At 59.5% G+C, this 111479-nt stretch carries 105 protein-coding genes and 4 tRNA genes (2 of these 109 cut by a window edge); 61 read left to right on the forward strand and 48 right to left on the reverse strand.

All coding sequences use genetic code 11. From position 1 onward, the window contains the following. On the forward strand, nucleotides 1–242 hold the 3' end of the coding sequence (gene rhlE1 / locus ACEN8R_RS28030; protein ID WP_086945927.1) for an RNA helicase RhlE1. 1093 nt of this gene lie to the left of the window's left edge; the window shows 242 of its 1335 coding nt (coding positions 1094–1335); the start codon falls outside the window, past its left edge; it ends in the stop codon at nucleotides 240–242. A gap of 36 nt (nucleotides 243–278) precedes the next feature. Here the strand turns inward: rhlE1 and ACEN8R_RS28035 are convergent, their stop codons facing one another. Beyond that, nucleotides 279–1520, reverse strand: a complete 1242-nt coding sequence (locus ACEN8R_RS28035) for a TIGR03862 family flavoprotein (RefSeq protein ID WP_258612708.1) — start codon at nucleotides 1518–1520, stop codon at nucleotides 279–281. Between the two features lie 185 nt (nucleotides 1521–1705). Continuing rightward, nucleotides 1706–2626: a histone deacetylase family protein gene (locus tag ACEN8R_RS28040; RefSeq protein WP_018925789.1), complete on the reverse strand. Its 921-nt coding sequence runs from the start codon at nucleotides 2624–2626 to the stop codon at nucleotides 1706–1708. A 90-nt stretch (nucleotides 2627–2716) separates the two neighbouring features. Here ACEN8R_RS28040 and ACEN8R_RS28045 point away from each other — a divergent pair, with 90 nt between their 5' ends. The 3 genes from ACEN8R_RS28045 (at nucleotide 2717) to ACEN8R_RS28055 (ending at nucleotide 4855) form a co-directional block, all read left to right on the forward strand. Further along, nucleotides 2717–3286, forward strand: a complete 570-nt coding sequence (locus tag ACEN8R_RS28045) for a GNAT family N-acetyltransferase (RefSeq protein WP_019581317.1) — start codon at nucleotides 2717–2719, stop codon at nucleotides 3284–3286. A gap of 109 nt (nucleotides 3287–3395) precedes the next feature. Then, the gene (tesB, locus tag ACEN8R_RS28050; RefSeq protein WP_258612706.1) at nucleotides 3396–4265 is read left to right on the forward strand and encodes an acyl-CoA thioesterase II; all 870 of its coding nucleotides are present in this window, start codon (nucleotides 3396–3398) and stop codon (nucleotides 4263–4265) included. After that, nucleotides 4262–4855: an HAD family hydrolase gene (locus tag ACEN8R_RS28055; protein WP_028938856.1), complete on the forward strand. Its 594-nt coding sequence runs from the start codon at nucleotides 4262–4264 to the stop codon at nucleotides 4853–4855. The genes tesB and ACEN8R_RS28055 overlap by 4 nt, the downstream gene beginning before the upstream one ends. A 32-nt stretch (nucleotides 4856–4887) precedes the next feature. On the opposite strand, the gene ACEN8R_RS28060 is transcribed toward ACEN8R_RS28055, so the two are convergent. The 3 genes from ACEN8R_RS28060 to ACEN8R_RS28070 form a co-directional block, all read right to left on the reverse strand. Beyond that, nucleotides 4888–5850: an alpha/beta fold hydrolase gene (locus ACEN8R_RS28060; RefSeq protein WP_086945923.1), complete on the reverse strand. Its 963-nt coding sequence runs from the start codon at nucleotides 5848–5850 to the stop codon at nucleotides 4888–4890. Beyond that, the gene (gene ypfJ, locus ACEN8R_RS28065; protein ID WP_018925794.1) at nucleotides 5850–6743 is read right to left on the reverse strand and encodes a KPN_02809 family neutral zinc metallopeptidase; all 894 of its coding nucleotides are present in this window, start codon (nucleotides 6741–6743) and stop codon (nucleotides 5850–5852) included. The genes ACEN8R_RS28060 and ypfJ overlap by 1 nt, the downstream gene beginning before the upstream one ends. A gap of 195 nt (nucleotides 6744–6938) precedes the next feature. Continuing rightward, nucleotides 6939–8651: an FAD-dependent oxidoreductase gene (locus ACEN8R_RS28070; RefSeq protein WP_495624501.1), complete on the reverse strand. Its 1713-nt coding sequence runs from the start codon at nucleotides 8649–8651 to the stop codon at nucleotides 6939–6941. Nucleotides 8652–8824: 173 nt separating this feature from the next. On the opposite strand from ACEN8R_RS28070, the gene ACEN8R_RS28075 reads away from it, so the two are divergent. The 4 genes from ACEN8R_RS28075 (at nucleotide 8825) to ACEN8R_RS28090 (ending at nucleotide 12673) form a co-directional block, all read left to right on the forward strand. Then, the gene (locus tag ACEN8R_RS28075; RefSeq protein ID WP_495624502.1) at nucleotides 8825–9601 is read left to right on the forward strand and encodes an IclR family transcriptional regulator; all 777 of its coding nucleotides are present in this window, start codon (nucleotides 8825–8827) and stop codon (nucleotides 9599–9601) included. A gap of 145 nt (nucleotides 9602–9746) precedes the next feature. Further along, on the forward strand, nucleotides 9747–10802 hold the full coding sequence (locus ACEN8R_RS28080) for a Gfo/Idh/MocA family protein (RefSeq protein WP_018925797.1): 1056 nt from the start codon (nucleotides 9747–9749) through the stop codon (nucleotides 10800–10802). Nucleotides 10803–10804: 2 nt separating this feature from the next. Beyond that, nucleotides 10805–11620, forward strand: coding sequence for a sugar phosphate isomerase/epimerase family protein (locus ACEN8R_RS28085; protein ID WP_018925798.1), 816 nt, complete (start codon nucleotides 10805–10807; stop codon nucleotides 11618–11620). A gap of 174 nt (nucleotides 11621–11794) precedes the next feature. Beyond that, nucleotides 11795–12673: a DMT family transporter gene (locus ACEN8R_RS28090; RefSeq protein WP_018925799.1), complete on the forward strand. Its 879-nt coding sequence runs from the start codon at nucleotides 11795–11797 to the stop codon at nucleotides 12671–12673. A gap of 6 nt (nucleotides 12674–12679) precedes the next feature. On the opposite strand, the gene ACEN8R_RS28095 is transcribed toward ACEN8R_RS28090, so the two are convergent. Further along, nucleotides 12680–14302: a methyl-accepting chemotaxis protein gene (locus ACEN8R_RS28095; RefSeq protein ID WP_018925800.1), complete on the reverse strand. Its 1623-nt coding sequence runs from the start codon at nucleotides 14300–14302 to the stop codon at nucleotides 12680–12682. A gap of 97 nt (nucleotides 14303–14399) precedes the next feature. Continuing rightward, nucleotides 14400–15737 carry an MFS transporter gene (locus ACEN8R_RS28100; RefSeq protein ID WP_495624503.1) on the reverse strand — a complete coding sequence of 446 codons (1338 nt, stop codon included), beginning with the start codon at nucleotides 15735–15737 and terminating at the stop codon, nucleotides 14400–14402. A gap of 490 nt (nucleotides 15738–16227) precedes the next feature. Here ACEN8R_RS28100 and quiC point away from each other — a divergent pair, with 490 nt between their 5' ends. Together quiC and ACEN8R_RS28110 are read left to right on the forward strand one after the other, a co-directional pair. Next, complete coding sequence (gene quiC, locus ACEN8R_RS28105; protein ID WP_495624504.1) at nucleotides 16228–18129, forward strand: 3-dehydroshikimate dehydratase QuiC; 1902 nt, start codon at nucleotides 16228–16230, stop codon at nucleotides 18127–18129. A 103-nt stretch (nucleotides 18130–18232) separates the two neighbouring features. Then, nucleotides 18233–18910 carry a TetR/AcrR family transcriptional regulator gene (locus ACEN8R_RS28110; RefSeq protein WP_018925803.1) on the forward strand — a complete coding sequence of 226 codons (678 nt, stop codon included), beginning with the start codon at nucleotides 18233–18235 and terminating at the stop codon, nucleotides 18908–18910. Between the two features lie 53 nt (nucleotides 18911–18963). Here ACEN8R_RS28110 and ACEN8R_RS28115 read toward each other — a convergent pair whose 3' ends face one another. The 3 genes from ACEN8R_RS28115 to ACEN8R_RS28125 form a co-directional block, all read right to left on the reverse strand. Next, entirely contained in the window at nucleotides 18964–19818 is an 855-nt protein-coding gene (locus ACEN8R_RS28115; protein WP_018925804.1) for a shikimate dehydrogenase, read from the reverse strand. Between the two features lie 5 nt (nucleotides 19819–19823). After that, entirely contained in the window at nucleotides 19824–20264 is a 441-nt protein-coding gene (gene aroQ / locus ACEN8R_RS28120) for a type II 3-dehydroquinate dehydratase (protein ID WP_007937291.1), read from the reverse strand. Nucleotides 20265–20394: 130 nt separating this feature from the next. Further along, entirely contained in the window at nucleotides 20395–21306 is a 912-nt protein-coding gene (locus tag ACEN8R_RS28125; RefSeq protein ID WP_495624505.1) for a LysR family transcriptional regulator, read from the reverse strand. Between the two features lie 285 nt (nucleotides 21307–21591). On the opposite strand from ACEN8R_RS28125, the gene ACEN8R_RS28130 reads away from it, so the two are divergent. Continuing rightward, the gene (locus ACEN8R_RS28130) at nucleotides 21592–22020 is read left to right on the forward strand and encodes a hypothetical protein (RefSeq protein ID WP_064620521.1); all 429 of its coding nucleotides are present in this window, start codon (nucleotides 21592–21594) and stop codon (nucleotides 22018–22020) included. After that, the gene (locus tag ACEN8R_RS28135) at nucleotides 22017–22463 is read left to right on the forward strand and encodes a DUF2442 domain-containing protein (RefSeq protein ID WP_258612704.1); all 447 of its coding nucleotides are present in this window, start codon (nucleotides 22017–22019) and stop codon (nucleotides 22461–22463) included. The genes ACEN8R_RS28130 and ACEN8R_RS28135 overlap by 4 nt, the downstream gene beginning before the upstream one ends. 52 nt (nucleotides 22464–22515) lie before the next feature. Here ACEN8R_RS28135 and trmA read toward each other — a convergent pair whose 3' ends face one another. Beyond that, nucleotides 22516–23595, reverse strand: coding sequence for a tRNA (uridine(54)-C5)-methyltransferase TrmA (trmA, locus tag ACEN8R_RS28140; protein WP_495624506.1), 1080 nt, complete (start codon nucleotides 23593–23595; stop codon nucleotides 22516–22518). Continuing rightward, a complete protein-coding gene (locus tag ACEN8R_RS28145) occupies nucleotides 23592–24887 on the reverse strand; it encodes an NCS2 family permease (RefSeq protein WP_018925809.1) in 1296 nt (431 codons plus the stop codon). The genes trmA and ACEN8R_RS28145 overlap by 4 nt, the downstream gene beginning before the upstream one ends. Before the next feature lie 235 nt (nucleotides 24888–25122). Between ACEN8R_RS28145 and ACEN8R_RS28150 the strand changes: the two genes are divergently transcribed. Together ACEN8R_RS28150 and ACEN8R_RS28155 are read left to right on the forward strand one after the other, a co-directional pair. Then, the gene (locus ACEN8R_RS28150; RefSeq protein ID WP_167331177.1) at nucleotides 25123–25569 is read left to right on the forward strand and encodes a DUF4879 domain-containing protein; all 447 of its coding nucleotides are present in this window, start codon (nucleotides 25123–25125) and stop codon (nucleotides 25567–25569) included. 67 nt (nucleotides 25570–25636) lie between these two features. Continuing rightward, entirely contained in the window at nucleotides 25637–26188 is a 552-nt protein-coding gene (locus ACEN8R_RS28155) for a DJ-1 family glyoxalase III (protein ID WP_018925811.1), read from the forward strand. Between the two features lie 9 nt (nucleotides 26189–26197). On the opposite strand, the gene ACEN8R_RS28160 is transcribed toward ACEN8R_RS28155, so the two are convergent. Continuing rightward, a complete protein-coding gene (locus tag ACEN8R_RS28160; protein WP_018925812.1) occupies nucleotides 26198–27436 on the reverse strand; it encodes an MFS transporter in 1239 nt (412 codons plus the stop codon). 379 nt (nucleotides 27437–27815) lie between these two features. Between ACEN8R_RS28160 and ACEN8R_RS28165 the strand changes: the two genes are divergently transcribed. Genes ACEN8R_RS28165 through ACEN8R_RS28175 form a run of 3 tightly spaced genes read left to right on the forward strand, consistent with a single transcriptional unit; the run spans nucleotide 27816 to nucleotide 30491 of the window. Continuing rightward, entirely contained in the window at nucleotides 27816–29255 is a 1440-nt protein-coding gene (locus tag ACEN8R_RS28165) for a cytochrome ubiquinol oxidase subunit I (protein ID WP_018925813.1), read from the forward strand. Between the two features lie 3 nt (nucleotides 29256–29258). Then, on the forward strand, nucleotides 29259–30266 hold the full coding sequence (cydB, locus tag ACEN8R_RS28170; RefSeq protein ID WP_018925814.1) for a cytochrome d ubiquinol oxidase subunit II: 1008 nt from the start codon (nucleotides 29259–29261) through the stop codon (nucleotides 30264–30266). Nucleotides 30267–30323: 57 nt separating this feature from the next. Continuing rightward, the gene (locus ACEN8R_RS28175; protein WP_081625770.1) at nucleotides 30324–30491 is read left to right on the forward strand and encodes a DUF2474 domain-containing protein; all 168 of its coding nucleotides are present in this window, start codon (nucleotides 30324–30326) and stop codon (nucleotides 30489–30491) included. 71 nt (nucleotides 30492–30562) lie between these two features. Here the strand turns inward: ACEN8R_RS28175 and ACEN8R_RS28180 are convergent, their stop codons facing one another. Beyond that, the gene (locus tag ACEN8R_RS28180) at nucleotides 30563–31687 is read right to left on the reverse strand and encodes a methyltransferase (RefSeq protein WP_018925816.1); all 1125 of its coding nucleotides are present in this window, start codon (nucleotides 31685–31687) and stop codon (nucleotides 30563–30565) included. 184 nt (nucleotides 31688–31871) lie between these two features. Further along, nucleotides 31872–32582, reverse strand: a complete 711-nt coding sequence (locus ACEN8R_RS28185; protein WP_495624507.1) for an autoinducer binding domain-containing protein — start codon at nucleotides 32580–32582, stop codon at nucleotides 31872–31874. A gap of 290 nt (nucleotides 32583–32872) precedes the next feature. Here ACEN8R_RS28185 and ACEN8R_RS28190 point away from each other — a divergent pair, with 290 nt between their 5' ends. Then, a complete protein-coding gene (locus ACEN8R_RS28190) occupies nucleotides 32873–33649 on the forward strand; it encodes a ferredoxin--NADP reductase (RefSeq protein WP_018925818.1) in 777 nt (258 codons plus the stop codon). 44 nt (nucleotides 33650–33693) lie between these two features. On the opposite strand, the gene mscL is transcribed toward ACEN8R_RS28190, so the two are convergent. After that, entirely contained in the window at nucleotides 33694–34107 is a 414-nt protein-coding gene (mscL, locus tag ACEN8R_RS28195; RefSeq protein ID WP_018925819.1) for a large-conductance mechanosensitive channel protein MscL, read from the reverse strand. Between the two features lie 285 nt (nucleotides 34108–34392). On the opposite strand from mscL, the gene katB reads away from it, so the two are divergent. From katB to radA, 3 genes are read left to right on the forward strand one after another with little or no spacing between them, the layout of a single operon-like run. Beyond that, nucleotides 34393–35934, forward strand: a complete 1542-nt coding sequence (katB, locus tag ACEN8R_RS28200; protein WP_018925820.1) for a catalase KatB — start codon at nucleotides 34393–34395, stop codon at nucleotides 35932–35934. Nucleotides 35935–35991: 57 nt separating this feature from the next. Further along, a complete protein-coding gene (locus tag ACEN8R_RS28205) occupies nucleotides 35992–36546 on the forward strand; it encodes an ankyrin repeat domain-containing protein (protein ID WP_018925821.1) in 555 nt (184 codons plus the stop codon). A 45-nt stretch (nucleotides 36547–36591) separates the two neighbouring features. Then, nucleotides 36592–37959 carry a DNA repair protein RadA gene (gene radA, locus ACEN8R_RS28210; RefSeq protein ID WP_019581287.1) on the forward strand — a complete coding sequence of 456 codons (1368 nt, stop codon included), beginning with the start codon at nucleotides 36592–36594 and terminating at the stop codon, nucleotides 37957–37959. A gap of 63 nt (nucleotides 37960–38022) precedes the next feature. Here the strand turns inward: radA and ACEN8R_RS28215 are convergent, their stop codons facing one another. Further along, entirely contained in the window at nucleotides 38023–38391 is a 369-nt protein-coding gene (locus ACEN8R_RS28215; RefSeq protein WP_018925823.1) for a PilZ domain-containing protein, read from the reverse strand. Between the two features lie 160 nt (nucleotides 38392–38551). Here ACEN8R_RS28215 and ACEN8R_RS28220 point away from each other — a divergent pair, with 160 nt between their 5' ends. The 3 genes from ACEN8R_RS28220 (at nucleotide 38552) to yjiA (ending at nucleotide 41924) form a co-directional block, all read left to right on the forward strand. Further along, nucleotides 38552–40618 carry a carbon starvation CstA family protein gene (locus tag ACEN8R_RS28220; protein ID WP_086945914.1) on the forward strand — a complete coding sequence of 689 codons (2067 nt, stop codon included), beginning with the start codon at nucleotides 38552–38554 and terminating at the stop codon, nucleotides 40616–40618. A 15-nt stretch (nucleotides 40619–40633) separates the two neighbouring features. Beyond that, entirely contained in the window at nucleotides 40634–40831 is a 198-nt protein-coding gene (locus tag ACEN8R_RS28225) for a YbdD/YjiX family protein (RefSeq protein ID WP_007937254.1), read from the forward strand. 121 nt (nucleotides 40832–40952) lie between these two features. Beyond that, entirely contained in the window at nucleotides 40953–41924 is a 972-nt protein-coding gene (yjiA, locus tag ACEN8R_RS28230) for a GTPase (RefSeq protein WP_258612701.1), read from the forward strand. 118 nt (nucleotides 41925–42042) lie between these two features. On the opposite strand, the gene ACEN8R_RS28235 is transcribed toward yjiA, so the two are convergent. The 5 genes from ACEN8R_RS28235 to ACEN8R_RS28255 all read right to left on the reverse strand — a co-directional run bounded on the left by ACEN8R_RS28235 (nucleotide 42043) and on the right by ACEN8R_RS28255 (nucleotide 50434). Next, nucleotides 42043–42732 (reverse strand): GntR family transcriptional regulator, encoded by a 690-nt coding sequence (locus ACEN8R_RS28235; protein WP_018925863.1) that lies wholly within the window; start codon nucleotides 42730–42732, stop codon nucleotides 42043–42045. Between the two features lie 26 nt (nucleotides 42733–42758). Continuing rightward, nucleotides 42759–43463, reverse strand: coding sequence for a FadR/GntR family transcriptional regulator (locus ACEN8R_RS28240; protein ID WP_018925864.1), 705 nt, complete (start codon nucleotides 43461–43463; stop codon nucleotides 42759–42761). A gap of 53 nt (nucleotides 43464–43516) precedes the next feature. Next, nucleotides 43517–44830, reverse strand: coding sequence for a C4-dicarboxylate transporter DctA (locus ACEN8R_RS28245; protein ID WP_018925865.1), 1314 nt, complete (start codon nucleotides 44828–44830; stop codon nucleotides 43517–43519). 255 nt (nucleotides 44831–45085) lie between these two features. Further along, nucleotides 45086–46339 (reverse strand): serine hydroxymethyltransferase, encoded by a 1254-nt coding sequence (gene glyA / locus ACEN8R_RS28250; RefSeq protein WP_018925867.1) that lies wholly within the window; start codon nucleotides 46337–46339, stop codon nucleotides 45086–45088. Nucleotides 46340–46585: 246 nt separating this feature from the next. Then, nucleotides 46586–50434 (reverse strand): sensor domain-containing protein, encoded by a 3849-nt coding sequence (locus ACEN8R_RS28255; RefSeq protein ID WP_018925868.1) that lies wholly within the window; start codon nucleotides 50432–50434, stop codon nucleotides 46586–46588. A gap of 286 nt (nucleotides 50435–50720) precedes the next feature. Here ACEN8R_RS28255 and ettA point away from each other — a divergent pair, with 286 nt between their 5' ends. After that, complete coding sequence (gene ettA, locus ACEN8R_RS28260; protein WP_018925869.1) at nucleotides 50721–52385, forward strand: energy-dependent translational throttle protein EttA; 1665 nt, start codon at nucleotides 50721–50723, stop codon at nucleotides 52383–52385. 129 nt (nucleotides 52386–52514) lie between these two features. Here the strand turns inward: ettA and ACEN8R_RS28265 are convergent, their stop codons facing one another. The 4 genes from ACEN8R_RS28265 to ACEN8R_RS28280 form a co-directional block, all read right to left on the reverse strand. Continuing rightward, nucleotides 52515–53009 carry a GreA/GreB family elongation factor gene (locus ACEN8R_RS28265; protein ID WP_495624508.1) on the reverse strand — a complete coding sequence of 165 codons (495 nt, stop codon included), beginning with the start codon at nucleotides 53007–53009 and terminating at the stop codon, nucleotides 52515–52517. Between the two features lie 70 nt (nucleotides 53010–53079). Further along, nucleotides 53080–53436 (reverse strand): hypothetical protein, encoded by a 357-nt coding sequence (locus ACEN8R_RS28270; RefSeq protein WP_018925871.1) that lies wholly within the window; start codon nucleotides 53434–53436, stop codon nucleotides 53080–53082. An 84-nt stretch (nucleotides 53437–53520) separates the two neighbouring features. Next, on the reverse strand, nucleotides 53521–55374 hold the full coding sequence (locus ACEN8R_RS28275; protein WP_495624509.1) for an Lnb N-terminal periplasmic domain-containing protein: 1854 nt from the start codon (nucleotides 55372–55374) through the stop codon (nucleotides 53521–53523). 105 nt (nucleotides 55375–55479) lie between these two features. Then, nucleotides 55480–55968, reverse strand: coding sequence for a DUF3015 domain-containing protein (locus tag ACEN8R_RS28280; protein ID WP_018925873.1), 489 nt, complete (start codon nucleotides 55966–55968; stop codon nucleotides 55480–55482). A 275-nt stretch (nucleotides 55969–56243) separates the two neighbouring features. On the opposite strand from ACEN8R_RS28280, the gene ACEN8R_RS28285 reads away from it, so the two are divergent. Continuing rightward, entirely contained in the window at nucleotides 56244–58682 is a 2439-nt protein-coding gene (locus ACEN8R_RS28285) for a Lon protease family protein (protein WP_018925874.1), read from the forward strand. A 328-nt stretch (nucleotides 58683–59010) separates the two neighbouring features. Then, on the forward strand, nucleotides 59011–59352 hold the full coding sequence (locus tag ACEN8R_RS28290) for a PA4575 family protein (RefSeq protein ID WP_019581273.1): 342 nt from the start codon (nucleotides 59011–59013) through the stop codon (nucleotides 59350–59352). Between the two features lie 6 nt (nucleotides 59353–59358). Here ACEN8R_RS28290 and ACEN8R_RS28295 read toward each other — a convergent pair whose 3' ends face one another. Then, nucleotides 59359–61188: a hypothetical protein gene (locus tag ACEN8R_RS28295; RefSeq protein ID WP_026286391.1), complete on the reverse strand. Its 1830-nt coding sequence runs from the start codon at nucleotides 61186–61188 to the stop codon at nucleotides 59359–59361. A gap of 160 nt (nucleotides 61189–61348) precedes the next feature. On the opposite strand from ACEN8R_RS28295, the gene ACEN8R_RS28300 reads away from it, so the two are divergent. The 3 genes from ACEN8R_RS28300 (at nucleotide 61349) to bamJ (ending at nucleotide 63013) form a co-directional block, all read left to right on the forward strand. Continuing rightward, nucleotides 61349–61837: a TIGR00645 family protein gene (locus tag ACEN8R_RS28300; protein WP_007938436.1), complete on the forward strand. Its 489-nt coding sequence runs from the start codon at nucleotides 61349–61351 to the stop codon at nucleotides 61835–61837. 134 nt (nucleotides 61838–61971) lie between these two features. Further along, a complete protein-coding gene (locus ACEN8R_RS28305) occupies nucleotides 61972–62265 on the forward strand; it encodes a DUF6482 family protein (RefSeq protein ID WP_018925878.1) in 294 nt (97 codons plus the stop codon). A 130-nt stretch (nucleotides 62266–62395) separates the two neighbouring features. Further along, entirely contained in the window at nucleotides 62396–63013 is a 618-nt protein-coding gene (gene bamJ, locus ACEN8R_RS28310; protein ID WP_007938433.1) for a BamJ family beta-barrel-assembly machinery protein, read from the forward strand. Nucleotides 63014–63074: 61 nt separating this feature from the next. Here the strand turns inward: bamJ and ACEN8R_RS28315 are convergent, their stop codons facing one another. The 3 genes from ACEN8R_RS28315 to ACEN8R_RS28325 all read right to left on the reverse strand — a co-directional run bounded on the left by ACEN8R_RS28315 (nucleotide 63075) and on the right by ACEN8R_RS28325 (nucleotide 65004). After that, nucleotides 63075–63332, reverse strand: coding sequence for a PA4570 family protein (locus ACEN8R_RS28315; RefSeq protein WP_018925879.1), 258 nt, complete (start codon nucleotides 63330–63332; stop codon nucleotides 63075–63077). A 204-nt stretch (nucleotides 63333–63536) separates the two neighbouring features. Continuing rightward, nucleotides 63537–63878 carry a zinc ribbon domain-containing protein YjdM gene (locus ACEN8R_RS28320; protein ID WP_018925880.1) on the reverse strand — a complete coding sequence of 114 codons (342 nt, stop codon included), beginning with the start codon at nucleotides 63876–63878 and terminating at the stop codon, nucleotides 63537–63539. A 157-nt stretch (nucleotides 63879–64035) separates the two neighbouring features. After that, complete coding sequence (locus ACEN8R_RS28325) at nucleotides 64036–65004, reverse strand: polyprenyl synthetase family protein (protein WP_018925881.1); 969 nt, start codon at nucleotides 65002–65004, stop codon at nucleotides 64036–64038. A gap of 240 nt (nucleotides 65005–65244) precedes the next feature. Here ACEN8R_RS28325 and rplU point away from each other — a divergent pair, with 240 nt between their 5' ends. From rplU to ACEN8R_RS28350, 5 genes are all read left to right on the forward strand, one after another. Next, nucleotides 65245–65559 (forward strand): 50S ribosomal protein L21, encoded by a 315-nt coding sequence (gene rplU, locus ACEN8R_RS28330; protein WP_007901869.1) that lies wholly within the window; start codon nucleotides 65245–65247, stop codon nucleotides 65557–65559. A 33-nt stretch (nucleotides 65560–65592) separates the two neighbouring features. Continuing rightward, nucleotides 65593–65850 (forward strand): 50S ribosomal protein L27, encoded by a 258-nt coding sequence (rpmA, locus tag ACEN8R_RS28335; RefSeq protein ID WP_003228360.1) that lies wholly within the window; start codon nucleotides 65593–65595, stop codon nucleotides 65848–65850. 195 nt (nucleotides 65851–66045) lie between these two features. Next, on the forward strand, nucleotides 66046–67269 hold the full coding sequence (cgtA, locus tag ACEN8R_RS28340; RefSeq protein WP_018925882.1) for an Obg family GTPase CgtA: 1224 nt from the start codon (nucleotides 66046–66048) through the stop codon (nucleotides 67267–67269). 137 nt (nucleotides 67270–67406) lie between these two features. Then, the gene (gene proB / locus ACEN8R_RS28345; RefSeq protein WP_007938428.1) at nucleotides 67407–68525 is read left to right on the forward strand and encodes a glutamate 5-kinase; all 1119 of its coding nucleotides are present in this window, start codon (nucleotides 67407–67409) and stop codon (nucleotides 68523–68525) included. A 12-nt stretch (nucleotides 68526–68537) separates the two neighbouring features. Next, on the forward strand, nucleotides 68538–69002 hold the full coding sequence (locus tag ACEN8R_RS28350; protein WP_018925883.1) for a CreA family protein: 465 nt from the start codon (nucleotides 68538–68540) through the stop codon (nucleotides 69000–69002). Nucleotides 69003–69125: 123 nt separating this feature from the next. Here ACEN8R_RS28350 and rpsT read toward each other — a convergent pair whose 3' ends face one another. Continuing rightward, entirely contained in the window at nucleotides 69126–69404 is a 279-nt protein-coding gene (gene rpsT, locus ACEN8R_RS28355) for a 30S ribosomal protein S20 (RefSeq protein ID WP_007901883.1), read from the reverse strand. A 387-nt stretch (nucleotides 69405–69791) separates the two neighbouring features. Here rpsT and murJ point away from each other — a divergent pair, with 387 nt between their 5' ends. From murJ to ispH, 6 genes are all read left to right on the forward strand, one after another. Further along, nucleotides 69792–71330 (forward strand): murein biosynthesis integral membrane protein MurJ, encoded by a 1539-nt coding sequence (murJ, locus tag ACEN8R_RS28360; RefSeq protein ID WP_026286392.1) that lies wholly within the window; start codon nucleotides 69792–69794, stop codon nucleotides 71328–71330. 129 nt (nucleotides 71331–71459) lie between these two features. Further along, nucleotides 71460–72410: a bifunctional riboflavin kinase/FAD synthetase gene (gene ribF / locus ACEN8R_RS28365; protein ID WP_018925885.1), complete on the forward strand. Its 951-nt coding sequence runs from the start codon at nucleotides 71460–71462 to the stop codon at nucleotides 72408–72410. Next, a complete protein-coding gene (gene ileS / locus ACEN8R_RS28370) occupies nucleotides 72411–75242 on the forward strand; it encodes an isoleucine--tRNA ligase (RefSeq protein ID WP_018925886.1) in 2832 nt (943 codons plus the stop codon). After that, nucleotides 75235–75747 (forward strand): signal peptidase II, encoded by a 513-nt coding sequence (gene lspA, locus ACEN8R_RS28375; protein ID WP_018925887.1) that lies wholly within the window; start codon nucleotides 75235–75237, stop codon nucleotides 75745–75747. Before ileS ends, lspA begins: the two co-directional genes overlap by 8 nt. Before the next feature lie 7 nt (nucleotides 75748–75754). Further along, a complete protein-coding gene (gene fkpB / locus ACEN8R_RS28380) occupies nucleotides 75755–76192 on the forward strand; it encodes an FKBP-type peptidyl-prolyl cis-trans isomerase (protein WP_177318289.1) in 438 nt (145 codons plus the stop codon). A 149-nt stretch (nucleotides 76193–76341) separates the two neighbouring features. After that, nucleotides 76342–77289, forward strand: coding sequence for a 4-hydroxy-3-methylbut-2-enyl diphosphate reductase (ispH, locus tag ACEN8R_RS28385; RefSeq protein WP_018925888.1), 948 nt, complete (start codon nucleotides 76342–76344; stop codon nucleotides 77287–77289). On the opposite strand, the gene ACEN8R_RS28390 is transcribed toward ispH, so the two are convergent. Beyond that, nucleotides 77258–77815, reverse strand: a complete 558-nt coding sequence (locus ACEN8R_RS28390) for a GspH/FimT family pseudopilin (RefSeq protein ID WP_018925889.1) — start codon at nucleotides 77813–77815, stop codon at nucleotides 77258–77260. The genes ispH and ACEN8R_RS28390 overlap by 32 nt on opposite strands. 131 nt (nucleotides 77816–77946) lie before the next feature. Here ACEN8R_RS28390 and ACEN8R_RS28395 point away from each other — a divergent pair, with 131 nt between their 5' ends. Genes ACEN8R_RS28395 through thiO form a run of 7 tightly spaced genes read left to right on the forward strand, consistent with a single transcriptional unit; the run spans nucleotide 77947 to nucleotide 84748 of the window. Beyond that, nucleotides 77947–78420 (forward strand): GspH/FimT family pseudopilin, encoded by a 474-nt coding sequence (locus ACEN8R_RS28395; protein WP_018925890.1) that lies wholly within the window; start codon nucleotides 77947–77949, stop codon nucleotides 78418–78420. Then, nucleotides 78417–78866, forward strand: coding sequence for a type IV pilus modification protein PilV (gene pilV, locus ACEN8R_RS28400; RefSeq protein WP_026286393.1), 450 nt, complete (start codon nucleotides 78417–78419; stop codon nucleotides 78864–78866). The genes ACEN8R_RS28395 and pilV overlap by 4 nt, the downstream gene beginning before the upstream one ends. Beyond that, entirely contained in the window at nucleotides 78863–79576 is a 714-nt protein-coding gene (locus ACEN8R_RS28405) for a PilW family protein (protein WP_018925892.1), read from the forward strand. The genes pilV and ACEN8R_RS28405 overlap by 4 nt, the downstream gene beginning before the upstream one ends. Before the next feature lie 11 nt (nucleotides 79577–79587). Next, on the forward strand, nucleotides 79588–80067 hold the full coding sequence (locus tag ACEN8R_RS28410; protein WP_018925893.1) for a pilus assembly PilX family protein: 480 nt from the start codon (nucleotides 79588–79590) through the stop codon (nucleotides 80065–80067). Next, nucleotides 80054–83176, forward strand: coding sequence for a pilus assembly protein (locus ACEN8R_RS28415; protein WP_018925894.1), 3123 nt, complete (start codon nucleotides 80054–80056; stop codon nucleotides 83174–83176). Before ACEN8R_RS28410 ends, ACEN8R_RS28415 begins: the two co-directional genes overlap by 14 nt. A 13-nt stretch (nucleotides 83177–83189) precedes the next feature. Then, entirely contained in the window at nucleotides 83190–83591 is a 402-nt protein-coding gene (locus ACEN8R_RS28420; protein ID WP_018925895.1) for a type IV pilin protein, read from the forward strand. A 56-nt stretch (nucleotides 83592–83647) separates the two neighbouring features. After that, nucleotides 83648–84748 (forward strand): glycine oxidase ThiO, encoded by a 1101-nt coding sequence (gene thiO, locus ACEN8R_RS28425; RefSeq protein ID WP_018925896.1) that lies wholly within the window; start codon nucleotides 83648–83650, stop codon nucleotides 84746–84748. A 19-nt stretch (nucleotides 84749–84767) separates the two neighbouring features. Here thiO and ACEN8R_RS28430 read toward each other — a convergent pair whose 3' ends face one another. The 4 genes from ACEN8R_RS28430 to ACEN8R_RS28445 form a co-directional block, all read right to left on the reverse strand. Next, on the reverse strand, nucleotides 84768–86114 hold the full coding sequence (locus ACEN8R_RS28430) for a sigma-54-dependent transcriptional regulator (protein ID WP_018925897.1): 1347 nt from the start codon (nucleotides 86112–86114) through the stop codon (nucleotides 84768–84770). Further along, nucleotides 86111–87700, reverse strand: a complete 1590-nt coding sequence (locus ACEN8R_RS28435) for a sensor histidine kinase (RefSeq protein WP_018925898.1) — start codon at nucleotides 87698–87700, stop codon at nucleotides 86111–86113. The genes ACEN8R_RS28430 and ACEN8R_RS28435 overlap by 4 nt, the downstream gene beginning before the upstream one ends. Next, entirely contained in the window at nucleotides 87690–87923 is a 234-nt protein-coding gene (locus ACEN8R_RS28440) for a PP0621 family protein (RefSeq protein ID WP_007938406.1), read from the reverse strand. The genes ACEN8R_RS28435 and ACEN8R_RS28440 overlap by 11 nt, the downstream gene beginning before the upstream one ends. A 136-nt stretch (nucleotides 87924–88059) precedes the next feature. Further along, nucleotides 88060–89076: an outer membrane protein assembly factor BamD gene (locus tag ACEN8R_RS28445; RefSeq protein WP_018925899.1), complete on the reverse strand. Its 1017-nt coding sequence runs from the start codon at nucleotides 89074–89076 to the stop codon at nucleotides 88060–88062. A gap of 151 nt (nucleotides 89077–89227) precedes the next feature. Between ACEN8R_RS28445 and rluD the strand changes: the two genes are divergently transcribed. The 8 genes from rluD to ACEN8R_RS28485 all read left to right on the forward strand — a co-directional run bounded on the left by rluD (nucleotide 89228) and on the right by ACEN8R_RS28485 (nucleotide 96094). Next, a complete protein-coding gene (gene rluD / locus ACEN8R_RS28450; protein WP_007901932.1) occupies nucleotides 89228–90190 on the forward strand; it encodes a 23S rRNA pseudouridine(1911/1915/1917) synthase RluD in 963 nt (320 codons plus the stop codon). After that, the gene (gene pgeF, locus ACEN8R_RS28455; protein WP_018925900.1) at nucleotides 90187–90909 is read left to right on the forward strand and encodes a peptidoglycan editing factor PgeF; all 723 of its coding nucleotides are present in this window, start codon (nucleotides 90187–90189) and stop codon (nucleotides 90907–90909) included. Before rluD ends, pgeF begins: the two co-directional genes overlap by 4 nt. 130 nt (nucleotides 90910–91039) lie before the next feature. Then, a complete protein-coding gene (clpB, locus tag ACEN8R_RS28460; RefSeq protein ID WP_018925901.1) occupies nucleotides 91040–93604 on the forward strand; it encodes an ATP-dependent chaperone ClpB in 2565 nt (854 codons plus the stop codon). Between the two features lie 299 nt (nucleotides 93605–93903). Continuing rightward, nucleotides 93904–93979: transfer RNA gene (locus ACEN8R_RS28465), tRNA-Asn, on the forward strand. Nucleotides 93980–93988: 9 nt separating this feature from the next. Next, nucleotides 93989–94065 (forward strand) — tRNA-Pro (locus tag ACEN8R_RS28470). A gap of 5 nt (nucleotides 94066–94070) precedes the next feature. Next, a tRNA-Lys gene (locus ACEN8R_RS28475) sits at nucleotides 94071–94146 on the forward strand. Between the two features lie 95 nt (nucleotides 94147–94241). Then, nucleotides 94242–94318: transfer RNA gene (locus ACEN8R_RS28480), tRNA-Pro, on the forward strand. 150 nt (nucleotides 94319–94468) lie between these two features. Further along, nucleotides 94469–96094, forward strand: a complete 1626-nt coding sequence (locus ACEN8R_RS28485) for a methyl-accepting chemotaxis protein (RefSeq protein ID WP_018930172.1) — start codon at nucleotides 94469–94471, stop codon at nucleotides 96092–96094. A gap of 62 nt (nucleotides 96095–96156) precedes the next feature. Here ACEN8R_RS28485 and ACEN8R_RS28490 read toward each other — a convergent pair whose 3' ends face one another. The 6 genes from ACEN8R_RS28490 to ACEN8R_RS28515 all read right to left on the reverse strand — a co-directional run bounded on the left by ACEN8R_RS28490 (nucleotide 96157) and on the right by ACEN8R_RS28515 (nucleotide 100899). Continuing rightward, a complete protein-coding gene (locus tag ACEN8R_RS28490) occupies nucleotides 96157–96558 on the reverse strand; it encodes an HvfA family oxazolone/thioamide-modified RiPP metallophore (protein ID WP_018930173.1) in 402 nt (133 codons plus the stop codon). Nucleotides 96559–96892: 334 nt separating this feature from the next. Beyond that, complete coding sequence (locus ACEN8R_RS28495) at nucleotides 96893–98191, reverse strand: NAD(P)/FAD-dependent oxidoreductase (RefSeq protein ID WP_018930174.1); 1299 nt, start codon at nucleotides 98189–98191, stop codon at nucleotides 96893–96895. A gap of 60 nt (nucleotides 98192–98251) precedes the next feature. After that, nucleotides 98252–98425, reverse strand: coding sequence for a DUF3094 domain-containing protein (locus ACEN8R_RS28500; RefSeq protein WP_018930175.1), 174 nt, complete (start codon nucleotides 98423–98425; stop codon nucleotides 98252–98254). A gap of 161 nt (nucleotides 98426–98586) precedes the next feature. Next, nucleotides 98587–99213, reverse strand: a complete 627-nt coding sequence (locus ACEN8R_RS28505; RefSeq protein ID WP_007938395.1) for a DUF1780 domain-containing protein — start codon at nucleotides 99211–99213, stop codon at nucleotides 98587–98589. A gap of 110 nt (nucleotides 99214–99323) precedes the next feature. Beyond that, entirely contained in the window at nucleotides 99324–99773 is a 450-nt protein-coding gene (locus tag ACEN8R_RS28510) for a potassium channel family protein (RefSeq protein WP_018930176.1), read from the reverse strand. A gap of 22 nt (nucleotides 99774–99795) precedes the next feature. Beyond that, the gene (locus ACEN8R_RS28515; RefSeq protein ID WP_018930177.1) at nucleotides 99796–100899 is read right to left on the reverse strand and encodes an AI-2E family transporter; all 1104 of its coding nucleotides are present in this window, start codon (nucleotides 100897–100899) and stop codon (nucleotides 99796–99798) included. Between the two features lie 248 nt (nucleotides 100900–101147). Here ACEN8R_RS28515 and ACEN8R_RS28520 point away from each other — a divergent pair, with 248 nt between their 5' ends. The 3 genes from ACEN8R_RS28520 to ACEN8R_RS28530 are packed head-to-tail and all read left to right on the forward strand — an operon-like array spanning nucleotide 101148 to nucleotide 105018. Further along, a complete protein-coding gene (locus ACEN8R_RS28520; protein ID WP_018930178.1) occupies nucleotides 101148–102515 on the forward strand; it encodes an aromatic acid/H+ symport family MFS transporter in 1368 nt (455 codons plus the stop codon). Beyond that, nucleotides 102512–103732, forward strand: coding sequence for a benzoate/H(+) symporter BenE family transporter (locus ACEN8R_RS28525; RefSeq protein WP_018930179.1), 1221 nt, complete (start codon nucleotides 102512–102514; stop codon nucleotides 103730–103732). Before ACEN8R_RS28520 ends, ACEN8R_RS28525 begins: the two co-directional genes overlap by 4 nt. A 17-nt stretch (nucleotides 103733–103749) precedes the next feature. Beyond that, entirely contained in the window at nucleotides 103750–105018 is a 1269-nt protein-coding gene (locus ACEN8R_RS28530) for an OprD family porin (protein ID WP_018930180.1), read from the forward strand. Nucleotides 105019–105027: 9 nt separating this feature from the next. Here the strand turns inward: ACEN8R_RS28530 and ACEN8R_RS28535 are convergent, their stop codons facing one another. Further along, nucleotides 105028–105270: a DUF2790 domain-containing protein gene (locus ACEN8R_RS28535; RefSeq protein ID WP_018930181.1), complete on the reverse strand. Its 243-nt coding sequence runs from the start codon at nucleotides 105268–105270 to the stop codon at nucleotides 105028–105030. A 931-nt stretch (nucleotides 105271–106201) separates the two neighbouring features. Between ACEN8R_RS28535 and ACEN8R_RS28540 the strand changes: the two genes are divergently transcribed. Together ACEN8R_RS28540 and ACEN8R_RS28545 are read left to right on the forward strand one after the other, a co-directional pair. After that, a complete protein-coding gene (locus ACEN8R_RS28540; protein WP_018930184.1) occupies nucleotides 106202–106891 on the forward strand; it encodes an energy-coupling factor ABC transporter permease in 690 nt (229 codons plus the stop codon). 63 nt (nucleotides 106892–106954) lie between these two features. Further along, complete coding sequence (locus ACEN8R_RS28545) at nucleotides 106955–107170, forward strand: hypothetical protein (protein ID WP_007938959.1); 216 nt, start codon at nucleotides 106955–106957, stop codon at nucleotides 107168–107170. 9 nt (nucleotides 107171–107179) lie between these two features. Here the strand turns inward: ACEN8R_RS28545 and yacG are convergent, their stop codons facing one another. The 5 genes in view from yacG to pilB are tightly spaced (at most 2 nt apart) and all read right to left on the reverse strand, a layout consistent with a single transcriptional unit that may run on beyond the window. After that, nucleotides 107180–107380 carry a DNA gyrase inhibitor YacG gene (gene yacG / locus ACEN8R_RS28550; RefSeq protein ID WP_018930185.1) on the reverse strand — a complete coding sequence of 67 codons (201 nt, stop codon included), beginning with the start codon at nucleotides 107378–107380 and terminating at the stop codon, nucleotides 107180–107182. Beyond that, nucleotides 107377–108000, reverse strand: coding sequence for a dephospho-CoA kinase (coaE, locus tag ACEN8R_RS28555; RefSeq protein WP_026286732.1), 624 nt, complete (start codon nucleotides 107998–108000; stop codon nucleotides 107377–107379). Before coaE ends, yacG begins: the two co-directional genes overlap by 4 nt. Next, entirely contained in the window at nucleotides 107997–108869 is an 873-nt protein-coding gene (locus ACEN8R_RS28560) for a prepilin peptidase (RefSeq protein WP_019582873.1), read from the reverse strand. The genes coaE and ACEN8R_RS28560 overlap by 4 nt, the downstream gene beginning before the upstream one ends. Before the next feature lies 1 nt (nucleotide 108870). Beyond that, nucleotides 108871–110088, reverse strand: a complete 1218-nt coding sequence (locus tag ACEN8R_RS28565) for a type II secretion system F family protein (RefSeq protein ID WP_495624510.1) — start codon at nucleotides 110086–110088, stop codon at nucleotides 108871–108873. A gap of 2 nt (nucleotides 110089–110090) precedes the next feature. After that, on the reverse strand, nucleotides 110091–111479 hold the 3' portion of the coding sequence (gene pilB / locus ACEN8R_RS28570) for a type IV-A pilus assembly ATPase PilB (RefSeq protein WP_495624511.1). It continues 312 nt past the right edge of the window; 1389 of the gene's 1701 nt are visible here — the last part of the coding sequence; its start codon lies beyond the right edge, outside the window; the stop codon is at nucleotides 110091–110093.

Consider the following 111479-nt stretch of genomic DNA (forward strand, 5'->3'; position numbering starts at 1 on the left):
AGACGTTGACTCGCCAGATGGAGCCGGACTTCGAACCTGAACACCGCGTGCCGGATACCGATGCCAGCGGTCAGGTGATCAAGAAGCCGAAAAAACCGAAGAAGCCCAAAACCTCTGGTGGCGGCAAGCGCAACCTGGGTAAATGGGTCGAGAGCGGTGAGGCGTCGGCGCCGGAGCCTTCGATCAAGCCGGTGCGTAAAGTGCCGGTGTTCAATACCGGGCCGCGTAAGCGTAAGCCTTGATCCTCTGAAGATCGTTCCCACGCAGTGTGGGAACGATCAGTGTCGGTGCTTCAACCACTCCACCATCCCCAACCCCGCCGCTCGCCCACTGGCGAAACACGCGGTCAGTAGATAGCCGCCGGTCGGCGCTTCCCAATCGAGCATTTCCCCTGCGCAGAACACGCCGGGTAGTTGCTTGAGCATCAAACGTTCATCCATCGCCTCGAACATCACGCCACCGGCACTGCTGATGGCTTCGTCCAATGGCCGGGTTTTCACCAGCGTCAGCGGCAATGCCTTGATTGCTTTGGCCAGCAGGGCCGGATCGGCAAAACAGTCAGCCGGTGTCAATTCCCGCAACAATGCTGCTTTCGCGCCATCTAGCCCAAGCTGACTGTGCAAGTGTTTGGCCATGGAGCGTGAGCCGCGCGGTTTGCTCAGCGCCGCCTGGATTTTATCCACAGGCTTGCCCGGCAACAGATCGAGGTGAACGGTTGCCGAGCCATGTTGATTGATCGCTTCGCGGATCGCTGCCGACAGGGCGTAGATCAAACTGCCCTCAATTCCCGTGGCAGTGATCACACACTCGCCGAGTCGCGGTACGTCGTCATTGAGGCCGATGGCGATGTTTTTCAGCGGGCTGCCGGCGAATTTGCTGACCATCAATTCGCTCCAGGCCTGCACCTCGAAGCCGCAATTGCTCGGTTGCAATGGCGCCAGCCCTACACCGCGCTGTTCCAGCGGCAGCATCCAGGCACCGTCCGAGCCGAGACGCGACCAGCTTCCGCCGCCGAGTGCCAGCAGGCTCGCATCCGCGTGAACGGTTTTTTCGCCTTCGGGGCTGTCGATTAGCAAATCACCGTTGTTATCCCAACCGAGCCAGCGATGGCGGGTGTGGATAACTACGCCCGCATCGCGCAGGCGTTTGAGCCAGGCACGCAACAGGGGCGCGGCTTTCATGTCGGTGGGAAACACCCGGCCGGAGCTGCCGACAAAAGTTTCGATGCCCAGGTCATGAATCCATTGGCACAAGGCTTCGGCGCCGAACGAGCGTAACAGCGGGGCGATCTGCGGCGCCCGTTCGGCATAGCGTGAGAGAAATGCCGGGTAGGCCTCGGAGTGGGTGATGTTCATGCCGCCGACCCCGGCGAGCAGGAATTTTCGCCCCACTGAAGGCATGCCGTCGTACAGGTCGACCTTGATCCCGGCCTGGCTCAACACTTCAGCCGCCATCAAGCCGGCGGGGCCGCCGCCGATGATGGCGACGTGAGGGGGGAGGGAAGTGGAGGGCTGGGTCATGGCGAGAGCTGCGGCGTGGCGGAATAAGCCGCGCATTCTACCAGCCCTGCTCCCTGTGGGAGGATTCGAGGGCTGGTTAAAAAACAACCACCGCTCTGTAACCTATACCCCGCATGGGCTGCCGGCCCTTTCACTCAGGTTATCCACAGGCGGTTCCACAGGCATTGTGGGTAAAGACTCACACATCAATGACAACCTGATGACTGCCACACCCGTTGGGCGCTGTGATGGAGGATGCCATGACGGCGCGCCAGAGCCTTGCGGTCCTTGCTGTAGCCGCCGCCGATCACGCCGACCACCGGAATATCCCGGCCCAGGCAATGGCGCATCACGCTTTCATCACGAGCGGCGACGCCTTCGTCGGTCAGCTTCAGATAACCCAGGGCGTCGTCCTTGTGCACATCGACACCGGCGTCGTACAGCACCAGATCCGGTTGATAGAGCGGCAGCAAATAGTTGAGCGCATCGTCCACCACCTTCAGGTAATCGGCGTCGCCCATGCCCATCGGCAACGGGATGTCCCAGTCGCTTTCGGCTTTGCGTGCAGGAAAATTCTTTTCGCAGTGTAGGGAAACGGTCACCGCTTCCGGGGTGTTGTGCAGGATTCGTGCAGTCCCGTCGCCCTGATGCACATCGCAATCGAAGATCAACACCCGATTCACCCGGCCACTTTCCAGCAGGTAATGGCTGATCACCGCCAGGTCATTGAAGATGCAGAACCCGGCAGGGTGATCGTAATGCGCGTGGTGCGTGCCGCCGGCCAGGTGACAAGCCAAGCCATGTTCCAGCGCCTGTTCGGCCGCCAGCAGCGAACCGCCGACCGCCCGCACGGTGCGCCGGGCCAGTGCTTCGCTCCAGGGCAGGCCGAGGCGCCGCTGGTCTTCGCGGGACAACTCGCCACCCATGTAGCGTTCGATGTACGCAGGGTCATGAGCGAGGGCAAGAATATCCGCCGGGCACAGGTCCGGGCGCAGCAGATCGGCGTCGCGGGTCAAGCCACTGTCCACCAGGTGATCTCGCAGCAGGCGAAACTTGTCCATGGGGAAGCGGTGATCCGCCGGGAACTCGGGGCTGTAGTCTTCGTGGTAGATCAGGGGCAGGGGCATGGCTGATTTATCAGGGAAGCATGTAGGAATGAGTGAACGATCCTACCAGCGATGTAGACTTGCGGCATGGAAACAGAGGGGAGGGGCACGATGGAGCCGATACTGGAACTCGAAAGCGCACGACTGTCATTACGGCAGTGGCGCGATGAGGATTTGCCGGCGTTTGCGGCGATGTGCGCCGATCCACAGGTGATGCGTTATTTTCCGGCGCCCTTGAGTCGGCTGGAAAGTGCCTCGCTGATCGGGCGGGTTCGCGGGCATTTTGCCGAGTATGGCTTCGGCCTCTGGGCACTGGAGCGCAAGGACACCGGAGCGTTCATCGGGTTTACCGGGCTGAGTGTGGTCGGCTTTGACGCACCGTTCACGCCAGCCATCGAAATCGGCTGGCGCCTGGCGCGCGAGCACTGGGGCCTGGGTTATGCCAGCGAGGCGGCATGGACCGCTCTGCGCTGTGGGTTTGATCGCTTGGCGCTGCAAGAGGTCGTGGCGTTCACCACCGAAACCAACCTGCCTTCGCAAAAAGTCATGCAGGCGATCGGCATGCACCATGCCCCCGCCGATGACTTCGAGCACCCGCGGCTTGCAGAGGATCATCCGCTGCGCCCGCACGTGTTGTATCGCATCACCCGTGAGCAATGGCTGCAAACCTTGCATGGATAAGCAGGCACGGACGTTTACAATGGCCCTCATGTTGAACCGGGCCATAAACTGAATCGACCGCCGCAGCCAAGACTGCGCGGCATTATTGCTCTGTGTGAGGAGAGTCTGAATGAGCCAAGTGTTGGAAGATCTGGTAGACCTGCTGACCCTGGAACCGATTGAAGAAAACCTGTTCCGTGGCCGCAGCCAGGACCTGGGTTTCCGTCAGTTGTTCGGCGGCCAGGTGCTCGGCCAGTCCCTGTCGGCGGCCAGTCAGACAGTCGAAGAGACACGCCATGTGCACTCGATGCACGGTTACTTCCTGCGTCCGGGCGATGCGAAGTTGCCGGTGGTGTATCAGGTCGATCGGGTGCGCGATGGCGGCAGTTTCAGCACGCGCCGGGTGACGGCGATCCAGAAGGGCAACCCGATTTTCACCTGCAGCGCCTCGTTCCAGTACGACGAAGAGGGCTTCCAGCATCAGAGCCAAATGCCGCAAGTGGTCGGCCCGGAGAACCTGCCGTCGGAGCTGGAACTCACTCAGCAGCGTGCAAACCTGATCCCGGAGCACATGCGCGAAAAACTGCTGTGCCCGAAACCGATCGAATTCCGGCCGGTGACCGAAAAAGATCCCTACAACCCGCAGCCTGCCGATCCGGTCAAATACGTCTGGTTCCGCGCCGATGGTGCGTTGGCTGACACTCCAGCGCTGCACAAATACCTGCTGGCCTATGCGTCGGACTTCGGCCTGTTGACCACCTCGATGCTGCCCCATGGCAAATCGGTCTGGCAGAAAGACATGCAGGTCGCCAGCCTTGATCATGCGTTGTGGTTCCACGCCGACCTGCGCGCCGATGACTGGTTGCTGTACGCCATGGACAGCCCGTGGGCCGGCAACTCGCGTGGATTCTCCCGTGGCAGCGTGTTCAACCGTGCCGGGCAACTGGTGGCCTCGGTCACTCAGGAAGGCCTGATTCGTCATCGCAAGGACTGGATATGAGCTTGGCCGAAGTGCGGCACTGGGTGTTCGACATGGACGGCACCCTGACCGTGGCCGTGCATGACTTCGCGGCGATTCGCGTGGCATTGGCGATTCCTGCGGAACACGACATCCTCACTCACCTCGCTGGGCTGCCGGCCGAAGAAGCGGCGGCCAAACATGCGTGGCTGCTGGAACACGAGCGGGATCTGGCACTGGGTTCGAAACCGGCTCCGGGCGCGGTGGAACTGGTGCGTGAGTTGGCCGGGCGTGGTTATCGCCTGGGCATTCTCACGCGCAATGCCCGTGAGCTGGCCCATGTCACGCTGGAGGCGATTGGCCTGGCCGATTGCTTTGCGGTGGAGGATGTATTGGGCCGGGATGAAGCGCCGCCCAAACCGCATCCCGGTGGTTTACTGAAACTGGCCGAGGCCTGGAAGGTGCCGGCGAGTGAAATGGTGATGGTCGGTGATTACCGCTTCGACCTGGATTGCGGCCGGGCGGCGGGGACGCGGACGGTGTTGGTGAACCTGCCGGATAATCCGTGGCCGGAATTGACCGATTGGCATGCGCGCGATTGCGTGGAGTTGCGGCAGCTGCTTTCGGCTTGAGAGATTGGGCGTCCGATCAGACGCCCCAAAACTCACTGCCCGAACAACGCCTTCTGCCCCTCGGGCGAGGTAAACATCCCGTCCCCATTGTGCCCGACCCCGGGCACTTCGATCAGCTGCTGACTCAACCCTTGAGGATGGCGCCGTTTCAGATAATTGAAATAATTGCGCCCGCGAATCAAACGAGACGCGCCCTGGGCTTTGGCCTCGCAACTTTTATCCAGCGCCGGGTGATTCGGGTCGATGTCCTGCTGCCCGAGCAAATAAACGATGTCGCGTTTGACGTAGTTTTCTTCCATCTGCGCAGGCGTTTGCCCATTGGCATAGGCGGGCAAGTCCGCCAGCCCATACTTCCAGCGATTGAAGTTCGGACACCCCGCGTGACTGAACGCCACTGGCCGTTGCTCATTGAAATAGGCATACGATGAAGGATTGGCGATCACATAACGCACCTTCACCCCCGCTGTGTCGAGGGCTGGCTGAGGGTGGCTCAACATGGCGTAACGCTGAACTACCTGAGCGCCGCCCGAGTGACCGGCAATGACAATTTGCTTCACGTCCGGAAACTGTCGCCGATCACCCAGGCGAGCGATGATTTCGTCGAGCGCCGCGTAGGAGCTCAGCGTAAACGGCGCGGTGGATAACCCGCCGGCCATCCAGTCATTGCCGTGCCAGCGTAAAACGCTGTCAGGCACCGGGTGGCTCGCGATGTCGGTTTCATTGAGAAACTGTGGGGCGAGCACCAGGGTGTTATCGCTTTGCCCGGCTTGCTGGGCCGCGTGCTCGGCGCTCTGGCGGTAGGTTTCAGCGTTGCGCAAACGACCATGAATGATGATCAGCACTCGTTCGATATTCTTCGCCGGTGTCGGGCCGATGCCCACCGCGATTTCGCCGGCGCTCAACAGCAGGCGCCCGGAACTGATCTCCTTGACCCCCTGCTCGGCAGCCTGGGCGCTTGTGCAGGTGATCAACAGAGCTAACAACCACTTGTGCATTACAGATTCTTCGCGGCAAAGGTATCGCACTGGCCAACCTGGCCTTGCGCAAATCCGGCTTTGAACCAGCGCACCCTTTGCGCTGACGTACCATGAGTGAACGAGTCCGGTACCACGCGGCCCTGACCTTGCTGCTGCAAGCGGTCATCGCCGATGGCGTTGGCGGCGTTCAAGGCTTCTTCGATGTCACCGGGTTCCAGCCAGTTCAGGCGCTTCTGCGCAATGTTGGCCCAGACCCCGGCCAGGCAATCAGCCTGCAGTTCCTGACGCACCAGCAAACCACCGTCGCCCTCCATTTGCCGGCCCTGCTGCCGGGCGGTCTGAATCTTCGCCGAAACGCCGAGCAAGGTCTGCACGTGGTGTCCGACTTCGTGAGCGATCACGTAGGCCTGGGCGAAATCACCTGCGGCGGAAAAACGCTGGGACATTTCCTGGAAGAAACCCATGTCCAGGTAGACCTTCTGGTCTGCCGGGCAATAGAACGGACCAGTCGCCGATGTCGCCAATCCGCACGCCGAGTTCACCTGATTGCTGAACAGCACCAGGGTCGGGTCTTTATATTGCCGACCGGCCTGCTGGAAAATCTGGCCCCAGGTGTCTTCGGTGTCGCCGAGGATCGAGCGCACGAATTCGGCGTTTTCATCATTGGCCGGCGGTGCCTTGCGGGTGTGGGTGGTGGCCGGAGCCGATTGCTCGCTCATTTGTCCGGTCAATTGACCGAGGATCTGCATCGGGTCCTGGCCGGTGATCCAGCCGATCCCGACGATCAACAGGATCGCGGTCAGGCTCAGGCCCTTGCCCCCGCCGAAGCGCATCCCGCCACCCCCACCGCCGACATCATCGCCACGGGCATCGACCACGTTGTCGCTGCGTCGGCCTTTTTTCCATAGCATGGGGGTGAGTCCTCGTTTGAATATGGTGATGAGTGTTGCTGGTCAGTGAGAGCGGCGCCAGTCCGGTCGTCTGTCTTTTACTGCGCACGGAACATTTCAGACTTGTATTGAACACGGATAGCCCAGCGAATTCCTTCAGGGCGACAGGTTTTTACCGAGTGGGCGAATGCTTGTCTCGAGAATCACTGATCAAACTCACTCTATATCGGCGATATGCCGGGCAGCGATGTAGCCGAAGGTCAGCGCCGGGCCGAGATTGATACCGCCGGCGGGATAGTGCCCGCCCATGATGCTGGCCATGTCGCCGCCCGCTGCATACAACCCGGCGATGGCCTGCCCCGACTCGCCAAGAACCTGGGCATGTTCATTGACCTTGAGCCCGGCGAAGGTGCCAAAGCAGCCAGGCTGGACCTTCACGGCGTAGAACGGGCCTTGTTCAATCGGCGCGACGCACGGGTTAGGTTGCTGCAACGCATCGCCCTGTTTGCGGTTGTAAGGTGTCGAGCCACGACCGAACAACGGATCTTCGCCGTTGCGCGCACACCGGTTGTATTCATCCACCGTGCTGCGCAATCCGTTTGGGTCGATGCCGCAGGCGAGGGCCAATTCCTCGACAGTGTTGCCGGTTTTCAGATAACCGCTGCGGATAAAGGATGACAGCGGCACCGGAAACGGCCGAGAAATTCCCAGGCCATAACGCCGTTGAAAACCATGAGTGCAGATCAGCCAGGAGGCGACTTCTTCGCCCAGCGGTGCGGCGGCGACCATGGCCGTCACGTAGTCGTAGTAGCCGTCGGCTTCGTTGACGAAGCGCCGGCCGTTGCTCAGCACACCGATGATCCCCGGTTTGCCGCGTTCGATGATGTGCGGGAAGTGGCCGATGCTGCCGTCACTGTGCGGCACTTGCGAAACCGGCGCCCAGGCCACGGGCGATGCCATGTCGGTGTTGACCCGCGCACCGGCGCTTTCGCCCAATCGCAAACCATCACCGGCGACGCCGAGAGGCGGCAGCGCCAGGTGTTCGTTGCCGGTTGGTGTGCGGGGGAACAATGCCTTGCGTCGCTCGATATCATTGGCGAAACCTCCGGTCGCGAGCACCACGGCCTTGCGTGCATGGATGCGGATATTGCCTTTGGCGGTACTGACGATCGCGCCTTGCACCTGATCGCCTTCGCAAAGCAACTCGGTCACCGGTGCCGATTCCCAGAGCAAGACGCCCAGGTCTTCGGCGGACTTTGCCAACCGCGCAACCAGCGCCACGCCGTTGACCAGTTGCATCGCCCGGCCATGAACAATGAGGTCGAACAAGTGCCGAGTGAAGCGCCGGGTCACGTGCCATGCAGCGGGCAAAGAGCGCGTCAGGTTGAGAAATGCGCTCAGGTCCGCCCCCGCCATGATCGGCATGCCCATGAACGAAGTTTCCCGCATGGTTTTGCGAAGGCGCTTCAGTAGCTTGCCGACTTTTCGTCCGTCATAAGGCGCAGCGATCACCGACCGTCCGCCGGTGCCGGCGCCCGGCGTGTCGCCATGAATGTCGGCGATGGCGTTGCCATCGGCGAATTGCAGGGCAGTGTGTTGCTCGAAGAACGCGACCATTCGCGGGCCAGCCTCAAGGAACGCGTCGATCATCGCCGGATCGTAACGCTCACCCAATTCGTGCTTCAGGTAAGTGCGCGGTTGCTCGACGTCTTCAACGATGCCGGCACGACGCGCCAGAGGATTGCACGGCACCCAGGCCCATCCGCCGGACCACGCCGTGGCGCCGCCGAACACCGGGTCTTTCTCGACCACGATCACTTTCAAGCCATGCCAGGCTGCGGTTACAGCTGCGGACAATCCGGCCGCACCGGAGCCGACGATCAGCACATCGCATTCGATGTCCGCAAGGAGGGGAGAGTCGGCAGGCATCGTTTAAAAGCTCCAGGTTGTTTTTGGAATTTGATTCCAGAAAATATAAAGGCTTGATTGATCCCGGCAACCATTCACTGCGTAAAGAGGGCGGTTATCGGACAGCGGGTTCCAGATTTCGCATTACGTGGTTTGTCTTTTAGAATCGGCAAAATTTCGAGTGGAACCCCCCCATGGCCGGCAGTCAGATCGAACGTGTTTTCAGCGTGCTGGAAAGCCTCACCAGTGACCCTCGCGGCCTGCCGATGCAGACGTTGGCGGAGCAACTGGACATCCCCAAAAGCGCGACCCACCGTCTGCTCACCGAGCTGATTCGGCTGGGTTACGTGCGACAGAATCCGGAGAACCTGCGCTATCACCTGTCGACCAAACTGGTGGCGATGGGTTTCCGTTACCTGTCGAGCAGCGGCGCCGATATCGTGCAACCGGTGCTCGATCGCCTGGCCGAGGAAACCGGCGAGCTGGTGCGCCTTGGCGTTATTGAAGGCGAGCGCCAGATCTGGATCGCCAAGTCTCAGGGTGCCCGCTCGGGCCTGCGCTACGACCCGGACATGGGCCGTGATGCGCCCTTGTTCTACACCGCGTCGGGCCATGCATGGCTGGCGTGCATGAGCGATGCCGAAGCGTTGTCGCTGGTGGAGCGTCAGGGGAGCGAACGGCCGAAAGACCTGGGGCCGAACGCGCCGCGTTCCAACATTGAGTTACTGGAGCGCCTGCGTCTGGCGCGAGAGCAGGGCTACGCCTGGGTCGAAGAGAGTTCGGCAGTGGGCACCTCGGCGATTGCGGCGGTGGTGCGCCACCCAGGCGACGGTCGAGTGATCGGTGTGCTGAGCGTTGCCGGGCCAAGCGCGCGGATGCCGGGGGCACGGTTGCATGAACTGGCGCCGCTGTTGTTGAAGTTCACTGAGGAGCTGTCTGCCGCAAGCCTGGCTTCGGAGTTGTTCGTCTAATTCTGCCCGCACAAACCCATATGTGGGCTATGCGAATCTGTGCGTTGTTCGAACACAAGTTGCCGTTACTCCTGTAAGAATCTGGAACCAGGTTCTAAATTATTGGAATTCATCCCTCCGACAATAATCACAAGAGGACCGCAGCATGACTTCGCCCCTTCGCATCGCCCTGATCGGTGCCGGCAACATGGGCCAGCAGCATTACCGGCATCTGCAAACCCTGACACAAGCGACGTTGTGTGCGGTGGCCGATCCCGGCCCACAAGCGGCAGGCCTCGCAGGCGAATGGGGCGTGGGGTATTTCGCGGATCACCGTCAGATGCTGGAGCAGGCGAAGCCAGACGCGGTGATCGTCGCCAACCCGAACACGCTCCACGTCAGCACGGCGCTCGATTGCCTCGCCGCCGGCGTGCCGGTGCTACTGGAAAAACCGGTGGGTGTGCACCTGGATGAAGCGCGCGAACTGGTGGCCGCGTCAAAAGCCACCGGAGTTCCCGTGCTGGTCGGCCACCATCGCCGGCACAATCCGTTGATCGTCCGCGCCCATGAACTGGTGCAGGGTGGCGCTTTGGGGCAGCTGACGACGGTGACGGCGCTCTGGCAGTTGCGCAAACCCGACAGCTATTTCGAAACGTCGTGGCGCCGCGAGCCCGGTGCGGGGATGTTGTTGATCAACCTGATTCACGACCTCGACCTGCTGCGGCATCTGTGCGGCGAAGTGCGCCAGGTGCAGGCAATCACCAGCAATGCGGTGCGCGGATTTGCCAACGAAGATTGCGCGGCGGTGCTGCTGCAATTCGACAACGGCGCACTGGGCAGCCTGACCGGTTCCGACGCGGTGGCGGCGCCCTGGAGTTGGGAGCTGGGTTCCGGGGAGAATCCGGCCTATCCGCGCCAGGCCGATCAGCCCTGTTACTTGCTGGCCGGGACGGGTGGTGCATTGAGCATTCCGCAGCTCAAGCGCTGGCACTACGCCGACGTCGATGGCGGATGGCATCAACCGTTGCTGGCGGAACAGGAACGCTTCAGCGTCGATGAAGCATTGCGTTTGCAGTTGCAGCACTTCGTGCGCGTGGCGCGTCGGGAAGTCGAACCCTTGGTGAGCGCGGCCGATGCTGCGCGCACCCTGGCGCTGGTTGAGGCGATTCGCGAGGCCGCCGAAACCGGTCGTGCCTGCACCCCGATGTCAATCGAGGGATGAGCATGAGTGAGCGAATCTTTTCCCTGGCCAGCCTGACGGTGCTGGAGTTGTCTCCGCCGGAGATGGTCGAAGTCGCAGCACGGGCAGGATACAGCCATGTCGGACTGCGCCTTGAACCTGCGACACCCGAAGAACATCACTTTGCGCTGGTAGCCGATGTCGGTTTACGGCGTGAGACGCTGGCGCGGCTGCACGACACCGGCATTCGTGTGCTGGATGTTGAAATCCTGCGTCTTAAACCGCAAACCGTCGTCGCCGACTTCGAGAAGATTCTGGCGGTCGGGGCGCAATTGGGTGCCAGTGAATTGCTGGTGGCCGGTAACGATTCCGACGAACAAAGACTCACCGAGAACTTCGCCCGGCTGTGTGATCTGGCGGCACCTTACGGGCTGCATCCGCATCTGGAGTTCATGCCATGGACCGATGCACGCAATCTCGAACAAGCGGTGCGCGTCGTCGAAAACGCTGACCGGGAAAACGGCGCGGTGTTGGTGGACGCGTTCCATTTCGACCGATCGGGTTCGCGGCTGGAAGATCTGGCCAAAGTTGCCCCGTCACGGTTACGGTACACGCAGTTATGCGATGTCGCGGGGCCACGGCCAACGGACATGGCGGAGATTTTGCGTCAGGCGCGTAACGAGCGGCGTTTTCCGGGCGATGGTGATTGTGATCTGGCGGGGTTGTTGCAGTGTTTGCCGGCCGATATCCCGTTAAGCCTGGAGATTCCCACCGTGAAGTTGCTGGAGCAGGGCGTGAGCGGGTTGCAGCGGGCGCAGATGGCGTTGGATAAGACCCGGGAATTGTTGGCGCGCCTTTGAACCTGTGGCAAGGGAGCTTGTCGGACCGCCGCACCGTCCCGTTCGGCGGCGAAGCGGTCGTCAACGACCTGTTATATGCAGTGACGGAACACCTTTGCTGATTTGGGGACTGCTGCGCAGTCCAGCGGGAGCAAGCTCCCTCGCCACATTCTGATTTGATTACAGAGGCTTTGCATGACCATCAGCACCCCGCTCTCCGGTGTAAACCAACCCTTCAAAGGGATTCTGCTGATCGTTGTCGCGACCTTTCTGTTTTCCAGTCACGACGCCTTGTCGAAGTATCTATCGGGGTTCTATCCGATCGTCATGGTGGTCTGGGCCCGTTATGTGGTTCACACCTTGCTGATGGCCGGGATTTTCCTGCCGCAATCGGGGTTGCGCGTCCTGCGCACCAAACGTCCGTTGCTGCAGTTGTTCAGGGCGTTGTGCCTGTTGGGCACCAGTTTGTTCTTCACCACCGGTTTGCAGTACATCCCATTGGCCGAAGCCACGGCGGTCAACTTTCTCGCTCCGGTTCTGGTCACCGCGTTGTCGGTGCCACTGCTGCGTGAGCGGGTCACTCGTGGCCAATGGATCGCAGTGATTTGCGGATTTGTCGGTGTATTGATCATCGTCCATCCCGGCGGTGATCTGTTCACGCCAGCAGTCTTGCTGCCGCTCTGCTCGGCACTGTTTTTCTGCTTCTATCAATTGCTCACCCGCAAGCTCAGTGAAGTCGACAGCCCGACCACCAGTAACTTCTTCGCCGGCCTGTGCAACACCCTGGTGATGAGCGCATTGGTGCCGTTTTTCTGGAAAGTGCCAAGCCTTGGGCATGGATTGATGATGGTTGCACTGGGCGCCTGCGGGATGACGGCGCACCTGTTTCTGACCCAGGCGTTCCGCCATGCCGCCCCCGCGCTGCTGGCGCCATTCGGCTATTGCCAGATTGTCTTTGCCGGTTTGCTCGGCTGGTTGCTGTTTTCTCACACGCCGACCCTGACCACGGTGGTCGGGATCGCGGTGATTTGCTGCAGCGGGTTGGCGGCGGCGTGGCAACAAAGCCGCCGCTGAACCCGGTCAAAATTTGAAACGCACCACCAGGTTTTGCAGGCCCGCCGCCAGTCGCGACAACTCCTGGCTGGTGGCGCTGGTCCGGGTTGCGGCGTCGGCGCTTTCCAGCGACAGGTCGCGGATGTTCAGCAGATTACGATCCACCTCACGGGCCACCTGCGCCTGTTCTTCCGAGGCGCTGGCGATCACCAGGTTACGTTCATGGATCTGCTCCATCGCCCGGGTGATTTCTGCCAGTGCCAGCCCGGCCTGTTCAGCAATCGACAAGGTTTCGGCGACACGCTGACTGTTGTCGTGCATCGACATCACCACACCGTTGGTATCGCCCTGAACCCGGCCAATGATCTGTTCGATCTCCCGGGTTGATTGCTGAGTGCGATGCGCCAGCGCCCGAACTTCATCGGCCACCACCGCGAAGCCACGTCCGGCTTCACCGGCCCGCGCAGCCTCGATGGCGGCATTGAGCGCGAGCAGGTTGGTCTGTTCGGCGATGGCGCGGATCACGTCCAGCACCTTGCCGATTTCCCGGGACTGCTCGGCCAGGGTCTGAACCTGTTGCAGCGCGATGCCCGCATTGCCGCTCATCGCCTGAATCGAATCCAGGGTTTCAATCACCCGGGCCTGGCCCTGATTGGCTTGCTGTGTGGACTGTCTGGTGCTGTCGGAAGTCGACACCGCGTTGCGTGCCACTTCTTCCACCGCGACGGTCATTTCGTTGACGGCCGTGGCGGCCTGTTCGATTTCATTGTGCTGCTGTTGCAGCCGACTGGAATCCTGCTGAGTGCTCTGATTCATCTGCTGGGCGGCGGCCGCCAGTTGGGTCGACGTGCCGCTGATCAGTTGCAGGGTTTCCCGCAGGCTGGTCTGCATGGCCGACAGGGCCTTGAGCAAGCGTGCGGTTTCATCGGCGCCGTGGCTGCGGATCGGTTGACTCAGGTCACCGGCGGCCACTTGTTCGGCCACGTCGACCGCCTGACGGATCGGCATGACGATGCTGCGAATCAACAGCCAGGCCAGGCACAGGGTCAGGAGCGCGACCGCTATCAGCGCACCGATCACGGTGATTTTTACCTGGTTGTAGAGCGAGTCAGCCTGGTTGGCCGAGAGGCTGACTTCGTTGGCGGAAAGCGCCATCAACTCGGCGAACTGGTCACCGGTCTGGGTCGAGTAGTCCTGGATTTTTCCATTGAGCAACGCGGTCATTTCTTCGCTGCGGTTTTCCCGCGACAGCGCTTCGTATTGCGCCAGCGCCTGGCGGTAACTGGTGACGGTGGTGACGAACTTTTCGTACGGCCCCCGGTTGTAATCACCGACCAGCGGAGTGAATTTTTCCAGCGTCTCTGCAAGCCAACCCTGCACTTGGTGCAGGCGTGTGACGGTGGCATCGAGCACCTTTGGATCGCGGTTGAGCGCCATGCGCAGGCTGAGCACGCGAATACTCAGGATGTAGTCGCGGATTTCACCCAGGTGGCGAATGCTGGGCAGGGAGACGTTTTCAGTGTGCTGGCCGGTGGCGCGAACCTGCGCGACCTGTTTAAGGGCGAACAGCCCCTGCAACAGGACCAGCAGGGCGATGACGCCGAAGCTGATCACGGCACGTTTGGCGATGCTCAAGTTACCTGGCGACATGGTGTGCCTCTGTGGCTGTGAGAAAAAAAGGGTGAAATGGATAAATCGCGGCCATAAAAAAACGCAGGCCCGGGATCAGGCCTGCGTTTGCGGTGTATCAATCTTTTACGGTCGGAATCTTGCGCGGTGCCATGAAGTACATCCAGGTCAGCGCGATGAAGTACATCGCCGGAATGATGGTGAACAACACGGTGTAGTTGTTGTTGGTGATGGTCAGAATGTGGCCGACCAACTGGGTCATGAACATCCCGCCGATCGCCGCGCACATGCCGCCGAAGCCGAACACCGTACTCATCATGTGTTTAGGCGTGTAGTCCATCACCAGGCTCCAGATGTTCGCGGTCCAGGCCTGGTGCGCGCCGATGGCCAGGGAGATGGCGAACACCGCGAGCCACAGGCTGCTCGAACCGGCGGCCATGACCACACCGATGATGCAGCAGGCGAACAGGAACATGGACATCAGTCGGGCCTTGATCGGGTTGATCCCGCGACCGATCAGGAACGAAGACAGGATCCCGCCGCCGACGCTGCCGAAGTCAGCCGTGAGGTAGATGATGATCAGCGGAATACCCATCTGGGTCACGTTGATCCCCAGGTTGTATTGCTGATTGAGGAACGGCGGCAGCCAGTACAGGTAGAACCAGAACACCGGCGCGGTGATCGAGTAGGCGAGGGCGAAGGCCCAGGTGCCACGCATGCGCAGGATTCGCGAGAACGGTACGCGGGACTGTTCCGGTTCGACTTCCTTCTGGATGTAGTCCAGTTCCGATTGTTTAACGCTCGGGTGATCTTCCGGGTTGAAGTACTTCAGGCCCCAGAACAGCAACCAGATGCCGCCCAGCGCCGCCATGCACAGGAACGCGGCTTGCCAGCCCCAGGCGTGAAGAATCATTGGCAGCAGCATCGGTGTGAACATCGCACCGACGTTGGTCCCGGCGTTGAAAATACCGGTGGCCACGGCGCGCTCGCCAGCCGGGAACCACAACCGGGTGGTTTTCACGCAGGCCGGGTAGTTGGCGGCTTCGGTCAGACCGAGAATGAACCGGCAGACCATGAAACCCGCCGCCGAAGTGGCCAGGCCATGAGCGCCGGTGGCCAGGCTCCAGAGCAGTACAGCGAAGAAGAACACGCGCTTCACGCCGACCCGGTCGATCAACCGGCCTTGCAGCACGAAACCGACGGCATAGCCGACCTGAAACCAGAAGTTGATGTTGGCGTAGTCCATCGCCGTCCAGCTCAGTTCCTTGGCCAGGATCGGCTGCATGACGCCCAGGGCGGCGCGGTCGATGTAGTTCAGGGTGGTGGCGAAAAATACCAGCGCCAGCATTCCCCAGCGGGTTTTGCCGACGGCCATGGCGCCGCGGATTTTGTCGCCGATGCCGCCAGTGGCGACGCTTTGGGCCGAAGCCACGCGAGAGCTTTGAGAAGGAAACATGTGTGTGCCATCCGTTCAATGACTGACAAGCGAGGCTTGTCGGGACTTCAAGGGCGCGTGATCAATCGATGGCGACGGGCGCGGATGAGATTGATCGGCTGAGGTGTTTTCGTCAGGCGACGACAACGTTTTATTCAGCGAGCGGCGCAGTTCGGCCGAGTGGGCGCAAGGTTCGGATGGACACCAGGTCTGGCGTGAGATCGGTGGAGCAAGCAAACAAGGCGTTGAATGAGCGCATGAGCGTGTACCCGTTTTTTGAAATTTTTATGTGGTGTTCAGGGTCTTTGGTAACCGAGTCCATGGGGTCGTGACCGGACTCAATGTGGTGTCGATGGTGCGCAGTGGACGAAAAATCGTCAATTCGCCAACCGCCATTGTGTTCGATAATCGCCCGCAAAACTAACCGGGTAGTACACTTTGAATTGCTGTGCGGATTCGTCAAGCCAATAATTTGCCCAACAAGAATGTCCCCACCACCGGGAGTCGACACATGCTGCGTTCCATTGCCACCGTTTCCTTGAGCGGTACCCTGCCGGAAAAACTAGAAGCCATCGCCGCCGCCGGTTTTGACGGGGTGGAAATTTTCGAGAACGACCTTCTCTACTACGACGGCAGCCCACGGGAAATCAGGCAGATGTGCGCTGATCTCGGGATAGCGATCACACTGTTCCAACCCTTTCGGGATTTCGAAGGTTGCCGCCGCGATCGCCTGCCGCGCAATCTGGAGCGGGCCGAGCGCAAGTTCGATTTGATGCAAGAGCTGGGCACCGACCTGGTGCTGGTGTGCAGCAACGCCTCGGCCGACTCCATCGGCGATGAGCAGATCCTGGTCGACGACTTGCGCCTGCTCGCCGAACGGGCCGGCGCTCGTGGTTTGCGGATCGGTTACGAAGCGCTGGCCTGGGGCCGCCACGTGAACACGTATCAACAGGTGTGGAACATCGTTCGCCAGGCCGATCATCCGAACCTCGGCGTGTTGCTGGACAGTTTCCATACGCTGTCGCTCAAGGGCGACCCGACGGCGATCGCCGAGATTCCCGGTGACAAGATCTTCTTCGTGCAAATGGCCGATGCACCGATCCTGGCCATGGACGTGCTGGAGTGGAGCCGGCATTTCCGTTGTTTCCCCGGCCAGGGCGAGTTCGATCTGCCGGGGTTCCTCGCGCCGATCATCAAGAGCGGCTATACCGGCCCGCTGTCGCTGGAGATCTTCAACGACGGTTTCCGCGCCGCGCCACCCCGGGCCAACGCCGCCGACGGCTTGCGTTCGTTGCTGTACCTGGAAGAGAAAACCCGCGAGCGTCTGGAGCAGGAAGCCACGCCTGTGGCCAATCGCGACATTCTGTTCGATACCCCAGGCGCCAGCGAATACAACGGCATCGAGTTTCTTGAGTTCGCCGTGGACGAAAGCCTCGGCGCGAAGTTGTCCCATTGGCTGGAGCGACTGGGTTTCGTCAAGGCCGGACAGCACCGTTCCAAGAGTGTCAGCCTGTTGCGTCAGGGCGATATCAACCTGATCCTCAACTCCGAACCTTATTCCTTCGCCCACAGTTTTTTCGAGGCCCATGGGCCATCGCTGTGCGCCACCGCCGTGCGGGTCAAGGACAGCGCCAGTGCGTTGGCCCGAGCCGTAGCTTACAAAGGCCAGCCGTATCGCGGGCTGGTAGGCCCCAATGAGCTGGAACTCGCCGCCGTGCGTGCGCCGGACGGCAGTCTGATTTACCTGGTGGACCAGGACGCCGACGTCTATGGCACCGACTTCAATCTGCAACCGGCGGCCGTGGCCAGCGGAGGCCTCAAGCGCATCGACCACATGGCCATGGCACTGCCCGCCGACAGTCTCGACAGCTGGGTGTTGTTCTATAAAAGCCTGCTGGATTTCGAAGCCGACGATGAAGTGGTGCTGCCCGACCCGTATGGTCTGGTGAAGAGCCGTGCCTTGCGCAGCCGTTGCAGTTCGATCCGCCTGCCGCTGAACATTTCCGAGAATCGCAACACCGCGATCTCACACGCACTGTCGAGTTATCGCGGTTCCGGCGTGCATCACATCGCTTTCGATTGTGATGACATCTTTGCCGAAGTCAGCCGTGCCAAGGAGGCGGGCGTGCCGCTGCTGGATATCCCGCTCAACTACTACGATGACCTCGCCGCACGCTTCGATTTCGACGACGAATTCCTCAGCGAGCTAGCGTATTTCAACGTCCTCTACGACCGTGATGCCCAGGGTGGCGAGCTGTTTCACGTGTACACCGAGCCGTTCGAAGGGCGTTTTTTCTTTGAAATCATCCAGCGCAAAAACGGCTATGCGGGTTACGGCGCGGCCAACGTAGCCGTGCGACTGGCGGCCATGGCCAAATCTCGAAGTGGTGGCGTACGTCAGACAAAGTTGTAGGAAAATCGTAAACACGGGTACAAAACCGCTGCCGCGTGGCTTCCTTCACTGTGCGCAGCGGCCCATAATCGCCTACTTGTGCAGTGATGGCCGTGAGCCCGCAATGACAATAATTTCAAAACTCTCCGTAGCGCCCGAAAAGCCAATTGCCGAGCCTCGCAAGAGTCGCAAGAACAACCCGGAAAAAACCCGCGAGAACATCCTTCAAGAGGCCATTGTCGAGTTCGTCCAGCAGGGGCTTTCCGGTGCGCGCGTCGATGCGATCGCCGAGCGCATCCACACCTCCAAACGCATGATCTATTACTACTTCGGCAGTAAGGAACAGCTCTACGTCGAGGTGCTGGAAAAACTCTACGGAGATATCCGCAGCACCGAAAGTCGCTTGCACCTGGCCGAGCTGGCGCCGGTGGAGGCGATTCGGCGGTTGGTGGAATTCACCTTCGACCACCATGATCGCAACGTTGATTTCGTGCGTATCGTCTGCATCGAGAACATTCACAACGCTGAGTATGTGAAGCGCTCCGATGCGATCAAGGCGATGAACAACACCATCCTCGATTCACTGGGCGAGATTTTGCGTCGCGGGGCCGCAGAGGGTGTATTCCGCGCCGGCCTCGATCCGCTGGATGTGCACCTGCTGATCAGTTCGTTTTGCTTCTATCGCGTGTCGAACCGTCATACCTTTGGTGAGATCTTTCAGATCGACTTGCCGGACGAAAGTATCAAGCAGCGTCATCGGGAGATGATCTGCGAGTCGGTGTTGCGGTATCTGCAGGCCTGACGCCTTCGCAGGCAAGCCTCGCTCCTACGGACGATGCTTGCCTGCGAAGCTTTTCAACCATTCATGCTCTGAAAATGCTCCAGCATCCGCTGGGCATCCGGCACCACTCCGCTGAATAATTCAAACGCCTTCACCGCCTGAAACACCGCCATGTTGCCGCCGTCCAGGGTTCGGCAACCCAGCGCGCGAGCATTGCGTAGCAGTTCGGTTTCCAGCGGGAAGTAAACGATCTCCGCCACCCACAACTGCGGCCGAAGCAGTTCTACCGGCACCGGCATGCCAGGCAGCTTTTTCATGCCCATGGGCGTGGTATTCACCAGTCCATCAGCCTGACCCAGCGTCCCCGGCAAGTCATGACCGGCCACGGCGCGGCCAAAACCGAAATGCTGATTGAGGTTGTCCGCCAAAGACTGAGCCCGGCTGTGATCCACATCGAAAATGCTCAGCAGTTGTACGCCTTCGCTCAATAACGCGTGGGCCACCGCTGCGCCTGCGCCACCGGCGCCCATTTGCACCACTCGCTCACGGGCAACGTCCTGCAGGCCGCGACGAAACCCTTCGGCGAAGCCCAGGCAATCGGTGTTGTGGCCGATGCGTTTCCCGTCCTTCAACACCACCGTGTTCACCGCGCCAATGCCGCGGGCTTCCGGCGACAATTCGTCGAGCAACGGGATGATTGTCTGCTTGCACGGGAAGGTGATGTTCAGCCCGGTGAAATTCATCCGCTCGGCGGCCATCAGCAGGTCGGGCAGGGCGCCGCTGTCGAGTTTCAGCTGATCCAGATCGATCAGTCGATACAGGTAGCGCAGACCCTGCGCATCGCCTTCGTGCTCGTGCAGCGCCGGAGTGCGGGAAGCCTGAATGCCGGCGCCGATCAGCCCGGCCAATACCACGGTGTTCTGTGTCATCACGCTTAACCTTTCAAACGTTGGCTGAAATGCTCCAGCGCCAAACGATAGCCGTGGCTGCCGAAACCGCACATCACCGCCGTGGCGATGGACGAGACAAAGGAGTGATGCCGGAAGGGTTCGCGGGCATGGACGTTGGACAGGTGCACTTCGATCACGGGCAGTTCGCTGGCGACCAGCGCATCGCGAATGGCGACCGAGGTGTGGGTCCAGGCAGCCGGATTGATAACGATCCCGGCGCAGCGGCCACGGGCGGCATGAATCCAGTCGAGCAGTTCGCCTTCATGGTTGGTCTGGCGAAACTCCACCTTCAGGCCGAACTCTTCGGCGGCGCGACCGCACAGCGCTGAAATATCCGCCAGGGTTTCGTGGCCATAAGTCGCCGGTTCACGGGTACCGAGCAGGTTCAGGTTCGGGCCGTTGAGCACCAGAACGATAGGGGACATCGGGTCTCTCCACTTATTATTGTTGGCATTGGCCGAGGGTCTCAGCCTGTGGAGATAAATTGTACTAACTGGTTAATAAGGTCAATTGAAGAGGCGCCGGCCCTGGATTATCTGTGCGGTGATCGAACATTCAGCGCGGAAGACGCTCAACCAGAAAATCGATAAACGCCCTGAGCCGCAATGGCACATGGCGGCTTTGCGGATACAGCAAAGTGAAGGGGCGGGAGCGCCCGCCATAGGGCTTGAGCACTTCCACCAGCGAGCCATCCGCCAGTTCGTTTTCGACGATGAAGCGATAGGTTTGAAACAGCCCGGCGCCGTGTTTCGCCAGTGTCACGCCGCCCAATACATCATCGGAACAGCAGTAATTACCTTCGGCCAAAATCTCCAGCGGCACGCCGTTATCGTTGAACAGCCAGGCAATCCGCCGCCCGCTGCTGGGTAGCTCGAACTGGATGCATTCGTGGTGCGCCAGGTCGTCCAGGGTTTGTGGCATGCCGGCACTCTTCAGATAGTCAGGGCTGGCGATCATCACCAGCGCGGCGTCTTCCAGTGGCCGGGCAATCAGTCCGGAGTCGGGAATCGCCCGCACACGGATGGCCATGTCATAGCCTTCGCCGACGAAATCGATGTTGCGATTGCTGATGTGCACCTCGACTTTCACGGCGGGAAAACGCGCCCGGAACGCCGGCAGCAGCGGCAGGATGCGGTGGTGGGCATAGGTGGTGGGAATGCTGATACGCAAGGTGCCGGAGGGTTCCTGCTGTTGACCCATGACTTCGCGCTGAGCCTCGACCAGTTGCGCAAGGGCCAGGCGACACTCCTCAAAATAGCGCCGGCCACTATCGGTCAGCTTGACGCTGCGGGTGGTACGCGCGAACAGCCGCACACCCAGACGTTCTTCCATCCGCGACACCGAGCGGCTGACCGCGGCCGGGGTCACACCCGCCACCAGGGCCGCGGCGGTAAAGCTGCCCGCTTCGGCGGCCAGGCAAAACAGTTCGATGCTGCCGAGCTGAAGATCGTCGAAATGTCGCTGCATGATTGATTACACCAAGAATCAAATGGGATGCCTGAGGTGGTATTTATCAAATGCAGGCGTACAAATACAGGATTCGTTTCAACCACCAGCGCCGTTGAGTTCATCACCGGCCAGATATTGGCAGTGAAAGGATTGCTTACTCTTTTTTGCCCTGATTGGCAGGGGACGGTCGACCTGAAACGCTAGGCTCAAACGTGGTCAGCTGATCGAACGGTTAGCGCCAGTTATCGGGTTTTTCAAGGAATGGCGAATCTTCGGATTCTATAACCTAACGGATGGGTTAGCATGAATGTATGCCGCTACAAGGGATTGTCACTGGTAGTCATGTTGCGTGACGAGCATTGCCCACCACACGTTCACGTCGATGGAGGCACATGGAGCGCACGCTTTCGGTTCAGCTTCTGGCACAACGGCGTAGATCTCTGGGATGTCATTCCTCATTCGCATAGACCTCCTCTGGCCATGCTGGAGGGGTTACGCCAGGCGCTCAGGCAACCTGCCCATTTGCGGCGAGCCCGTGGCATCTGGTGGAGCAAATTGCAGACGGCCTGCCTCGACAATCAGTTATGGGATTGGCAGGGCAATGAAGTGGTCGTGATGAAGAGGGTTGCCAGCACGACTTACATGATTGGTTCGGCTCGCTATGAGCCTGAAGGAAACAAGACCTTATTGACGCTGATGGGAGCACCGGAGGGCGTGGAGATCGAATTATGAAAACGATAAGTGCAAAAATGCAGGTAGATCACCCTGTGACCGAAGGCGTTTTGGACGAAGCGATCGAGAGTGGCGAGTTACGCCGTCGCAGTGGATTGAATGCAACGACGGTGATCTTTCTCGATCCATGTCTCGCCGTCGGTTTCGAGGATGGCAGCGGTGTGTTGTTGCCAGTGAAAAACTATCCAGAGTTCGATGGTTTTGAGACCGAGGATTTCGCCGGTTTGAAAATCGGTTTCGCCGGAGCCGCACTTTGCCATGAAGGCAAGGATCTGCAGGTGTCCATCGCCGGTTTGATTTCGGCGAGCAAACCGCTGATGGATATGGCGGCCTCGGTGGTCGCCTCGCGCAATGGCCGTCAGAGCAGCACCGCCAAAGCCGAGGCAGCTCGGGCCAACGGCAAGAAGGGCGGTCGCCCACGCAAGGTCGATGCGGCTCTTTGATCGCCCACAAAAAAGCCGTCCCGAGGACGGCTGATCTGTGTAACGGTTGCAATCAACGACGGGTCAACAACACTCCGGATTCCATGTGATGGGTCCACGGGAACTGGTCGAACATCGCGCATTGAGTAATGCGGTGAGTGTCGTTCAGTTGGGCGATGTTGGCCGCGAGGGTTTCCGGGTTGCAGGAGATGTAGAGGATGTTGTCGAAGCGCCGGGTCAGTTCGCAAGTATCCGGGTCCATGCCGGCGCGGGGTGGATCGACGAACACGCTACCGAACTCGTAGCTCTTGAGGTCGATGCCGTGCAGGCGACGGAACGGGCGAACTTCGTTCAGGGCTTCGGTCAATTCTTCGGCAGACAAACGCACCAGCGTGACGTTATCCACCGTGTTTTCGCTCAGGTTGCTGAGCGCTGCGTTGACCGAGGTCTTGCTGATTTCGGTGGCCAGCACTTTGCGCACGCGCGTAGCGAGCGGCAAAGTGAAGTTGCCGTTGCCGCAATACAGCTCCAGCAAGTCGTCGGAACGATCGCCAAGGGCGTCATACGCCCAGTTGAGCATCTTCTGGTTCACCGTGCCGTTGGGTTGGGTGAACGCGCCTTCCGGCTGGCGATAGCTGAAGGCGCGGCCGCCAACTTCAAGTTGCTCGACCACGTAATCGTGACCGATCACTTCGCGTTTGCCCTTGGAGCGACCGATGATGCTGACGTTCAGGTCGGCTGCCAGCTTCGACGCCGCCGCGTGCCAGTGCTCGTCCAGCGGGCGGTGGTAGCACAGGGTGATCATCGCATCGCCGGCCAGCGTGGTCAGGAACTCCACTTGGAACAGTTTGTGGCTCAGGGCTGCACTCGCTTGCCACGCCGCCTTGAGCTGCGGCATCAACTGGTTGATGCGCAGGCTTGCAATCGGGAACTCTTCGATCAGGATCGGCGTGCGTTTGTCTTCCTGGGAAAACATTGCGTAGTGGCGCTCGCCGGCTTCACGCCACAGGCGGAATTCGGCACGCAGGCGGAAGTTTTTCAGCGGCGAATCGAACACCGCAGGCTCGGGCGCACCGAACGGGGCCAGCAGATCACGCAGGCGCGTGACCTTTTCTTCGAGCTGAACGGCGTAGGCCTGGGAATCAAAAGTCATGCGTTGAACCAACCTAACTTGATCACGAACAGAATCGACAGAACCACCAACGCCGAGTTCAGCTCACGGCCACGGCCGGACAGCAACTTGATGGCGGTCCAGGAAATGAATCCGAACGCGATGCCGTTGGCGATGGAGTAAGTGAATGGCATAGCCAGTGCGGTGACTACCACTGGCGCGGCAACGGTGATGTCGTCCCAGTCTATTTCCGCCAGCCCCGAGGTCATCAATACGGCGACGAACAGCAAGGCAGGTGCGGTGGCGAAGGCCGGTACGCTGGCGGCCAGTGGTGCGAAGAACAGCGCCAGCAGGAACAGAATCGCCACCACGACGGCGGTCAGGCCGGTGCGGCCACCGGCACTCACGCCGGCTGCGGATTCGATATAGCTGGTGGTAGTCGAGGTGCCCAGCAACGAGCCGGCCATGGCCGCGGTGCTGTCGGCGATCAGGGCACGACCCATTTTCGGCATGTGGCCGTCCTTGCCCATCAGGCCGGCGCGCTTGGCGACGCCGATCAGGGTGCCGGAGTTGTCGAACAGATCGACGAACAGGAACGCGAAGATCACGCTGACCAGACCGATGTCCAGTGCGCCTTTGATGTCCAGTTGCAGGAAGGTCGGTGCCAGGGACGGTGGCATCGACATCACGCCGCCGAACGGGCTGAAGCCCAGCAGGATGGAAACGATGGTCACCGACAGAATGCCGATCAGCACCGCACCGCGCACTTTCAGGGCCTCCAGGGCAACGATCAGGGCAAAGCCCAGGGTTGCGAGGATCGGCGCCGGTTGCTTCAGGTCGCCGAGGCCGACCATGGTCGCCGGGTTGCTGACGACGATGCCGGCGTTGTGCAGGGCGATCAGTGCCAGGAACAGGCCGATGCCAGCGGCAATCGCCGAACGTAGCGCCAACGGGATGCTGTTGATGATCCATTCACGGATGCGGAAGATCGACAGCAGGAAAAACATCACCGCCGAGAGGAACACCGCACCCAGCGCCACTTGCCAGGTGTGGCCCATGTGCAGGACCACGGTGTAGGTGAAGAAGGCGTTCAGGCCCATGCCCGGTGCCAGGGCGATCGGGTAGTTGGCGATCAGGCCCATGGTCGTCGAGCCGATGGCGGCTGCCAGGCAGGTGGCGACAAACACTGCGCCTTTGTCCATGCCGGTCTCGCCGAGGATGCTCGGGTTGACGAACAGAATGTAGGCCATGGCCAAAAAGGTCGTGACGCCCGCCAGAATCTCGGTCCGCACGTTGGTGTTGTGTGCCTTGAGTTGAAACAGCCTTTCCAGCATGTCTGCTCCCCGTGGCGCGCCCGGCGCCGTGAATGTATCGACCTCAACAGCAAAGCACAGACCGCCGTAGGCGCCTGGGAATTTTCTGTGGGTCGGAAAAAGCCGCGCATCATACCAGCAGCGTGGAGCCATGGCTGCTTATGGCTGCGATCGTCGTCGATGTTTTGCCAAAAAGGGAACTGCGCCATACTGCGCGCTGTTTTTTTAGGGCAGGGAAGGGCGGAATATGAAGTACATGAGCACGCGCGTGGTTGCCGTATTCACGATGTTGATCGCGTTGTTCCTGGGTGCCCAAACCGCCTCGGCAGCGTCGGCTCCACCACTGAGTCAGGTCAAGGTGCTCAAGGTCGAGTCGCCCAACTGTGGCTTTGAAGATATTGCGGACAAGCAGGAGCAGACCCGTTGCGATCACCAGGGGCCGAACATCAAGGTGTACGTGCTGGAAGTCGGTTACGGTCGCGAAGCCCATGTTGCCCTGGACGGTTTCGAAGTGGATGGCACCCGGACCCCTGTCTGTGCTTTTGATACCGGCAACCTGACCGAGTGCTCAGCCGGGAAAAAAACTGTCGGCTATCTGTACATCTTTAACCTGGCAGGCAAGCAGGACGGCATCTTCACATTCAGCAACACCTCCATCAACGCGCCGGGCAACACGATGTCGACGCAGCTTTACATCAAGTAACGGCCAGGCTCGAACAAGGGGCAGGAAAGCTGACTACGCTTTAAAGATCATTCTCTGGACCGCGCCCATGACCTTTAGAGCCCTGATTACCCTCGCCGAGGGCATCGACGATCTGCAAACCGTGACCCTGATCGATGTTCTGCGCCGCGCCAAGGTTGAAGTGGTGGTGGCCAGTATCGAGTCGCGGCGCATGCTGACCTGCGCTCGCGGCACCCGCCTGACCGCCGATGCGATGCTGGTCGATTTGCTGGCCCAACCCTTCGACTTGATCGTTTTGCCCGGCGGCGCCGTGGGGGCGCAGCATTTGGCGGCCCACCAACCCCTGCAACAATTGATCAAGGACCAAGTCGCCGCCGGGCGCTTGTTCGCCGGCATTGCCGAAGCGCCGGCGCTGGCGCTGCAGACTTTTGGCGTGCTGCGTCAGCGGCGCATGACGTGCCTGCCTTCCGTCAGCCATCAATTGTCGGGCTGCAACTTCGTCGATCAACCGGTGGTGGTCGATGGCAACTGCATCACCGCCCAGGGTTCGGGCGCCGCACTGGAGTTTGCGCTGACGCTGGTGGAGCAACTCTGCGGCAAAGCCACGCGGTCGGCGGTGGCGGGGGAATTGCTGGTGTAGAAGACTGCTTCAGGCCCTGACCTCTTCCACTGGCACATGCATGCGGTCGCGGTTGGCCAGGGTCGGGAACAGTTTGACCCAGACCCCGGTCACCATCAGTGTGCCGATGCCGCCCATCACCACGGCCGGTACGGTGCCGAACCAGTGGGCCGTCAAGCCAGACTCGAATTCGCCGAGCTGATTCGAAGCACCGATGAACAAGCCATTCACGGCACTGACCCGGCCGCGCATCTCGTCCGGGGTTTCCAGCTGCACGAACGAGGCGCGGATCACCATGCTGATCATGTCTGCCGCGCCTAAAACCACCAACACAGCGAGAGAGAACCAGAACGAAGTCGACAGGCCGAAAGCGATGGTCGCCACGCCGAATACACCCACGGCGGTAAACATCACCCGTCCGACGTTGCGTTCCACGGCAAATCGCGCCAGAAACAGCGACATCAGCAGTGCGCCCACCGCCGGGGCCGAACGCAGCAGGCCCAGACCCCAAGGGCCGGTCAGCAGAATATCTTTGGCGAACACCGGCAGCAGCGCAGTCGCGCCACCCAGCAAGACGGCAAACAGATCCAGGGAAATCGCCCCGAGAATGTCCGGGCGGCTGCGAATGAAGCGGATGCCTGCGAGCAGCGAATCCAGGGTTGCCTTGCCCTTGTTCAACGGTGTCTGCCGAGCCGGTAGGTTAAGCATCAGCGCACAGGCGATGAGGTAGAGGATCACCGTCGGGCCATACACCCAGACGCTGCCGAAGGCGTAAAGCAAACCGCCCAGCGCCGGGGCAACGATGGTGGCCGATTGCTGCGCAGATTGCGCGGCAGCAACCGCGCGCGGGAATAAGGCACTGGGGACGATGCTCGGCAGCAAGGCCTGGGTGGTCGGCATCTCGAAGGAGCGGGCGGCGCCGAGCAGGAATGCGAGGATGAAGATCATCTCCCGGGTGACTTGGTCAGTCGCGCTGCCGATGGCCAGCGACAGGGCGATCAGCGCTTGCACGGACTGACAGATCGCCGCGACCTTGCGCCGGTCATAGCGATCCGCCACATGCCCGGTGTGCAGCATGAACAACACCCGCGGGGCAAATTCCACCAGACCCACCAGACCCAGATCGAGCACGTTGCCTGTCAGTTGATACAGATTCCAGCCGATGGCCACGGTCAGCATTTGAAAACCGCTGGCGGTAAATACCCGAGCCAGCCAGAACGCGATAAAAGGGCGGTGATGACGTAACAGCAGGGGCGCTTGGCTGGGCATCTGAAGGCAAGTCTGGGTGAGGGGAAGGGCGAGATTATCACCAACCTGTAACCAGAGGTTGCGAGCGCGGAAAATTTAGTTAGCTAGACACCGATCCCACAGGGAATGCATTGCAACGCATGACCAAACCCGTGAGGCAACCTGTCACGCGGCAATAGACCACACCGTCCATCGGCAAAAATGCGACTACTCTTTCAACGTTGCTTGATCCAGATCAAGACCCTTCGTGGAAATGATCCGGTGGCCAGATGGCCAGATTCCCTACGTTGTGATGATGGTAGAAAAAGAACGAGTTCAAATTCGCCACACTCCATAACCGTGGGGGCAGTGGGTGCAGGCCGCAAGCCTTCAGCCAGTATTACCTGACAGAGGAAGACTTATGTTCGGTTTGGAGGCACTTGATCTCGCCCGGATTCAGTTCGCGTTCACCATTTCGTTCCACATTCTGTTCCCGGCCATCACCATTGGTCTGGCGAGTTACCTGGCGGTACTCGAAGGCCTGTGGCTGAAGACGCACAACGACACTTACCGCGATCTGTACCATTTCTGGTCGAAGATCTTTGCCGTCAACTTCGGCATGGGTGTGGTGTCCGGCCTGGTCATGGCCTATCAGTTCGGCACCAACTGGAGCCGCTTCTCGGATTTCGCCGGTTCCGTGACCGGGCCGTTGCTGACCTACGAGGTACTCACCGCGTTCTTCCTCGAAGCCGGTTTCCTCGGCGTCATGCTGTTCGGCTGGAACAGGGTTGGGCGCAAGCTGCACTTCTTCGCCACGGTCATGGTCGCCATCGGTACCCTGATCTCGACCTTCTGGATTCTCGCCTCCAACAGCTGGATGCAGACCCCGCAGGGCTACGAAATCGTCAACGGCCAGGTCATTCCGGTGGACTGGTTGGCGATTATCTTCAACCCGTCGTTCCCCTACCGGCTGATGCACATGGCTACGGCGGCGTTCGTCGCTACCGCCTTCTTCGTTGGTTCGTCGGCGGCCTGGCATTTGTTGCGCGGCAAGGACAACCCGGCCATCCGCACCATGCTCTCGATGGCCATGTGGATGGCGCTGATCGTGGCGCCGATCCAAGCCGTCATCGGTGACTTCCACGGCCTCAATACCCTCGAGCACCAGCCGGCGAAAATCGCTGCGATTGAAGGTCACTGGGAAAATGTCGGCGATGAACCGACCCCATTGATCCTGTTCGGCTGGCCGGACATGAAAGCCGAAAAGACCAAATTCGCGGTCGAGATTCCGTACCTGGGCAGCTTGATCCTGACCCACACCCTGGACAAACAAGTGCCGGCGCTCAAGGAGTTCCCGCCTGAAGACCGGCCGAATTCGACCATCGTGTTCTGGTCGTTCCGGGTTATGGTCGGCCTGGGTTTCCTGATGATCTTCACCGGTTTGTGGAGCCTGTGGCTGCGCAAGCGCGACACGCTGTATACCTCGCGTCCGTTCCTGTATCTGGCACTGTGGATGGGCCCATCCGGCCTGATCGCGATTCTCGCTGGCTGGTTCACCACTGAAATCGGCCGTCAACCGTGGGTGGTCTACGGCTTGATGCGCACGGCGGATGCGTCCTCCGGGCACAGCTTCGTGCAGATGAGCATCACCTTGATCATGTTCGTCGTGGTGTATTTCGCGCTGTTTGGTGCCGGTCTTGGCTACATGATGCGGCTGGTGCGCAAAGGGCCGAAGATCGACGAAGGCAAGGAAACCAACGAAGGCGGTCCTGGCCAGAAGCGCACGCCGGCCCGTCCGCTGTCCGCCGCCGACGACAACGGTGACGGCGATCACAACCACAGCCTGACCAAGGAGATTTGAATCATGGGTATTGATCTTCCGCTGATCTGGGCCGTGATCATCATCTTCGGCATCATGATGTACGTGGTCATGGACGGCTTCGACCTGGGGATCGGGATTCTTTTTCCGTTCATCAAGGGCAAGACCGACCGTGACGTGATGATGAACACCGTCGCCCCGGTCTGGGACGGCAACGAAACCTGGTTGGTATTGGGCGGCGCGGCATTGTTCGGCGCCTTCCCGCTGGCCTATTCGGTGGTGCTCTCGGCGTTGTACCTGCCGCTGATTTTCATGCTGATCGGGCTGATTTTCCGTGGCGTGGCCTTTGAGTTTCGCTTCAAGGCCAAGGACGCCAAGCGCCACTTGTGGGACAAGGCATTCATCGGTGGTTCGATCGCCGCGACCTTCTTCCAGGGCGTGGCATTGGGTGCGTTCATCGATGGGCTGCCGGTGGTCAATCGTCAGTTTGCCGGTGGTTCACTCGACTGGCTGACGCCGTTCACGATGTTCTGTGGCGCGGCGCTGGTAGTGGCTTATGCGCTGCTCGGTTGCACCTGGCTGATCATGAAGACCGAAGGCAAGCTGCAGGAACAGATGCATGACCTGGCGCGACCATTGGCCTTCGTGTTGCTGGCGGTGATTGGCATCGTCAGCGTCTGGACGCCGTTGGCCCACGCCGAGATCGCCGCACGCTGGTTCACCCTGCCTAATCTGTTCTGGTTCCTGCCGGTGCCGATTCTGGTGCTGGTAACTCTGTACGGTCTGATTCGCGCGGTGGCTCGCAATGCGCATTACACACCATTCCTGTTGACCCTGGTGCTGATCTTCCTCGGCTACAGCGGTCTGGGTATCAGCCTGTGGCCGAACATCGTGCCGCCGTCGATCTCGATCTGGGACGCTGCCGCACCGCCGCAGAGCCAGGGCTTCATGCTGGTGGGCACGCTGTTCATCATCCCGTTCATCCTGGGTTACACCTTCTGGAGCTACTACGTGTTCCGCGGCAAGGTCACCCATGAAGACGGTTACCACTAGCCCATACGAATACGGCGCAAGGTTGATACCTGCGCCGTTGCAGAGGAGAACGCGATGATGGCTGGCAAACCTGATTTGCAGGAAATCGAAGCCGCAGAGAAAAAGCCGCTTTGGCAACGACTCGGCTGGCTGGCGTTGATCTGGGCCGGCAGCGTTGGGGCACTGTTCATCGTGGCCACGCTGATGCGCATGTTCATGAATGCCGCGGGCCTGAGCACCCACTGAAATTCCCATCCCGTTGCCTTGCGGCACGGATTTTTAACCCTCCTGCGACGGAGGGTTTTTTTTGCCTGCTTTTATTTGCGTGCCTTGAGAATCACGAACTTGGGAGTAGCGGCCACTTGTTCGACGCCGCGGAACAGCCGCGCAAGCTTGCTGTGATAGCCCAGATGACGGTTGCCGACGATGTACAGCGCGCCGCCCACCACCAGCGCTTCGCGCGCCTGCTGGAACATCCGCCAGGCCAGGAAATCGCCGACCACTTGTTGTTGGTGGAATGGCGGATTGCACAGCACCACGTCGAGGGATTGGGGTTCTTGCCCCGCCAACCCATCGCCGGCACGTACGATCACGTCACGGTCACCCAGCGCCGCGCGCCAGTTTTCAGCGGCCGATTGCACGGCCATGAATGACTCGTCCACCAATGTGTAATGGGCCTCGGGGTTTTGCAGGGCGCTGGCGATCGCCAGCACGCCGTTGCCACACCCCAGATCGGCGACCCGCGCTGTGCCGAGGTTGTTCGGCAAGTGCGGCAGAAAGGCTCGTGTGCCGATATCCAGCCCTTCGCGACAGAACACGTTGGCGTGATTGAGCAGTTCGATTGCAGGCGTGTCGAGTCGATAGCGCGTCGGGTATGGAGAGACAGCGGGGGCTTTGGCTTCGGGCGTGGCGATCAGCAGCCGAGCCTTCTTCACGGCCAGCGAGGCTTGCACCGGGCCGATGTAGCGCTCCAGCAGATCGCCCGCGGCACGTGGCAGGTGCTTGACCATCGCGGCGGCAATCACTTGAGCACCGGGAGCCAATTGACCCTGTAGCCGGATCAGTTGCTCTTCCAGCAAGGCCAGGGTTTTCGGTACCCGGATCAATACTCGGTCAAACGGCCCGACGAACGCTTCGCTGGCTGGTACGCTCGGCACCGCATCAAACGCCTGGCCATTGCGCATGAGGTTTTTTTCGAGCCCCTGAAAGGCCAGAAATGAATCGCCGCTGCTGGTCACTCGGACCTTGCCCGCAAGGCTAACGGCCAATGCGCCGAAGCTGTCGTTGAGCACCAGTACGCGAGTATCTGCCGTCGGTTGTTGCCCGGCCAGATGATTGAGCAGGTATTCGTCTGCGGCATCAAACGCTTGCAGCGGTTCGTTCTGCTGTTCTGGCTGGCGGATCAGGTCGAGTTGGGCGAAAGAAGTTTCGAGCAGAGGCATGAGGCGGAGGGCTCTGGGTAGTCAGCGGAGATAATCAGCGAGTGGCCGCCGGACGTTGTAGCGGGCGGAGCCATCCGAGCGGACTGCGTCGTGGACGCTTCACACGACATCACTCGGGATGGAGCGCAGATGGTACGTTTTTTTGGTCTGGATTACTTGCAGGGATTACCTGATTCGAACAGTTTCAGATGACGCCAGCTTTCGCTGCCCTGATCACCGCCGCGATCTTGTTATTGACGCCAAGTTTGTGGATGGCGTTCTTTATATGGAAACGCACAGTGCTTTCGCTCACGCAGAGGATGATTGCGATCTCGCAGGCCGTCTTGCCGACGGCTGAGTATTTCAGCACCTCGATTTCTCTGCATGACAAACTCGTTGTGGGCGGCTTCAGCGAGGAGGCCGGCAGGTCTTTCGCGATAATCCCGTGCAGGTGACGGTTGATAAACATCGCGTAGCCCAGATTTTTGTACAGTTCATATGCGGTAATCGGGCAATGGGTTCTGGCCACGCTCAGGATGCTGCAAAGCCCGTTCTTATCATGAACGGATTGGGACCAACCGTAGTGCAACCCCTGGTTTTTTTGCGCTTGCCACAGCCGTGGTGTTTTTGAATAGCACTCTTCTTGCCAGAGAATCGGTACTTCGGAGCCGCAGCAGTGGGCTAGTATTGGATCAACCGTATCGTAATGCTCGTTTTGATATTTCGTGTTCCATTCGCAAGGGTAATTATTCAGGATTATCTTATGGCGGTGTGTCCCTGTTGTTGGGGATGTTATTGAAAATGCACAAAAATTAAAGCCCATATTTTTAACGAGGTTAAGCGATATCTCGTACGCGGTCTCTATTTTTTGAGCGCAAGAAAGCTGTGTTAGCTGTGACTCCTTCCACACTTTCATTTGGTAACTCCATGCGGAATTTCTTGGGGGGTGCCGATTGGATCCAAGATCCGGCACGTCCCAGAGTGTAGGAGAATTCTTACAAGCATGCTGAACTATTTTGCTCTTGAAAAATCCTGTAGCTGCATAACTAGTTCTTAGCGTTGTTTTAGGGTTATACAAAATCAACACTCCGGTACTAGTTCTTTATTGCACTGCCCAAGTCTCTGCACGAATAACACTACAAACCATCGGTGTTTACGTCGTCTGCTTTGGGGGACACTGGTGTCATCTGTTGATCGGAGCGGCCCATGACTGCCAGTGTTGAAAAATTCACTCGTCAGACCTTGCTTGAGGTCCAGCCGTTGACTCCGAACCTGTTCACCCTGCGTACCACCAGGGATGTGGGCTTTCGTTTCCGAGCGGGGCAGTTCGCCCGGCTGGGTGTCACCAAGACAGACGGCAGCACGGTATGGCGGGCTTATTCCATGGTCTCTTCGCCCTATGACGAGTTCCTCGAGTTCTTCTCTATTGTTGTGCCGGGAGGGGAATTCACCAGTGAGCTGAGTCGGCTGGAAGCTGGCGATACGCTGCTGGTCGACCGTCAGGCCTTCGGTTATCTGACGCTGGATCGCTTCGTCGATGGCCGTGATCTCTGGTTGTTATCCACAGGCACGGGCGTGGCGCCGTTTCTGTCGATCCTGCAGGACTTCGAAGTTTGGGAGAAATTCGAACGAATCATCCTGGTCTACAGCGTGCGCGAAGCGCGGGAGCTGGCGTACCAGGCATTGATTGCGGAGCTGGCGCAGCGTGACTACCTGGCCGAGTACGCGCACAAACTGCAATTCATTCCCACCGTCACCCGCGAACAGCATCCGGGTGCCTTGAACGGGCGGATCACCAGCCTCATCGAGAATGGCGAACTGGAACAGACGGCCGGTGTAGCGCTGACAGCCGAGCATTCGCGGGTGATGCTCTGCGGTAACCCACAGATGATCGATGAGACGCGTAAGCTGCTGAAACAACGGGACATGCACTTGAGCCTCAGTCGCCGACCTGGCCAAGTGGCGGTGGAAACCTACTGGTAAACAAACGGCGCCCCGAAGGCGCCGTTTCTCTGGGTAATCAGCGATCAGGGCCGATTGTTCTGAGCCTTGAGCAGATCGCGGATCTCGCTCAGCAATTCTTCTTCCTTGGTCGGAACCGGCGGCAGGGTTGGCGCAACGGCCTCTTCGCGCTTCAGGCGGTTGATGGCCTTGACGCCCATGAAGATCGCGAAGGCGACAATGATGAAGTCGATCATGCTCTGGATGAACTTGCCATACGCCAGCACCACTGCCGGGACATTACCGTTAGCGGCCTTGAGCGTGATGGCCAGATCACTGAAGTCCACCCCACCGATCAGCAAGCCGATTGGCGGCATCACCACGTCGCCGACAAATGACGTAACGATTTTGCCGAAGGCAGCGCCGATGATGATACCGACGGCCATGTCGACCACATTACCTTTGACCGCGAAGGCCTTGAACTCACTTATCACGCCCATAGGTTATTTCCTTGTTACAGATGAGGTTGGTGAACGCAGTGTAAATCAGCAAAGCGCCCCTTGCTTGAAACGCCTTCTTACAATGCCCGTGTCTATCGACACAACTTCCGGTTATTAGTTTACAAAAATCCACTCTTCGCGCGCGTCTACCCGCTCTAGACCGGGCTTTCCAGAACCTTTTCGCTATCGGCCCGGTACGGGATTTCTATTTATGTTTTGGCCTTTGGGTCACTAGCCTCTGTGGTGCGCACCAGGATGCGCTTAATAAAACCAGAGGAAACTTCCATGACAACTCCCCTTGGCCTCGGGGCTTTTCCCCTCCGTCGTACCTTCGGCGTTCTGAGCGTCAGCCTGCTGTCCTTCTCCATCAACGCTGCGACGTTGACCCGTGATAATGGTGCTGCTGTCGGCGACAACCAGAACTCGCAAACCGCCGGCGCGACCGGGCCGGTGCTGTTGCAAGACGTACAGTTGATTCAGAAGCTCCAGCGTTTCGACCGTGAACGCATTCCTGAGCGTGTGGTGCATGCCCGTGGCACTGGCGCCCATGGCACGTTCACCGTGACTGACGACCTCAGTGACTTGACCAAGGCCAAGGTATTCGCCGGCGGCCAGAGCACGCCAGTATTTGTGCGTTTCTCCGCAGTGGTCCATGGCAACCACTCCCCGGAAACCCTGCGTGACCCGCGGGGGTTCGCCACCAAGTTCTACACCGCCGACGGTAACTGGGACCTGGTCGGCAACAATTTCCCGACCTTCTTCATTCGGGACGCCATCAAGTTTCCGGACATGGTCCATGCCTTCAAGCCGGACCCGCGCACCAATCTTGACGATGACTCCCGTCGTTTCGATTTCTTCTCTCATGTTCCGGAAGCCACTCGCACCTTGACCGAGTTGTATTCCAACTCCGGCACCCCGGCCAGTTATCGGGAGATGGACGGCAACAGTGTGCATGCCTACAAGTTGGTTAACGCCCAGGGCGAAGTTCACTATGTAAAGTTTCACTGGAAAAGTTTGCAGGGAATAAAAAATCTCACTCCTAAAGAAGTCGCCAATGTTCAAGGTCAAGATTACAGTCATATGACCAACGACTTGGTTGCTCATATTAACAAGGGGGACTTTCCGAAGTGGGACTTGTACGTCCAGGTTCTAAATCCTCAAGATTTGTCCAAGTTTGATTTCGATCCATTGGACGCCACCAAGATCTGGCCCGGTGTTCCTGAGCGAAAAGTTGGACAGATGGTATTGAACCGTAATCCGGCGAATGTATTCCAGGAAACCGAACAAGTGGCGATGGCACCGGCCAACTTGGTTCCGGGTATCGAGCCTTCGGAAGATCGCTTATTGCAGGGGCGAGTGTTCTCGTATGCCGATACCCAACTGTATCGCCTGGGGGCCAATGCACTGCAGTTGCCGATCAACGCACCGAAAGTCGCCGTGAACAACGGTAATCAGGATGGTGCGATGAACATCGGCGCCAGCAGCACGGGGGTGAATTACCAGCCGAGCCGTCTGCTGTCCCGTGAGGAGCCGCAAACCGCGCGTTACAGCCAGTCGACCCTGTCGGGCAGCACGCAGCAGGCGAAGATTCAACGTGAGCAGAACTTCAAGCAGGCCGGTGATCTGTATCGCTCGTTCAACCAGAAGGAACGTCAGGACCTGATCGACAGCTTCGGCGGCTCCCTGGCCACCACCGATGACGAGAGCAAGCACATCATCCTGTCCTTCCTGTACAAGGCCGACCCGGAATACGGGACAGGCGTAACCAAAGTGGCCAAGGGTGATCTGGCCCGGGTCAAGGCGTTGGCGGCCAAACTGGTCGACTGATCTATCTGCCTGAAGCGGGGCCTCGTACGAGGTCCCGTCTGACCAAGGAGTCCCGCCATGCGTGTTTATCTGTCTGTGTTTCTGGCGTGCGTGTCGTTCGGTGTATTCGCCGGTCCTGACGCGCAAGTCTCGAAGGACCCCGAGGCGCTGAAAGCGCAATTACAGGATTACTATTTCGATGCCGCCCGAAGGGGGGATGTGCCGATGCTCGAGACTTTCATCGAGGCCGGCTATTCCCTCGACACCCGCGACAGCAAGGGTTACACCGCGTTGATACTGGCCGCCTATCACGGTCAGGGGGCTGCCGTGGAGCGCTTGTTGGCGGCCGGGGCGGACGCCTGCGCTCAGGACCAACGCGGCAATACCGCGCTGATGGGCGCGATTTTCAAAGGCGAAGTGCAGATCGCTCGAACCCTGCTGGCCGCCAATTGCAGCCCCGACCAACGCAACGGCGCCGGGCAGACTGCCGCAATGTATGCCGGGTTGTTCAAGCGCGTCGAGTTGCTCGACGCACTCAAGGCCAAAGGGGCGGACCTGAACGCCGAGGATCCGTTGGGCAACAGTGCCGCGCGTCTGGCCAGCGGTGAAATCCGCACGGCGGCGCCGCGCTGATCCGCGTCAGCTGAGCTATCATCGCGGTTTTTGCCGGGAGTTCAGATGGCCAAGGCCAAGCGCATGTACGGCTGCACCGAGTGTGGCTCAACCTTCCCCAAGTGGGCCGGCCAGTGCGGCGAATGCGGAGCCTGGAACACGCTGACCGAAACCATGGTGGAGAGTGGCGGCGCCGCGGCCCCCAGCGGTCGCACCGGTTGGACCGGCCAGCAGGCACAGATCAAGACCCTGGCCGAAGTCAGCGTCGAAGAAATTCCGCGTTTTTCCACGGCGTCCAGTGAGCTCGATCGAGTTTTGGGTGGCGGCCTGGTGGATGGCTCGGTGGTGTTGATCGGTGGTGACCCCGGCATCGGCAAGTCGACGATTCTGTTGCAAACCTTGTGCAACCTCGCCAAGAGCATGCCGGCGCTGTATGTCACCGGCGAAGAGTCCCAGCAACAAGTGGCCATGCGTGCCCGGCGGCTGGGCTTGCCTCAGGATCAACTGCGGGTGATGACTGAAACCTGTATTGAAACCATCATTGCCACCGCCCGGCAGGAAAAGCCCAAGGTGATGGTGATCGACTCGATTCAGACGATCTTCACCGAGCAACTGCAGTCGGCACCGGGGGGCGTCTCCCAGGTGCGCGAAAGTGCGGCATTGCTGGTGCGTTACGCCAAGCAAAGCGGCACGGCGATTTTCCTCGTGGGCCATGTCACTAAAGAAGGTGCGCTGGCCGGCCCCCGAGTGCTGGAGCACATGGTCGACACCGTTCTGTATTTCGAAGGCGAATCCGATGGGCGCCTGCGTTTGCTGCGGGCGGTGAAAAACCGGTTCGGCGCGGTGAATGAACTGGGCGTGTTCGGCATGACCGACAAAGGACTGAAAGAAGTCTCCAACCCTTCGGCGATTTTCCTGACACGCGCTCAGGAAGAAGTCCCGGGCAGTGTGGTCATGGCCACGTGGGAAGGCACCCGGCCGATGCTGGTGGAAGTCCAGGCGCTGGTAGATGACAGCCACCTGGCCAACCCGCGCCGGGTGACGCTCGGTCTGGATCAGAATCGCCTGGCCATGTTGTTGGCGGTTTTGCACCGCCACGGCGGCATCCCGACCCACGATCAGGACGTGTTCCTCAACGTGGTCGGCGGTGTGAAGGTCCTGGAAACCGCTTCTGATCTGGCGCTGATGGCGGCGGTCATGTCCAGTTTGCGCAACCGGCCGCTGCCGCACGATCTGCTGGTGTTTGGCGAAGTCGGGTTGTCGGGTGAAGTACGCCCGGTACCGAGTGGCCAGGAGCGCTTGAAAGAGGCGGCCAAGCACGGCTTCAAACGCGCCATCGTACCCAAGGGCAACGCGCCGAAAGAGCCGCCGCCGGGGTTGCAGATTATCGCCGTGACGCGCCTGGAACAGGCCCTCGACGCACTGTTCGAATAAACCGTAAACGGGACACAAACCCTGTGGGAGCGAGCAGGCTCCCACAATGGAAGGGGGAGGCCTTCAGGCTTCGATCAGGGCACCCAATTCGCGCTCTAGTTCCCGGGGATCGCCCAGGTTGAACTCAATCAACCGCCGCAGGCGCTCGATGGATTCCAGGCTGATGTGTTTGCAGACGAACCCGAGCTGGTCATGGTCATCGTGGGTCAGTTGCACATCCATCTTGATGGCGAGGTCATCGTTGAGATGAATATCGACCAGGAAATGCCATTCCCGATTACCCAGCCATGGCTCGGGCTTCTCGACCAGCAGTCCCTTGAGCGACAGGTCAATCAGCCGCACCGGCCAGGTGAATTCCCCTTGGCTCAGCTCGGTTCGGGCATCGAACGCAATACGTCTGAAGCGGCGGCGATCGGCAGGTTGTTCGCTCATGGCGCAATCCTCGTAAAGGTTCGCTGACTATAGACCTGCATTGCCGGAGGCTGCCAGCACAGTGATGGCTCTAGACTGATGTCGAACTATGGTCTTTGCCGCCAGTAGCGCTAAACTCGAGATGGCTGTCTTTCTTGTCCACTCTGGCTGGAATCATAAAATGAAAAATAATAATAGCCCGCTACGCCACTTACCCTGGCTGCTGCTGGCAGTCGTAGGAGCGTGCGCCCTGGGCGTAGTGGCATTGCGTCGAGGCGAGGCGATCAACGCCTTGTGGATCGTTGTCGCAGCCGTCGCTATCTATCTTGTCGCATACCGCTACTACAGCCTGTTCATCGCTAACAATGTGATGCAACTCGATTCGCGTCGGGCTACACCTGCCGTAATCAACAATGACGGTCTGGATTATGTGCCGACCAACAAACACATTCTTTTCGGCCACCACTTCGCGGCCATCGCCGGCGCGGGGCCGCTGGTCGGTCCGGTGTTGGCGGCGCAGATGGGCTACCTGCCCGGTACGCTGTGGCTGATTGCCGGCGTGGTGCTGGCCGGTGCGGTTCAGGACTTCATGGTCCTGTTCATGTCCACCCGCCGCAACGGTCGCTCCCTGGGCGACATGGTTCGTGAAGAAATGGGCCGCATCCCCGGGACCATCGCGCTGTTTGGCTGCTTCCTGATCATGATCATCATCCTCGCGGTGCTGGCGCTGATCGTGGTCAAGGCCCTGGCCGAGAGCCCGTGGGGCATTTTCACGGTGATGGCGACCATCCCGATCGCGATGTTCATGGGCGTCTACATGCGCTACATCCGCCCGGGCCGTATCGGTGAAATCTCGGTGATCGGCGTGGCGTTGCTGCTGGGTTCGATCTGGCTGGGCGGGCAGATCGCCGCTGACCCGGTGTGGGCCAAGGCGTTCAGCTTTACCGGGGTCCAGATCACCTGGATGCTGATCGGCTACGGTTTCGTGGCAGCCGTGTTGCCGGTGTGGCTGATTCTGGCGCCGCGTGATTACCTGTCCACGTTCCTGAAGATCGGCACCATCGTTGCGCTGGCGATCGGCATTCTGATCACCATGCCCGTGCTGAAAATGCCGGCATTGACCCAGTTCATTGACGGCACCGGGCCGGTGTGGAAGGGCGGGCTGTTCCCGTTCCTGTTCATCACCATTGCCTGTGGCGCAGTGTCGGGTTTCCATGCGCTGATTGCTTCCGGCACCACGCCGAAGCTGCTGGATAACGAAGTCAACGCTCGCTACATCGGTTACGGCGGCATGTTGATGGAATCCTTCGTGGCGATCATGGCGATGGTGGCCGCTTCGGTGATCGAACCGGGCGTGTACTTCGCCATGAACAGCCCGGCCGCGGTTGTCGGCGGTGATGTGGTGGCGGTAGCGACAGCGGTCAGCAATTGGGGCTTTGCCATCACGCCGGAAGCGTTGCAGGCGGTGGCCAAGGACATCGGTGAAACCACCGTCCTGGCCCGTGCCGGCGGTGCGCCGACCCTGGCGGTCGGTATCGCGCAGATCCTGCACAGCGTGCTGCCGGGCGAAAACACCATGGCGTTCTGGTACCACTTCGCGATCCTGTTCGAAGCACTGTTCATCCTGACCGCGGTCGACGCCGGTACCCGTGCCGGACGTTTCATGCTGCAGGATTTGCTCGGCTCCTTTGTACCGGCGCTGAGACGCACCGAATCCTGGACCGCCAACCTGATCGCCACCGCCGGTTGCGTGGCGATGTGGGGCTACCTGCTGTACCAAGGCGTGATCGATCCGCTGGGTGGCATCAACACCTTGTGGCCATTGTTCGGTATCTCCAACCAGATGCTGGCCGGTATCGCGCTGATGCTGGCAACCGTTGTGCTGATCAAAATGAAACGCCAACGCTATATCTGGGTCACCATGCTGCCAGCCGTTTGGTTGCTGATCTGCACCACCACTGCAGGCTTCATCAAGCTGTTCGACGCCAACCCGGCGATCGGCTTCCTGTCGCTGGCCAAGAAGTACAGCGATGCCCTGGCCAACGGTCAGATCCTCGCTCCGGCCAAGAGCATCGAGCAGATGCAGCACGTGATCTACAACGCCTACACCAACGCAACGCTGACCGCGCTGTTCCTGTTCGTGGTGTTCAGCATCCTGTTCTATGCGCTCAAGGTCGGTATTGCCGCCTGGGGCACCAAAGAACGCACGGATAAAGAATCGCCATTCCAGGCTCTGCCGGATGCGTAACCTGAGGATTGCAGCATGTTCAATGACCTGAGTCGCCTCGGTAAATACCTCGGTCAGGCCGCGCGCCTGATGGTCGGCATGCCCGACTACGACAACTACGTCGAGCATATGCAAACCAAACACCCGGACAAACCGGTGATGAGTTACGAGGCGTTCTTTCGGGAGCGCCAAGAGGCTCGCTACGGCGGCAAGGGTGGACCGAAGTGCTGTTGATGTACGCGGTTTAGGTAACACACCACTGTAGGAGCAGGGCTTGTCGGCGAAGGCGATCTTCAAGATGCTTTCGCCGGCAAACTTGGCTCCTACAGTTTTTTTGCGTCCGGGAGATCTTATTTTGTTAGCGCCAATCCCTGTCACGATCCTCAGCGGCTTTCTCGGCGCTGGCAAAACCACCTTGTTGCGCCACCTGCTCAAAGCCGAGCACGGCCTGAAAATCGCCGTGATCGAAAACGAGTTCAGTGACGCCGGCATCGACACCCAACTGTTGGGCGACGAGCCAGTGCAAGTGATGACGCTGTCCAACGGCTGCGTCTGCTGCACCATCCACACCGATTTGACCAAAGCGCTGTACCTGCTACTGGAGCGCCTGGACAGTGGCGAAATCGCCTTTGACCGCCTGGTGATCGAATGCACCGGTCTGGCCGACCCGGCCCCGGTGGCACAAACCTTTTTTATCGATGAAGAGCTGCGCGAGCGCTACATCCTCGACGGCATCATCACCCTGGTGGACGCGGCTCATGCCGAACTGCACCTGACCCAGACCATTGCCCAGGCGCAGATCGGTTTTGCCGACCGCTTGCTGGTGAGCAAGCGCGATCTGGTGGATGAGCCGAGCTTCACTGCCCTCAGCGAACGCCTGACCCGGATCAACCGTCGCGCGCCGATTCGTGTGGTCGACCACGGCAAGATTGATCTGGCCGAATTGCTCGATGTGCGTGGCTTCAACCTCAATGCCGACCTCGGTGGTGGCGTGAGTTTGCGCCCGGTGAGCAAGGCGCCCTCCATCGATCGCATTTCCAGCCTGGTGCTGCGTACCGACAAACCGCTGGATATCGACAAGCTCAGCGAGTTCATGAACGAACTGCTGGAAGACCATGGCAAGCAATTGCTGCGCTACAAAGGCGTTTTGAACATTCTTGGTGAGCCGCGGCGCATGGTGTTCCAGGGCGTGCTGAAACTGTACGGCTTCGATTGGGATACCGAGTGGGCGGACGATGACACACGCGAAAGCGTGATCGTGTTTATTGCCGATGAGTTGCCGGAGGAGAAGATTCGCGAGGGGTTTGCGCGGGTTGCGGCGCAGTAAGCCCCGACATTTTCAGCGGGCCCGATGCCGTCGTCGCAAGCAGGTCGAATCGTCGCACCGTCGCTCCCACAAGGGGATGCATTTCCAGTGTGGGATCGATCCTGCTCGCGATGGCAATCTACCCGGCAACACGATTCTGGCTGAGTACTGATCCGGAGTGCAGCAGTACCTCCTCAAGATGATCCAGATGCCGGTGCATCAACATTTCGGCCATCACCACATTCCCACGTTCCACCGCATCGACAATCCCCATGTGCTCCTGCCATCCGCAATAATCACCGGTCTGAGCGTCATACTGCGCAATCGCCAATGAAGTCAGCGGCACCAGACTGCCAAGAAAATGCGCCAGCGGCGCATTTCCCGCCATTTCGGCCAGTTGTAAGTGAAACTCCCCCGATAACCGGATCGCTGGACCACGCTCCTTGCATTGGCGTTCGCTTTCGATCAAGGCTCGCAGGCGCTTCAGGTTTTGCGCACGAGGTTGCTGGCAGGCAAGTTTCACTAGCGTGACTTCGGTCAGACGGCGAGCATGTAGCGTCTGACGGGTCTGTTCGGCATCGGGATCGGCGACCCGGGGGCGATGATTGGTCCGCAGGATGATGATCTGCTGATGGGACAGCTGCGTCAGTACTCCACGAATGTCACTGCGCCTGGCACCGAACATCTGCGCCAGGCTTTCTTCGGTAAAGCGACTGGCCGCATTGATACGCTGTTCGAGAATGGCGTCGAAGATTCGCGAATAGAGATCATCCACCGGCGGGCGAAAGGGCAGGGCAACAAGAGTTTGTGGTGAGGCGAAGCTGTTCATGGCCTGTCTCCAGTTCGAAGAGGGGGTCAACTGCCGAGGTGGTCGTCCGGGATATTCAATTCGATGCCCATCCGTTGACCTTCCCGAAGGATGTGCCGACGCATTTCGGCGCTGGCCTGGGCGCTGTTTTTGCTGCGTATCGCTCGTACCATGGCTTCGCTTTCTTCAAGGCGCTCAGCCAAGTGCTCCGGAGAATTGCGCAGCACGTCGGCGCTTTGCTTGAGGGCATTGCTGGTCTGCTGCACCACGCTCTGGAAAATCGGGTTCGAGGTCAGGGTGAACAACTCTTCGTGGAACGCGATGTAGGCGTTCACACCGGCCTCGCTGTCATTGGCTTCCAGGGCTTCGCGCATGTCCATCAGGGTCAGGCGCAGTTGCCCGACTTCCTTGCTGCTGATGGACTGCGCCACCAGGCCGACGATGAACGGTTCGAGGGTGTAGCGCAGTTGCAGCACGTCTTCCAGGCTGGCCCCGGCGACCGCGCTGTCGTGGCTTTGACTGTCACTGAGATTGGCCTCCAGCACCACCACGCCTTTGCCCGGCATCGAGCGCACCAGCCCGAGGGTTTCCAGCACGATCACCGCTTCGCGCAGGCTTGGGCGGCTGATGCCCAGTTGTTCGGCCAGTTCACGCTGGCCCGGCAGCATGTCGCCGGAACGCCACTGACCGCGAGCCAGCGCGGCCCGAAGTTTTTCTACCACTGAATTTACGACGGTTGACGAGGTAATCACTGTTCGCTCCAAATCGCGATAAATGTGCCTGCCCGTGGGCAGGCACACGCTGTTTAAAATTCCTGCTGATGTGCCGGGACCACCGGTTTTCTCGGCTGGAAGGTATAACCCACCTGGCCGGACAGCACTTTGTTTGCCCGTTGGATATCGATGTCCTTTTCCCAGCGAGCAATGGCCACCGTGGCGACGCAGTTACCAATCAGATTGGTCAGCGCCCGACCGATGCCCATGAACCAGTCCACCGCCAGCACCAGCACCAGGCCCACCACCGGAATTGCCGGGATCGCCGTCAGGGTGGCGGCGAGAATCACCAGCGCCGAGCCGGGAATCCCGTGGGCGCCTTTGGAGGTGATCAGCGACACCAGCAGAATCGTCAGCAGGTCAGTCATGGCCAGCGGCGTGCCGGTGGCATTGGCGATGAACACGATGGCCAGGGTCAGGTAGATCGAAAAACCGTCAAGGTTGAATGAGTACCCGGTCGGAATCACCAGGCCGACCGTGGAGCTGCCGATGCCCAGATGCTCAAGCTTGCGCATGATTTGTGGCAGCACGGCGTCGGAAGAAGCGGTGCCCATGACGATCAGCAGTTCTTCACGCAGGTACTTGAGCAGTGGCCACATCCGCAGGCCCGAGAGGCGCATCACCAGGCCGAGAATCAGCGCCACGAATGCCGCGCAGGTCAGGTAAAACAGGCCGACCAGGCTGCCCAGGTGTTGCAGCGAGTCCAGGCCATATTTGCTGGTAGTGAAGGCGATGGCGCCGAAGACGCCGATCGGCGCCAGGCGCACGATCATGCCCATGATGCGGAAGATTACATGGCTCAGCTCGTTGATCAGCCGGGAAATACCCGACGCCGCTTCACCCACCAGATTCAGCGCGCTGCCGAACAGCACCGAAAACAGCAGGACTTGCAGGATGTTGTTGTCGGCGAAGGCGCCGATCACCGAGGTCGGAATCAGGTCCATCAGGAACTGCGTGGTGGTGTGCATGTGCTGACCGCGCTGGGCGATGTCGCCCATGTCGGCGGCGGAGAGCTGCTCCAGATGAATGTTCGCGCCGCTGCCGATGCCGGTTGTGAAGGCGAACACCAGGCCGATCACCAGGGCGATGGTGGTCAGTATTTCGAAGTAGATGACCGATTTGAGGCCGATGCGTCCGACCTTCTTCAGGTCACCGGCACCGCTGATGCCGCTAACCACCACGCAAAACACGATCAGGCCAATAAGCATCTTGATCAGTTTGATGAAGCCGTCGCCAAGGGGTTTGAGTTGGGCGGAGTATTCGGGAAGGGTCAGCCCGCAGACGATGCCGAGCACCAGTCCGAGAACCACTTGAAGGAAGATTGAACGCGAGCACCATCTGAGCATGGGAGGAATCCTGGTCGGTGTCCTGGCTGCCGTGCGCCAAGCGCATCAGATTCAGGACTTAATTATTGTGGTCTTACCGGTATGTCCAGTGCAGGCGCAGTCTACGCTGGATTTTTTCAGGATTACAAGGGGACGCAGCAAAATTGGCATGACCGGTCTGACCAGTGGTGCCAACCCCAATTGATCTTTATGGCGGACGAAAAAAAACCGGCCATCACTGGCCGGTTTTTTCATTGCTGCGGTTTAGCGGGGCAATTAAGCGCCGTACACCGGCAGTTTCTTGCAGATGGCCTTGACCTTCTCACGAACGGCGTCGATCACCGCTTCGTTGTTCAGGTCAGCCAGGATGTCGCAGATCCAGCCGGCCAGCTCTTTGCACTCGGCTTCCTTGAAGCCGCGAGTGGTCACAGCCGGGGTACCGAAACGCAGGCCGGAGGTGACGAACGGGGAGCGTGGATCGTTCGGTACCGAGTTCTTGTTCACGGTGATGAACGCTTTGCCCAGTGCAGCGTCGGCGTCTTTACCGGAGATTTCCTGCTTGATCAGCGACAGCAGGAACAGGTGGTTCTGAGTACCGCCCGACACCACGTCGAAACCGCGCTCGATGAACACGCCGGCCATGGCCTGGGCGTTTTTCACCACTTGTTGCTGGTAGGCCTTGAACTCAGGCTGCAGCGCTTCCTTGAAGCAGATCGCCTTGGCAGCGATCACGTGCTCCAGCGGGCCGCCCTGGGCGCCCGGGAATACTGCGGAGTTCAGCTTCTTCTCGATGTCGGCGTTGGCGCGAGCCAGGATCAGGCCGCCACGTGGACCGCGCAGGGTTTTGTGGGTGGTGGTGGTCACCACGTCAGCGAAAGGCACCGGGTTCGGGTAGACGCCAGCGGCGACCAGACCGGCCACGTGGGCCATGTCGACGAACAGGTAAGCACCAACCTTGTCAGCGATAGCGCGGAAGCGTGGGAAGTCCAGAACCTGCGAGTAGGCAGAGAAACCGGCCACGATCATTTTCGGCTTGTGCTCAACGGCCAGACGCTCGACTTCGTCGTAGTCGATCAGGCCATTGGCATCGATGCCGTACTGAACGGCGTTGTACAGCTTGCCGGAGGAAGAAACGCTGGCACCGTGGGTCAGGTGACCACCGTGAGCCAGGCTCATGCCCAGAATGGTGTCGCCCGCTTGCAGCAGGGCCAGGTAAACGGCGCTGTTGGCTTGCGAACCGGCGTGCGGCTGAACGTTGGCGTAATCGGCGCCGAACAGCTCTTTGGCGCGGTCGATGGCCAGTTGTTCGACGATATCGACGAACTCGCAACCACCGTAGTAGCGCTTGCCCGGGTAGCCTTCGGCGTACTTGTTGGTCAGTACCGAGCCTTGAGCTTCCATCACCGCAGGGCTGGTGTAGTTTTCCGAAGCGATCAGCTCAATGTGTTCTTCCTGGCGCTGAGCTTCTTGCTCCATGGCGGCAAAAAGATCGGCGTCGAACTTGGCAATAGTCAAATCACGGCTGAACATGGCGGTCCTCAAGGATCGGGGCAGAAAAGGGAGGCATTCTAACCCAACCGCTTTTAGATGGCATATGAAAGGACATCATGTCGCAGACAAGTGGGCTTCATGACGGGATCAGCGGTGATCGTGCGGGCCTCATCGCGGGCAAACCCGCTCCCACAGGGATCTTCAGTGGTCAAAAATCTTGGGTTCACCCAAAAAACTGTGGGAGCGGGCTTGCCCGCGATGGGGCCGTCCGCAGCACTCTGAAACTCAGTCGAACATGAACAACGCATCATTGCTGAACTGCGCTTCGAACCGGCCGGCCGGCATCGGGCGGCCGAACAGGTAGCCCTGAACCTCATCGCAGCCATGCTCGCGCAGGAAGTCGAGCTGTTCGTGGGTTTCCACACCCTCGGCGATTACCGCCAGATTGAGGCTGTGGGCCATGGCGATGATCGCCCGGGCAATCTGCGCATCCTGCTCGCCCGACGGCAGGCCATCAACGAAGGTGCGGTCGATTTTCAGCACATCGATCGGGAATTGCTTGAGGTAGTTGAGCGATGAATAACCGGTGCCGAAGTCGTCGACCGCAATGCTCAGGCCGAGGTTTTTCAGTCCGGCGAGGATCTGCATCGCCTCGCTGACTTCACGCATCAGGATACTTTCGGTCAGCTCCAGCTCCAGGCACGCCGGCGGCAGGCCGGTTTCCCTGAGGATGGTGGCGATCCGCGTGCCGAGCTGCCCGTCGGAGAACTGCCGGGCCGAAATATTCACCGAGACCTTCGGCACCCGCACCTTGGCCTGGTGCCAGGTCTTGAGTTGACGACAGGCCTCACCGATCACCCAGTCGCCGACATCCACCACCAGCCCGAGCTCTTCGAGCACCGGAATGAAGTCCCCTGGCGGCACCAGGCCGCGGCGCGGATGGCGCCAGCGCAGCAGGGCTTCGGCGCCGGTCAGGCGTTTGCCGTCGCCGCTGAATTGCGGCTGGTAGTACAGCACGAATTCGTTTTGTTCCAGGGCGTGGCGCAAGTCGCTTTCCAGCTCCAGACGCTCCAGGGCGCTGGCGTTCATGTCGGCCTGATAGAACTGGAAGTTGTTCTTGCCGCGTTCCTTGGCGTGGTACATCGCGGTGTCGGCGTTCTTCATCAGCTGACTGAGTTCGCTACCGTCCTGAGGACTCAGGGCGATGCCGATACTGGCGGTGACGAAGAACTCGCGGCCTTCGAGCACGAACGGCTTCACCAGGCTGGCGAGGATCTGTTCGGCCACGTGAATGGCTCGGTTCAGCGCGATCTCGCGGTTGACCCGGGGTTGCAGCAGCAATGTGAACTCATCACCGCCCATACGCGCCACGGTGTCGTCATCGTCGACGCAGCCGAGCAGGCGCGTGGCCATTTCCTTGAGCATGCGGTCGCCGGCGGCATGACCCAGGGAGTCGTTGATCGGCTTGAAGCGGTCCAGGTCGAGGAACATCAGCACCACCCAGGACTTCTGCCGTTCGGCCGATTGCAGCGCGGTGTGCAGGCGATCCTGGAACAGCGTGCGGTTGGGCAGGTGGGTCAGGGCGTCGTAATAGGCGAGGCGGTGAATCCGTTGCTCACTGGCCTTGCGTTCGCTGATGTCGCTGAAGAAACACACATAACTGGCCAGATCGCCTTCGTCGTCGAGCACCGCCGTAATCCCGACCCAGGCCGGATAGTGCTCGCCGTTGCGACGCTTGAGCCAGACTTCGCCTTCCCAGGTGCTGTGCTGATGCAATTGCTTGAGCACGTAGCGCAGATGAGTTTCCTGCTGCTCGTCGACGGTGAGCATGTTCGGCAACTGATCGAGCACCTGGGACACCGCATAGCCGCTGACTCGACTGAAGGCCTCGTTGGCCTGGACGATGTAGCCGGCCGGGTCAGTGATCAGAATCGCCGAGGTGGAGTGCTCGAATACCGTGGCCGCCATGCGCAGGTCTTTCTCGGCCCGGCGTTGCTGGCTGATGTCGCGACCGACCCCGAGCACACCTTCGAAGGCGCCGTGTTCGTCCCAGACCAAAACTAGACGCAACTCGATAGGGATCTTGCGTCCGTCGGCCCGCAGGCAGTCGAACAAAAACAGTTGGGTCTGCACCTGACTGCGCAGCAGTGTCAGTTGATCGGGTTTATCCAGCGCTTTGCTGACCCGGTCCATCAGACTGTAGATGCCGCTCAGTTGTTGCGGGTTGGCGATGGTCGATTGCCAGCCGTTCTGGAATATCCAGTCGGCGTCGAAGCCCAGCACCGCTTGCACCGAAGGGCTGACGTAATTGAGCGCCATCTTGCTGTCAGTGGAGAAAATCACGTCGCTGATACTTTCGGCGAGCATCCGGTAGCGCTGCTCGCTGTCGCGCAGGGATTCACTGGCTTCGATCTGCTCGGTGATGTCCTTGGCCACACCGATGATGCGCGTGACCTGATCGTGCTTGTCCCGCGCCAGGGCCTGTTCGCGAATATCGAAACGCCGCCATTTGCCATCGCGATGACGGAAGCGCAGCTGGCACTGCAGCAATTGGGTGTAACCCGCCTGACGCTGAGATTGGCGAGAGCGGTGGTAGTAGTCGGCATCTTCCGGGTGCAAGAGGATTTCCCAGAAGTACTCGCCCATCTGGTGCAGCTCGGTGCGGTTGTAACCCAGCGTCTGCCCCAGGTGATGGTTGCTGAAGATCATCCGCTGGCTGATCACGTCTTGCACATACAGGTGATCCGGCACGGTGCGCACCACATCGGACCAGAATCCTTCGCGCTCCAGCAGCGAAAGCTCAATGAGTTTGCGGCTGGTGATGTCGCTGATGCTCAGGATCACCGCTCTATGGTCGGGCTGATCTTCCGGCAGGCGCAGCACGAGCCACAAGTGCTGGTCGCGGCCATTGGCGTCCTGAAGCTTGATTTCCAGCTCAAGCTGTTTCTGCTGGTGGAGCACCGCTTCGAGCACTTGATTGCCGATGGCCGTGCAGTCCAGTGGGCAGCCGTTGATCAGTAGTTTCCAGGCCTGATCGCAGGAATTGACGTTGAGCAGTTGCAGGGCGACCTGGTTGACCTCGGTGATGCGCAGTTCCTGCAACAGTTGCTGGCGTTGCTCCGGTATCCCGAGCCAGGTTCTCAGCTGCTCGCTGCTGGTGAGTTGCGCCTTGTCGAAAAAGCTTTTGAGCCCGGACAGGTCCAGCACGCACAGGGCAACACCGGTGCCTTCGAAGATGTCCTGATAGCGTCGGCGGCCTTCATGCAGTTGGCGTTGGCGGCGACGAATGTTCAGCAAAGCGATGAACGGTAACAGTGAGAAGGCCAGGCCCAGCAGGCATTTGCCGATGAATGCCGGCAGCAGTTGTTCGATCACCCGTTGCCGGTCGAACAGCCCGCGCAGTTGCCAGTCGCTGCTGCTCAGGGGGACGATCAATACGCTGTTGGTCAGTTCGTCGGGTGTCAGCGCCGCGGGTTTGGCTGAAGGCAGGGCGTCATCGCGACTGATGATCTGATGATTGATGCGGTTTTCCACCAGCCACAGGGGGCGAAGGCCGGCGTCGCCCTGTTTGGTCAATGAAGAAAAAAATGTCGGTGTCAGGCGCAGGGCCCAGTAGCCGCGAGTGCTGCCGCTGGCCTGATGCAGGAGCAGGTGCACCACCGAGCCGTCATCGGCATTGCTGAAATAGTGGGCCTGGGCGCGGCTGCGCTGGACCAGTTCGCTCAGGTAGTTGGCGTCCTGGCTGTCGACGGCGCTGTCACTCAGGACTTTCCCGGAGGGGCTGAGCAGCGCCAGGCTGCGCAGGTCGGGCAGCGACTGTTGCAGTTTGCGCAGCAATGCCTGCTGTTCGTCGGCGCTTTGCGGTTGTTCGACGATCGGTAGCAGATTAAGGGCGATCTGGGCGTTGAGCGCCATGTTGAGGCTGACTTGCGAAGCCAGGTCGGCGGTGTAGTTGATGGTGTACTGGCGCTGGTTTTTCTGGGTTTCGCGCAGTTGATCCAGCAACTGCCAGAACAGCAGTGCGAGCAGCAACAGCACGAGAGTCGCCAGCGCGCCCTTCAAGCTTCCGCGCAGGGGCGAGCCGAGCCCAGGGTTGAGCACGCTCGCGGACGGTGGCGGAGTGACATTGGACAAACTGTAATCCTGCGGTTTGGCTGGACTGGCGCGGCGTGCACTATAAGCCGGACGCCCGAAGGGCGGCTAGCATGCCTTGAGTTGTGGCGAAGTGCCAGCCCCGCTCGGCTGGACTGCCTTCTGTCAATGAGGTAGCTTTGCCGGTTACGCGGGAGCGTTCCAGCTCCTAGACTCAGGTTTTTTTCAGCGCGCACGCCTTGATACCCATCAAACGAACGACGCGCATGGCCTGGCCGGGCATCGCCTGCGCTCCAATCATTCATCAGTCACTGACCCTAGGTTCTCCATGGCTCAATACGTCTTCACCATGCATCGGCTGGGCAAAGTTGTTCCGCCGAAGCGGGAAATCCTGAAAAACATTTCGCTGTCGTTCTTCCCCGGCGCCAAAATCGGCGTCCTCGGTCTCAACGGTTCGGGTAAGTCCACGCTGCTGAAAATCATGGCAGGCGTCGACACCGAGTTCGACGGTGAAGCCCGTCCGATGCCGGACCTGAACATCGGCTACCTGCCGCAAGAACCGATCCTGGACCCGACCAAGACCGTGCGTGAAGTGGTCGAGGAAGCGGTCAGCGTGATCAAGGACGCCCAGGCGCGTCTGGACGAGGTCTACGCGGCCTACGCCGATCCGGATGCCGACTTCGACAAGCTGGCTGCAGAGCAAGCCAAACTTGAAGCCATCCTGCAGGCCAGCGATGGCCACAACCTGGATCGCCAACTGGAAGTCGCTGCCGATGCGCTGCGTCTGCCGGCCTGGGATGCCAGGGTTGAACATCTTTCCGGTGGTGAAAAGCGTCGTGTGGCCCTGTGCCGCCTGCTGCTGTCCGCCCCGGACATGCTGCTGCTCGACGAACCAACCAACCACCTGGACGCCGACTCCGTCGCCTGGCTGGAGCACTTCCTGCACGATTTCCCGGGCACCGTGGTTGCGATCACGCACGACCGTTACTTCCTGGACAACGTTGCCGGCTGGATCCTCGAACTCGACCGCGGCGCCGGTATCCCGTACGAGGGCAACTATTCGGGTTGGCTCGAAGCCAAGTCCGATCGTCTGGCTGCCGAATCCAAGCAACAATCGGCTCACGAAAAGGCCATGAAGGAAGAGCTGGAGTGGGTGCGCAAAGGCGCGAAGGCCCGCCAGTCCAAGTCCAAGGCTCGTCTGCAACGCTTCGAAGAAATGCAATCGCAGGAATTCCAGAAGCGCAGCGAAACCAACGAGATCTACATCCCGGCCGGTCCACGCCTGGGCGACAAGGTCATCGAGTTCAAGAACGTCACCAAGGGCTACGGCGATCGCGTGTTGATCGACAATCTGTCGTTCTCCATGCCTAAAGGCGCCATCGTTGGCGTGATCGGCGGTAACGGTGCCGGTAAATCGACCCTGTTCCGCATGCTGATGGGCAAGGAAACGCCGGACTCGGGCAGCATCGAAGTCGGCGAAACCGTGCAACTGGCGTGCGTCGACCAGAGCCGTGAAGACCTGGATGGCAGCAAGACTGTGTTCCAGCAGATCTCCGACGGTTCCGACCAGATTCGCATCGGCAACTACGAGATCCCGTCGCGTACCTACGTCGGTCGTTTCAACTTCAAGGGTGGCGATCAGCAGAAGTTCGTCAAGGACCTGTCCGGTGGTGAGCGTGGTCGCTTGCACCTGGCCCTGACCCTGAAAGAGGGCGGCAACGTCCTGCTGCTCGACGAACCGTCCAACGACCTCGACGTTGAAACCCTGCGTTCCCTGGAAGAAGCCTTGCTGGACTTCCCGGGCGCCGCCATTGTGATCTCTCACGATCGGTGGTTCCTTGACCGCGTCGCGACTCACATCCTGGCGTACGAAGACGACTCGCAAGCGGTGTTCTTCGAAGGCAACTACACCGAGTACGAAGCCGATCGCAAGAAACGCCTCGGCGAAGCGGCCTCCCAGCCGCACCGGGTACGGCACAAAAAACTGGCCTGATTTCAGGTTGGCTGCATAAAAAAAACGGAGCCTTCGTTCGGGGGCTCCGTTTTTTTATGGGTTTTCAGTGGCACCGCGGTGTGGCCTTCGCGAGCAAGCCTCGCTCCTACAGCGAAGGCGCCATCGGACTCACCCGATCTCTATAGCCAGCACCTCAATCACCATATCCCCCACCGGCCGCTTCCACGACACTTCATCGCCTACGTGCGCACCCAGTAATGCCCGTCCCAGCGGTGAACTCCAATTGATCAGTCCATGGGCGGCATCCGCCTGGTCTTCTCCGACCAATTGCACGCGCTGTTCATGATCGTGCTCGTCGGCAAAGGTCACCCAATTGCCAATCTGCACTTTGTCGGTCGAGGAGGCTTGTGCGACCACCTGTGCGCTTTGCAGGCGCTGCTTGAAGTAGCGCCAGTCGCGATCGAGGTCGGCCTGGCGCTGCTTGTCGGCCAGGTCACCTTTGGCGCTTTCCTCGTCGAGCAGGCTTTGCAGCGCGGCGACTTTCGCCTGGAGCTGCATGAGCCCGGCGGGTGTGACGTAATTGGGCTGCGCGCTGACCTGTCGTTCGACTGGCAGGTCGGCTTGCGCGGCAGCGTTATCTTCATTGACGAAGGCGCGACTCATGTTGTTCTCCCGTTATAGGGTTTGGGCCATGGTCGCGTGCTTTAAGTTTCGACGAATGTCTGTAAACGACTTATTGCGAGCGATAGGCTCGCGCGGCGTCCCGGTCTTTCTCTCGTTGCCAGGCCCTTTCGCGCTCATCCCAATGGCGTTCCCTGTACTCGTTGCGATCCTCGCTTTCCCGCATGGCCTGGCATTGACGCAAGCCATCGGTCCAGCCTTCTGCGTATTGCTTGTCCTTGAGGTAGCGTGGGACGTTTTTGCGAAATTCACCGGTGATTGCCCCGGCGGCTTGCCGGCCACTGCTGCAACCGTCATCGAAGCCATCGGCGAACGCCGGCGGATACCCTTTGGCGATCAGATCCTCGTGAGTCGACTGGCACCCTGTAACCAATAGCAACAACCCCAACACACCCACGCAACGCCACATCTCGGACTCCAGGGCCGTTCAACGGCCTATAGGGGAAGTCTAGAAGCGGATTTGTCGGATGGGAGTGAAAGAAGGGTCAAAAGATCAATAGTGATACCACTTCACTTCAAGCATCACTTCGTTTTCAGGTGATGCCAGGTGGCTGAATTCGCGTTGGGCACTCAGGCGCAGCCCGAGGTCGCGCGACAACTCCCACTGCTGATTCAGGCTCATGCTCCGGCGCACTTCGCCGTTGGTGAAGTAATCGCCCTTGGCTTCCAGGCTGAAATTCCCCAGCGGGTTTTTCCACAACAGACCGCTGTTGAAGCCCGCTGCCGGGGCAATGAAGCCCGCGAAATCGTTGTTGTGCTCCACGCGCACGGTGCCCAAGGCGAACCCGAGCATGTCGTCGCTCAGTTGCCAGGTCCCGCCACCACCACCGTTGACATGACTGACCAGGGTTTCGTCATCGTGCTTGCCCGGCACACGCTCCAGGCCGCCGGTGACTTGCCACGACAGCGGCTGCAACAGCGCGTTGCGCGGGGTCAGGGAGCGGATGGTCGCCAGGTCCAGTTGCTGCAACTGCCAGTGATTGCCTTCGTATTGGCGCAGCTTCATCTGCAGGATTTCGATCTGCGCGCCAAGGGGGAAGCTTTCGGCGTTGTCGTTGAGGTCGTGGTAGGCCATGCGCAGGCCATATTCGCCGAAGGCTTTGTCACCCCGGGTGCCGATGCCGGCCTGCCAGGTGCGGGACTCGTGGCCATCCTCGGGCAAGCCAGGTCGCGCAATGTCCAGTTCAGGAGGCGGGTTCTGATTGATCGCGCGCAGTAATTCGAAACTGCGCTGAGCTCGTTGCGGGTCACGTTCCTGGCCGTTGGCGCGATAACGCTCCAGACGATAGGCCGCGTCGATGATCAACGCCTGACGCTCGCGCGGTTGCGCCTTGAACGCCGGTTCCTGCAATTGCTTCTGATCGGCGCTGATTTTCAGCACCCACTGCTGCTCTTCATCGGTCAACGGCTGCGCGCGGCTCAGCAGTTCACGCTCGCGGGACGGGCGATATTCGATCGACTCCACCAGCCCGGCCTGTTTCACCGCTTTGACGGTGTCGGTGGGAATGGCGGTCAACGGGAACTGATCGGTCAGCTTCAGGCCCGGCCGCGCCACCTGCAGCAGCTCAAGCAGGCGATAGGAGCAGTTTTCATCGAAGAAGAAGTAGTCGAACTGGATCTGCTTGAGCTCCCAGACATGCTCGACCATGCGCTCGGTTTCCTGCTGGGTCAGGTTCAGGCGGTATTCCCACAGGTCGCGGTTTTCGAGGCTACGGTATTCCGAGAGTTTTTCCTGATAGGGCACCAGTGCAAACAGCCCTGGATAACCACCCATCAGGCCTTTCCACGCATACAAAATGCTGTTGTCCGACCCTTCGATGTAGGCGCCGAAGTTGATCGCGTAACTGAGCAGCGAGGTCTTGTCGCGCTGCACATCGGCCTGATCGATGCGCAGCAAGGTATGGCCGAACATCGACGACGGGCTGTTCAGGTAGGCGGCCGGGAAAATCATCACCGCACTGTGGGGCGAAACGTCCTTGAACCATTGCTTGAATTCAGCACAGTCCAGCGACGGCAGATCCGTCAGGTCAAGTTGCGCCTTGAGCCAGCGAGTACGGGCCGGATAGACGCATTGCGCATGCTGCTCGCCGGCACTGGCCGGGGCATACAGCGCCTGTACGGTCGCCGCCAGTTCGCGGTCGGGGTGTTCGTTGCCATCGGAGGCGAGAAAGAATTTCTTGTCGCTGACATAGCTGCGCCAGCCACCGAGCTTGGCGGTTTCGTAATGACCCAGGGAAATCCAGAAGGGGTCGTTGGCCAGTTGCTGCAAACGTTGATTGTCGATGTGGGGCGCGGCGGACAGCGGGGCGCAGACACAGAGCGCCAGCCAGGCAAGGCGTTTGAGCATAGTGAGCAACTTAAGTCGAAAGTAACAAAGACCCAAAGGGGCAGGCCAAAAGGGCCGGGGTCAAAAATAAAACCCGCTCCCCAAAGAGAGCGGGACGGGTCGAGCTTAAGCTTGAGTGGCGTACTTGGCCAGACGAGGATCGTTCTTCAATACGGCCAGGGTATTGGTATGCACGTCTTCAGCGGTCACGTCAGCCTTGCTGAAAATTTGCTGGAAGTGTTGATGAGTCACGGCGGCGAAGTGCGCACGGTCTTCCGGCGCCACGCCCAGTACCACGGCGTAAGTGGTCAGCGCTTCGCCCTGACCTTTAGCCATGTCTTCGGACAGCTCGTTCATCATGCCATTCATGGCAATCCAGGATTTGCCGCCATAGGTCAGCGCCGCATTGGTCGAGCAACCGTTGGTGCCGGAGGTCATGCCGAAAGTTGCATTACCGGAGGTGCCGTTGGTGGTGGATGCCAGGAAGTGTGCCGGGGTGCCACGCTGACCTTCGAACAGCATGTTGCCCCAACCGCAGTCCGGACCGCCTGGCGCCTGAGCCATGGCGTTGATGGATACAACGGTGAAGAGAGTACCAAGAAGAATCCGTTTCATAGCTATGTTCTCTTTGTGTGCATTCCAATGGACAGGGTGCTGGCCCCTAATGGTGCCAGTGGGCCGGTTATTCGTTCCAGCCGCGCAGTTTGGAGTTTAGGCAGGTTCCAGGGGTTCCGTGATTTTTTGCGAAACATTCCCTGAAAACCTTGATTTTGACCCGCGCGGCCCGTGGATGGGGGCTTGTCTAAGCTTTGGCTTGAGGTGCGCCTTGCCAGTGGGTACGGGCAGCGCCAGAATGCCGTTATCCGCCCCGCCTGATGTAAGGAAGCCCGATGCCTGATCCTGTTGCTGCCAGCTTGCGTCTAGCGCCTGAAGCGCTGACCCGTCCGTTTTCCGCTGAACAGTTCAGCTTCTCTACCACCAATGATCTGGAGCCCTTCCGCGGTGTGCTTGGCCAGGAACGTGCGGTCGAAGCCTTGCAGTTCGGTGTGGCCATGCCGCGCCCCGGTTACAACGTGTTCGTCATGGGCGAGCCCGGCACCGGCCGGTTTTCGTTCGTCAAACGCTACCTCAAGGCCGAAGGCAAACGCCTGCAGACCCCGGCCGACTGGGTCTACGTCAATAATTTCGATGAGCCTCGCGAGCCTCGCGCCCTGGAATTGCCGTCGGGCACCGCCGGCGCTTTTATCGGTGACATCAACGGCTTGATCGACAACCTGCTGGCGACCTTTCCGGCAGTATTCGAGCACCCGTCCTACCAGCAGAAGAAAAGCGCCATCGACCGTGCGTTCAACCAGCGTTATGACCGTGCGCTGGATGTGATCGAGCGTCTGGCGCTGGAGAAAGACGTCGCGCTCTACCGCGACAGCAGCAACATTGCCTTCACCCCGATGAGCGAAGGCAAGGCCCTGGATGAGGCGGAATTCGCCCAGTTGCCGGAAGCCGAGCGCGAGCGCTTTCACGATGACATTTCCGGGCTCGAAGAGCGGTTGAACGAAGAGCTCGCCAGCCTGCCGCAATGGAAGCGCGAGTCGAGCAATCAGCTGCGCCAGCTCAACGAAGAAACCATCACCCTGGCCTTGCAGCCCTTGCTGGCGCCGCTGTCGGAAAAGTATGCGGAAAACGCAGGGGTTTGCGGTTACTTGCAAGCGATGCAGGTGTACCTGCTCAAAACGGTGGTCGAGCAACTGGTGGATGACAGCAAGACCGACGCCATCGCCCGTAAATTGCTTGAAGAGCAATACGCCCCGAGCCTGGTGGTCGGGCATCCGCACAGCGGCGGTGCGCCGGTGGTGTTCGAGCCGCACCCGACCTACGACAACCTGTTCGGCCGCATCGAATACAGCACCGATCAGGGCGCGCTCTACACTACCTATCGGCAGTTGCGACCGGGTGCATTGCACCGGGCCAACGGCGGTTTCCTGATCCTCGAAGCGGAAAAAATGCTCAGCGAGCCATTCGTGTGGGATGCGCTCAAGCGTGCCTTGCAATCGCGCAAGCTGAAAATGGAATCCCCGCTGGGTGAGCTGGGCCGTCTGGCCACCGTGACGCTGACGCCGCAACACATTCCGTTGCAGGTCAAAGTCGTGATCATCGGCGCCCGGCAGCTCTACTACACGCTGCAAGACCTCGATCCGGACTTCCAGGAGATGTTCCGCGTCCTGGTGGATTTCGACGAAGACATTCCGATGGTCGACGAAAGCCTGGAGCAGTTCGCCCAGTTGCTCAAAACCCGTACCTCGGAAGAAGGCATGGCGCCGCTGACCGCGGATGCGGTGGCGCGTCTGGCGACTTACAGCGCACGTCTGGCCGAGCACCAGGGACGTTTGTCGGCGCGAATCGGCGATCTGTTTCAACTGGTCAGCGAGGCGGATTTCATCCGCGACCTGGCAGGTGACGAGATGACTGACGCCGGGCACATCGAGCGTGCGCTCAAGGCCAAGGCTACCCGTACCGGACGAGTTTCGGCGCGGATTCTCGATGACATGCTGGCCGGGATCATTCTGATCGACACCGATGGCGCGGCGGTCGGCAAGTGCAACGGGCTGACGGTACTGGAAGTCGGCGATTCGGCCTTCGGGATACCGGCGCGCATTTCCGCCACGGTGTATCCGGGCGGCAGCGGCATCGTCGACATCGAGCGCGAGGTCAACCTCGGCCAGCCGATTCACTCCAAAGGCGTGATGATCCTCACCGGGTACCTGGGCAGCCGCTATGCCCAGGAATTCCCGTTGGCGATTTCCGCAAGCATCGCCCTGGAGCAGTCCTACGGTTACGTCGACGGCGACAGCGCATCGTTGGGCGAGGCCTGCACGCTGATCTCGGCCTTGTCGAAAACTCCACTCAAGCAGTGCTTTGCGATTACCGGTTCGATCAACCAATTCGGTGAAGTGCAGGCGGTAGGCGGGGTCAACGAGAAGATCGAAGGCTTCTTCCGGCTCTGCGAGGCTCGCGGCCTGACGGGCGAGCAGGGAGCGATCATTCCTCAGGCTAACGTCGCCACGCTGATGCTTGACGAGAAGGTGCTGGCGGCGGTGCGCGCGGGGCAGTTCCATGTCTACGCGGTGCGCCAGGCCGACGAAGCACTGAGCCTGCTGGTCGGCGAGCCGGCCGGTACGCCGGATGAGAATGGCGACTTTCCCGAGGGCAGCGTCAACGCGCGGGTGGTGGAACGCTTGCGGGTGATCGCGGAAATGGTCAGCGACGAAGACCTCAAGGAGGCCGAAAAAGAGTTGGCGCAGGAAGCATTGCTGGAAGTCAAACCGGCCTGAGTCAATCTCGAAACTGAGGAGGCTCCCTGTGGCGAGGGAGCTTGTCGGACCGCCGCACCGCCCCGTTCGGCTGCGTAGCAGTCGTCAAATCGGCGATGAGGTCTGTCTGATAAATTTCGGGGCCGCTTCGCAGCCCAACGGGGCAAGCCCCCTAGTCACATCTCTGGCGTCAATATTTGCACGGCGACCACTCGGCGCCTTCTGGCTGCGGGCCGCGTGCGAGCTGAACTTTTCTTCTATTCTCTGCTCAAGGATATCGACAGTTATCACTGGATCGAGACAGCCTTCCCGTGGAGGCTGAATACCGGATCTACCGAGGGTCGCCGCCATGTCGCGCAACCTCTGCCTCACCCGTCAATGCCTGGGCCTTGTGACCCGTATCGAATGTGCTATCCGCCCGCTGGCGGGAGATACGGGCATGTGGACCTTGCTTTTTGCCGCCGGAATGGCCGGCGAGCAACCTTCAGCCATCAAGGCTCAAGGCCCGTTCCGTGGGCCGGTCGTGGCTGAATCGATCCTCGACACCATCGTCGAAAGTCTGACCCTGCATGGCTACGAGCTGGCCGATGACCCGCAAATCTGGTGCCTGCACCTGCAAGCCCAGTTGCGAGAGATCAACGGTGGCCGTTTCCACAACCTTGCCGGTCCCGGGTTTCGACCTGAAGGCTGATCCAGGCTATTGATCCAGGTTACCTGGCTCGGTCTTGTCGAGTTTGACCTCGAAACCGTATTGCACGGTGGTGAGGTTGGTTCGCTGATAAGTTTCCAGACGTGTGGGCTGGCCGTAGAAGTAATGCACTGCGAATAACCCCGGACCTTGCGCGTTCGCGTCGTGACTGACCGAAAGAATCTCCTTCAGATAGTTGCCACTGTCGTCCTTGGCGAAAAAGCGCCAGTCCTGGTCGGGGAACAGCTTCAGATCAACCACCAACTCATTCCCTTTGAGCGTCAGGCCCTTGGGCAGTTGGGGGGCGTCGTAGGTTTGCTTGTCGACAGTCGCCAGGAACAGCGGCATGGAGCCCACCGCGTAGGCCGGAGTTTCTGCAAACAGATTCAGATCGTAGGTGATGCTGCCGCGTAGCGGGTCGACCTGATACGCCTCCGGTGGCAGCTCGATCGGCCCATCGCGCCGGCCATTGCTGTCTTGGGTAAAGAACGTCACGGGACTTTCGCCGGGATTGAACGAGGTGCCGAGCAGTTCATCATTGAAACTTCTGGGGTGATCGAAATCGATGCGCGCGGCGCTCGGGTCATCGATCGACTGGCTGATACTGATGCTTTTTTTCAGTTGGTTCTCGTCCAGCGTCGCACCCTTGAGCCAGGTCGCAGCCTGGTCGTCGTATACCACCACGGGCAAGGTCAGTGGCTGGATGGTTTTTTCCGTCGTGTGCGGGTCGAAGCGGCGTACTGGCAGGTCCAGGTTCTTGCGGGTCACCGTGACCGCCGAGAAGTCCAGCAAGCTGACTTCGAGCGTGTCGATCGGTCCGTTGAAGTACACCTTGGCGTACTGTCGGGTTTGTTGTTTTTCAAAGGCACGCTGGTCGTCCTCGAGCTGTTTTTCGAACGCTTCGCTCCAGGCTTTCTGCTGTTGCATTTGCGCCAGTTGTTTTTGATAGAACGCAATTTGCGCGGCGGTTTCATGGATCGCGCCCGAGCGCGAGAGGAATTGTCCGGTGGTGTCCCTGGCCTGAACGATCAGCGGGTTGGGCGGTGTATCGCGAACCTCGGGGGCCGGTGGTGCGCTGTTACTGAATTCGATTTCGGCATGGTTTTTTTCAAGCTTCAGCAGCGTGACACTAAGGTTGTCATTGGTGCGCGTCTGGCCGACGTCCTTTTTTGTCAGGTCGAAGCTGTAGATTCGGCGTGGGGCGATGACCTCCACCTTGCCTTGCAGGCTCACTGGTTGTGGCAGGTGCTTTTTGTCCACAACCAGGCCTTCGATGAAGGGGTAGGTCACCGTCAAGTCATCGGGGTTGGTCAGGTTGGAGCTCGACGGGCTCAGCTGAATGCCGGGATCGGTTTCCGACCATTCCGGCTGAAACGCGATGACGCGCTTGTTGCTGAGGGTCACCGATTGCCATTCCAGGTCATGAGGGAAAAGGAATGCGCCAGGGGCGTTGAAGTGGAGGGGGAATACTGGTTGCAGATCGGTCAGGTAATCCGAGCTGGACTCCTTGTGCAGCACGAACAGCCCGTTGATGTAAGTGTCGACCAGCGCCTGGGGCGTGGGGTAGTGCTTGAATACGGCGAGGGCATCTTCGCCGTATTCGGTGACCACCGGTTTACTGTCGAGCTTGAGTTGCGCACGCTCGAGCAGCAACAGTGAACCGCCGAGTTCGGTCACGACGTCCTTGAGTTTCGGATCCTTGATCGCCTCCAGAGACTTTTCGAACTGCGCGGTCTTTTCTTCGAGGCTGACTTGGCGTTTCTCATCGCTGGGTGAACAACCACCGAGCAGCAATGCGAGGCAAAGTCCTGCACTCGTTAAGGGCAATCGCACATCCATTTCCAGTTTTCCTGTCCGATGTCGCTGACCTGTCATTGATCTGGACACTAGCAGAAAAACTTTGTCACACACACGCAGGTTGCGGATTTTCCGGCGGTTTCTGGGTGTAACAGGCGGCTGTTATACTCGCCGCCATTTCCAGCCCCTTGTGTGAGATTCAATGGAACGCTTTATCGAAAATACAATGTACGCCTCCCGCTGGTTGCTGGCGCCGATCTATTTCGGTTTGTCGCTGGGCTTGCTGGCGTTGGCACTGAAATTCTTCCAGGAAGTCATCCACGTCATCCCTAACGTGTTCTCGATGGCCGAGTCGGATCTGATTCTGGTGTTGTTGTCGCTGATCGACATGGCGCTGGTAGGCGGCTTGCTGGTGATGGTGATGATCTCCGGTTACGAGAACTTCGTTTCCGAACTGGATATCGACGACAGCAAGGAGAAGCTCAACTGGTTGGGCACCATGGATTCGTCTTCGTTGAAGATGAAGGTCGCGGCTTCCATCGTGGCAATTTCGTCGATCCACTTGCTGCGGATTTTCATGGACGCCAAGAACGTCGATCCGGAGCATTTGCAGTGGTACGTGATCATCCACATGACCTTCGTGGTGTCGGCGTTTGCCATGGGTTATCTGGACAAGCTGACCAAGCACTGATCCGCCCTTACTTGCTCCACCGCACCGCCCGTCTGTTGCGAAACAGACGGGCGGTGTCGTTTGTGGCTTGTACTTTGGCGCGTCGAGGCATATCCCTGTAAGAACCCTGGCTCTCCACTGCGTGAGGTGCGCTCATGAACCTGCAAGAGTTGAATGCGTTTGCCATCGCCGGAAAGATCGATGAGTTGAACCTGATCTCGATGGAAGGCGTGTTCTACGTGCTGGAGGCTCGGATGCATGGTGCGGCGCATCCAGTGCTCGATGCTCATGGCGAGACATTGCAGCTGCGGTCGGTCGAGCATGCGCGTGAAGTGCTTCACGACTGTCCCAAGCCATTCAACGTTGTATGTACCTCGGCCCATGATGAAATGTGCGGTACCAGCGCCGAGGAAAGTCCGAAATTACCGAGCACCTTCCGTTCTGCGTAACAGGGCTGACGCCGCTCATCAACGTGGCGGCATCTGTGCTAGTCTGCTCGCCCTTTTGATTCCGGGCGCTCCGGGATGCGCTGTGCACGCACGGCAAGTTCCAGGGCCGTCCGCACAGCGGAGCAGTGTCATGTCCGAAGTAAATCTGTCCACCGATGAAACCCGCGTCAGCTACGGCATTGGCCGTCAGTTGGGCGACCAGCTGCGTGACAATCCGCCACCGGGCGTGAGCCTGGACGCAATCCTGGCTGGTCTGACCGACGCGTTCGCCGGCAAGCCAAGCCGTGTGGGTCAGGAAGAAATGTCCGCCAGCTTCAAAGTGATCCGCGAGATCATGCAAGCTGAAGCGGCTGCCAAGGCTGAAGCTGCTGCTGGCGAAGGCCTGGCTTTCCTGGCTGAAAACGCCAAGCGTGAAGGCATCACTACTCTGGCTTCGGGCCTGCAATTTGAAGTGCTGACTCAAGGTGAAGGCGCCAAGCCAACCCGTGAAGATCAAGTGCGCACTCACTACCACGGCACTCTGATCGACGGCACTGTGTTCGACAGCTCCTACGAGCGCGGCCAGCCTGCAGAATTCCCGGTAGGCGGCGTTATCGCTGGCTGGACCGAAGCCCTGCAACTGATGAACGCGGGCAGCAAATGGCGTCTGTACGTGCCGAGCGAACTGGCTTACGGCGCTCAAGGCGTTGGCAGCATTCCGCCGCACAGCGTACTGGTATTCGACGTCGAACTGCTCGACGTTCTGTAATCCCGGTGTTGGAGCTGGCCCGCTCCTGCAGGGCCAGCTCCGGCATTTTTACAAATGATCTTCATACCTCGAACTTGGTATTCAGGTCATGACTCGGGCGCAACGCCCGGGCATAGCAAAACAGAAACAGATTGCGCACCAGTTCCTTGAGCACCACCGGCTCGCTGGAACTCAGGCCGTTGACGTCCAGATCACCCTGATCCTGCAGCTCGTTCAAGGCTTCTTCTTCAAGCACCGCACAGACTTCCCCGGTTTCCCGATGCAGGATTCTGAGGTAGGGATGTGGGCGGTCCAGCCAGGCATCGATCAAATAAGTCATGGGTCTCATCTCCATTGATTGGGTTCAATGAGAATAATTCCTATTCATTAAATAGCAAGGGCCTATTGGCGGTTTGCGTTTTTTATCGGGTAAGGATTGCGTAAGGTCAAAACGGCTGGCGTTTGGCTATTGCGAGGAGTGCTGGGTGAGGCGGGAAGGGCAAAGCACCATCCCACGCAGGGCGCGGGATGGAATACAGCGGGCTCAGACTTTTCTGACGAACTCGGATTTGAGTTTCATCGGGCCGATGCCGTCGATCTTGCAGTCGATGTCGTGGTCGCCATCGCACAGGCGGATGTTCTTGACCTTGGTGCCGACCTTGACCACCAGGGAAGTGCCTTTGACCTTGAGGTCCTTGATCACGGTGATGGTATCGCCGTCCTGCAGCACATTGCCGACCGAGTCCTTTTTCACGGTATCGTCGGACGCTACTTCGGCTTCGCCAGTGGCGGACCACTCATGGGCGCACTCCGGGCAGATCAGCTGTGCGCCGTCTTCGTAGGTGTATTCGGAATTGCATTTCGGGCAGGGTGGCAACGTGCTCACTAAAGCTCCTTGGATTCAGGATGGTTAAAAAGCGCACATTATATAGGGATTTATCGCAGGAGGGAGCGAACAGCAAAAGATCGCAGCCTTCGGCAGCTCCTTGGTGTACCCATGTGGAGCTGCCGAGGGCTGCGATCTTTTGAATTTGCTATGAATATCAGTGCGTGCGAGCGACCGCAAATTCACTCAATTCCACCAGCGCATCGCGGTATTCGCTGGCGGGCAGGGCGCCGAGGCACTTGATCGCACGGGCCACGTAGTCGCGGGCCAGTTGCGCGGTGTAATCCAGCGAGCCGGAAGCTTCGACCGCTTCGCGAATGCTTTCCAGGTCTTCGATGCCACCTTTCTGGATCGCCTGACGAACCAGTGCGGCCTGCTCCGGAGTGCCTTCGCGCATGGTGTAGATCAGGGGCAGCGTCGGCTTGCCCTCGGCCAGATCGTCACCGACGTTCTTGCCCAGGGTCTCGGCATCGCCACGGTAGTCCAGCAGGTCGTCGACCAGTTGGAAGGCTACGCCCAGGTGATCGCCGAAGGTGCGCAGCGCTTCGCTCTGTTCCAGCGAGGCACCGGCCAGGGCCGCGGCACTGTGGGTCGAAGCCTCGAAGAGCATCGCGGTTTTGCCGCGAATGACTTCCATGTAGGTTTCTTCGGTGGTGCTGGCGTCGCGGACCTTCGACAGCTGTAGCACCTCGCCTTCAGCGATGATGCGCGTGGCTTGCGAAAGGATCTTCATTACCGGCATGGAGCCCAGTTCGACCATCATTTCGAAAGAACGCGAATACAGGAAGTCGCCCACCAGCACGCTCGGCGCGTTGCCCCACATGGCATTGGCGGTTGAACGGCCACGGCGCATGCCGGACATGTCGACGACGTCGTCGTGCAGCAGGGTGGCGGTGTGCAGGAACTCGATGGTCGCGGCCAGCAGGCGCAGGTCATCGCCCTCGCGGCCCAGTGCCTTGCCGCACAGCAGCACGAGCAAGGGACGCAGGCGTTTGCCGCCAGCCGAGGTAATGTAGTCGCCGATTTTCGATACCAGCGGCACTCGGGAAGTCAGCTGCTTCTTGATGATGCCGTCGACGGCGCTAAAATCGTCCGCCACCGCGCGGTAGAAAGCTTGGGGTTGCATCAGCGACAGTTGCTCCAGAAGGGTTGCGCGGCATGCTAGGACCCACGTCCGGGCCTGTCAAGGCGCGATGGACGGCCACTTGCAACGCCAGAGTAGCTTGCGTACAATCGCGCACCCTGAACTTCCTGGGCAGCACCTGCCTTACGCAATTGCAAACAGGCCTTCCAGCCTTATGCAGCCATGCCAGCCAATACCTCTTCTTATAAAGAGCTGGGTGAGCAGGATTATCGGAGAAATACCATGTCTTATGCAGTAATCGTTACTGGTGGCAAGCAGTACAAAGTTGCTCCAGGTGAATACCTGAAGATCGAAAAACTGGAAATCGCTACCGGCGAATCCGTAACTTTTGATCGCGTTCTGTTGGTTGCCAATGGCGACGACGTGAATATCGGCGCTCCAGTTGTTCCTGGCGCTACCGTTGTGGCTGAAGTGATCTCCCAAGGTCGTCACGATAAAGTCCGCATCATCAAGTTCCGTCGCCGTAAGCACCACATGAAGCGTATGGGCCACCGCCAGTGGTACACCGAGATCAAAATCACCGGTATTCAGGCTTAATCAGCCTAATTCCTCACTAGGAGAATTGAACTCATGGCACACAAAAAAGCTGGTGGTAGTACCCGTAACGGTCGCGACTCAGAAGCCAAACGCCTTGGCGTGAAGATGTATGGCGGCCAGGTCATCAAGGCCGGTAACATCATCGTGCGTCAGCGCGGCACCCAATTCCACGCTGGCTACGGCGTTGGCATGGGTAAAGATCACACCCTCTTCGCGAAAATCGAAGGCGTGATCAAGTTTGAAGTAAAAGGCGCCTTCGGTCGTCGTTACGTGAGCGTCGTCGCAGCTTAATTGCGCGATCGCTGGAAAAGCCCTGTCTTGCGACGGGGCTTTTTCGTTTGTGGGGTGAGTCTCTTGCAAAGCTGTTTGTGATGGGCTCCAGCGCTGTATTGGCGGTCGTTGATTGAGGTCGCTGCGCTCATTTTTGCAAGAGTCTTATGTCTTGGTTGTTTTTCGGCTCGTCCGTATGGCGAGAGGCGTTTTGTTATGAAGTTTGTTGATGAAGTATCGATTCGAGTAAAGGCCGGCGACGGTGGTAACGGTTGCATGAGTTTCCGTCGAGAAAAATTCATTGAAAACGGCGGCCCGAACGGCGGCGACGGTGGTGATGGTGGTTCCATCTACATGATGGCCGACGAAAACCTGAACACCCTGGTCGACTACCGTTACACCCGCCACTTCGATGCCGAGCGCGGTTCCAACGGTGGCAGCACCGACTGCACCGGCAAAAAAGGTGAGGATCTGATCCTGCGGGTGCCGGTCGGTACCACAGTGATCGACTCTGCCACCCAGGAAGTCATCGGCGACCTGACCAAGGCCGGCCAGAAGCTGATGGTGGTTCAGGGAGGCTGGCACGGTCTGGGTAACACTCGTTTCAAATCCAGTACCAACCGTGCGCCGCGCCAGACTACGCCGGGCAAGCCGGGTGAGCAGCGCGACCTGAAACTGGAAATGAAGGTGTTGGCGGACGTCGGTCTGCTCGGTTTGCCGAACGCCGGCAAAAGTACCTTCATTCGCTCGGTATCGGCTGCCAAGCCGAAAGTCGCCGACTACCCGTTCACCACATTGGTGCCGAACCTGGGTGTGGTCAGTGTCGATCGCTGGAAGAGCTTCGTGGTCGCGGATATTCCGGGCTTGATCGAAGGTGCTTCCGACGGCGCGGGCCTGGGGATTCGCTTCCTCAAGCACTTGTCGCGTACGCGTCTGCTGCTGCACCTCGTCGACATGGCGCCGCTGGATGACACCAGTGCGCCGGATGCCGCTGAAGTGATCGTCAGCGAGCTGACCAAGTTCAGCCCGTCCCTGGCCGAGCGTGATCGCTGGCTGGTGCTGAACAAGTGTGACCAGATCCTTGAGGAAGAGCACGATGCTCGCGTCAAGGAGATCGTTGATCGTCTGGAGTGGACCGGTCCGGTCTATGTGATCTCGGCGATCGCCAAGCAAGGCACCGAGCGTCTGTGCCACGACATCATGCGTTATCTGGAAGATCGCGCCGATCGCCTGGCTAACGACCCGGCCTACAAGGAAGAGCTGGCTGAGCTCGATCAGCGCATCGAAGATGAAGCGCGCGCCCAGTTGCAGGCGCTGGACGATCAGCGTGCTCTGCGCCGCAGCGGCGTGAAGTCGGTCCATGACATCGGTGACGACGATTGGGACGAAGAAGATGTGGATGACGAAGACGGTCCGGAAATCATTTACGTGCGTGACTGATTCGTTGCGATAAACTTAAGCGCCGCTCACTGGAGCGGCGTTTTAGTATCTGGAAATCGACTGTTGGTCACGAAGAACCACGAATAACGTCACGGGCAGTGCCAGGTCGCGCTGCCCTCAAGCTAAGGTTGAAGATGATGCGGAGCAAGGTGACAGGTGCGCAGCGTTGGGTCGTGAAGATCGGCAGCGCTTTGCTGACGGCGGACGGCAAGGGCCTGGATCGCGCAGCAATGGGTGTCTGGGTCGAGCAGATGGTTGCCCTGCATGAGGCGGGCGTTGAGCTGGTGCTGGTGTCCTCCGGGGCAGTGGCGGCGGGCATGAGCCGTCTGGGCTGGACCTCGCGACCCAGTGCGATGCATGAGTTGCAGGCGGCTGCCGCCATCGGTCAGATGGGGCTGGTGCAGGCCTGGGAGTCGAGCTTCGCCGAACATGGTCGGCATACCGCGCAGATTCTCCTGACTCACGACGATTTGTCCGACCGCAAGCGCTACCTGAATGCTCGTAGCACTTTGCGTGCGCTGGTTGAGTTGAAGGTGATCCCGGTGATCAACGAAAACGACACTGTGGTCACTGACGAAATCCGTTTCGGCGACAACGATACGTTGGCGGCGCTGGTGGCGAATCTGGTCGAAGCCGATTTGCTGGTGATCCTCACTGATCGCGATGGCATGTTCGATGCTGATCCACGCAACAATCCCGATGCCAAGCTGATTTATGAGGCGCGGGCCGATGATCCGGCGCTCGATGCGGTAGCCGGTGGCACTGGTGGTGCGCTGGGGCGTGGCGGCATGCAGACCAAGCTGCGCGCTGCGCGTCTGGCGGCGCGCTCTGGTGCGCACACCATCATCGTTGGTGGGCGTATTGAGCGAGTGCTGGATCGCCTCAAGGCTGGCGAGCGCATCGGCACTTTGCTGTCGCCTGAGCGCGGCATGCTGGCGGCCCGCAAACAGTGGCTGGCCGGGCATCTGCAGACTCGCGGCACGCTGGTGCTGGACGCGGGTGCGGTGACCGCGCTGTCTCAGGGCAACAAAAGTTTACTGCCGGTAGGTGTAAAGCTGGTCCAGGGCAGCTTCCGTCGCGGCGAAATGGTGGTCTGTGTGGCGCCGGACGGTCGTGAAATCGCTCGTGGCCTGGCTAACTACAGTGCTCTGGAAGCACAAAAAATCATCGGTCAGTCGTCTGAGGCGATTATCGGTCTGTTGGGTTACATGGCGGAGCCGGAGCTGGTTCACCGGGATAACCTGATTCTGGTCTGAAGGAATACCTGAATGCGTGTGGCAAAAGGATTATTGGGCTTGTTGTTGGCGATGCCGTTGCTGGCCTCGGCCGAGGAAATTGGCCAGGTGTCGACGGTGTTCAAATTCGTCGGCCCGAACGACCGTATTGTTGTCGAGGCGTTTGATGATCCGAAAGTGGAGGGCGTGACCTGTTACCTGTCGCGTGCCAAGACGGGTGGCGTGAAAGGTGGTCTGGGATTGGCCGAGGATCGCGCTGAGGCGTCTATTGCATGTCGCCAGGTCGGGCCGATCAGCTTCAAGGGTGAGCTCAAGGATGGCGAGGAGGTGTTCAAGGAGCGCACCTCGCTGGTATTCAAGACTATGCAGGTAGTGCGATTCCTCGACAAGAAGCGCAATACCCTGGTGTATCTGGTCTACAGCGATCGCTTGATCGAGGGCAGTCCGCAGAATGCAGTGACGGCAATTCCGATTCTGCCGTGGACGCACGCTCAGTAAGATAACGAAGGTCCAGGTGTGGGGGTGAGTCTGCTTGCTCCCACATTTTTTTTGCATTGTATTTAATAAATCGCAGGCAATAAAAAACCGACCCTGAGGTCGGTTTTTTAACGAGCGCGTCGCTTAGGCAGCAGCGGCAACGTTCAGGGCCTTGACGTGGCCATTCAGACGGCTCTTATGGCGAGCAGCTTTGTTCTTGTGGATGATGCCTTTATCGGCCATACGGTCGATAACTGGCACGGCCAGAACGTAAGCAGCTTGAGCTTTAGCAGCGTCTTTTGCGTCGATGGCTTTAACTACATTCTTGATGTAGGTACGAACCATGGAACGCAGGCTGGCGTTGTGGCTGCGACGCTTCTCAGCCTGTTTTGCACGTTTTTTGGCGGAAGGTGTGTTGGCCACCGTCGAGCTCCTCGAAAGACTTTTTAGGAAATAGCAAACAAAATAGGCCGCGAATCATGCCGATGAGTTGATGTCTTGTCAAGGGCGGAAGAGACGTTCCGCTAAGTGGCCGGTTCCGGCCCCATGAAAACTACTGCGCTCGGCAATACAGCGTTGAAAGCAGACTCGAAATGCTCATTGACTAAAGTCAACTCCGCTTTCTCGCCTGCTTTCGCCTTGTCTTGCCTTTGCTCGCTACGTTTTCAAGGGGACGGTGCGCTGGATATTTCTTTCCGGCGCGCGACCTGTAAACTCGCGAGCTTTGGCTCTGTGCTGTTGCGGCGCGGAGTATCGCATAAGTGGGCGCGTTGTTCGCCTGCTGTTTATCGACAGGCACAAACTCTTTCAATGAATCTGCTCAAATCGTTGGCCGCTGTCAGCTCTATCACGATGCTTTCCCGGGTGTTGGGGTTTGTTCGTGACACTCTAATCGCCCGTGCATTTGGTGCCGGAATGGCGACTGACGCCTTCTTTATCGCCTTCAAGCTGCCCAATCTGCTGCGGCGGATCTTCGCCGAAGGGGCATTTTCCCAGGCATTTGTGCCGATTCTTGCCGAATACAAAAGCCAAAAGGGCGAGGAGGCGGCGCGAACCTTCATTGCCTACGTCTCAGGCCTGCTGACACTGGTACTGGCGCTGGTCACTGCGTTGGGCATGCTCGCCGCCCCCTGGGTTATCTGGGCCACGGCACCGGGTTTCGTCGATTCTCCTGAAAAATTCCGGCTGACAACCGATCTGCTGCGGGTCACTTTCCCTTATATATTGCTGATCTCCCTGTCGTCGCTGGCCGGGGCGATCCTCAACACCTGGAACCGCTTCTCGGTGCCAGCTTTCGTGCCGACCCTGCTCAATGTCAGCATGATCATCTTTGCAGTATTCCTGACGCCGTATTTCGATCCGCCGGTGATGGCGCTGGGCTGGGCCGTTCTGGTGGGTGGGCTGGCGCAGCTGCTCTATCAACTGCCGCACCTGAAAAAGATCGGCATGCTGGTACTGCCGCGTTTGAATCTGCGCGATAGCGGTGTCTGGCGGGTCATGAAACAGATGCTGCCCGCGATCATCGGCGTTTCGGTGAGTCAGATTTCGCTGATCATCAATACTATATTTGCCTCGTTTCTGGTGGCCGGCTCCGTGTCCTGGATGTATTACGCCGACCGCCTGATGGAATTGCCATCCGGCGTGCTGGGTGTGGCGCTGGGCACGATTTTGTTGCCGACGCTGGCCAAGACCTATGCCAGCCAGGATCGCCACGAATACTCGCGAATCCTCGATTGGGGGCTGCGCCTGTGCTTCATGCTGGTGTTGCCGTGCGCCCTGGCGTTGGGGATTCTGTCTGAACCGCTGACGGTTTCGCTGTTCCAGTATGGCCATTTCAGTGCTTTCGATGCGGCCATGACTCAGCGCGCGTTGATCGCTTATTCCGTCGGCTTGCTGGGGATTATCGTGATCAAAGTGCTGGCGCCGGGCTTCTATGCGCAACAAAACATCCGCACGCCGGTGAAAATCGCGATTTTCACCCTGATCGTCACTCAGCTGTTCAATCTGGTGCTGATCGGTCCGCTGGCGCACGCCGGCCTGGCCCTGGCCATCAGCGCGGGTGCCTGCATCAACGCCGGCTTGCTGTTTTATCAATTGCGCAAGCAGCAGATGTATCAGCCGCAACCGGGTTGGGCGAAGTTCGGGCTCAAATTGCTGGTGGCGGTAGCGGTGATGTCTGCAGTATTGCTGGGCGCGATGCACTTTATGCCGGCCTGGGGGCAGGGGCCTATGCTTGAGCGGCTGCTGCGTCTGGGTGCATTGGTGATCGCAGGCGTCGTGGCGTATTTCGGCATGTTGCTGTTGATGGGCTTCCGTTTGCGCGACTTCAATCGCAAGGCCTTGAGCTGAAGACGTTATCTCGATAATCATGGGCGAACCGGCAGTTTTGTCGGCTCGATTACTTTGGGTTACGGTGTTGCCTGTCGTCGGCCGCCGGGTGTGGTTATAATCGACCACTTTATGAGCAAGAAGCGCGTTATGCAGCTGGTTCGAGGTCTCCACAACCTGCGCCCCCAGCATCGGGGCTGTGTCGCCACTATTGGCAACTTTGACGGTGTTCACCGTGGCCACCAGGCTATCCTGGTCCGGCTGCGAGAGCGTGCGCTCGAGTTGGGCGTGCCCAGCTGCGTGGTGATTTTCGAGCCGCAGCCGCGGGAGTTCTTCGCTCCGGACACCGCCCCGGCCCGTCTGGCCCGCTTGCGGGACAAACTGCAGCTGCTGGCCGAAGAGGGTGTCGACCGGGTGTTGTGCCTGGCTTTCAACCATCGCCTGAGCAAACTCAGCGCCAGGGAGTTCGTCGATACCATTCTGGTGGACGGCCTCGGGGTGCAGCATCTGGAAGTCGGTGACGATTTCCGATTTGGCTGCGACCGGTTGGGGGATTTCGACTACTTGCAACAGGCCGGCGTCCTTCAGGGCTTTACCGTCGAAGCGGCGCAGACCGTCGAGCTGGACGGCATTCGTGTCAGCAGCACTCAGGTCCGCAATGCCCTGGCCGCTGCCGATTTCGCCTTGGCCGAGCAACTGCTCGGTCGCCCGTACCGGATTGCCGGTCGGGTCCTGCATGGCCAGAAGCTGGCGCGCCAGTTGGGTACGCCCACGGCCAACGTACAACTCAAGCGTCGTCGTGTGCCGTTGAGCGGGGTTTACCTGGTCAGCGTCGACATCGATGGCAAGACCTGGCCAGGCGTCGCCAATATTGGTGTGCGGCCAACGGTCGAAGGGGATGGCAAAGCTCACCTCGAAGTGCACCTTTTAGATTTTGCCGGCGATCTGTATGACCGGCGTTTGACGGTGGTTTTCCACCACAAGCTGCGTGAAGAGCAGCGTTTCGCCTCTCTGGAGGCGCTTAAGACGGCGATCAATGCGGATATCGCCGCCGCCCGTGCCCTGTCGCACCTAGCGCCAATCGCTAATGAAGAGCCTTAAATGACCGACTATAAAGCCACGCTAAACCTTCCGGACACCGCCTTCCCAATGAAGGCCGGCCTGCCTCAGCGCGAACCGCAGATTCTGCAGCGCTGGGACAGCATTGGCCTGTACGGTAAGTTGCGCGAGATTGGCAAGGATCGTCCGAAGTTCGTACTGCACGACGGTCCTCCGTACGCCAACGGCACGATTCACATCGGTCATGCGCTGAACAAGATTCTCAAGGACATGATCATCCGCTCGAAAACCCTGTCGGGTTTCGACGCACCTTATGTTCCGGGCTGGGACTGCCACGGCCTGCCGATCGAGCACAAAGTCGAAGTGACCCATGGCAAGAACCTGGGCGCCGACAAGACCCGCGAACTGTGCCGTGCCTACGCCACCGAGCAGATCGAAGGCCAGAAGTCCGAATTCATCCGTCTGGGCGTGTTGGGCGACTTCGCCAACCCGTACAAGACCATGGACTTCAAAAACGAGGCCGGTGAAATCCGCGCCCTGGCGGAAATCGTCAAGGGTGGCTTCGTGTTCAAGGGCCTGAAGCCTGTGAACTGGTGCTTTGACTGCGGTTCGGCCCTGGCTGAAGCGGAAGTCGAGTACGAGAACAAAAAGTCCGCGACCATCGACGTGGCCTTCCCGATCGCCGACGAAGCCAAGCTGGCTGCCTCGTTCGGTCTGCCGTCGTTGGGCAAACCTGCTTCGATCGTGATCTGGACCACCACTCCGTGGACTATCCCGGCCAACCAGGCGCTGAACGTTCACCCGGAGTTCAACTACGCCCTGGTCGACGTCGGTGACAAGCTGCTGGTACTGGCTGAAGAATTGGTCGAGTCCTGCCTGGCCCGCTACAGCCTGGAAGGTTCGGTGATCGCCACCACCACCGGTAAAGCGCTGGAACTGATCAACTTCCGTCACCCGTTCTACGATCGCCTGTCGCCGGTTTACCTGGCCGACTACGTTGAGCTGGGCGCGGGCACCGGCGTGGTTCACTCCTCGCCAGCCTACGGCGTAGACGACTTCGTGACCTGCAAGAAGTACGGCATGGTCAACGACGACATCATCAATCCGGTGCAAAGCAACGGCGTGTATGTGCCATCGCTGGAGTTCTTCGGCGGCCAGTTCATCTGGAAGGCCAACCCGGCCATCGTCGACAAACTGACCGAAGTCGGCGCGCTGCTGCACACCACCACCATCGAACACAGCTACATGCATTGCTGGCGTCACAAGACCCCGCTGATCTACCGCGCCACCGCGCAGTGGTTCATCGGCATGGACAAAGAGCCTGCAGCGGGCGACACCCTGCGCAAACGCGCGATCAAAGCCATCGAAGACACCAAATTCGTCCCGGCCTGGGGCCAGGCGCGCCTGCACTCGATGATCGCCAACCGTCCGGACTGGTGCATCTCCCGTCAGCGCAACTGGGGCGTGCCGATCCCGTTCTTCCTGAACAAGGAAAGCGGCGAACTGCACCCACGCACCGTCGAACTGATGGAAATCGTCGCCCAGCGCGTCGAAGTCGAAGGCATCGAAGCCTGGTTCAAGATGGACGCCGCTGAGTTGCTCGGTGACGAAGCGCCGCTGTACGACAAGATCAGCGACACCCTGGACGTCTGGTTCGACTCGGGCACCACGCACTGGCACGTCCTGCGCGGTTCGCACCCGATGGGCCACGAGACCGGCCCTCGCGCCGACCTGTACCTGGAAGGCTCGGACCAGCACCGCGGCTGGTTCCACTCGTCGTTGCTGACCGGTTGCGCCATCGACGACCACGCACCGTACCGCGAGCTGCTGACCCACGGTTTCACCGTCGACGAATCCGGTCGCAAAATGTCCAAGTCCCTGGGCAACGTGATCGCGCCGCAGAAGGTCAACGACACCCTGGGCGCCGACATCATGCGTCTGTGGGTAGCGTCTACCGACTACTCGGGTGAGATGGCGGTTTCCGAGCAGATCCTGCAACGCAGTGCGGACGCCTACCGGCGCATCCGTAACACCGCGCGCTTCCTGCTTTCCAACCTGACCGGTTTCAACCCGGCCACCGACCTCCTGCCGGCCGAAGAAATGCTCGCCCTGGACCGTTGGGCCGTGGATCGCACGCTGTTGCTGCAACGCGAGCTGCAGGAACACTACGGCGAATACCGTTTCTGGAACGTTTACTCCAAGATCCACAACTTCTGCGTGCAGGAGTTGGGCGGTTTCTACTTGGACATCATCAAGGACCGCCAGTACACCACTGGCGCCGACAGCAAGGCCCGTCGTTCGTGCCAGACTGCGCTGTTCCACATCTCCGAAGCGCTGGTGCGCTGGATCGCGCCGATCCTGGCGTTCACCGCCGACGAGCTGTGGCAATACCTGCCGGGCGAGCGTAACGAGTCTGTGATGCTCAACACCTGGTACGAAGGCCTGAGCGAACTGCCGGAAGGCTTCGAGCTGGATCGCGCTTACTGGGACCGGATCATGGCGGTCAAGGTTGCGGTCAACAAGGAAATGGAAATCCAGCGTGCAGCCAAGGCCGTCGGTGGCAACCTGCAAGCCGAAGTGACGCTGTTCGCCGAAGACGCGCTGAGCGCCGACTTGGCCAAGCTGAGCAACGAACTGCGTTTCGTGCTGATCACTTCGACCGCCAGTGTTGCGCCATTGGTGCAGGCACCGGCCGATGCCGTGGTCACCGAAGTCAGCGGCCTGAAGCTCAAGATCGTCAAGTCGGCTCACGTCAAGTGCGCCCGCTGCTGGCACTGCCGTGAAGACGTCGGTGTGAACCCGGAACATCCGGAAATCTGCGGTCGTTGTGTCGACAACATCAGCGGCGCGGGCGAGGTTCGTCACTATGCCTAATGCGGCTGGCCGTTTCGGACGGCTGAGCTTGCTCTGGTTGAGTTTGCTGGTCCTGGTCATTGACCAGGCCAGCAAGTTCTACTTCGAAGGCAAGCTCGAGATGTACCAGCAAATCGTGGTGATCCCCGATTTGTTTAGCTGGACCCTGGCCTACAACACCGGGGCGGCGTTCAGCTTCCTGGCTGACGGCTCAGGCTGGCAGCGCTGGTTGTTTGCCTTGATCGCGGTGGTGGTTAGCGCGGTGCTGGTGATCTGGCTCAAGCGCCTGGGGCGCAACGACACCTGGCTGGCGATTGCGCTGGCCCTGGTGCTGGGTGGCGCGCTGGGTAATCTTTACGACCGCATTGCCCTGGGGCATGTGATTGATTTCATTCTGGTGCATTGGCAGAACCGCTGGTATTTCCCGGCGTTCAACTTTGCTGACAGCGCCATTTCTGTCGGTGCCGTAATGCTCGCGCTGGATATGTTCAAAAGTAAGAAGACCGGAGAAACCGTTCATGACTGAACAGGTATTGGCTGAACAACGTATCGGCCAGAACACGGAAGTCACCTTGCACTTTGCATTGCGCCTGGAGAACGGCGACACCGTCGACAGCACTTTCGACAAAGCCCCGGCGACCTTCAAGGTCGGTGACGGCAACCTGTTGCCAGGCTTCGAGGCCGCGCTGTTCGGCTTCAAGGCCGGCGACAAGCGCAGCCTGTCCATCGAGCCGGAAAACGCTTTTGGCCAGCCTAACCCGCAAAACGTGCAGATCATCCCGCGCTCGCAGTTCCAGGACATGGAACTGTCGCCAGGACTGCTGGTGATTTTCAACGATGCCGCCAATACCGAGCTGCCGGGCGTGGTGAAGGAATTCGATGACGCGCAAGTGACCATCGACTTCAACCACCCGCTCGCCGGTAAGACCTTGACCTTTGACGTCGAGATCATCAACGTCAAAGCGTTGTAACTGACCGAATACGGTCACCTGTAGGAGCAGAGCTTGCTCGCGAAGGCGTCATCACATTCAGCATCAATGTTGACTGACACACCGCTTTCGCGAGCAAGCTCTGCTCCTACAATGATCTAACTTCTTGCGCGCAAGACACGAGGCACAGCATGCAAATCAAACTCGCCAACCCCCGTGGCTTCTGCGCCGGCGTGGACCGGGCGATCGAAATCGTCAACCGCGCCCTGGAAGTCTTCGGGCCGCCGATCTATGTGCGCCACGAAGTGGTCCACAACAAATTCGTGGTCGAAGACCTGCGTGCCCGTGGGGCGATCTTCGTCGAGGAACTGGATCAGGTGCCGGATGACGTGATCGTGATCTTCAGCGCCCACGGCGTTTCCCAGGCCGTGCGTACCGAAGCCACAGGTCGTGGCCTGAAGGTGTTCGACGCGACCTGCCCGCTGGTGACCAAGGTGCACATCGAAGTCGCGCGTTACAGCCGCGACGGCCGTGAATGCATCCTTATCGGTCATGCCGGCCATCCGGAAGTCGAAGGCACCATGGGCCAGTACGATGGCAGCAATGGTGGCGCGATCTATCTGGTCGAAGACGAGAAAGATGTCGCCGAATTGCAGGTGAACAACCCTGAAAAGCTGGCTTTCGTTACCCAGACCACCCTGTCCATGGACGACACCAGTCGCGTGATCGACGCACTGCGTACGCGTTTTCCGGCGATCGGCGGTCCGCGCAAGGACGACATCTGCTACGCCACGCAAAACCGTCAGGACGCTGTCAAGCAACTGGCGGACGAATGCGACGTGGTGCTGGTGGTTGGCAGCCCGAATAGCTCCAACTCCAATCGTCTGCGTGAACTGGCCGAACGCATGGCCACCCCGGCCTATCTGATCGACGGTGCCGAAGACTTGCAAAAGAGCTGGTTCGACGGTGTCGAGCGTATTGGCATCACGGCCGGTGCCTCCGCTCCGGAAGTGCTGGTACGTGGCGTGATCCAGCAATTGCAGGCCTGGGGTGCCACGGGGGCCGATGAACTGGCCGGTCGCGAGGAGAACATCACCTTCTCCATGCCTAAAGAGCTTCGCGTGCGTTCGCTGCTGTAATATTTTTCGCCTTTCGACACAGCGCCTGCTCAGCCTTACGGTTGGCCAGGCGCACTCGACCGCTCGCCGCCAGCACCACCTGGAGCTGGCTGACCGGCTCGCGAGCCGAGCAAATATGTAGCGTCCCTGCCTGAAATGCCCGCCCGGGCATCAGCGGTTGGCCCAGACTGCTGAACCGCACGAAACGCCTGACCCACCAATTGCCGACAATCGGCGTCCGCGCATCACCTGCGCGCTCGACCAGTAGCGGATTGCTGCTGTCCTCTGGCCCTTTGCCGCTGATGTCCAGAATGATCCGCCAGCCCTGGCTCCAATCGCCGTTGATGCCATGAATGACCACGTTCTGGTTGCGGGTTATGGCCAGGGTTCTGGCCTGCCGGATCCCGCTGATCAGCGACTCGGCCGCCTGCTCCCGATGATTCGATTCCGTCAGTGCAGCGAACGCCGGACTGACCAAGTGCAGAACAATCCCGACAATCGTCAGTCCCATGAGCAGTCCGATCAAGCTGAAACCTTGCTGATGCATGTCATCTCCCTCCATGGAGTGCTGCGGCCCGCGCGATCCTTGCGCGAGTAATGGCAAAACAACCGTACATCTGTCGGTCGAATGTTCTAGCGTGTAGAAGCAGGTATAGCCGACGGCAACGGAGGGCACTGATGGATCATCGTACAAAAGGTTTCACGCTGATCGAGCTGCTGGTCACGCTCGCGGTGTTTCTGATCCTGATTACACTGGCCGTTCCGGCGTTCACCCGCTCGGTGCAAAGCAACAAGGCCGACACCGAGGTCGGCGACTTGCAACGGGCACTCAATTACGCACGGCTTGAGGCGATTGATCGGGGCTTCACCACTCGGGTTCGCCCGACGGCCGGCGGCAGTGTCTGGACCGGCGAGCTGAGCGTTTATGACGGTACTGGCAATCCGGCCAATGTATTGCGGGTTGTTCCAGCGATGAGCAGCGGAGCAACTCTAACGCTAACCTCAGGAGTGACCGCGATTGATTTCAACAATCTCGGCGGCTTGGCAGCGCCGTCCACGGCGGTGGTGATCAGTTATGTGCTGGGGGCGCAAAGCAGGACGCTGAATGTGTGTTTGAACGGACGAATTCTATTGGGTGGAAGTTGCGGATGAGGGGTTGGAGCAAGCGTGCACAGGAGGGCATGACGCTGATCGAGGTATTGGTCGCGTTGTTGGTGCTGGCTGTGGGTCTGTTGGGCGCGGCGGCGATTCAGCTCAATGCGCTGAAGTACACCGACAGCTCACGGATGACCAGCCAGGCGAGTTTTATCGCCTACGACATGATGGACCGCATTCGCGCCAATTCCGGCGCCGATTACACCGTCACGCCGCCGACCTCGGGCAACTTGAGCGTGGCCCGGGATCAGGACCTCTACGACTTCACCACCAATATCGTCAATTTCGGCGGCGCCACGGCCACCGGCAGCATCGTCCGCAACCAGCGGGTATACACCATCACCATTACCTGGGACGACTCCCGGGCCGCCAATATCGCCGATTCGCGCCGCAGTTTTGTCCTCACCAGCCGTGCCACCGTTGATCCGGTGACGACACCATGAACAGAACCAGCAGAGGTTTCGGCCTGATCGAATTGCTGATCGCCCTGGCGTTGAGCCTGATCGTGGTCCTGGGCGTGGCGCAGATTTTCATCGCCGCCAAAAACACCTACGTCAGCCAGAACACCGCTGCCGGCATGCAGGAAGATGCGCGGTTCGTCCTGAGCAAGATGATTCAGGAAATTCGCATGGTCGGCATGTTTGGTTGCCTGGGTACGATTACCGACGCCAGCTCGGCGGGGGATTTCAATGCCAGCCTGCTCACACCGATCAGTTGGGACAATGCCAACCTCAAATTGACTCTGGTCACCGCAGATGTCGGCGGCAGTGGCGGAGTGCCGACCTGGACGGTGGTTTCCGACTGCCGAAATACTGCGACGGCCTACACCGGTTTACGCACGCCGGCATCGGGGCAGTTGGCGTTTCCAATCCGGCGGCTGGTCTACAGCTTCAGCAACAACCAACTGCTGATGGGCTCCGGCACTGGCACGCCGACTCAGGCGGTGCTGGTAAACAACGTCAGTGCCTTTGGCGTGAGCTTCGGCATCGCCAGTTCGGCCACGGATACAGCCGCCTCCAGTTACAGCAGTAATCCGTCCGATCCGGCGCGAATCCGCAGTGTGCGGCTGACGCTGACCCTCACCGACCCGAACAACCGGGTCCGCAATCAAACCTTCAACGTAGTTGCCGCCTTGCGCAACCGGTTGCAATGAGGGGAGGGCCGATGAGTCGTGCGTCCATGACATCTCACGTCCAGCGCGGCATGGCGCTGTTGGTCAGCCTGGTGTTTCTCCTGGTGCTGACATTGATCGGTCTCTCGTCGATGCAGAGCGCCACGTTGCAGGAGAAAATGACCAGCAGCGTGATCCTGCGCAACCAGTCGTTCCAGGGCGCGGAAGCGGCGTTGCGGGTCGGTGAAAGCGCGGTGCAACTGAACTCCTACTCGTTGCCGGTCTGCAGTGGCACCAGCCAGTGCGCACCGCCGGCCGAGGCGTCGGTCATTACCGCCGCCGGGTTCAACTCCACCTCGGGGGTGAACTGGATCGCCTCCGGTAGCGGCTTTTACGGAGTGCAGAACATTGGCACTACCCTGACTGCCGTGAATGTGCCGAGCAACACGTCGGCAACCCTTTATCGGGTGACCGCCGTGGGCATCGCGGGCAGCTCGCGCAGTGTGGTGGAGAGTATTTATGCGAAGTACTGAGACCCGCACAGGCTGGCGCCATTGGTTACTGCAGCTGCTCTGCGGCGCGGTCTTGAGCCTTTACCTGGCCGCGCCGACCTACGCCTTCACGCCCTCGGATTCTCCGCTGTTGAGCGCCGCCGCCGTGCCTGCCAATGTGATGCTGCTGCTCGATGACTCGGGGAGTATGAACAACATTATCTGGGCGGCCGGCTTCGACCCGACGGTCGCACGCACCCCGGTGACGATTTGCCTCTCCAATGGTTCGTGCAACAAAGGCCGCGACCTGGACATGACCGATAACAATATCGCCTTGTCGAGTTTGAATCATGGAACATGCTCGAAGGCCGGATGGTACGGTTTTTATAAAAACAGCCTTCTCGGTCTGGATTCGCTTTGCCTGAAGCTTCCCGATCCGGTGGGAAGCGAGGACACGCGGTATACGGCGAATTATTTGTCCTACCTGATCAGCCTGGCCAACAACACTGACCGGGACTTCACCGACGGCTCGATCCCCAACGATTACCGGATGAACGTGGCGCGCAACGTTTCCAAGACGTTGGTGGCCAATAACCGTTCGCTGCGCATCGGCCTGTCGACGTTCAACCTGGCGGTCGGTAACCATAAGAATGACGGCGGTTACATCGCCCGCTCGATCAGCGATTTATCGGCGGTCAGCGGCACTGTGACCCAGGCTCAGGCCGATACCAATTACACCTCACTGATCGCCGGGATCGACGAGCTGAGCGCGCAAGCCAATACGCCGCTGGCGGAAGCCTATTACGAGATCACTCGTTATTTCCGTGGCATGGCGCCGTACAACAACTCGACGCCCGACACCTATACCAGTCCGATTCAGTACCGTTGCCAGAAAAACTACGGGGTGGTGATCACCGATGGTCTGCCGACCTACGACCGAACCTTTCCGACCGACGACCCACTGGGAGGCAGCCGGTTACCAAACTGGGACGGGATCAGCAGTAACGATGGTGCTGACCCTTCAGGCGACGATGAGGGCGACACCCTGTACCTGGATGACATTGCCAAGTTCGCCTTCGATATCGACATGCGTTCCACGGGAACCGATGCCGCGGGTAAAAGCTGGAACGCCCTGGATTTTCCCAAGCAGAACATGAACACCTATACCGTGGGTTTCACCGCTGCAAACCAGATGTTGGCGGATGCCGCGACCTATGGGCAGGGCAAGTATTACCAGGCGAACGACAGTGCGGGACTTAACAATGCACTGTCTGCCGCCCTGAGCGACATCACTTCCAAGGCCGGCTCAGGTGGCAGTGGCGTGGCCAGCGGCACGACCCTGACCAGCGACTCGAGCTATTTCCAGACCAGCTACGATCCCAAGGACTGGCGGGGTACGATCAAGTCCTTTGGTTTCACGTCGGCGGGCGCGGTTAACACCGCCGCTGTGCTGTGGACGACCGACACCACCATCGTGCCCGGCGCCACTGCGCCGACCTACCAGTCCTGGAACACGCAAACCAACGCCGCGGTCACCCTGGCTTACAGCAATTTCTCTGCGGCGCAGCAGACCGCCCTCAACCAGGGGCTGCCTACTGGCATCAACGGCAACGATCTGGTGGAGTGGAGCAAGGGCATCAACAAAACCGGGCTGAAAGTTCGCAGTGTATTGCTCGGCGACATCATCAATTCGCCACTCGTGCTGGCCTCACCCACGGACAAAACCGCGTCCGATCTGGTGGCAGACACCAGCTACAGCACTTACCTGACCACCAAAGCCGCCAACATGAATGCCAGCCTGGTGGTGAATGCCAACGACGGTTTTGTAAACATCATCAACTCGGCCAACGGTGTCAGGCGTTATGCCTACATGCCCTCCAGCGTGCTGCCATCGCTGAACGACATCGCCGATCCCGCTTACATCAACGGTGTGAGCCACAAGTATCTGGTCGATGGCCAGGTCGGCGTGTTCGATGCTCAGCTCAACAGCGCCTGGAAAACCCTGGCGATTGGCGGAACGGGGGCGGGCGGCAAAACCTTCTATGCGCTGCAATTGTTCGACGCATCGGCTGGTAATGAAACTAAAGCACTGTGGGAAGTCAGTGCGCCGGCCACGGCCAATACAGCGAACGTTTTCAATGATCTGGGTTATGCCTATGCGCGCCCCGAAGTGGCACGCTTGGCCGATGGTCGCTGGGCCGCGTTTATCTCCAACGGCTATGGCAGCAACTCCGGGGTGGCAGCGTTGTATGTGGTGGATATTCGCGACGGCTCGCTGATCAAGAAAATCGTGGTCGACAGTACCGAAACCACCAACGGCCTTTCGTCGGTGAAGCTCAGGGTCAACTCGCAGAATGTGGTGCAGGCTGCCTACGGGGGCGATCTGAAAGGGCGGTTGTGGAAGTTCGATTTGAGTGGCACCACTCCTGACACCTGGGGCGTGGCGTTTTCCGGCAAGCCGTTGTTCACCACTGCAGGTGGCGCGACCCAGCCGATTACCGCGCAACCGTTGCTGGCGGATCACGTGTTGGGCGGCAAGGAGGTGTTTTTCGGCACCGGCAAATTCAATGAGGTTGCCGACAAGACCAATAAGGATCTACAGGCGTTCTACGCGGTATGGGATGCCGAGGGGGGCGCAGGACAAATCACCGTTTCCAGTTTGCAGGCGCAGGCGGTGACCGGCGTGTTTTCGGGCAGTAGCGGGCAATTCATCACCACCAGCCAGAACGAGGTGACCTACCCGGCCAAGAAAGGCTGGTACCTGCCCCTGGTATACAACAACGTGCTGACGGGGGAGCGGGTGATCTATCAGGCCAGTCTGGTATCGGGGCGAATTGTTTTTACCACGCTCAGTGTGGATACCGTGGACCCCTGTGCCAGCTTCGGTAGCGGCAAACTGGTCGAACTCGATGCGTTCAGCGGTAAGATGCTCAATTACGCGGTACTCGACACCAATGCCGACGGGGTGGTCGATGGCAACGACACGATTTCCAGTGGGGTGATCTTCACCGGTGGTATCCCGACCCTGAACGCGGTCGTCAATGACGCAACCCGCAAGATTGTGAACGACTCCGGTGGTGGCGTGACCACTCTGGTGGAAAAATCCGGTGGCGGCAGCGGCCGTCGCATCATGTGGCGACAAATACAGTAAGTGAGAGTGAGGCATGCGCAGATCCAACCGAGGTTTTACCCTGATCGAAATCATGATCGTGATTGCGATCATCGGGATCGTCATCACCATTGGCTATCCGAGCCTCACCGAGTACATAAAAAAGGGCCGACGTACTGAAGTCGCCGGGTTGCTTTCCGAGCAGGCGCAGATCCTCGAGCGTTTCTATTCGAAGAATAATGTCTACACCAATGCCACTGGCCTCAGCGCTGGCAATGATTTCTACACCATCACCCCGACCCTGACCGATCAGACCTTCCTGCTGACGGCAACACGCAAGGCCGGTTCGACCATGGCCAGCGACAAGTGCGGTGATTTCACTCTCACCAATACCGGTGTCAGGAGTATGGTCAATGCCGCGTCCGGCCTGGCCACCAAGGATTGCTGGGGGCGCTGAGTTCCTTTTTCGGGTGCCTTTTGCGCCCTCTGTCTATAGAACGGTTGGATCAGAACATGAGCAGTCAACAGCAAGTGGTGATTGTCGGTGGCGGGGTGATTGGCCTGCTGACGGCGTTCAATCTCGCGTCCGAAGTGCAGAGCGTGGTGCTGCTGGACCGCTCGAACGTCGGTCAGGAGTCTTCCTGGGCCGGTGGCGGGATCGTTTCGCCGCTCTACCCATGGCGCTACAGCCCGGCGGTCACTGCACTGGCTCATTGGTCCCAGGATTTTTATCCACAACTGGCCCAGCGTTTGTTCGCTGCCACCGGTGTCGATCCTGAAGTGCACACCACCGGGTTGTATTGGCTGGACCTGGATGACGAGGCCGAAGCACTCGCCTGGGCCAAACGGGAGAACCGTCCGCTGCGGGCTGTGGATATCTCTGCGGCCCACGATGCAGTGCCGGTATTGGGCGCCGGTTTTTCGCGGGCGATCTACATGGCCGATGTGGCCAATGTGCGTAATCCACGGCTGGTGAAGTCCCTCAAGGCCGCCTTGCTGGCGTTGCCGAACGTGACGATCCATGAACAATGCGAGGTCAGCGAATTTATCCGGGAAGGTTCTGTGGTGGTCGGGGTACAGACCTCGATGGGGGCCATTCGGGGTGATGAGGTGGTTTTGACAGCGGGGGCCTGGAGCGGTGATTTGCTGAAAAAGCTGGGCCTGGAGCTGCCGGTCGAACCGGTCAAGGGCCAGATGATTCTCTACAAGTGCGCGGCGGACTTCCTTCCGAGCATGGTCCTGGCCAAGGGGCGTTATGCCATTCCCCGGCGCGACGGGCACATCCTGATCGGCAGTACGCTGGAGCATGAGGGTTTTGACAAGACGCCAACCGACATGGCGCTGGAAAGCCTGAAGGCATCGGCGGTGGAATTGATTCCGGCATTGGCGGATGCCGAGGTGGTGGGGCATTGGGCGGGGTTGCGGCCCGGGTCGCCTGAAGGAATCCCCTATATCGGTCGGGTGCCGGGATATGACGGGCTCTGGCTCAACTGCGGGCATTACCGTAACGGGCTGGTGCTGGCGCCGGCGTCGTGTCAGTTGTTTGCCGATGTGATGCTGGGGCGGGCGCCGATTATCGACCCTGCGCCGTATGCTCCAGCCGGACGAATCTGACAGAAGAGCTGTTAACGGTTCAATCCAGCCCCAATTTCTTCAGCCTGTAACGCATCGACCGAAATGACAGATTCAATCGCTGGGCCGCCGCCGTGCGGTTCCAGCGGGTTTCTTCCAGGGCCTGGAGGATGAGTTTGCGTTCGACGTTTTCCAGATAGGCTTCCAGATTATCGATCTGTGTCAGGTCTGGCACGCCGCCGTCCGGGTTGCAGTTGCCTTCCGCCAGACGCAGGTCGCTGGCTTCGATCTGTTTGTTCTCGCACAAGGTGTGAGCCCGTTCGAGCATGTTCTCCAATTCCCGCACGTTTCCAGGAAAGCGATAGTTTTTCAGCGCTTCGAGGGCTTGTGGGTGGAGTTTTGCGGGGGGCTGGCCAGTGCTGGCCGCCAGTCGCTTGAGCATATTGTTGGTCAGAAGCTCAATGTCGTCGCGGCGTTCGCGCAAGGACGGTACTCGCAGCTCGATCACGTTCAGGCGGTAGTACAAGTCCTGGCGAAAGCGTTCGGCGGCGACTTCGGCATCGAGGTCTTTGTGAGTGGCGCAGAGGATGCGCACATCGACCACGGTTTCCTGCTGGCCACCGATGCTGCGAACGGCTTTCTCCTGTATGGCCCGCAGCAGTTTGACCTGCATTGCCAGCGGCAGGTCAGCCACTTCGTCGAGGAACAACGTACCGCCATGGGCTGCCTGGAACAGCCCAGGCTTGTCTTCGATGGCGCCGCTGAAACTGCCTTTGCGATGGCCGAAAAACTCGCTTTCCATCAATTCCGACGGGATTGCCCCACAGTTCACCGGGACGAACGGTCGGCTGGCGCGCGGGCCTTGGTCGTGGATAAGTCGAGCGACCAGTTCCTTGCCGCTGCCGGACTCGCCACTGATGTAGACCGGGGCTTGGCTGCGGGCCAGTTTGTCGATTTGTTTGCGCAGGTTGCGCATTGGCAGCGAGTCTCCCAGCAGCCGACGGTCGATGCCGCTGCTGGTGCCGCCTGGCGCTGGCAAGCTCAGGGCGCTGATGACCAGTTCGCGCAGACGGGTGAGGTCGACCGGTTTGGTCAGGAAGTCGAAGGCGCCGGCCTTGAGGGCGTTTATTGCTGTTTCCAGGCTGCCGTAGGCGGTGATCATCGCCACCGGCACTTGTGCATAGCGCTGCTGGATGTGCTGCACCAGCGCCAGACCGGTGCCGTCAGGCAGGCGCATGTCGGTCAGGCACAGGTCGAACGTATCCCGAGCCAGTAGCGCCTGCGCTTCTGCGAGGTTGCGTGCGCTGAAGGTGTCGAGTTTCATCCGTCCCAGGGTGATTTCCAGGAGTTCGCGGATATCCGGCTCGTCGTCGACGATGAGGATTTTTTGCCGTGGGCTCGTGTTCAACTTTGTTTCCGTCCGTGAGCAAAGGTGATGCGAAAGCAGCCGCCGCCTTGGCGTGATTTGAAGTCTAGGCGGGCTTGATTGCTTTCGCACAGCTCACGGGACAGATAAAGCCCCAGGCCAGTACCCTGGCTGCTGGTGGTGAAGAACGGTTCGAACAAGTGAGTACGTTGGTCCGGTGCAACGCCAGGGCCATCGTCCAGGACTTCCAGGGTCGGCAACTGGCTGTCCGGGTCGATAAACAACTCAAGCCAGGCCTGCGCCCGATCATGCTTGAGGGCGCTATGGCGCCAGGCATTGCGCAACAGGTTATCGAGAATCTGGGTCAGCTGATCCGGATCCATCAGGGTTTTGAAGTCTCCCAAGCCGATGCGCAGGTGAATCTGCTGATGTTCTTTCGAGCCTTCGCGGGTTTCGGCGACGAAATGCTCCAGCCACGGCTTCAAATCGAGCCGTTGCGGCACGGTTTGCTGGCGACGGGACAATTGCAGGACGTTTTCGATTACCCGATTCATGCGCTGAGATTGGTCTTGAATAATCTGCGTCAGACGCCGGTCCGCACCGTTCAGTTCCTCGGATTCCTGCAGTAACTGCGCGGCATGACTAATGGCGCCCAGTGGATTGCGGATCTCATGGGCAATCCCGGCGGTCAGGCGACCGAGGGCGGCGAGTTTCAGTTGTTGGGCCTGTTGGGCGATTTGGGCGAGGTCTTCGAGAAAAACCAGCGTCTGGTGGTGCGGGCTTTGGTCCAGGGCAATGAAGCTTGGTTGCAGCTCGAGGCCGTTGCTGGCGATCTGCAGGCTTTGCGGGCGCAACGTTGGATTGTTGAGCCACAGTTGGAGCCGCTCGACCAACGGTATCGAGTAATCGTCGATCAACTGGCCGTCCAGTTTTTCCTGCCCCAGCAAGGTCAAGGCGCTGTGATTGGCCAGTTGCACCCGCCGCTGGTTGTCGAGCACCAGAATGCCTGTGCGCATGCGTTGCAGGATCAGTGCGTTGAGGGCTTCGAGACCGAGCACTTCACTGGCCCGCTGTTCGGCCAGGGTTTCGCTGACCTCCAGTCGTCGGGTCAAGCCCTGCACCAGCAGCGCCGCGGCAAAACACAGGGCGCCGAGGGTGCCGATTTGCAGGTAATCACTGGGGCTGGCGGGATGGTTGAAGCTCAGGATGAAGCTCAAACCCACGATGCCAAGGGCACCGACCGCTGCGATCAGCAGACCGACACGCCCGCGCAGCAAGGTATTGCTGATGGCCACTGAGACGATCAGCAAATTGCCGATGGCGCTGGCCATGCCGCCTGCGGCATAGAACAAGCCGCACAGCAGCAGGACATCGACCAGCGCCAGGCCGAACAGCTGCGCGGGGCGCTGGGTGTTCCCCAGAAAGACCACCAGCAGGATATTCAGCACCAGGTACAACCAGCTGCCGTTGCGCAGCAGGTCGTCATTGGCGAACTTCAGCAACTGGTTGTCCATGTTGCTGGAGATCAACAGCACCAGGGTGATGCCGACGCTTAAGCGGTAGAGGTGATAGAGGCGCAGCAGTCGCTGGGCCTGTTTGTTGCTTGGGCTGGGCGTCTCAGCGATCACTGGAGCCCGGGCCTTGCTCAAGGTGAGCCTGGCTGCAATACCACTGTTGTTCGAGTTTCAACGCGCGGTCGCGGGGCAGGTGTACGCCGCAATGAGCACAGCGAACCATGGGCGGAGCATCTTGCTCGCGCGGCATATTGGCGACCGACGTCGGGCCCTTGAACTTGCGCCAGAACCATACGGCAGCGGCAATCAGGGCGATCCAGAACAATAGACGAAGCATGGTGAGCTGCTTTTTGATTAATGAGTTGGCAGTTTAGCCAAGGACGGGTCAAGCGCACAGTGCAATACATTCACCTAAAAATCCGGCAATAAAAAAGGCGCCTCGAAAGGCGCCTTCCCGGTACAACATCCCTATGTCAGTCGAACAGGCCGAAGGTCATGTGGCTGAACCAGGAACGGTCGGTGTTGCTGGACTCGGGTTCTGGTTCTTCGATCACATCGCCGTTTTCATCTTTAGGCTTGAGCTCGTTCGGAATCGCGTCCTTGGCATCCTGGAACTGCTTCTGCACGTCCTGGTTGGCGCGGGTTTCGCCCGGCGGCAGTGGCGGACGGGATTCGATCAGGCCCAGGGTGGCCTTGCTCAGCCACGAACGGTTGTCGGCTTCGGCTACCGATGGCACGAACTGACCGTCCACCAGGCTCGGGTGGTTCGGGTAGTTGAGTTTCAGGGTTTCGAGGCTGGTCGCAGCCAGTTCGTCCAGGTGCAGACGCTGGTAGGCTTCGGTCATCACCGCCAGGCCGTCACCGACCGATGGGGTTTCCTGGAAGTTTTCCACTACATAACGGCCACGGTTGGCGGCGGCAACGTAGGCCTGACGGGTCAGGTAGTAGTCGGCAACGTGGATTTCATAGGCCGCCAGCAGGTTGCGCAGGTAAATCATGCGCTGCTTGGCGTCCGGCGCGTAGCGGCTGTTCGGGTAGCGGCTGGTCAGCTGGGCGAACTCGTTGTAGGAGTCGCGGGCAGCGCCCGGGTCACGCTTGGTCATGTCCAGTGGCAGGAAGCGCGCCAGCAGGCCGACGTCCTGGTCAAAAGAGGTCAGACCCTTGAGGTAGTAGGCGTAATCGACGTTCGGGTGCTGCGGGTGCAGACGAATGAATCGCTCGGCGGCGGACTTCGCAGCCTCAGGCTCGGAGTTCTTGTAGTTGGCGTAGATGAGCTCGAGTTGAGCCTGATCGGCATAGCGACCGAACGGATAACGCGACTCCAGGGCCTTCAGCTTGGCTGTGGCGGCGGTGTAGCTATTGTTGTCCAGATCGTGCTGAGCCTGCTGGTACAGCTCGACTTCGCTCAGGTTTTCGTCTACGACTTCCTTCGATGAGCAAGCAGCGGTCAATGCGAGGATGGCGATCAGCAGCAGGTGTTTCACTTGCATGGCGGCTTGCGTCCCTATGACGGCCGCTGTCTTGGGCGGGGCCGTCCTGTTATGATGAGTGCCCCGTTGAAAAGCCTCGGGGCAAAAGACGCCGTATTTAACCACAAGCGCGCAGCCGAAACCAAAGGCTGTGCCGACGCCTAGTCTGAGCATGTCCGATAAAATTGAACTTCGCGCAGAGGTGCCGTCCGAATTGGGCGGCCAACGCCTCGATCAAGTCGCCGCACAATTATTCGCTGAGCACTCGCGCTCGCGCCTTTCCGCCTGGATCAAAGACGGCCGCCTGACTGTGGATGGGGCGGTTATCCGCCCGCGAGACATCGTTCACGGTGGCGCCATTCTTGAACTGACTGCCGAGCAGGAAGCTCAGGGCGAATGGATCGCTCAAGACATCGAGCTGGACATCGTCTATGAAGACGACGACATCCTGGTGATCAACAAGCCTGCGGGCCTGGTGGTGCATCCGGCCGCCGGTCACGCCGACGGCACCTTGCTCAACGCTTTGCTGCACCACGTGCCGGACATCATCAATGTGCCCCGCGCCGGTATCGTGCATCGCCTGGACAAGGACACCACCGGTCTGATGGTGGTGGCCAAGACCATTCAGGCGCAGACACAGCTGGTCACTCAATTGCAGAGCCGCAGTGTCAGCCGGATCTATGAGTGCATCGTAATCGGTGTAGTGACGGCCGGCGGCAAGATCAACGCACCGATCGGTCGTCATGGCCAGCAACGCCAGCGCATGGCGGTGATGGAAGGTGGCAAGCAAGCCGTCAGTCACTACCGCGTGCTCGAGCGTTTCCGCTCCCACACTCATGTGCGAGTGAAGCTGGAAACCGGTCGTACGCACCAGATTCGCGTGCACATGGCGCACATCAACTACCCGTTGGTCGGAGATCCGGCCTATGGCGGTCGTTTCCGTATTCCACCGGCCGCCAGCGTGACCATGGTCGAATCCCTGAAGAATTTCCCACGTCAGGCGCTGCATGCGCGGTTCCTGGAGCTGGATCATCCGACCACCGGTAAACGCATGAGCTGGGAATCGCCACTGCCGGATGACTTCGTCTGGTTGCTGTCGCTGCTCAAGCAAGACCGCGAGGCGTTCATCGGATGACCTGGCTGACGCCTGACTGGCCCGCGCCGGCCAGCGTCAAAGCCTGCGTTACCACCCGTGCGGGCGGCGTCAGTCTGGCGCCGTTCGACAGCCTCAACCTCGGCGATCACGTCGACGACAGCCCTGAAGCCGTCGCCGAAAACCGCCGTCGTCTCACCGATCGTTTCTCGATTCAGCCGGCCTGGTTGCAACAGGTTCACGGCATTGTCGTGGCCCAAGCGGACCCGAACCTGGTAGCCACTGCCGACGCCAGCTGGACGGCAACACCCGGTATCGCTTGCACAGCGATGACCGCCGACTGCCTTCCTGCGCTGTTTTGCGACCGTGCCGGCACCCGCGTCGCTGCCGCCCATGCCGGTTGGCGCGGGCTGGCGGCGGGTGTGCTGGAGGCGACCCTCGACAGTCTGGCTGTACCGCCCGAAGACGTACTGGTCTGGCTCGGCCCGGCCATTGGCCCTCAAGCCTTTGAAGTCGGCCCGGAAGTGCGCGAAACCTTCGTCCAGCAATTGCCTGAAGCAGCCAAAGCCTTCGTGCCGAGCCAGAATGCCGGCAAGTTCATGGCCGACATCTATGAACTGGCGCGTTTACGTCTGGCCGCTCGCAGGGTTACCGCTGTTTATGGCGGCGGATTCTGTACCGTGACTGATCCTCGCTTCTTTTCTTACCGCCGCAGTCCACGCACCGGCCGGTTTGCCTCTCTGATCTGGCTCGAACGCTAGACTTCTCTGATCTACATCAACTGCACGACGCTTGAATCTCCCAGAATCGACCACATCTATAGCGGTATCTGGCAGGTTTCTTTATTCGGGATGTTTATAGGTCCGGCCTGCTCAAAAGGAAGGTGAACCCATGCGTATAGACCGTTTAACCAGCAAGCTGCAGTTAGCCTTGTCCGACGCCCAGTCCCTGGCTGTCGGCCTCGATCATCCGGCCATTGAACCGGCGCATTTGATGCAGGCCATGCTTGAACAGCAGGGTGGTTCGATCAAACCCCTGCTGATGCAGGTGGGTTTCGACGTCAACAGCCTGCGTAAAGAGCTGACCAAAGCGCTCGATCAGCTGCCGAAAATCCAGAACCCGACCGGTGACGTGAACATGTCGCAGGATCTGGCACGCCTGCTCAATCAGGCCGATCGCCTGGCCCAGCAGAAGGGTGACCAATTCATCTCCAGCGAACTGGTGCTGCTCGCCGCGATGGACGAGAACAGCAAGCTCGGCAAATTGCTGCTCGGCCAGGGCGTGAGCAAAAAGGCGCTGGAAAACGCGATCAACAATCTGCGCGGCGGTGAGGCAGTTAATGACGCCAACCAGGAAGAGTCTCGGCAGGCGCTGGATAAATACACCATCGACCTGACCAAGCGCGCCGAAGAGGGCAAGCTCGATCCGGTGATCGGCCGTGACGATGAAATTCGCCGCACCATTCAGGTACTGCAACGCCGCACCAAGAACAACCCGGTGCTGATCGGTGAACCTGGCGTGGGTAAAACCGCCATCGCCGAAGGCTTGGCTCAGCGCATCATCAACGGTGAAGTGCCGGACGGTCTCAAAGGCAGGCGCCTTTTGTCCCTGGATATGGGGGCATTGATTGCCGGTGCCAAATACCGCGGCGAGTTCGAAGAGCGCCTCAAGTCCCTGCTCAACGAACTGTCGAAGCAGGAAGGGCAGATCATTCTGTTCATCGACGAATTGCACACCATGGTCGGCGCGGGCAAGGGCGAAGGCTCGATGGACGCGGGCAACATGCTCAAACCGGCATTGGCTCGCGGTGAGCTGCATTGCGTCGGCGCGACCACGCTCAACGAGTACCGTCAATATATAGAGAAGGATGCGGCCCTCGAGCGGCGCTTCCAGAAGGTCTTGGTGGACGAGCCGAGCGAAGAAGACACCATCGCCATCCTGCGTGGTCTGAAAGAGCGCTACGAAGTTCACCACAAGGTGGCAATCACCGACGGTGCAATCATCGCCGCGGCCAAGCTCAGTCATCGCTACATCACGGACCGCCAGTTGCCGGACAAGGCCATCGACCTGATCGACGAAGCCGCCAGCCGCATCCGCATGGAAATCGATTCCAAGCCGGAAGTGCTGGACCGTCTGGAGCGTCGCCTGATTCAGCTGAAGGTGGAATCCCAGGCGCTGAAGAAAGAAAGCGACGACGCGGCGAAGAAACGTCTGGAAAAATTGCAGGAAGAAATCGCCCGTCACGAGCGTGAGTATTCGGATCTCGAAGAGATCTGGAACTCGGAAAAAGCCGAGGTCCAGGGCTCGGCACAGATCCAGCAGAAAATCGAACAGTCCCGTCAGGAACTGGAAGCCGCGCGCCGTAAAGGCGACCTGAACCGCATGGCCGAGCTGCAATACGGGGTAATCCCGGATCTGGAGCGCAGCCTGCAAATGGTCGACCAGCACGGTAAAAGCGAAAACCAGTTGTTGCGCAGCAAGGTGACTGAAGAAGAGATCGCTGAAGTCGTGTCGAAATGGACCGGCATCCCCGTGGCGAAAATGCTCGAGGGCGAGCGCGAAAAACTGATGAAGATGGAAAGCCTGTTGCACCAACGTGTGATCGGTCAGGACGAAGCAGTGATCGCCGTCTCCAACGCAGTGCGGCGTTCCCGTGCCGGGTTGTCCGATCCGAATCGCCCGAGCGGTTCGTTCATGTTCCTCGGCCCGACCGGTGTCGGTAAAACCGAGTTGTGCAAGGCGCTGGCCGAGTTCCTCTTTGATACTGAAGAGGCGATGGTACGGATCGACATGTCCGAGTTCATGGAGAAGCATTCCGTGGCTCGTCTGATCGGCGCGCCACCGGGCTACGTGGGCTATGAGGAGGGCGGTTACCTGACCGAGGCGGTGCGTCGCAAGCCTTATTCAGTGATCCTGCTGGATGAGGTCGAGAAGGCCCACCCGGATGTGTTCAACATCTTGCTGCAAGTGCTCGAAGATGGCCGTTTGACCGACAGCCATGGCCGCACGGTGGATTTCAAAAATACCGTGATCGTCATGACCTCCAACCTGGGCTCGGTACAGATCCAGGAACTGATAGGGGATCGCGAAGCGCAGCGTGCAGCGGTGATGGATGCGATTTCCACGCACTTCCGGCCGGAGTTCATTAACCGGGTCGACGAAGTGGTGATCTTCGAGCCGCTGGCTCGGGATCAGATCGCGGGCATTACCGAGATCCAGTTGGGTCGCCTGCGTAGCCGTCTGACCGAGCGCGAGCTGAAGCTTGAGCTGAGTCCGGAAGCGATGGATAAGCTGATCGCCGTCGGTTACGACCCAGTCTATGGCGCACGGCCGCTCAAACGGGCGATCCAGCGCTGGATCGAGAACCCGCTGGCACAGCTGATTCTATCGGGTCGTTTCATGCCCGGAGAGACCGCCAAAGGTGTGGTGGAGCACGACGAAATCGTCTTTGTCTGATCCCCAGTGGCAACAAAATGAAAGAGGCCTCGCATTGCGAGGCCTTTTTTTCGATAGGCTGTTGAACTCAAAGGAAAATGCTTGTAAAGTGCGCCCCGCAGTAAGTCACCCCGAGAGGGTTTCTGCTCCCCAAGCAGGAATCTGAAATAAGTTGCAAATCATTAACTTGAAAGCAATTTAGGGGGTTGACAGAGGTGCTTAAGATTGTAGAATAGCGCGCCTCAGACACACGAACGCAGCGATGCGAACGGGTCGAAGAGGTGAAGCAAGCTTCACAGTTGTAAATTGAAATATGTAGTTCCGTGATAGCTCAGTCGGTAGAGCAAATGACTGTTAATCATTGGGTCCCAGGTTCGAGTCCTGGTCACGGAGCCAATTTCAAACCGGGGTATAGCGCAGTCCGGTAGCGCGCCTGCTTTGGGAGCAGGATGTCAGGAGTTCGAATCCCCTTACCCCGACCATTTTTGGGTCGTTAGCTCAGTTGGTAGAGCAGTTGGCTTTTAACCAATTGGTCGTAGGTTCGAATCCCACACGACCCACCATTTTTGAAACCAGTTAACGCTGGGATCGAATCTTAAGATCAGACGCCAAAAGCTCTGTTCGCAGAAGGCGCCTTTCAAAGGTGCCTTTTTTTTACCGGGGTATAGCGCAGTCCGGTAGCGCGCCTGCTTTGGGAGCAGGATGTCAGGAGTTCGAATCCCCTTACCCCGACCATATTAAAAATCCTCGTATCGAAAGATACGGGGATTTTTTTTGTCTGCGAAAAAGCAGATCGCTTCAAGTCATCGTACAACTTGCCGATAACGAGCTAACGGGGCACGGACAGGGCCTCGACTCCAGCCAATAAAAACAAAGGCGCTCGTTATGTTTCTTCGTCAGCTGAATATTGCCCCTCGCGCCGCGCTGGGTTTTGCCTTGATCGCGGTACTGGTGGCATTGCTCGGGGTATTTGCACTGGGGCAGATGTCGAGCATTCGCGACAGCGAGGTGGCGGTGGAGGCCCAATGGTTGCCGAGCATTCGCGGCGGTGACGAGATCCGCGAGCTCATGCTGCGCATCCGTACCATTTCCCTGCGCATGGCCTTGGATCAAGATCCGAAGAACATCGCCACTTACCGTAGCCAAATGGACACGCGCGACAAGGAATTGAGCGAGAAAATTGCCGCTTATGACAAATTGGTCACCACCCCTGAGGGCCAGGAGTTGTATGACCAGTTCAAAAAAACCTTCGCCGCCTACGGCAGCGGCATCGCCCAATCCTTCACCCTCGCTGAGCAAGGGAGGCGTGACGAGCTGACCAAACTACTTCTGGTCGACATGAAGACTGTTGTCGACGGTTCGGGCAAACAGCTCAACGATCTGGCGGAACTGTTCACCCGGCTAGTGGCCGCCGAGAGCCGGAAATCCCAAGAGCACTATGCCACCTCCCGGATGATCGTCAGCCTGTTTATTGCCCTCGCGGCGCTGGCCACGGTCGGCCTTGCGATGCTGTTGACCCGTAGCATCGTCAAACCCTTGGCAGAGGCGTTGAACGCTGCGGAAAACGTGGCACGAGGCGATCTGACCCGCCCCATCGAGACCCATGGCAACGACGAAGTGAGCCGCTTGCTCAAGGCGCTGGCGACCATGCAACACAACCTGCGTGACACCTTGCAGGGCATCAGCGGTTCGGCGGCGCAATTGGCGACGGCAGCCGATGAATTGAACGCGGTCACCCTCGACAGCACCCAGAATCTGCAACAGCAGAACAACGAGATTGAACAAGCGGCGACAGCCGTCACCGAAATGACCACCGCGGTGGAGGAGGTCGCACGCAACGCGGTTTCTACCTCTGACGCCACGCGCCAATCCAGTGAGTCGGCACACGTCGGCCATCAGCGAGTGAGCGAAACCGTGAGTGCCATCAGCGCCCTTGCCAGCGACGTGCAGACGACGGGCGGCTTGGTGCAGTCGCTGGCCAGCCAGTCTCAGGACATCGGCAAGGTGCTGGATGTGATTCGTGCCATTGCCGAACAGACCAATTTGCTCGCCCTCAACGCGGCCATCGAAGCGGCGCGTGCGGGCGAAAGTGGTCGAGGTTTCGCGGTGGTTGCCGACGAAGTGCGTGCCCTGGCGTACCGCACGCAACAGTCGACTCAGGAAATCGAACAAATGGTTCAGGGCATGCGTACTGGCTCAACCCGGGCGCTGGACTCCATGCAAGCCAGCTCCTCGCGGGCAGCCAGCACCCTGGCGTTGGCTGAGCATGCGGGTGAGGCGCTGCAGACCATCACCGCCTCGGTTCACCAGATCCACGAACGCAACCTGGTGATCGCCAGCGCCGCCGAAGAGCAGGCGCAAGTGGCGCGTGAAGTTGATCGCAACCTGGTGAACATTCGCGATTTGTCGGTACGCTCCGCTGCTGGCGCCGATCAGACTAGCGCCTCCAGCCATGAGCTGTCGCAGTTGGCCAATTCGTTACGGACTATGGTGCAGCGGTTTCAGTTGTAAATCCGCCGGACGAAAAAAAGCCCCGCTCCTCGATGGAGAAGCAGGGCCTGGTCTTCATTGGCTTAGCTGTTGTCTTTCAGGTGCTCGAACAAGCCTTTTGGCATTTTTTTGCCATTGGCTTCGTAGCTGGCTTTCACATTGTCGAAAGCCTCTTGTTCCGAGATTTGACCATCGTGGTTGGTGTCGATCTTGTCGAAGTCGCCCTTGGGCGCCACTTTCAGGAACTCCGCACGGGACACCTGACCATCGCCATCGGTGTCGGTCTTGGCCATCGAGGCATCGCCGCACTTGCCTTCGCCACATTTGCCTTCTGGGGTTTTTACCGAAGTTTCGGCGGAGGCGACCATGTAGCCCTGGGTCAGTGGCTGCGCGGCGAATACGGAACCGGACAACATCAGGCCGCCGGCCAGGACGGCACCGAGCAGGCCAACGGTGCTTTTGCTGAGAGTAGTGGTACGGGACATTACAAATCTCCTGGGTTGCACGACACAACCGTTCGATAAAGGACGCCACGCAAGTGCGGCGATGACCGAAGCAGGCGGTGCCTTGCTCGGGTGTGGCCATTTAGCGGGCGCGGTGTATCGCTACTGTGTCGTGCAAGGAGGGAGTTTGTAAGCGAAGGGGTGAAATCGTGGGGCAGATACAGTGAGACACATAGGTGTCAGGAAGTTGGACCGGGACGCATGATTCGCGGGCAAGCCTCTCTCCTACGGGGGAGTCGATCGCATCTTTCGATTTGACTCCGAACTGTAGGAGCGAGGCTTGCCCGTGAAGAGGCCCTAAGTGACGCCGAAGCTCTTAATGCAACTTGAGCCGCGGCTCGGTCCCACGCCCAATCTTGCTACCCAGCATCAACATCGCCGTACGGAACGCGCCATACAGCGCCATCTGGTGCATGCGGTACAGCGACACGTAAAACATCCGTGCCAGCCAGCCCTCGAGCATCACGCTGCCGGTCAGGTTGCCCATCAAGTTACCCACAGCCGAAAACCGCGACAGCGAGATCAGCGAGCCGTAGTCGGTGTATTTGTATTCCGGCAGGGCCTTGCCTTCGATCCGCAGTTTCAGCGATTTGGCCAGCAACGAAGCCTGTTGGTGGGCCGCCTGGGCACGCGGCGGCACATTGCGGTCGCTGCCCGGTTGCGGGCAGGCCGCACAGTCGCCGAAGGCGAAGATGTTCTCGTCGCGGGTGGTTTGCAGGGTCGACAGCACTTGCAGCTGGTTGATGCGGTTGGTTTCCAGGCCATCGATGTCCTTGAGGAAACCCGGCGCACGAATCCCGGCGGCCCAGACTTTGAGGCTGGCATTGATTACCTGGCCGTCGGCGGTAATCAGGCTGTCGGCGGTCACTTCGCTGACCGCGGCATTGGTCATGACGTTGACCCCGAGTTTCTCCAGGGTTTTATGCACAGGCCCGCCGATCCGCTCCGGCAGCGCCGGGAGAACCCGTGGCCCGGCTTCGATCAGGGTAATGTGCATGTTTTCCGGCTTGATCCGGTCCAGGCCATAAGCCGCCAGTTCATGGGCGGCGTTGTGCAGTTCCGCTGCCAGTTCGACCCCGGTGGCACCGGCGCCGACGATGGCCACGCTGATCTGTTGCACGGTGTCGGTCTGTCCGGCGTGCGCGCGCAGGTAGTGATTGAGCAGTTGCTGATGGAAGCGCTCGGCCTGTTTGCGGGTGTCGAGGAACAGGCAGTGTTGCGCCGCGCCTTGAGTGCCGAAGTCGTTGGTGGTGCTGCCGACCGCGATCACCAGCGAGTCGTAAGGCACTTCGCGCGCTGGTACCAGTTCAAGGCCAGCGTCGTCGTAGGTGGCGGCCAGCTGGATTTTCTTCTGTGTGCGATCGAGCCCGCTCATGCGCCCCAGCTGGAACTCGAAATGGTTCCATTTTGCCTGGGCAACATAGTTGAGTTCGTCTTCGGAAGAGTTGAGCGATCCAGCGGCCACTTCGTGCAACAGCGGTTTCCAGATGTGGGTCAGGTTCGCGTCGACCAGCATCACACTGGCCGTGCCGCGCTTGCCCAGAGTCTTACCCAGACGGGTAGCCAACTCCAGACCGCCGGCGCCGCCGCCAACGATGACAATACGATGAGTCATGGGGATATCTCGCAAGGCTAAAAGAAATCGGTGCAATTACCCGAGCGAGCGCGATGCAGCTCATAGCGTCAGGTAACTGATAAGTCGGCTCAACAGGCCTAAACCAATGGTCACTGCCACCACCACCACCAGGAGCATCCACGGCCGGAAAGGCCGGCGCTCGACTTGGTGCTGGGACAGGTGCAGGTACTCTTCGACATGCTTCTGGTCGTCGGGGTTCAGGCGGCTGGTCATAAAGGCCTCGTCGGGTAGACGTTGCTGAATGTGCAGACGTTACAGCAGATTGTCTGCAAGCGTTGAACGGTGCATGTGGTTCGGGTGAACGATTGCGCTTTGTAACATTCGGCCAGTGATTGCGCCATCTTGTGCAGTGTTGCCGGTATCTGTGGCGGGACTCACAAGCTGATCCCGACATCGAAGACGATGCTGCGTCCCAGGTTGCTGCGCAGGAAATCCGGGGCATCCGGGTGGGCGAAGAGCACGCGGGCGAAGGTCGGGCCGACCAGCGACAGCGAACGCCAGCCCTGGCGCAGGTATTCGGTGGGGGGCGGGAAGTGGCTGTTGAGGTCCAGCACTTCGCGCTTGAGGCTGGCGAAGGCGATGATGTCCAGATCCCCCAGGTCCATGCCGCGCTCTTTGTAGTTGTGGGCTTTTTTGCGCAAGGTTGGTGCCAGTCTCAGCAGAAATTCATTAGCCGGGATCCGCCGGGGCTTGGCCTCGCGGCGCACCAGCTGGCTCAGGGAGAACGCGCTGCGCCGACGTTGCAGCTCATCACGCCATTCATCATTGAGGCGCCGGCCCTCGTCGAGCACGAAGAACACCTCGAAATTCGCGTCGCGAAACAGCACGTCCGGCGGCTCTCCGGCGGGGGCAAACTCGTCGGCGCGATAGGGAATGTTCAGACCTTGCAGCAGGCGCTGGCAAACCCAACGCTCACGCTCCCATTTGCGGGCATTGGAAAGGAACGTGTTGGCTTGCTCGGCCGCAATGGTCAGCAGGCGTAAATAATCTGAGTCATCCATAGGCCCAAGCTTAGCGTTCAAATGTGATCTGAATAATAAAGTCTGTCGCAAAAGAAAAAAGGCTGTCGCGATTTCTTCAGATAGAACCTTACCTGCTTTTTCTGACGTACCTATAGGTGTTCGCGCTGTTGTAGCCTTTCCATGCTGTGTTTGATGACATCCATCACCGCAGCGGTCATGACTGAGGTAGAGACACCAAACATCAGGATGCCGTTGGCTGCTTCCAGTGGGCCAAGCAGACGCCAGCGTGGGGACATGATGATATCGCCATAGCCCAGCGTGGCGAAGTTGACTGCCGAGTGATAGAGCGCAGTGGCGAATTCGTCGAATTCGTCGAGCAACATGAACAGGGTGGCCCAGATGGCGATCTGCACGAAATTGCCGAGCAACATCAGCACCATGACCATCGACAGCAACAGGATATTCAGCCATTGCGATTCACGATTTGGATGGGTATGCCTGAAATGCACGTAATGGCGCAAACAGATAGTTATGAAAACGGCTTGCATCAGCAGGCAGAACAGCATCACAGGGAGACCGGCGAGTAGATTCAACAGCATGGCGATATCCTCGGAAGACGTGTCAGGTCGGTCCCTGGCGGTCTGTCCCGGGTTCTTGCGCTTGATCATCCACCCATTGCCAGAACAGCCGATAACCGACCGCCAATATCACAGGGCCGATAAACAGGCCGAGGATACCGCTCGTGACCATGCCGCCCAAGGCACCGATCAGCACCACCGGCATTGGCACATCGACACCTCGACCTAGCAGCAACGGCTTGAGGACGTTATCGACCAGGCCCGCAACGAAGACATAGATGGCAAACACAATGGTCGCCGTACTGGCACCTTCGTTCGCGAAGACGTAGACGATGACCGGAAGGGTAATCAGGGTGGCCGGTAATTGCATGATGCCGATAATCAGCACCGCCAAGGCGAGAAGACCTGCGCCGGGGATGCCCATGGACACAAAGCCGATGCCGATCAACAGCATCTGGATGAAGGCGATGCCAACCACGCCCAACGCCACTGCCCGGATGGTCGCGGTGCACAGCTCGGTGATTTTCGGTCCCTTGACCGGGCCGCAGAAGCGCGAAGCGATTTGCACTGCGCTGCGGTGGCCACTTTCACCATAGGCTAAAAAAATACCGGCAATAATCAGGGCAAAGATAAATAAAAGGAGCCCCATGCCGGCCCCCGCCAGCTTGCTCAGCAGGGAGAGGCTGACACCTTTGATTTGCGGTATGAACTTCTGTAACAGGTCGGGCAGGTTGGTGACAGCTTGTGTCCATAAGCCATGAAGGGGTTTGCCCACAAGTGGCCAGCCGGCCACCGCGTCGGACGGAGGGGGGATATGGAAACTGTCACTTTTGACCATGCTTATCGCCCGTTCCACGGAGTCTGCAATCGAGGTTCCCAACAAATAGGCAGGCACCATAAGGATGCAGATGGCGATCAGCACAATCAGCGTCGCGCTGAGCCCATCCTTGTTTCCCAGCGCGCCTTTGAACCTGACTTGTGACGGGTAGAGGGTGATTGCCAGGATTATCGACCACAGCATCAGATCGAGGAATGGACTGAATATCTGGAAGCAGAAAACCACCAGAACGGCGATCAACCCGGCACGAATCAGTACATCGAGCAGACCTCGGGAAAAAGCCTTTTCGGAAATGGGCGTGGGAACCATCGATTTTTCCTCCTATAGGAGCAAAGGCATGAGCCGGGTAAATCCAGCATAGACGTGCTCCTCGCCACAGGTTTCTCTGATTCAAGACCCTCTTTCCCCGCCCAACGCCCGGTTCCGGGCGGTGCACAAAACGGATAGCGATCTGCGCAAAGCGGATATTGCCCCGTGCCTGGCGACTTTACCCTCGGCTGTACGGACGTTAGCCGCGTTACCGACTCTTAAAAAAACAACAACAAGAGATAGATGCCATGCGCAAGATTGACGTACATGAGGTTATCGACAAGGCACGATTCAACCGCTTTCACTGGATGGTGCTGTTCTGGTGCGCCCTGATCATCATTTTCGACGGTTACGATTTGGTGATCTACGGCGTGGTGTTGCCGATGCTGATGAAAGAGTGGGGGCTCAGTCCTCTGCAAGCCGGCGCACTGGGAAGTTATGCACTGTTTGGAATGATGTTCGGCGCGCTGTTTTTCGGCCCGCTGTCAGACAAGATCGGTCGTAAAAAAGCCATCACCCTGTGCGTGATGCTGTTCAGCGGTTTTACCGTGCTCAACGGTTTTGCCAGTAACCCCACCGAGTTTGGCCTCTGTCGGTTCATTGCCGGGCTGGGCATTGGCGGGGTGATGCCCAACGTCGTGGCGCTGATGAACGAATACGCGCCGAAGAAAATCCGCAGCACGCTGGTGGCGATCATGTTCAGCGGCTACTCGGTGGGCGGCATGCTCTCGGCGGGGCTCGGCATCGTGCTGATCCCAAGTTTTGGCTGGCAGTCGGTGTTTTACGTGGCGGTGCTGCCGTTGCTGCTGTTGCCGTTGATCATGTACTTCCTGCCTGAATCGGTGGGCTTCATGCTGCGTCAGGGGCGCAATGAAGAGGCGCGCAACATTCTCCAGCGAGTCGATCCGGCGTACATCGCGCAAACCGGCGATCAGCTGCACATGAGCGAAGTGAAGGGCAGCGGCACCCCGGTGTTGCAGTTGTTTCGTGAGGGGCGGGCGCTGCGCACGCTGATGCTGTGGCTGGCGTTTTTCTGCTGCTTGCTGATGGTCTACGCCTTGAGTTCCTGGCTGCCGAAACTGATGGCAAACGCCGGTTACAGCCTGGGCTCGAGCCTGTCGTTCCTGCTGGTGCTCAACTTTGGCGCCATTTTCGGCGCGGTCGGCGGCGGTGTGCTGGGTGACAAACTCAACCTGCCGCGCGTGTTGGCGGTGTTCTTCGCCGGTGCAGCCGTATCGATCACCTTGCTTGGCTTCAACAGTCCGATGCCGGTGTTGTACCTGCTGATCGCCATCGCTGGCGCCACCACCATCGGCTCGCAGATTCTGCTGTACGCCTGCGCCGCGCAGTTCTACTCCATGGCCATTCGCTCCACCGGTTTGGGCTGGGCGTCGGGCATCGGCCGCAACGGCGCCATCGTCGGCCCGCTGCTGGGCGGTGCCTTGCTGGGGATCAGCCTGCCGCTGCAACTGAACTTCATGGCGTTTGCCTTGCCCGGTGCGGTGGCCGCCATTGCCATGACCGTGTTCGCGATCAGCAGTCAGCGCAGCACCAAACATGTGCTGTCGGGCCTGCGCCATGGTTCGCGTGACGGGTCTGTCGGCGACGTTTCATGAAAGCGTTATTCCGGGATTTTTCCTTGTCGGCTGCCGTCGCCGGATTTATCGCGACGGTGATTTCCTACGCGGGCCCCTTGGTGATCATCTTTCAAGCCGCCGAAACCGCGCACCTCTCGCGAGAAGTGCTGTCGTCGTGGGTCTGGGCGATTTCCATCGGCAGCGCCGTGCTCGGTATCGGTTTGAGCTTGCGTTGCCGGGTGCCGGTGATCATTGCGTGGTCGGCGCCGGGCTCGGCGTTGCTGGTGGCGTTGTTGCCTGGAATATCCATGCCCGAAGCGGTGGGCGCGTACCTGGTCAGCAGCCTGATTATCTTCCTGGTCGGGGTGTCGGGGGCATTTGACCGGATCATCGGCAAACTGCCCGCGGCGATTGCGGCGGCGATGCTGGCGGGGATTCTGTTCAGTTTCGGCACCGGGTTGTTCGTCTCGTTGCAAGGCAAGCCGCAGCTGGTGCTGGCGATGTTTGCCACGTACCTGATCTGCAAACGGGTGATGCCGCGTTATGCGGTGTTGATGGTGCTGCTGGTGGGCTGTTCCATCGCGTTTCTCGCCGGTGATTTGCACCGCGAAGCGCTGGTGATCGGTTTGGCCACGCCAGTGTGGATCACGCCTGCGTTCAGTTTGAGCGCGACGCTGAATATCGCCTTGCCGCTGGTGATGGTGGCGCTGACCGGCCAGTTTGTCCCCGGCATGGCGGTGCTGCGCGCCAGCGGCTACGCAACGCCCGCCGGCCCGATCATCGCCAGCAGTGCGTTGGGCACTGCGCTGTTGGCGCCGTTCGGTTGTCACGGGCTGAATCTGGCGGCGATTACCGCCGCCATCTGTACCGGTCGCGAGGCCCATGAAAACCCGGGCAAACGCTATGTGGCCGGGGTGGTGGGCGGTCTCTGTTATTTGGTGCTGGGGATCTTCGGCGCCACGCTGGTTTCGTTGTTTTCGGCGTTTCCCAAGGAGTTGATCGCGGCCCTGGCCGGGCTGGCGCTGTTCTCCGCGATCGCCGGGGCACTGGCTGGCGCAATGGCGGTGCCGAGTGATCGTGAAGCCGCACTGGTGACCTTTCTCACCACCGCCTCGGGCATGTCGCTGTTTGGGTTGTCTGCCGCTTTCTGGGGACTGATTTTCGGCATGGTCACCCACTGGTTGTTAAACGCCCGGCGTCCCATCGCTCGCAGCGCAAATGCTGCGACTGAAGCACTTCAACCTGTCGATCAATAAAAATAAGAGAAAAAACGATGAAACAGATTTTTCCAACAACCGGGTCAGTGTTGTCCATCGCTGTCGTCTCGAGTTTCTCCACCGGTGCGGTGGCCGCCGAGGGCGGCTTCATCGAAGACAGCACCGCCACCTTGCAAGCGCGCAATTACTACTTCAGCCGGGACTTCTCCGACATCGTCGGGGCCAATAAACAGTCGAAGGCCGAAGAGTGGGCACAGGGCTTCATTCTCAACGTCAAATCCGGTTATACCCAGGGTCCTCTCGGTTTTGGTGTGGATGTCATTGGCCTGCTCGGCCTCAAACTCGACAGCAGCCCGGACCGGGTCAATACCGGTTTGTTGCCGGTGCGCAATGATGGACGCGCGGCGAATGAATACAGTCGTCTGGGGGGCGCGCTGAAGGTGCGTTACTCCAAGACCGAATTGAAGGTGGGTGAGCTGCAACCCAACCTGCCGGTGCTGGCCTTCAGCGATATCCGTCTGCTGCCGCCCAGCTATCAGGGCGCAAGCATCAGCTCCAATGAGATCGAAGGCCTGACCTTACAGGGCGGTCATTTGAGTTCGACCAGCCTGCGCAACGAGGCTGGCGATGAAAAGATGCAAGCCATGCTCGGTCATGTACCCCAGCGTCAGGTCAGCAGCGATGGTTTCAACTTTGCCGGCGCCGACTACGCGTTCAATGATAAACGCAGCTCGGTCAGTGCCTGGTTCGGGCAATTGGAGGATATCTACAACCAGCGTTTTCTCGGCTTCAAGCACAGCGAGCCGTTGGGTGACTGGACCCTGGGCGCCAACCTTGGCTATTACGATTCGCGCGAGGACGGCAAAAAATTACTGGGCAACATCGACAACCGGGCGTTCTTCTCTTTGCTGTCGGCCAAGCGCGGCGGTCACACGTTTTATGTCGGCTATCAGGGTATGTTCGGCGACAGCGCCTTCCCGCGAGTGTTTGCCAACATCTCACCGCTGGGCAACGAGGTGCCGACCTACGAGTTTGCCTACACCGACGAGCGTTCCTGGCAGGCGCGTTACGACTACGACTTCGCCGCCCTCGGTGTGCCGGGGCTGACCAGCACCGTGCGTTACATCACCGGCAATAACGTCGACGCCGGCAAGGGGTTTGAAGGTAAGGACCGCGAGCGCGATCTGGACATCGGCTATGTGTTGCAAAGCGGCAGCCTCAAAGGCCTCGGGATCCGCGTGCGCAACGCCATGGCGCGCTCCAACTACCGCAGTGATATTGACGAGAACCGCCTGATTCTCAGCTACACATGGAAGTTGTTATGACCGGAGCGATCACAGATCGGTGGTGCAGTTGCCCATGACTTCGTACGTCACGCGATGGGTCTGGCCCTGATGGTCGATATATTCCATGGTCGCTGGCACGACTCCGCAGGCGGTTGCGGTGTCTGTCACTGAAACGACCTTGGCGATGTCCAGTGGTTGTGCCGGGTTGTACGGGGTGGCAGCGGCTGGCTCGTTGGCGGCCAGGGCCGAGGTGGCGGCGAGGGTCAGGAACAGGCTGGTCAGGGTTTTCATTTTTCTGTGCTCTGTGTGGGTTCCAGTGTCTGAATTTTAGTCTTTGCCTGTGGGCGATAAAGGGGGCTGGGTCTGATTCAGTCTTGCGAGAAATGTAACAATCGCTGTTGATTGTGTGCATATCCGTTTCTGCGGTAGTGCCGGCTGGCGGTTTCGCTCTTACAGCGAGTCACTTTGAAAAGCCCAAAGTAACCAAAGGCTCTTGCCCCTTTCGTTCGGCCCTTCGCCTAGGCTCAGGGTGCCCTCGCTCCGGTCCTGCTCCGTGGGCCCGCCGCCATCGGCCATCCATGGCCGGGGGCGGCTAACCCGGCATCCATGCCGGGTTGCCCACTGCGCAGAACCTCCACTCGGCCTCTCGAGGGGGCGTGCACCGCAAAAGCAAAAGCGAGGCGGCCTACCAGCCGGCCTGACTTCAAGATAACGCGTTTCCCTGTAAGAGCTGCCGAAGGCTGCGATCTGTTGCTGTTGCTGTTGCTGTTGCTGTTGCTGTTGCTGTTGCTGTTGCTGTTGCTGTTGCTGTTGCTGTTGCTTTGGCTTTTGATCTTGATCTGTCTGCCCCTTTCCCAGAGGCCGAACGCAGGTATTGCGCAGGGGGCACCGCGGCAGGGATGCCGCGGTAGCCGCCCCCGGCCATGGATGGCCGATGGCGGCGGGCCCCCGGAGCAATGCCGGAGTGAGGGTATGCCGAGCCTAAGCGAGGCACCGAATGGCGGGGCAAAGCGCTTTGGTTACTTTCGCGCTTTTCGAAAGTGACCCGCCGTAAGGGCGGAACCCTAGGTGGTCGTTACCGCAGAAATGGATATGTACCCAATCGTGGAGCCCCCCCGGGGCCGGTACAAATGTGTATACCAACCCGAAGTCGAAGGGAGTAAAGGCCGGTGTAGACTGATGACCTGTTCTCTTCTGGTAAGACAAAGGAGTGTGCCCAGCCATGATCGGTGCCGAGTTACTGTCATCCGAAACCCTGACGGTGGGTTGGCTGATCTATATACCGGCGCTGATCTGGGCAATTGCACGAGCGCCATGGGTCGAACTGTTCAGCGACAGCCGCCGCCAGCATCTGTTGTTCGGTACGGTGTTTGCGCTGTTCATGCTGTGGCTGGTGCGACGGGACTTCGATACCGGTGTGTCCTATCACTTCATCGGCATGACCGCCGTGACCTTACTACTGGATTGGCCGTTGGCGATTGTCGGCGGGTTGGTCGCGCAGGTGGGCTTGGTGTTGCTCGGGCGTCAGGACCTGGCCGCTGTCGGGGTCAATGGCGCTCTGCTGATCCTGCTGCCGGTGCTGGTCACCGAGTGCTGCGCCATCCTGGTGGAGCGCGCGCAGCCACGTAATCCCTTCGTGTACATCTTCTGTTCCGGTTTTTTTGCCGCTGCGCTGTCGGCCTTGTTGTGCCTGATCCTGACGCTCACGCTGCTGTGGTACGACGAGCGATTCGTCATGCCGTACTGGCTGGAAGACTTTGTCGGTTACCTTTGGCTGCTGATTTTTCCGGAAGCGTTCATCAACGGCATGGTGGTCAGCGCGTTGGTGGTGTTTTGCCCAGAATGGCTGGAGACGTTCAATCGCACGCGCTATCTATCGGCGCCCTGGAAAGATGACGATCCCAAATCTTGATCCACATCAAATCCAAAAAACGTTGACGAATCCATGCTTCGGAAAACCTTCAGGAGCATCGAAATGAGTGTCTACGAGTGGGCCAGGCAGGAGTTGCGTCAGAGTCTGGATGTGGCGCAAGAGGTGGGCTTCGATCCGGGGTTGAGCCTGCGCGCCTTGCTCAGTGCGGTGGTGCAGCAGAGCAAGGCAGTGCGCAATATCGAAGACCTGGCCGATGAGTTGCGGTTTCTCGCCGAGAACCTCGACGAGGGCCAGGACTATGGCTTTATGCGGCCCTGATGGCCGGGATCAGTGACGCGGGTCGAAGTCGCCGCTGAACATCTCGTCCTCGGCATCAGGGGGCACCGGGATCTTGTGTTCTTCCGACGCCCAGGCGCCCAAGTCGATCAGTTTGCAACGGTCCGAACAGAACGGCCGGAACTTGCTCTCGGGGCTCCATTCGACAGGGGCGCCACAGGTTGGGCATTCGACGGTCGGGGTTTGGCTCATGACTGGCCTCCACGCAAAGTAAGGTAAAAGTGATGCAGGCGTTCGACCTCGCTGTGCAGCCAGGCGAGGTCGCGGTCGTTGACCACCACATCGTCGGCATGGCTCAAGCGGTCCTGTCGGCTGGACTGAGCCTTGAGGATCGCCTGGACTTGCTGTTCGCTGGTCTGGTCACGCTGCAGGGTGCGTTCGATCTGTAACTGTTCCGGGGCATCGATCACCAGGACCCGTTGGGTCATGGCGTACTGCCCGGACTCGATCAGCAGCGGCGAAACCAGAATCGCGTAAGGCGATTGTGCCTTGGCCAGATGATGGGCGATTTCCTCGGCGATCAACGGATGCAGTAGCGCTTCGAGCCAGCGGCGTTCTTCCGGCACCTCGAAGATCAGCTTGCGCAGGGCTGCACGATCCAGCTGGCCATCGGCTTGCAACACGCCGGGGCCAAAGTGCTCGGCGATTTTTGCCAGTGCCGGGCGACCGGGTTCGACCACCCAGCGAGCCGCATGATCGGCGTCGACCACGTGCACGCCGAGGTCGATGAAGTGCTGCGCGGCCGCGCTTTTGCCGCTGCCGATGCCGCCGGTCAGGCCGAGAATCCAGGGTTTTTCCACAGGGGTATTCATTTCAAACCGACAAACTGCCAATAGAAGCCGGTTATTTGACCACCCCAGAGCAAGGCAATCCAGCCGGCAATGGCCAGATAGGGTCCAAAGGGTAGCGGCGTCGAGGTTTTCGCATCCCGCAGGCGCAGCAAAATCACCCCGAGAATGGCCCCTACCAGCGATGACAGCAGAATGGTCATGGGCAGGATCTGCCAGCCGCCCCAGGCGCCGAGCATCGCCAGGAGCTTGAAGTCACCGTAACCGATGCCGTCCTTGCCGGTGACCAGCTTGAACAGCCAGAACACCGTCCACAGCGCCATGTAGCCGGCCACCGCGCCCCAGAACGCGTCATGCAGTGATACGAAGAGCCCGAAGCTGTTGAGGACCAGTCCCAACCACATCAATGGCATCACCAGTACGTCCGGCAACAGTTGATGTTCGGCATCGATCAGGCTCATCGCCAGCAGGCCCCAACTCAGGACCAGCACCATGCAGGCCTGCCAGCCGAAACCGAAATGCCAGGCGACGAACGCCGACAGCAGGCCGCAGGCCAGTTCGGTCAGCGGGTAACGTTTACTGATCGGCGCTGCGCAGCTCGAGCATCGCCCACGTAAAAACAGATAACTGAGTATTGGAATGTTCTCCCACACTCGAATCCGATGGCCGCAGTGAGGACACTCGGAGTGGGGCAATATCAGGTTGTAGGTCGGGCCGGGGGCTTCGGCTGGCAAGTCCAGTACGTCATGGGCCTGCAGGCGCCATTCACGCTCGAGCATTTTCGGCAGGCGCCAGACCACCACGTTGAGAAAACTGCCGATCAGCAGGCCGATCAGCCCTGCGGTAATCACAAAGGCCAGCGGGTTGAGGCTCAGAAATTCGTTCAAGGACATATCAGACCGCTGAGCCGAGTTGGAAGATGGGCAGGTACATTGCAACTACCAGCCCGCCGACGATAACCCCCAGCACCACCATGATGAAGGGTTCCATCAGGCTGGTCAGGTTATCGACCATGTTGTCCACCTCGGCCTCGTAGAAACTCGCGACCTTGTCGAGCATGTCGTCCAGCGCGCCGGACTCTTCGCCAATGGCCGTCATCTGGATCGCCATGGTCGGAAAGATACCGGAGGTACGCATGGAAAAATTCAGCTGCATGCCGGTCGAAACGTCCTGCTTGATGCGCAACACCGCTCGCTTGAACACGATATTGCCGGTCGCGCCCGCCACTGACTCCAGGGCTTCGACCAGTGGCACGCCGGCGGCAAACGTCGTCGACAGGGTGCGGGCGTAACGGGCCACGGCGGACTTGTACATGAGCGCGCCAACCAACGGCAGTTTCAGCAGCCAGGTGTCCGTCCGGTCGCGAAAGCCCGGGGAATTCTTGAAGGCATGGCGCAGGCCGAAGATCCCCCCAGCCAACACGCCGAGTATCATCCACCACCAGTCCTGCATGAACTCCGACAAGCCGATGACCATCACGGTGAACGCCGGCAGTTCGGCGCCGAACCCCGAGAATACCGACTGGAATTGCGGCACAACCTTGACCAGCAGAATGCCGGTCACAATGATTGCGACGAACACCACGGCCAGCGGGTAGGTCATGGCTTTCTTGATCTTGGCCTTGAGGCTTTCGCTCTTTTCCTTGTAGGTCGCCACCCGTTCCAGCAGGGTATCCAGGGCACCGGCCTGCTCGCCGGCATCCACCAGGTTGCAGTACAGCTCGTCGAAATACTGGGGCTTTTTGCGCAGGGCCGCAGCGAAGCTGTTACCGGCCGCGACTTCCTGTTTCACCTCGTCCACCAACTTGCGCATGTTCGGGTTATCGAAGCCTTCGCCGATGATCTCGAACGATTGCAGCAGCGGTACGCCGGCTTTCATCATGGTCGCCATCTGCCGGGTAAACAGGGCAATGTCCAAGGGTTTGATGCGCTTACCAGCACTGAAAATGGACGTGGACTTTTTCCGCACCTTGCCCGGGTTGATGCCCTGCTTGCGCAACTGGGCCTTGATCAGCGCGGGATTTTGACCGGTCAACTCGCCGGTCATTCTCGCGCCTTTGCGATCTGTGCCCTCCCAGGCATACACGCTGATTTTCGCTGCTTTGACCGCCATATTCAGTCCTTCGTGACCCGGTTGATTTCTTCAAGGCTGGTGATGCCTTGCATGGCCTTGAGCAAGCCCGAGGTGCGCAGGTCGTTGAAGCCGTCCTTACGCATCTGGAGGTCGATCTCCAGTGAATTGCCTTCGGCCATGATCAGCCGTTGCAGGTCAGGGGTGTTCTTTACCACTTCATAAATCCCCACTCGCCCTTTGTAGCCGGCGTTGCATTGATTGCAGCCGACCGGTTCATAGATCGTGAACGAGCCGATGCGTTCCTCGGGGAAGCCTTCCTTGAGCAGCGTCTCGCGGGGAATCTCGATGGGTTTCTTGCAATGGCTGCACAACTTGCGCGCCAGGCGCTGGGCAATGATCAGGCTGACCGAGGTCGCAATGTTGAAGCCCTGAATCCCCATGTTGTGCAGGCGGGTCAGGGTTTGCGCGGCGCTGTTGGTGTGCAGGGTGGAAAGCACCATGTGCCCGGTCTGGGCGGCCTTGATGGCAATTTCGGCAGTTTCGAGGTCGCGGATTTCGCCGACCATGATCACGTCCGGGTCCTGGCGCAGAAACGAGCGCAACGCTTGGGCGAAATCCATTCCCTGCCTGGGATTGACGTTGACCTGGTTGATGCCCTCCATGTTGATTTCCACCGGGTCTTCGGCAGTGGAGATGTTGATGTCGACGGTGTTGAGTATGTTCAGCCCGGTATAGAGCGACACGGTCTTGCCTGAACCGGTGGGCCCGGTCACCAGGATCATCCCCTGTGGTTGCTTGAGGGCGGCCATGTACAGGTCTTTCTGCTCCGGCTCATAGCCGAGGGCATCGATGCCCATTTGCGCGCTGGACGGATCGAGGATCCGGATTACCACTTTTTCGCCCCACAGGGTCGGCAGGGTGTTGACCCGGAAGTCGATGGACTTGCTCTTGGACAGGCGCATCTTGATCCGCCCGTCCTGGGGTTTGCGCCGCTCGGAGATGTCGAGACTGGCCATGACTTTGAGCCGGGAAGCAATGCGGTTGGCCAGTTGCGTGGGTGGCTTGGCGACTTCATGCAGGATGCCATCGGTGCGCATCCGCACGCGGTAGGTTTTTTCGTAGGGTTCGAAATGCAGGTCGGAAGAACCGCTCTTGATCGCATCGAGCAACATCTTGTGGACGAAGCGCACCACGGGCGCATCATCGGTGTCCTGCCCGGCGATGGCGTCCTGTTTCTGGTCGTCGACCGACTCGATGTCCAGACCGTCGAGGTCGACATCGGCCATCTCTTCCAGGCCGGTGGCGTGGCTGTCGAAGAATTTTTCGATGGCGTCGCTGAGCTTGTCTTCTTCGACCAGGATGGCTTCGGTGTTCAGCCCGGTACTGAACTGGATGTCGTTGATGACCTGTTGATTGCTCGGATCGGAAAC

The sequence above is a fragment of the Pseudomonas sp. Pseusp15 genome, assembly GCF_059492165.1.

Excerpts from the sequence above, each read along its gene's own strand:
- ACEN8R_RS28070 (WP_495624501.1), bottom strand. The coding sequence starts at position 8,651 with ATGCCTGCCGACTCTCCCCTCCTTGCGGACATCGAATGCGATGTGCTG.
- ACEN8R_RS28280 (WP_018925873.1), bottom strand. The coding sequence starts at position 55,968 with ATGAAACGGATTCTTCTTGGTACTCTCTTCACCGTTGTATCCATCAAC.
- ACEN8R_RS28565 (WP_495624510.1), bottom strand. The coding sequence starts at position 110,088 with ATGGCGGTCAAAGCAGCGAAAATCAGCGTGTATGCCTGGGAGGGCACA.
- coaE (WP_026286732.1), bottom strand. The coding sequence starts at position 108,000 with ATGAATACCCCTGTGGAAAAACCCTGGATTCTCGGCCTGACCGGCGGC.
- bamJ (WP_007938433.1), top strand. The coding sequence starts at position 62,396 with ATGTCCGAAGTAAATCTGTCCACCGATGAAACCCGCGTCAGCTACGGC.
- ACEN8R_RS28185 (WP_495624507.1), bottom strand. The coding sequence starts at position 32,582 with ATGAAAGTGTGGAAGGAGTCACAGCTAACACAGCTTTCTTGCGCTCAA.
- rluD (WP_007901932.1), top strand. The coding sequence starts at position 89,228 with ATGTCCGATAAAATTGAACTTCGCGCAGAGGTGCCGTCCGAATTGGGC.
- ACEN8R_RS28035 (WP_258612708.1), bottom strand. The coding sequence starts at position 1,520 with ATGACCCAGCCCTCCACTTCCCTCCCCCCTCACGTCGCCATCATCGGC.
- ACEN8R_RS28190 (WP_018925818.1), top strand. The coding sequence starts at position 32,873 with ATGACTGCCAGTGTTGAAAAATTCACTCGTCAGACCTTGCTTGAGGTC.
- ACEN8R_RS28150 (WP_167331177.1), top strand. The coding sequence starts at position 25,123 with ATGAGCACGCGCGTGGTTGCCGTATTCACGATGTTGATCGCGTTGTTC.
- ispH (WP_018925888.1), top strand. The coding sequence starts at position 76,342 with ATGCAAATCAAACTCGCCAACCCCCGTGGCTTCTGCGCCGGCGTGGAC.
- ettA (WP_018925869.1), top strand. The coding sequence starts at position 50,721 with ATGGCTCAATACGTCTTCACCATGCATCGGCTGGGCAAAGTTGTTCCG.
- ACEN8R_RS28515 (WP_018930177.1), bottom strand. The coding sequence starts at position 100,899 with ATGGTTCCCACGCCCATTTCCGAAAAGGCTTTTTCCCGAGGTCTGCTC.
- mscL (WP_018925819.1), bottom strand. The coding sequence starts at position 34,107 with ATGGGCGTGATAAGTGAGTTCAAGGCCTTCGCGGTCAAAGGTAATGTG.
- ACEN8R_RS28545 (WP_007938959.1), top strand. The coding sequence starts at position 106,955 with ATGAGTGTCTACGAGTGGGCCAGGCAGGAGTTGCGTCAGAGTCTGGAT.
- rpmA (WP_003228360.1), top strand. The coding sequence starts at position 65,593 with ATGGCACACAAAAAAGCTGGTGGTAGTACCCGTAACGGTCGCGACTCA.
- ACEN8R_RS28490 (WP_018930173.1), bottom strand. The coding sequence starts at position 96,558 with ATGTCCCGTACCACTACTCTCAGCAAAAGCACCGTTGGCCTGCTCGGT.
- thiO (WP_018925896.1), top strand. The coding sequence starts at position 83,648 with ATGAGCAGTCAACAGCAAGTGGTGATTGTCGGTGGCGGGGTGATTGGC.
- ACEN8R_RS28155 (WP_018925811.1), top strand. The coding sequence starts at position 25,637 with ATGACCTTTAGAGCCCTGATTACCCTCGCCGAGGGCATCGACGATCTG.
- ACEN8R_RS28315 (WP_018925879.1), bottom strand. The coding sequence starts at position 63,332 with ATGACTTATTTGATCGATGCCTGGCTGGACCGCCCACATCCCTACCTC.
- ACEN8R_RS28245 (WP_018925865.1), bottom strand. The coding sequence starts at position 44,830 with ATGCTCAGATGGTGCTCGCGTTCAATCTTCCTTCAAGTGGTTCTCGGA.
- ACEN8R_RS28535 (WP_018930181.1), bottom strand. The coding sequence starts at position 105,270 with ATGAAAACCCTGACCAGCCTGTTCCTGACCCTCGCCGCCACCTCGGCC.
- trmA (WP_495624506.1), bottom strand. The coding sequence starts at position 23,595 with ATGACTTTTGATTCCCAGGCCTACGCCGTTCAGCTCGAAGAAAAGGTC.
- ACEN8R_RS28560 (WP_019582873.1), bottom strand. The coding sequence starts at position 108,869 with ATGTCCTTGAACGAATTTCTGAGCCTCAACCCGCTGGCCTTTGTGATT.
- ACEN8R_RS28090 (WP_018925799.1), top strand. The coding sequence starts at position 11,795 with ATGACCATCAGCACCCCGCTCTCCGGTGTAAACCAACCCTTCAAAGGG.
- ACEN8R_RS28285 (WP_018925874.1), top strand. The coding sequence starts at position 56,244 with ATGCCTGATCCTGTTGCTGCCAGCTTGCGTCTAGCGCCTGAAGCGCTG.
- ACEN8R_RS28540 (WP_018930184.1), top strand. The coding sequence starts at position 106,202 with ATGATCGGTGCCGAGTTACTGTCATCCGAAACCCTGACGGTGGGTTGG.
- ACEN8R_RS28390 (WP_018925889.1), bottom strand. The coding sequence starts at position 77,815 with ATGCATCAGCAAGGTTTCAGCTTGATCGGACTGCTCATGGGACTGACG.
- ACEN8R_RS28085 (WP_018925798.1), top strand. The coding sequence starts at position 10,805 with ATGAGTGAGCGAATCTTTTCCCTGGCCAGCCTGACGGTGCTGGAGTTG.
- ACEN8R_RS28165 (WP_018925813.1), top strand. The coding sequence starts at position 27,816 with ATGTTCGGTTTGGAGGCACTTGATCTCGCCCGGATTCAGTTCGCGTTC.
- ACEN8R_RS28295 (WP_026286391.1), bottom strand. The coding sequence starts at position 61,188 with ATGGATGTGCGATTGCCCTTAACGAGTGCAGGACTTTGCCTCGCATTG.
- ACEN8R_RS28495 (WP_018930174.1), bottom strand. The coding sequence starts at position 98,191 with ATGACTCATCGTATTGTCATCGTTGGCGGCGGCGCCGGCGGTCTGGAG.
- ACEN8R_RS28135 (WP_258612704.1), top strand. The coding sequence starts at position 22,017 with ATGAAAACGATAAGTGCAAAAATGCAGGTAGATCACCCTGTGACCGAA.
- ACEN8R_RS28060 (WP_086945923.1), bottom strand. The coding sequence starts at position 5,850 with ATGCACAAGTGGTTGTTAGCTCTGTTGATCACCTGCACAAGCGCCCAG.
- ileS (WP_018925886.1), top strand. The coding sequence starts at position 72,411 with ATGACCGACTATAAAGCCACGCTAAACCTTCCGGACACCGCCTTCCCA.
- rplU (WP_007901869.1), top strand. The coding sequence starts at position 65,245 with ATGTCTTATGCAGTAATCGTTACTGGTGGCAAGCAGTACAAAGTTGCT.
- radA (WP_019581287.1), top strand. The coding sequence starts at position 36,592 with ATGGCCAAGGCCAAGCGCATGTACGGCTGCACCGAGTGTGGCTCAACC.
- ACEN8R_RS28300 (WP_007938436.1), top strand. The coding sequence starts at position 61,349 with ATGGAACGCTTTATCGAAAATACAATGTACGCCTCCCGCTGGTTGCTG.
- ACEN8R_RS28265 (WP_495624508.1), bottom strand. The coding sequence starts at position 53,009 with ATGAGTCGCGCCTTCGTCAATGAAGATAACGCTGCCGCGCAAGCCGAC.
- ACEN8R_RS28445 (WP_018925899.1), bottom strand. The coding sequence starts at position 89,076 with ATGCAAGTGAAACACCTGCTGCTGATCGCCATCCTCGCATTGACCGCT.
- ACEN8R_RS28410 (WP_018925893.1), top strand. The coding sequence starts at position 79,588 with ATGAGTCGTGCGTCCATGACATCTCACGTCCAGCGCGGCATGGCGCTG.
- ACEN8R_RS28530 (WP_018930180.1), top strand. The coding sequence starts at position 103,750 with ATGAAACAGATTTTTCCAACAACCGGGTCAGTGTTGTCCATCGCTGTC.
- ACEN8R_RS28275 (WP_495624509.1), bottom strand. The coding sequence starts at position 55,374 with ATGCTCAAACGCCTTGCCTGGCTGGCGCTCTGTGTCTGCGCCCCGCTG.
- glyA (WP_018925867.1), bottom strand. The coding sequence starts at position 46,339 with ATGTTCAGCCGTGATTTGACTATTGCCAAGTTCGACGCCGATCTTTTT.
- murJ (WP_026286392.1), top strand. The coding sequence starts at position 69,792 with ATGAATCTGCTCAAATCGTTGGCCGCTGTCAGCTCTATCACGATGCTT.
- aroQ (WP_007937291.1), bottom strand. The coding sequence starts at position 20,264 with ATGTCCCCTATCGTTCTGGTGCTCAACGGCCCGAACCTGAACCTGCTC.
- ACEN8R_RS28420 (WP_018925895.1), top strand. The coding sequence starts at position 83,190 with ATGCGCAGATCCAACCGAGGTTTTACCCTGATCGAAATCATGATCGTG.
- ACEN8R_RS28110 (WP_018925803.1), top strand. The coding sequence starts at position 18,233 with ATGACAATAATTTCAAAACTCTCCGTAGCGCCCGAAAAGCCAATTGCC.
- ACEN8R_RS28270 (WP_018925871.1), bottom strand. The coding sequence starts at position 53,436 with ATGTGGCGTTGCGTGGGTGTGTTGGGGTTGTTGCTATTGGTTACAGGG.
- ACEN8R_RS28395 (WP_018925890.1), top strand. The coding sequence starts at position 77,947 with ATGGATCATCGTACAAAAGGTTTCACGCTGATCGAGCTGCTGGTCACG.
- ACEN8R_RS28350 (WP_018925883.1), top strand. The coding sequence starts at position 68,538 with ATGCGTGTGGCAAAAGGATTATTGGGCTTGTTGTTGGCGATGCCGTTG.
- ACEN8R_RS28095 (WP_018925800.1), bottom strand. The coding sequence starts at position 14,302 with ATGTCGCCAGGTAACTTGAGCATCGCCAAACGTGCCGTGATCAGCTTC.
- ypfJ (WP_018925794.1), bottom strand. The coding sequence starts at position 6,743 with ATGCTATGGAAAAAAGGCCGACGCAGCGACAACGTGGTCGATGCCCGT.
- ACEN8R_RS28485 (WP_018930172.1), top strand. The coding sequence starts at position 94,469 with ATGTTTCTTCGTCAGCTGAATATTGCCCCTCGCGCCGCGCTGGGTTTT.
- ACEN8R_RS28180 (WP_018925816.1), bottom strand. The coding sequence starts at position 31,687 with ATGCCTCTGCTCGAAACTTCTTTCGCCCAACTCGACCTGATCCGCCAG.
- ACEN8R_RS28305 (WP_018925878.1), top strand. The coding sequence starts at position 61,972 with ATGAACCTGCAAGAGTTGAATGCGTTTGCCATCGCCGGAAAGATCGAT.
- ACEN8R_RS28080 (WP_018925797.1), top strand. The coding sequence starts at position 9,747 with ATGACTTCGCCCCTTCGCATCGCCCTGATCGGTGCCGGCAACATGGGC.
- yacG (WP_018930185.1), bottom strand. The coding sequence starts at position 107,380 with ATGAGCCAAACCCCGACCGTCGAATGCCCAACCTGTGGCGCCCCTGTC.
- ACEN8R_RS28175 (WP_081625770.1), top strand. The coding sequence starts at position 30,324 with ATGGCTGGCAAACCTGATTTGCAGGAAATCGAAGCCGCAGAGAAAAAG.
- ACEN8R_RS28440 (WP_007938406.1), bottom strand. The coding sequence starts at position 87,923 with ATGCTTCGTCTATTGTTCTGGATCGCCCTGATTGCCGCTGCCGTATGG.
- ACEN8R_RS28325 (WP_018925881.1), bottom strand. The coding sequence starts at position 65,004 with ATGCAACCCCAAGCTTTCTACCGCGCGGTGGCGGACGATTTTAGCGCC.
- ACEN8R_RS28415 (WP_018925894.1), top strand. The coding sequence starts at position 80,054 with ATGCGAAGTACTGAGACCCGCACAGGCTGGCGCCATTGGTTACTGCAG.
- ACEN8R_RS28215 (WP_018925823.1), bottom strand. The coding sequence starts at position 38,391 with ATGAGCGAACAACCTGCCGATCGCCGCCGCTTCAGACGTATTGCGTTC.
- clpB (WP_018925901.1), top strand. The coding sequence starts at position 91,040 with ATGCGTATAGACCGTTTAACCAGCAAGCTGCAGTTAGCCTTGTCCGAC.
- ACEN8R_RS28220 (WP_086945914.1), top strand. The coding sequence starts at position 38,552 with ATGAAAAATAATAATAGCCCGCTACGCCACTTACCCTGGCTGCTGCTG.
- ACEN8R_RS28055 (WP_028938856.1), top strand. The coding sequence starts at position 4,262 with ATGAGCTTGGCCGAAGTGCGGCACTGGGTGTTCGACATGGACGGCACC.
- ACEN8R_RS28505 (WP_007938395.1), bottom strand. The coding sequence starts at position 99,213 with ATGGATGACTCAGATTATTTACGCCTGCTGACCATTGCGGCCGAGCAA.
- ACEN8R_RS28290 (WP_019581273.1), top strand. The coding sequence starts at position 59,011 with ATGTCGCGCAACCTCTGCCTCACCCGTCAATGCCTGGGCCTTGTGACC.
- ACEN8R_RS28145 (WP_018925809.1), bottom strand. The coding sequence starts at position 24,887 with ATGCTGGAAAGGCTGTTTCAACTCAAGGCACACAACACCAACGTGCGG.
- ACEN8R_RS28500 (WP_018930175.1), bottom strand. The coding sequence starts at position 98,425 with ATGACCAGCCGCCTGAACCCCGACGACCAGAAGCATGTCGAAGAGTAC.
- ACEN8R_RS28520 (WP_018930178.1), top strand. The coding sequence starts at position 101,148 with ATGCGCAAGATTGACGTACATGAGGTTATCGACAAGGCACGATTCAAC.
- ACEN8R_RS28045 (WP_019581317.1), top strand. The coding sequence starts at position 2,717 with ATGGAGCCGATACTGGAACTCGAAAGCGCACGACTGTCATTACGGCAG.
- ACEN8R_RS28525 (WP_018930179.1), top strand. The coding sequence starts at position 102,512 with ATGAAAGCGTTATTCCGGGATTTTTCCTTGTCGGCTGCCGTCGCCGGA.
- ACEN8R_RS28235 (WP_018925863.1), bottom strand. The coding sequence starts at position 42,732 with ATGAACAGCTTCGCCTCACCACAAACTCTTGTTGCCCTGCCCTTTCGC.
- pgeF (WP_018925900.1), top strand. The coding sequence starts at position 90,187 with ATGACCTGGCTGACGCCTGACTGGCCCGCGCCGGCCAGCGTCAAAGCC.
- ribF (WP_018925885.1), top strand. The coding sequence starts at position 71,460 with ATGCAGCTGGTTCGAGGTCTCCACAACCTGCGCCCCCAGCATCGGGGC.
- cydB (WP_018925814.1), top strand. The coding sequence starts at position 29,259 with ATGGGTATTGATCTTCCGCTGATCTGGGCCGTGATCATCATCTTCGGC.
- ACEN8R_RS28205 (WP_018925821.1), top strand. The coding sequence starts at position 35,992 with ATGCGTGTTTATCTGTCTGTGTTTCTGGCGTGCGTGTCGTTCGGTGTA.
- proB (WP_007938428.1), top strand. The coding sequence starts at position 67,407 with ATGCGGAGCAAGGTGACAGGTGCGCAGCGTTGGGTCGTGAAGATCGGC.
- ACEN8R_RS28160 (WP_018925812.1), bottom strand. The coding sequence starts at position 27,436 with ATGCCCAGCCAAGCGCCCCTGCTGTTACGTCATCACCGCCCTTTTATC.
- ACEN8R_RS28510 (WP_018930176.1), bottom strand. The coding sequence starts at position 99,773 with ATGCTGTTGAATCTACTCGCCGGTCTCCCTGTGATGCTGTTCTGCCTG.
- ACEN8R_RS28100 (WP_495624503.1), bottom strand. The coding sequence starts at position 15,737 with ATGTTTCCTTCTCAAAGCTCTCGCGTGGCTTCGGCCCAAAGCGTCGCC.
- lspA (WP_018925887.1), top strand. The coding sequence starts at position 75,235 with ATGCCTAATGCGGCTGGCCGTTTCGGACGGCTGAGCTTGCTCTGGTTG.
- ACEN8R_RS28225 (WP_007937254.1), top strand. The coding sequence starts at position 40,634 with ATGTTCAATGACCTGAGTCGCCTCGGTAAATACCTCGGTCAGGCCGCG.
- ACEN8R_RS28040 (WP_018925789.1), bottom strand. The coding sequence starts at position 2,626 with ATGCCCCTGCCCCTGATCTACCACGAAGACTACAGCCCCGAGTTCCCG.
- katB (WP_018925820.1), top strand. The coding sequence starts at position 34,393 with ATGACAACTCCCCTTGGCCTCGGGGCTTTTCCCCTCCGTCGTACCTTC.
- pilV (WP_026286393.1), top strand. The coding sequence starts at position 78,417 with ATGAGGGGTTGGAGCAAGCGTGCACAGGAGGGCATGACGCTGATCGAG.
- ACEN8R_RS28115 (WP_018925804.1), bottom strand. The coding sequence starts at position 19,818 with ATGACACAGAACACCGTGGTATTGGCCGGGCTGATCGGCGCCGGCATT.
- ACEN8R_RS28075 (WP_495624502.1), top strand. The coding sequence starts at position 8,825 with ATGGCCGGCAGTCAGATCGAACGTGTTTTCAGCGTGCTGGAAAGCCTC.
- ACEN8R_RS28405 (WP_018925892.1), top strand. The coding sequence starts at position 78,863 with ATGAACAGAACCAGCAGAGGTTTCGGCCTGATCGAATTGCTGATCGCC.
- ACEN8R_RS28125 (WP_495624505.1), bottom strand. The coding sequence starts at position 21,306 with ATGCAGCGACATTTCGACGATCTTCAGCTCGGCAGCATCGAACTGTTT.
- tesB (WP_258612706.1), top strand. The coding sequence starts at position 3,396 with ATGAGCCAAGTGTTGGAAGATCTGGTAGACCTGCTGACCCTGGAACCG.
- quiC (WP_495624504.1), top strand. The coding sequence starts at position 16,228 with ATGCTGCGTTCCATTGCCACCGTTTCCTTGAGCGGTACCCTGCCGGAA.
- ACEN8R_RS28130 (WP_064620521.1), top strand. The coding sequence starts at position 21,592 with ATGAATGTATGCCGCTACAAGGGATTGTCACTGGTAGTCATGTTGCGT.
- cgtA (WP_018925882.1), top strand. The coding sequence starts at position 66,046 with ATGAAGTTTGTTGATGAAGTATCGATTCGAGTAAAGGCCGGCGACGGT.